Raw genomic sequence first — 114,564 nt, forward strand, 5'->3', positions numbered from 1 at the left:
GCAGTGAGCAGTGAGCAGTGAGCAGTGAGCAGTGAGCAGTGAGCAGTGAGCAGTGAGCAGTGAGCAGTGAGCAGTGAGCAGTGAATTGCAGGCAAAAAAGAAGGCCAATATCGCTATCGGCCCGTCAAAGAGGAATTTGTTTATGATTTTGGTTATCACCAGCATTGCTGGCGCGGGCCAATTTTCGCGCAAAGTTCAGAATTTCGCCAGTATTATTCACCAAAACTGAAATAAGAATTTTCGTAGCAAGGACAGAACATGACACCCGCCGTAAAACTGCTGGAAAAACAAAAGGTCGCCTTTACCCTTCATCCTTATGAGCATGACAGCCACGAAACCAATTTTGGTGATGAGGCGGTGCGGAAGCTCAATCTCGATGCACGTCAGGTGTTCAAAACCCTGTTAGTGGCGCTCAACGGCGATGCCAAAGCACTGGCGGTAGCCGTGACACCGGTCTCCTCGCAGCTCGATTTGAAAAAAGTGGCAAAGGCGCTGGGCGCGAAAAAAGCGGATATGGCCGATCCACAACTGGCACAGCGCGTGACTGGCTATCTGGTGGGTGGCATCAGCCCGTTAGGGCAGAAAAAACGCCTGCCAACGGTGATCGATCAGCAGGCTGCAGAATTTGCCACCATTTTTGTCTCCGGCGGCAAGCGCGGGCTGGATTTAGAACTGGCGGTGCAGGACCTGGCACGACTGCTGGATGCCACACTGGCCGACGTGGCGCGTCGCGATTAACCCGGCTACTGGGTGTCACACTGGCGGACGTGGCACGCCGCGATTAATCCGACTGCTGGATGCCGTACTGGCCGACGTGGCGCGCCGCGATTAACCCGGCTGCTGGATGCCACACTGGCCGACGTGGCACGCCGTGATTAATCCGGCTGCTGGGCGCAGAGTTGATCAATCATCCAGCGCCCGGCAGGACCCGGTGGATTGCGTCGCGACCAGATCACATCCACCGCGATGCGCTGTGGCCAGCCTGGCACAGGCAACTCTTTCAACACCTGATGACCAAATTGTTCCACCAGCCAGCGCGGTAATACGCTCCAGCCAAAGCCCTGCTCCGCCATTTCCAGCAGCAATAAATAAGATGGCGCCGACCACACGCGCCCGGCGGGCAGCGGTTCGCGGTTTTGCACCCAGGTATTGAGCCGTAAATGACGCAATTCACCGAGTTGTGCTTCACTCACCTGTTTTGACTGCGCCAGCACATGATCCTGGTGCAGATAGATCGCCATTTCCGCCCCCACCTGTAAACGCGCCACCGCTAAATCCGGCGGCAGCTGCGGCTGCGCACGCACCACGCCGAGATGCACGCGACCGGCCTGCAGCAGGTCCAGCGCGTCCGCGTCCTCAGCAATCATGCATTCAAATTCAATATCCGGATAACGCGCTTCAAAGCGGTTGAGCAGATTTTCATGGTGATCGGCCTGCCAGAAATCGGAAATCGCCAGACTGAGTCGCGGTTCCACGCCCTGTGACAGCCGCACCGCCAGCTCATCCAACCGCTGGCTGGCCGCCAGAATCTGCTGCACCTGCGCCAGGGCGCGCTGTCCTTGCTCGGTGAGTACCGGCTGGCGACCGCTGCGATCGAACAGGGTGAAACCGAGATCGTCTTCCAGATTAGCCACGGCGCTGCTAATGGTGGACTGGCTTTTGGCCAGCGCACGCGCCGCCGCAGAAAACGAGCCGCTGGCGACAGTCTGCACAAAGGCCTCAAGGGATTCCGGGGAGTATTTCATGGTGAACCATCGCTTTTATCGATAGGTAATCATTTTATCTTAGCATTTCGCGGTGAGAAAATATGTCGCGTTACCCAAAAGGAGGTTTATATGCGTACCCGTTCGCTGAAAGAACGTTTTTATCATGCTGCAGGATTTGAAGTGCTGGCGATTCTCACTGTGGCTCCGCTGGCTGCCTGGATTATGGAAAAGCCGCTGTTTCAGATGGGCGCGCTGGCGATTATGTTGTCAACGGTCGCCATGCTGTGGAACATGATCTATAACACCGGTTTTGATCGCATCTGGCCGCCGCAGAAAACACGTAGCCTCGGTCTGCGTGCCATCCACGCGCTGGGCTTTGAAGGGGGCTTTATCGTTATCGGTTTGCCGATTGCCGCCTGGATGCTGAAGATCACGCTGCTGGAAGCCTTTATGCTGGAAGTGGCGTTCTTCCTGTTCTTCCTGCCCTATACCATGGCCTATAACTGGATGTGGGATAAATTGCGTCAGCGCTGGCTGACGCAGAAATCCTGCCAGGCATAAAACAACGGCGCCCAATCGGGCGCCGTTTTCAATTGTGCAGAGCGCGCGGCCAAATCCACGCCAGAATGGCTTGTGGGTAGCTACGCTTCCTGGGCTTTTCCTGCGCTTTGTCGCGCTCCTGCACCTGTGCTTCCGTTAAATGCACAATACCGGCTGGCGCATAGTCGGCGATTTTCAGCGGTGAGTGTGCAGTGACATAAGCACGCAGCACATCCGCATCTCGCTGACCGGTATTGCTAAAGCCCGCATGTGCCTCGATGTTGGGATAACCATCGCCCCCGCTGGCATTGAAGCTGTTGGTCGCCATGCGATAGGTTTTGTCCTTTTGCAGAGGCTCGCCATTAATCTTCACCTCACTCACCGCTTTGCCATCCGCCACCAGACTGATATTGCTGAACTGCGCGAAACCACCGGAGTTGGTTTTGATATTGGCAACCGTGGCAAGATACTTCAGCAATTCGTCTCCGGTCAGCGTGACTGACACCACCTGATTACCAAACGGCTGCACCTGCAACAAATCGCGCCAACTCAGCTTGCCTGCGGCCAGCGAGGTGCGAATGCCACCACCACTGATCACCGCGAAATCCGCTTTAGTCGCTGCCATTTGCGCGCGCAGAATCAGCTGTCCAAGATTGGTTTGTTCAAAACGCACCTTATCGCGTTCCCCGACGAACACGCCATCACTGCTGCCAACCGTGACGTCGAGTTTCTTGGCCGCGCGCAGTTGATACGGCGTCAGTAGCTTCATCATCGCGCTGTTAGGTGGGATCTCTTCCTGCCAGGTGAGCCAGGAAACGCTGCCATCCAGATTTTTCACTTCATGCTTGAGGTTAACCGGGATCAGCTGATAGCTATCCAGCGTCAATTCGCCATTGCGGAAGGTGAAATCGCCGCGCCCGACATATTTGCCCCACTCTTTCGCCTGCATGATCCACACGCCATTTTGGCGATCGGGCTGGCAAGGCTGGCCGGGCTGATAATCTTTCACACTGACGTTATCTTTTTCCATGCACACCGCATCCTGCGAGTGGCCGCCGATGATCACATTGATAGTGCCCGGCGGCAGGCTGCGCGCCAGTTCCACATCACCCGGCGCATTGCTACCGTGCTGTCCATCGTCGTAATGGCCCATGTGCGTCAGCGCCACAATCACATCGGGTTTCTCGCTGGCGCGCAGTTCCGCCACCGCTTTTTCCGTCTCTTTCACCGGATCGCGGATGTCGATATTAGCGATATTTTCCGGGTTGGAAATTTTCAGGGTATCGGTGGTGGTCAGACCGATCACTGCGATCTTCAGTCCCATGCGATTAAAGATCGCCCACGGCTTAAACAGACGCTGGTCGGTACCCTTTTGATAGATATTGGCAGAGAGGAAGGGAAATTTGGCCCACTTCTGTTGCTGTTGCAGCACGCTGAGCGGCTTATCGAATTCGTGATTGCCGAGCGCCATGGCATCGTAGCCGATGAGGTTCATGCCGCGAATATCGGGTTCGGCATTGAGCAGATCCGATTCCGGCACGCCGGTATTCACGTCTCCGGCGGAAAGGATCAAGGCACCGCCGCCTTTGGCCTGCACATCATAACGCTGTTTATCCATCAGCGTTTTCTGCGCCGCCAAACCGTATTCGCCCTGCGCATTGGTCCAGTAGCGACCGTGATGATCGTTGGTGTGCAGAATACTGAATCGATAACTGCGATCCGTCTGCCATGCCTGCGCCAGCATCGGTAGCAACAGCATGATCAGCGCCAGCCAGCGCCCTCTCCGCGGGAATAACAACAAAGCCGATCTCCTTATTCTGCGTCTTTCCACTTTGCCGTGGACTTAATGTGCTTTATCACCGTTCTGTGTCGCACAGATGGCACTTTAACTCAAGACAAAAGGCTTATAGAGTCAAGCGGGTAGTAACAAACTGATAACGATAACCGCACTCTTCAGGATTTTTTATGGCAAGTGACATCGCAACCCCGGCACGCACACCGGGACGGACTGCTTTTGGCATTTTAGGTGCCATCAGCCTCGCGCATCTGCTCAACGATATGCTGCAATCGCTGCTGCTGGCGATCTACCCGATGCTGCAAAAAGATTTTAACCTTAACTTCGTCCAGATAGGTCTGATAACGCTGACCTTTCAGGTCACCGCTTCGCTGCTGCAACCAATCATCGGTCATTACACCGACAAATACCCAAAACCCTGGTCTTTGCCGGTCGGGATGGGCTTTACGCTGTGTGGTCTGGTGCTGCTGACGTTCTCCAGCACCTATCCGCAGGTGCTGCTCGCTGCCGCGCTGGTGGGCAGCGGTTCCTCGGTGTTTCATCCGGAATCTTCGCGCGTGGCGCGTATGGCCTCCGGTGGACGTCATGGTTTGGCTCAATCACTGTTCCAGGTGGGCGGTAACTTTGGTAGCGCGCTAGGCCCGCTGTTGGCAGCGATGATCGTTGCCCCTTACGGCAAAGGGCATCTTGCCTGGTTTGTGCTGGCGGCACTGCTCGGCATTATCGTGCTGCTGCAGGTCAGCCGCTGGTATAGCCACCAGCAGCGCGCCAGTAAGGCAAAGGCAACGGTTGCGCCGGTTAACCCGCTGCCGCGTAAGAAAGTGGCGTTGGCGATCAGCATTTTGCTGCTGCTGATCTTCTCTAAATACTTCTATCTCACCAGCCTGAGCAGTTACTACACCTTCTATTTAATCCAGAAATTCGGACTTTCTGTTCAGGCCTCGCAATTCCATCTGTTTGCCTTCCTCGGCGCAGTGGCTGCGGGCACCATCATTGGCGGACCGATTGGCGATAAAATCGGCCGTAAATACGTGATTTGGGTATCGATTCTTGGCGTTGCGCCCTTCACCTTGCTGTTGCCCCACGCCAACTTAATGTGGACCAGCGTGTTGAGCGTGATCATCGGGTTGATTCTCGCCTCGGCGTTTTCTGCCATTTTGGTGTATGCGCAGGAACTGATGCCAGGACGTATTGGTATGGTTTCCGGGCTATTTTTCGGTTTTGCCTTTGGTATGGGTGGGCTCGGTGCCGCCGTGTTGGGCGTAGTGGCAGACCACACCAGCATCGAGTGGGTATATCAAATCTGTGCCTGGCTACCTTTGATCGGCCTATTGACCGCTTTCCTGCCTGATAACCGTCACGCCTAAGCCGCTTTAGGGGGGCAACGCTTTTTCCTCGCCCCCCTACATTCAGCGGAAAACCTGCCGATAGAGTGAGATAACTGAGGAAAATGCCGCTTCAGCTGCGTTTTCTTCTTAATTTTTCAATTTTTTCGCTTTTCACCGCTCAAATGTTTAAACGTGGTTAGCGAATGTGCATTACACTAGGTTGTTACAAGCGGATACATTTGCATACAAGGAGACAGGCATGCATCACACCACACCGTTGATCACCACCATTGTCGGGGGCCTGGTCCTCGCCTTTCTCCTGGGTATGATTGCCAACCGCCTGCGAATCTCCCCGTTGGTCGGTTATCTGCTTGCTGGCGTGCTCGCCGGTCCCTTTACCCCTGGCTTTGTCGCCGATACCAATCTCGCACCTGAGTTAGCTGAGCTCGGCGTTATCCTGCTGATGTTTGGCGTGGGATTGCACTTCTCTCTGAAGGATTTGATGTCGGTAAAGTCGATCGCCATTCCCGGCGCCATCGCGCAAATCGCGGTGGCCACGCTGCTGGGAATGGGGCTGTCGTGGGCGATGGGCTGGTCGTGGATGACCGGTCTGGTGTTTGGCCTCTGTCTTTCCACCGCCAGTACCGTGGTGTTACTGCGCGCGCTGGAAGAGCGTCAACTGATTGATAGTCAGCGGGGGCAGATTGCCATCGGCTGGCTGATTGTTGAAGATCTTGTGATGGTCCTGACGCTGGTACTGCTGCCCGCCATTGCCGGAATGCTGGAAGAAGGCAACGCCAGCCCCTCTCTGCTGTTCTGGGACCTGATGCTGACCATCGGCAAAGTCGTCGCCTTTATGGTGCTGATGATGGTGGTGGGCCGTCGTGTCGTGCCGTGGATTCTGGCAAAAAGTGCCGCAACCGGATCGCGTGAACTGTTCACCTTATCCGTACTGGCCCTGGCGCTGGGCATCGCTTTCGGTGCGGTTGAATTCTTCGATGTCTCCTTCGCACTCGGCGCCTTCTTTGCCGGTATGGTGCTTAACGAATCCGAACTCAGCCACCGCGCCGCGCACGATACTCTCCCGCTGCGCGATGCCTTCGCCGTGCTGTTCTTTGTCTCGGTCGGCATGCTGTTTGACCCAATGATTTTGATTGAGCAGCCGCTGGCGGTGTTAGGCGCACTGGCGATCATCGTATTGGGCAAATCCATCGCCGCCTGGCTGCTGGTGACGCTGCTCGGCCACTCACGCCGTACCGCCATGACCATTTCGGTGAGCCTGGCGCAAATTGGTGAGTTCGCTTTTATCCTTGCCGGTTTGGGCATTTCGCTGGGTATGCTGAGCGATGAAGGACGCAATCTGGTGCTGGCGGCGGCGATCCTCTCCATCATGCTCAACCCCATTCTGTTTACTCTGCTTGAGCGCTACCTCGATAAGACCGAAACCATCGAAGAGCAGACGCTGGAAGAAGCGATTGAAGAAGAGAAGCAGATTCCGCTGGATATCTGCAATCACGCGGTGATCGTTGGCTATGGCCGCGTCGGCAGCTTGCTGGGTCAGCAACTGATGGAGGCCGATGTGCCGCTGGTGGTGGTGGAAAACTCCCGTCCGCGCGTCGAAGCACTGCGTGAACAAGGGATCAAGGCGGTGCTGGGCAATGCGGCGCGCGTTGATACCATGGAATTAGCCCGCCTTGACTGCGCTCGCTGGCTGCTGCTGACCATTCCAAACGGTTACGAAGCCGGGGAGATTGTCACTGCCGCGCGTGAGAAGCGTCCGGATATCGAAATTATTGCCCGCGCGCATTACGACGATGAAGTAAATTACATCATGGAGCGCGGTGCTAATCGTGTGGTGATGGGCGAGCGTGAGATCGCCAACAGCATGCTGAATGTGCTGCAGGAAGAGATCGCGCAGAACCCAATTGTGCGGGAATGCCCGATTTAACAACGTGCGGTGATGGGCCAGGTCGCCATTAATGGCGACCCTACGGAATTGAGATGTATCAAACAGTTAGCGCATCGATTTCAAAAACGGATGCGCATCATCGGTTTACGCTTTACCTGTCCCAGTACGACTCTTCTAAACTGTCTTCCCGCTCAGGCAGCCCGCGCATCAGACGCGGTGAATGCTGATTCAGCACCTGATAACTCACCCGGTTGGCATACTTGCACACCTGCGCCAGCGACGAATAGGTGAGATAACCGCGTGCGTGTTTGCTGGAGTTCGGTACTTTCTGACGGTGGAAATTATTGGCGGTGATATCGTGCAGCAGCGCGGCTAAAGCACCATCGCCTGCACCGTTGGTGTTCATGATCTTCTCAGGGCCGCCCATATAAGGCGCGATGTGCGAGAAAATGCGCAGCGGCTGCTGGCAATCCTGATGGCGCATAGCGCGGCTGAACTCGTATTGGTTGAATTCGGCTATCGCGCCCGGCAGCAGCGGATGATTGGTTTTGCGCTTGAACGCCTCTTCCGTGAAGCCAGCCATGTACAAACCGGTGGGACCGGCGGTGCACAGCACCAGATCCACCCAGTCGAGCGCAATATTCGAGGCCAGCAGCGGATCCTGCTCACCCGTCAGCGCAAAGGCCTCTTCTTCGTTCATCGCCACGATCGACACATGATCGCGCAGGAAATCACGCCAGAACTGCGGATCGTCCTGAATCACGAATTTGGTGCCTAACGTCAACACCACCGGCACGTTATGTTTTTTCGCGTAGTCGATGGCACGCAGCGTGGCTTCCGGCATCGGTTCACCGGGTTGGCAGCGCACCAGATAGGAAGTCAGCACCAGCGCAGACGCCCCGGCAATCACCTCTTCCGGAATGCTGTCAGGCTGCAGTTGGTTCATCAAGCCTGGGCTGATGGCAAAGGTGCGTTCACCCTGCTCACCAATCAGGGTGAAACAGCGGCCAATCGCGCCATCAACGCCCTGCAGGAAGTTGAGATCCATACGGCTGGAGGTGTTGCACAAATAACGATAGGCATAACCGCCAATCTGGATGTTGTTGCACATCACGCCGAGCAATACTGAACGGTCATCGGCCAGCACGGAGTAGTTGTGCAGAGTATTACCGATGGTGCCGCCGGCAAATTGATGGCTGATCAGCGCATCATGCATCAGCTCGTTGTACAGGGCCTCTGCGGTGGCATCGTCGATCACCAGTGAGTGACCGGCGCTCAGCCCGTAGCGTTGCAGAAAGTCATCATCAACTTTGGCTTCAATATCCACCAGCGTCTGGTCGATACCCACCACCCAACTGCCCTCTTCCTGCTCCTGCTGGGTTGCCTGTAGCAGCGGATCGCGCGCGTTAACGGGAAAATAGTGTTTGGATTTGCGTTTGCCGGGAAATTTCATCGTGGCTGCCGTAAGGGAAATCTGGCAGAGAATGATATCACACTCTCTGCCAGCACTTTATCGGCGTGCGTTGACCAGCTGAACCATCATCTCGATGTGCTCGTCATCGGCGTTGAGCGCGGGAATGTATTCAAACTTCTCGCCACCGGCGTGCAGGAAGAACTCACAGTTCTGCTCGCTGATCTCTTCCAGGGTTTCCAGACAGTCAGCGGAGAAGCCTGGGCTCATCACCTGCACATGCTTGATGCCTTTGGCCGGTAAACCTTGCATGGTTTCGTCGGTGTACGGCGTCAACCACGGCTCGCGACCAAAGCGTGACTGGAAGGTCATCATGATTTTGTGCGGCGCGATGCCCAACGCGGCAGCCAGCGCCTCGGTGGTGTCTTTGCAGCGCTGCGGATAATCATCACCTTCGTCGGCAAAACGCTGCGGGATGCCATGATAGGAGAGCACCAGCAGATCCGGTTCGCCATGCTGCGCAAATGAACGCTCAACGGAGGCTTTCAGAGCCGCAATATAGGCCGGATGCTCAGCATAATCGCGGATAAAAGCGACTTCCGGCAAGGAGCGCAACGGTTTGAAGCTGGCAGATAATCCATCCCACACGGCGGCGACCGTTGAGCACGAGAACTGCGGGTAAAGCGGCAACACAATCAGTTTGGTGACACCCTGATCCAGTAAACGCTGTACCGCACCGTCGAGGCTCGGCTGGCCGTAGCTCATGCCCAGCTCAACCGGCATATCCACGCGCTGCGCCAGCGCATCGCGCTGCTGCTTGCTGAACACCATCAGCGGAGAGCCTTCTTTCATCCACACCGAAGCGTAAAGCTTCGACACGCGCGGCGAACGGAACGGCAAAATGGCGAAATTGAGAATCGGCCACCATAACCAACGCGGTGTATCCACCACGCGCGGGTCGCCAAGGAACTGTTTCAGATAGCGCTTAACGGCAGGTGTTGTAGGCGCATCGGGTGTGCCTAAGTTGACCAGCAAAACCCCAGGCTTTTCTTGCCTCATTGGTATTTCCTTGATGTCAAAACGAATGGATCAAAATCAGGGGGAAATTGTAGCGGAAATCGTGGGAGGGGAAAGCAATTGCTGCAAAAGGGCCGGACAACCGGCCCTTAATAGCACAACCCTAAATCATTCAAATGGCAGGAAGGCGGCAAACGAGAGACAAATCGACTTGTCGATTTGAACAGCGCTTGCGCTGGCCCGCAGGGTGAACCTCCTTGAGGAGGTTCATCATCCCGATGCGCTGACTCAAGTCAGTGATTCGGGTGAACGAGAGCAGCTAACGCACCTGCACATTGAAGTATGACGGGTTAACCGAGAATGCCGGCCAGTTGCGTGCTCACTTCAGCTACCTTACGGGTGCCGTCGATCTTGTGATACTGGGTGCTACCGGCTTCCGCTTCTTTGCTGTAGTAAGCAATCAGCGGTGCAGTCAGCTGATGGTATTCCACCAGACGCTTACGCACGGTTTCTTCCTGATCGTCTTTACGCGTGGTCAGCTCTTCGCCGGTCACGTCATCTTTACCTTCCACTTTTGGCGGATTGTAGGTGACGTGATACACGCGGCCAGACGGCGCATGCACGCGACGGCCAACAATACGATCCACAATCAGTTCATCCGGTACGGCAAACTCCAGCACGAAGTCCACATTGATGCCCGCGTCTTTCATGGCGTCAGCTTGTGGGATAGTGCGCGGGAAGCCATCGAGCAGGAAACCGTTTTTGCAGTCTTCCTGCGCGATACGCTCTTTAACCAGCGCAATCACCAGTTCGTCTGTTACCAGTTTACCGGCATCCATGATGGCTTTCGCCTGTTGGCCCAGTTCGGTGCCTGCTTTAACTGCCGCACGCAACATGTCACCGGTGGAGATTTGCGGAATACCGTATTTCTCCATGATGAATTGAGCCTGAGTGCCTTTACCTGCGCCCGGTGCCCCGAGCAGAATAATACGCATTGCGTAATTCCCCTTGCGAATCGCATTGATCAATCTGAGAAGGCCAAGAACATACCATTATGACCCGCGCACCACAAGGAAACGGGCGCGCTTCCGGTGAAAGCTTTACTTTGACTGGCTTTAGCGCAGAACACCAGCAGAGTGCCCGTTTTTAAGAATCACGGCTAACGTTTAACACCTCTTTCAGACGTCTTTTCAGTATTGGCGTGACGTTTTGATTTTTGTTCACGCTACCGCGCACGTTGGCATGCAGGCGTAAACGATGGTGAGCGGAAAGCAGATGCATATCCTGCGGCACGTCGCGTAAGGTAAAACTGACTGGCAGCGGGAACAGGGCGAACGGTAAGCCGTGCTGCTGAATCGATTGCAGCTGAACCGGGGCATCAAGCGTAATATTATCCACGCTAGCGATATTAAACGGCCGCCAGTCGCTGTTTTCCATCATTTTTAAGGTTTGCTCCAGCGACGTCCCAAACGCCAGTCCCTGCTCAAATAAGCGCAATTCACTGCGCACCAGCGTGCTGAAATCGCAGGTTTTTAACGCAATTAACACCAGGTCACTGCTTAACGCCGCATGACGATCGAGCCGCGCCACAAACAATCGCGCATCGCTGATTAATCGTTTATGCAATAGGGTGGCAAAGGATTCCGAGGCGTCGGTCACGCCCTGACTTTGACACTCCGTCAGCGGGCGCACCCGCCCCTGCTGCATGTCGACATGCTCAACCAGTGCAATGTTACCGGCCATCATCGGCACCGCGGGTAACACACTCAGTTCACTGACCGGATATTGCGAAGCGTAACGCGTTTGATTGCGCGCCTGTTCCTGACGTAAAAACAGTTGTGAGAGCAGCACCCGCGAAATATGCAAAGAAGGTGCAAAGAAGAGGTCGTAATTTTCCAGCCGATAGTGACGTGATAGCAAGCCGCGAAGTCGATCGCGCGCTGCCGCCGCCCTGGCAGAAGCATGTTGGTGATCCATCGCGTAAGATTTCTCTAATTATAAAGATGCTGTGTGTGTCGCAGATTGAGGGGGGAACATTAGCCGCGTTAAACACAGACAACGCCATCCGTCAACCCGCCATAATCTGGGGGAAAGGTTAGGCCAATGCGGCTGGACATTAAAATGATATAAACTGACAATCCCTGTTAGGTTTTTACACAGGGGATGAGTATGACCGCGCTTCCGTCGTTACGTGCACTGCACTATTTTCATCAGGCAGCACTGCACAGCAGTTTTAGCGTGGCGGCCGAGCGTCTTCATGTGACTCACAGCGCCATTAGCCATCAGATTCGACAGCTGGAAAGCTGGATGGGAAAGCCCTTATTCGTCCGCACCAATGGACGCGTCAAATTAACCTCACACGGCGAGCGCTTGCTGGTGAGTTGTCAGAAGGCGTTCAGCGAACTCTCCACCACTTGCGAAAGCATTCGCACCGGCATGCGTCATCACCTCAGCGTCTCTTGCGCGCCCAGTTTTCTCTCGCAATGGCTGATTCCACGTATTAGCAGTTTTTATCAACGCTATCCCGATATTGAAGTGCAGTTTCAGCCGCTGGTGGAGATCGACCAGTTGCGCAGTGAACACACTGATGTACTGATTCTCAGCTATGAGCAGTCACCGGATGAGGATATTGATGCCACGCTGATCAGCGATGACTACATCGGCCCGCTGTGTGCGCCTCAGTATGCCGCGCGTTTTCACAATGAGCAGGATTTAGCGTCATTGCCGCTGCTGCATGCCGACACGCGGCTGCATGCCTGGGCTGAGTGGGCAAAAACCAGCGGTGCGCGCGGAAATTACTGGGTCGGTAAGCATTTCGATAACCTTACCCTTGGCATTCAGGCGGCGAGAAACGGCCTGGGCGTGATCATGGCTCCGCGTTTACTGGTCAGGCAGGAGTTGAGCGACGGTACGCTGATCGCCCCATTGGGATTTGTGCGTGTGGACCGCGCCACCTGGATGATGACGAAAATGTCACGTCAGCATGATGCGGAGATTACGTTGTTCCGGGATTGGCTGCGCGATCAGGCGCTGCACTAAAAGAAAGGTCGGCATTCAATGCCGACCTTTTTTGTCTCCTGCCAACCCTGCCGCCGGTATTGATACCAACCGGCGTGGGCGCTGAATGGCTTATGCCGTCAGCAACTGGTTCATACGACGGATAAACTGGTTGGGATCGTCCAGCGTGCCGCGCTCAGCCAGCAGCGCCTGATCCAGCAGCAGCTCAACCCATTCAGCAAAGTGCGCTTCGTCGTGGGTATCCGCCACGCGTTTCACCAGCGTATGCTCTGGGTTGATTTCGAAGATGTACTTCACATCCGGAACGTCCTGGCCCGCAGCAGCAAACAGTTTCGCCATCTGCGTGGTCATTTCGTTCGCATCGGTGGTGACAATCGCCGGGGTATCGGTCAGACGATGGGTCAGACGCACCTCTTTCACACGCTCGCCCAGCAGCGTTTTCACGCGCTCAACAAACGGCTCCAGCGCTTTTTCCGCTTCCTTCTGCTCTTCCGTTTCTTCATCCGCCAGCTTACTCAGCGACTCATCCGCTTTGCTCACTGACTGGAAGGTTTTGCCGTCGAACTCGGTCAGGTAGCTCATCATCCACTCGTCGATACGATCGGACAGCAGCAGCACCTCGATACCTTTTTTGCGGAACAGTTCCAGATGCGGGCTGCTCTTCGCGGCGGCATAGCTGTCAGCAGTGATGTAGTAAATCTTATCCTGCCCTTCCACCATACGGCTCAGGTAATCTTCCAGCGAAATGGTCTGCTCAGCGCCTTCACTCTGGGTGGTGGCAAAGCGCAACAGCTTAGCAATCGCCTGCTGATTGGCGTTATCTTCCGCCGGGCCTTCTTTCAGGACCAGACCAAACTCTTTCCAGAACTGCTGATATTTCTCCGCGTCGTCCTTCGCCAGTTTTTCCAGCATCTGCAGGCTACGCTTGGTCAGCGCGGCGCGCAGGCTCTGGGTCACACGGCTGTCCTGCAGGATTTCACGCGAGACGTTCAGTGGCAGATCGTTGGAGTCTATCAGGCCACGTACGAAGCGCAGGTAGTTCGGCATGAACTGCTCGGCGTCGTCCATGATGAACACGCGCTGAACATACAGTTTCAGGCCGTGTTTGCTGTCGCGGTTGAACATGTCGAAGGGCGCACGCTGCGGGATATACAGCAAGCTGGTGTACTCCTGCTTACCTTCCACACGGTTGTGGCTCCAGATCGCCGGATCGCTGTAATCATGGGCGATGTGTTTGTAGAACTCGTTGTACTCGTCGTCGCTGATTTCAGACTTGTTGCGCGTCCACAGTGCCTGGGCTTTGTTGATCTTCTCCCAGCTGGTGGTATCGCTCTCTTCGTCTTTGGTTTCAATCTCAACCGGCAGCGCAATGTGATCGGAGTATTTGCTGATGACGTTGCGTACACGCCACGCGTCGAGGAAATCATCTTCGCCTTCGCGGAAGTGCAGCGTGATCTCGGTACCGCGATCGGCTTTCTCGATTTCGGCCAGGGTGTATTCACCCTCGCCTGCGGATTCCCAGAACACCGCTTCGTCGGCCTTAGCGCCGGCCGCGCGAGTGCGCACGGTGACTTTATCGGCAACGATGAAGGCTGAATAGAAGCCCACACCGAACTGACCGATCAGCTGGCTGTCTTTTGCCTGGTCAGAACCCATGGACTCGAGGAAGGATTTGGTGCCGGATTTCGCGATAGTGCCGAGGTTCTCAATCACTTCGTCGCGACGCATACCGATACCGTTGTCGCTCAAGGTCAGCGTACGATTGTCCTTATCGACCGAGATACGCACGCGCAGGTCGCCATCGCCTTCATACAGATCCGGCGTGGACAGTGCGCGGAAACGCAGTTTGTCAGCGGCATCAGAGGCGTTGGAGATCAGCTCGCGCAGGAAAATCTCTTTGTTTGAATAGAGAGAGTGAATCATCAGGTGCAGAAGTTGTTTTACCTCTGACTGGAAGCCACGCGTCTCTTGTCCTTTCATGGTCATTGCTACCTCAACTAAATCAGGGTTGATCATATGTTGAGAGAGAAATGGGGGTGATGCTGAGGATTTCAAGCCGATGTCGGTGAAGACATCGGCAAGTGATTAGAATTTAATCTTGTGGCGTCCGGCAAGTGAGTGCGACAGCGTGGTGCCATCGACCATTTCCAGCTCACCGCCGACCGGTACACCGTGCGCGATGCGGCTGGCATCGACGCCATATTGCCCGCACAGTTCAGCGATGTAGTTGGCCGTGGCTTCACCTTCCACCGTCGGGTTGGTGGCGAGGATCACTTCGGTCAGCGTTTCACGCTCCAGGCGCTGCTCTAACCGATCCAGACCGATATCCTGCGGGCCGATGCCATCCAGCGGTGACAAATGGCCCATCAGCACAAAGTAGCGGCCGCCAAACTGGCCGGTCTGCTCAATGGCGTGGATATCGGCAGGACTTTCCACCACGCAAATCTGGCCGTTTTGTTGACGGCGCGGATTGGCGCAGATGGTGCAAATTTCCTGCTCGGTGAAGGTGCGGCAATCGGCACAGTGGCCGATTTCCGACATCGCGCGGGTCAAAGCCTGCGCCAGACGCATACCACCGCTACGATCGCGCTGTAACAGCTGAAAAGCCATGCGCTGCGCCGATTTCGGGCCCACGCCCGGCAGGCAGCGCAGCGACTCCATCAAAGATTCAAGCAGTGGACTGGTTTGCATCAGAACGGCATCTTGAAGCCAGGTGGCAGCTGCATACCAGAAGACACAGAAGCCATTTTCTCTTTCTGCGTTTCATCGATACGACGTGCTGCATCGTTGAAGGCTGCCGCAATCAGATCTTCCAGCATGTCTTTGTCGTCTTCCAGCAAGCTTGGATCGACTTCAACACGGCGGCAGTTATGTGCACCGTTGATGGTGACTTTGACCAGGCCAGCGCCTGATTCACCGGTCACTTCCAGCGCGGCAATCTCTTCCTGAACTTTGGCCATTTTGTCTTGCATCTGCTGGGCCTGTTTCATCAGGTTGCCCAATCCGCCTTTACCAAACATAGTCTTCTCTCTCTGCTGGGGCTGCGCGCCACTCACGCGCGACAGCGGGTGTTCAAACGGGTCGAATACTCTCTTCATCCAGATCGGCATCGAAGAATCGACGCAATGTCTGAATGTGAGTATCGCTTTCAATCGACTGGCGCGCCTGCACCAGTTTCTCTTCATAAATGGCCTGACGCCATTCCAGTGGCGTCAACACCGCAGGATTATCGTCTTCAACGATGGTCAGTTCAACCGTTTGTCCGGCTGCCTGACTGAGCGCTTCCGTCAGCGCCTGTTTTGCCGACGCTGAATTCAGGTGACGCTGACTGCTGCGCAAATGCAGCGTAACAGCGTTCTCGCCCACCTCTTTCCACGCGTTTAACGCCACCTGCTGCACCAGTTTTGGCAACGTCAGTGCGGCTATTTCGGCGGCCCACGCATCGCGCTGCTGGGCCTCTTCGGCCAGACGAAGCGCCAGCTCAGGCGTTTTCTCATGCTCAAGAGCGGAACGCAAGGCTTTTGGCGTTGCGATGGGCTCCGCTTTTACCTCGACCGTTTGCTGGGCTTTCCAGCGATAGGCTTCTGGCTTCGCGGGCGCTTTTACCGCGGGTTCCGATGCGCGCTGTTGCACGCGCTCGGTGACACTGGCAAGACGTTCCAGCGCCGGGTTCGCCGGCCGCGCGGGACGCGCTGCCGGCTCACTCTTTTTTGCTTTGCCGGCTCCCTGACGCAGTAACTGCGTTCGCGCCTGTAACAGCTGGCTGGTGGAGTCAGACAAATGTTCGGGCGCCGGTTGCATATCCGCGTAATCATCGGCCATCGGCGGTGCGTCCTGCATCGGCGGCGCCATTTGCGGCTGGGCTGCAGAAGTGGCGCGAGAGGCCGAAGAGGAGGCGGCGTGAGCTGAACCCGCTTGCGTTGCTGCCGCGGCAGCGTTGGCTGAAGTCACTGGCGTTGCTGACGCAGTAACCTGAGCGGAAGAGGCCGGCGCAGCAACGCCTGCAGATGCAGCAGACGCTTGCGGTGCCGCCTGCGGAATCAGACTGGGCCGCGCAACCGGCTCAGCGATGGTCGCCTGTGGATGGAACGCCAGCGCGCGCAGCAGCGTCATCTCGACGCCGAGGCGACGATCCGGTGCCAGCGGCAGATCTTTACGTCCCATCAACAAAGTTTGGTAATAGAGCTGTACATCGGCGGGCGGCAACACGCGCGCCAAATCGCGCAGGCGCTGCGCCTGATTCACATCGTCTTCGCCCAGCGAAGCCGGCAGCAGTTGCACCATCGCCACGCGATGCAGCAAACGCAGCATTTCGACCAACAGCGCTTCCCACTCGACACCGCGTGATGCCGCCTGATTCAGCAGCGCCATCACCTGTTCGCCCTGCCCCTCCACCAGCGCTTCAATCAGCGCCAGCGGCTGTTCGTCATCCAGCGTGCCCAGCATTTGCGCCACGGTTTCACGCGTCACGCTGCCCTGCCCCATGGCAATCGCCTGGTCAGTAAGGCTTAGCGCATCACGCATACTGCCGTCAGCGGCACGCGCCAGCAGATGCAGCGCTCGCGGCTCGGCGGCAATCTGCTCCTGCTGCAGTATATGCACCAGCTGCTGCTGGATTTGTTCGACGTCGAGCGCTTTAAGATGGAACTGCAGGCAACGCGACAGAATGGTCACTGGCAGTTTTTGCGGATCGGTGGTTGCCAGCAGGAATTTGACGTGCGAAGGCGGCTCTTCCAGCGTTTTCAACAGCGCATTGAAGCTGTGACGCGAGAGCATGTGCACTTCATCGATCAGGTAAACCTTGAAGCGACCGCGCGCCGGTGCGTATTGCACGTTATCCAGCAAATCGCGCGTGTCTTCGACTTTAGTTCGTGACGCTGCATCAATCTCGATCAGATCGACAAAGCGCCCCTGCTCAATTTCACGGCAGTTATCACACTGACCACAAGGCGTAGAGGTGATGCCGGTTTCGCAGTTGAGGCCTTTCGCCAGCAAACGGGCGATCGAGGTTTTCCCTACGCCGCGCGTACCGGAAAAGAGATAAGCATGATGGATTCGTCCCAGTGACAACCCGTTGGCCAGCGCGGTCAGCACATGTTCCTGACCGACTACGTCAGCGAAAGCCTGGGGACGCCATTTTCGCGCAAGTACCTGATAGCTCATGTGGATTCAATCACTGGATTTTATTGAGTTGGCACAGCGGTGCGGCTAAGTGAACCGGGTTCCGCCACAAGAAAAAGGGGAAAAATGCAGCTTCGCAAACCCTGTGTATATGGGCAGTAGTCTAACAGCCACAACAGGATATGCCTATACCCGACATACTTCACGTTGCAGGTGCTGAATTTTTATCGCGCACTTGCAATAGCGGAACGATTTATCGAGCACTGATACAAGGGCACGGCGGCAGGGATGCGTAATGAAATGCGCCGCGACGGCTATTGCCTGCGGCGCACAGGCCTTAGTGGCCGGGGAAATTCACGAGGCTGTAGCAGTCAATGCCGATCGCCTTAAGGCGCGCTTCACCGCTCAGATCAAACAGGTTGATCACAAACGCAGCATCTTTCACTTCACCACCGGCACGGCGGATCAGTTTCACTGTGGCTTCCAGCGTTCCGCCGGTGGCCAGCAGATCGTCCACCACCAGCACCACATCGCCTGGCTTGATGGCATCTTTGTGCAGCTCCAGCGCATCAGAACCGTACTCCAGCTCATAGCTCTCACTGTAGGTTTCACGCGGCAGCTTGCCGGGTTTGCGCACCGGGACAAAGCCTACGCCCAGACCCAGCGCCACAGGTGCACCAAACAGGAAGCCACGTGCTTCCGTACCCACCACTTTGGTGATGCCTTTGTCACGATAACGCTCAACCAGAATGGCAATCGACGCGGCATACGCCTGCGGATCTTCCATTAAGCTGGTGACGTCACGGAACAGGATGCCCGGCTTAGGGTAGTCAGGGATGCTTTTGATGCTGTTTTTGATGAGTTCAAGCTGCTGAGCAGTTGCGGTCATAAGTGTTACGCCTGGAAAAATATCTAATACGCGCAGCATCCGACAGCGCCAATACCCGGAAACCGGGTTAAGCGAAGACGTTTAAAAGGGAAGCCACGCACGAAGATGCCCAAATCTATGCAAATACCCGGCTAAATGCAACCCTGCCGCGCTTAATCGCCGCTGTCATCCTTTTCTGCCACCACCGGAATGCGCCACATAAATAGCAGCAGCGCGCACAACATGATGCCCAGCATCATGCGCACCCATAGCATGTTAACCAGATAGAGAGAGACGGCAAAGGTGATGACAATCAGCAACATGGCACGGCCTTTGGCACCGGGCGGCATGGCGCGATGTTGCTGCCAGTGGCGAATGTAGCGGCCAAACGGCGAGCGCCATAGCAGCCAGTGGTGAAAACGCGGTGACGAACGGGCAAAACACCAGGCGGCCAGCAACACAAATGGCGTGGTCGGTAATAAAGGTAATACAATGCCCAGCGTGCCCAGCACAATCGCCAGCCAGCCAAGACACAGAAGAAAAATTCGTTGCATGCCTGATGCCTGATAAAATCGGAACTGCGCTACGTTAACACAGTCGGAATCAGAGTGATGCCCCAACCGCCCGCACATCAACGCCTGCTCGCCATTGTCGATCAATTACGACAGCAAATCTCGCAGCAACGCGATGGTGCCTGCCGACAGCCCCGCTTTGACGCCCAACTGTTCCGTTGCAAAGGCACGCGGCTCGCTGATTATCTCGCTGAGCTGGAACAGAATTTAACCCAGCTCAGCGCCGCTGACACCGACGTCATGCGCCGTCAGTGGCTGGCGGAGAAAGTGCTGGATCAGATTGCCGCCCTGCAACGCGAATGTCAGAGCCAGCAACTGCGCACCCAGCGTGAGCGTCCTCGCGTTGATCCGCGCCAGTCGAAGCGCGAAGAGTATCAGGGCTATGAAACGCGCTTGCTGGCGATGATCGAACAACGTGAGCAACATCTGGCACGCGCCGAAACCCTCAGCGTGCAGCAGCAGTTGATCCGTGATATCGAAGTGCTGCATGAGCGGCTGGCACGCTGTCGCCATGCGATGCACAAACTGGAAATGTCAGGCCCGGCACGGTAATCACCGCCCACTTCCCTCATACTTCACATGGCCGGTGCGTTAGCTGCGCTCATTCCCCCATCTCTTACCTGAGTAAGCGCCTGCGGGTTCATTCCCTTCCCACTTGCCTGCACCTGAAATTATTTAGGGTATATACTCCCCCCTACGAATGATGGAGGAAAATCATGACTCTAATTATGTGGATAGCGATTGGCGTGGTGGCTGGCTGCATCAAGCGCATGGTTTTTCCCGGTCGGCCGGGTGGGTTTGTTCCGACGCTGGTGCTGGCGGTGATTGGTGCGTTAATTGGGGGTTACATCGCCACCTATTTTACGACGGGTGATTTAGCGACGTTGCATCCCGCTGGCTTTGGAGTGGCACTGCTGGGCTCAATTTTGATGCTGCTGGTGGCAGCAAAATTACGTATTTAACAAGGAGAGAGCATGTCACTGGACACTGCATCCGATGAGATCAAACTGGCGGTGGATTTGATTCAACTGCTGGAAGAGAACCAGGTGCCGACCGCAACCGTGTTAGCCGCGCTGGCGATTGTCCAACGCGATTATCAGCAGAAACAGGCAGCAGAAGGCACCGATTAGCGCGCCCCAGACAAGGTCGGACTCAGCCGCAGCATATCCAAAAATGCATCGACCAGTTGCGGCGCCTCCGCTGCCAGATCAAACGCCTGCGGATTAAACAACCAGTTTTCCATCATGCCGTTGATATAACCGCACATCAGACGCGCCGACTGCAACGTGTTCAATCTCGCAGGTAACTGCCCGACTTCGATACACTCACGTAGCACCAATTCAATTCGGTCGTAACACTCAAGCAGTAAACTTTGACGCATATCCTGTAATGTCGACATTTCGCCAACGAATTCACATTTATGGAAGATAATCTCCATTAGTGCGCGTCTTTGAGGATCCTTTGCAGTGGCGTCAAGGATATAGATCAACATTGAACGAATAACAGAAAGTGGATCACCCGGGTATTTTGTCTGATACTCAAGTTCCACATCGTCAAGCCCAGCGTCACACCGAAGCCAGATTTCATGCAGAACATCGGCTTTATTTTTGAAATGCCAGTAGATAGCACCGCGCGTTACGCCGGCCGCTGTTGCGATATCTGCCAGGGATGTGGCAGCCACACCGTGTTCAGAGAAGTGTGCTAAAGCGGCATCCAGAATTTGGTTCCGCGTTTCAAGTGCTTGCGCTTTGGTTTTTCGTGCCATAGAGGACTTTTTTTACAAACTGGCAAGTTTACATACATTTGTGAATGTATGTACCATAGCACGACCCGTGTTTTAACGCAGCAATGGGTTTATCGGTTTGTGATCCATTGATCATTTGATATCGGACACTAGAGGTTTATTTATGAATAAAAACAGAGGATTAGCGCCTCTGGCGGCCGTCCTGATGCTTTCAGGCAGCTTTGTGTTAACAGGATGTGATGATAATAAATCCCAGCAAGCCGCCCAGCAGCAGCCCCCAGAAGTGGGTGTTGTGACGTTAAAAAACGAGCCTTTGAAAATTACCACCGAATTGCCAGGACGTACTTCGGCATTTCGCGTGGCTGAAGTGCGCCCTCAGGTGTCAGGTATTATTCTGAAGCGTAATTTTGAGGAAGGTACGGATATCAAAGCAGGCGTTTCCCTGTATCAGATCGATCCGGCCACTTACCAGGCGGCTTATGATAGCGCCAAAGGCGATTTAGCACAGGCGCAAGCCAATGCACACGTCGCGCAGTTAACCATCAAGCGTTATAAGCCGCTGCTGGGTACCAAGTACATCAGTCAGCAGGACTATGACACCGCTGCGGCTACCGCTGCGCAGACGGCTGCTGCGGTTCAGGCGGCGCAAGCCAACGTGGAAACCGCACGCATCAATCTGGCTTATACCAAAGTCACTTCGCCGATCAGCGGTCGCATTGGTAAATCGTCAGTCACTGAAGGCGCTCTGGTCTCCAGCGGTCAAACCACTGCACTGGCGACCGTACAACAGCTCGACCCGATGTATGTCGATGTCACCCAGTCCAGTGATGATTTCCTGCGTTTGCGCGCAGAACTGGAATCCGGTCAGCTGAAACAGAATGACGGCAAAGCCAACGTCACGCTGTTGATGCAAAACGGTAACGCATACACGCAGACAGGCACATTGGAATTCTCTGATGTGACCGTGGATGAAACCACCGGCTCGATCACGCTGCGCGCCATCTTCCCGAACCCGGACCACCGCCTGCTGCCAGGCATGTTTGTGCGTGCGCGTCTGGATGAGGGGACCAATCCAACCGCATTGCTGGTACCGCAACAGGGCGTAACCCGTACCCCAACCGGTCAGGCAACCGCGATGGTGGTTGGCGCAGATAATAAAGTGGAAGTCCGTAACATCACCGCTAATCAGGCATTTGGCGACAAATGGCTGGTAACGGATGGCCTGAAAGAGGGCGATCGCGTGATCACCGTCGGTCTTCAGCGTGCCAAGCCAGGTGCGCAGGTGACACCACAAGAAGTCAAAGATGATGCCAAAGCAGCACCTGAATCACAGTCTGCTAAAGCATCGTCCTAAACAGGAGCCACTGATACATGGCTAAGTTCTTTATCGATCGCCCCATTTTTGCCTGGGTGCTTGCCATCATCATTATGCTGGCGGGTACCCTTGCGATTATCAGTTTGCCGATTGAGCAATATCCCAATGTTGCGCCGCCGGCCGTTGAAATCCAGGCAACTTACCCGGGTGCTGATGCGAAAACGCTGCAGGATTCGGTAACCCAGGTTATCGAACAAAACATGAACGGCATCGATGGCCTGATGTACATGGCCTCGAGCAGTGACTCGTCCGGTACCCTGACCCTGACGCTGACCTTCCAGTCCGGTACTAACGCTGATATCGCGCAGGTACAGGTACAGAACAAGTTGCAGCTGGCGATGCCACTGCTGCCGCAGGAAGTTCAGCAACAAGGTATTCAGGTTAAAAAATCCTCCAGCAGCTTCCTGATGGTAGCGGGCTTTGTCAGTGATGACGGCAGCATGACGCAGAATGACATCTCTGACTATGTTGCTTCCAACATCAAAGACCCGATCAGCCGTACGCCTGGCGTCGGTGATACTCAGGTGTTTGGTGCGCAGTACGCAATGCGCATCTGGCTGGACCCACACAAACTGAACAACTACCAGCTGACGCCGGTGGATGTGATCAGTGCGTTGGGCACCCAGAACACCCAGGTCGCCGCCGGTCAGTTGGGTGGCACACCGCCCGTACCTGGCCAGCAGTTGAACGCCTCGATCATTGCGCAGACCCGTCTGACCAATACCGAAGAGTTCGGCAATATCATGCTGAAAGTGAACCAGGACGGCTCACAGGTGCGCTTGCGTGACGTGGCGAAGATTGAACTCGGTGGTGAAAACTACGAGATCATCGCCCGCTACAACGGCAAACCGGCTTCGGGTATCGGTGTGAAACTGGCAACCGGTGCGAATGCGCTGGATACCGCCAAAGCGGTGAAAGATGAGCTGGCCAAACTGCAGCCGTTCTTCCCATCAGGCATGAAAACCGTTTACCCGTACGACACCACGCCGTTCGTTAAGATATCGATCTTCGAAGTGGTGAAAACGCTGTTTGAAGCGATCGTGCTGGTGTTCCTGGTGATGTATCTGTTCCTGCAGAACTTCCGCGCGACCTTGATTCCAACCATCGCTGTTCCGGTCGTGCTGTTGGGTACCTTTGCCATCATCAGTGCATTCGGTTACTCGATAAACACGTTAACGATGTTCGGTATGGTGCTCGCCATCGGCCTGCTAGTGGATGACGCCATCGTGGTGGTGGAGAACGTTGAGCGTGTTATGGCGGAAGAAGGTTTACCGCCAAAAGAAGCGACGAAACGTTCGATGGAGCAGATTCAGGGCGCGCTGGTCGGTATTGCTCTGGTGCTGTCTGCGGTATTTATTCCGATGGCCTTCTTCGGCGGCTCTACCGGGGTTATCTATCGTCAGTTCTCGATCACCATCGTTTCCGCGATGGCGCTGTCAGTGTTGGTTGCGTTGATTCTGACCCCAGCACTCTGTGCCACCATGCTGAAACCGATCAAGAAAGGCGAGCACGGTAAAACCACCGGCTTCTTTGGCTGGTTCAACCGTCTGTTCGACAAGAGCACCAACCACTACGTCGATAGCGTTGGTCACATCGTGCGTAGCACCGGTCGTTATCTGGTGATCTACCTGGTGATCGTGGTCGGTATGGCGTATCTGTTCCTGAAACTGCCCACCTCCTTCCTGCCGGAAGAGGATCAGGGTCTGTTACTGGCGCAGGCGCAGTTGCCAGCCGGTGCAACCCAGGAACGTACGCAGAAAGTACTGGATCAGGTGACGGATTACTTCCTGAACAAAGAAAAAGACAGCGTTAACTCCGTATTTACTGTTAACGGCTTTGGCTTTGCGGGACGTGGTCAGAACACCGGTATTGCCTTCGTCAGCCTGAAACCGTGGGATGAGCGTGGCGATGCCAGCCTGAAAGTGCCCGCGATTGCCGGACGCGCCATGCAGGCGTTGGGTCAGATCAAAGATGCAATGGTCTTCCCGTTCAACCTGCCAGCGATTATTGAACTGGGTAACGCCACCGGCTTCGACTTCATGCTGACTGACCAGGGTAACCTGGGGCACGAGAAGTTGACCGCCGCGCGTAACCAGCTGTTTGGCATGATTGCCCAGCATCCGGATACGCTGGTGGGCGTGCGTCCAAACGGTATGGAAGATACACCGCAGTACAAACTGATCATCGATCAGGAGAAAGCGCAGGCACTGGGTGTGTCGCTGTCTGACATCAACACCACGCTGGGCGCTGGCTGGGGTGGCTCTTACGTCAATGACTTCATCGACCGTGGTCGTGTGAAGAAGGTATACGTGATGGGCCAGGCTGACTCACGTATGTTGCCAGATGACATCAGCAAATGGTTCGTGCGTAACAGCTCAGGCACCATGGTTCCGTTCTCGGCCTTCTCTTCGGCGAAATGGCAGTATGGTTCACCGCGTCTGGAACGTTACAACGGCTTACCTTCAATGGAAATTCTGGGTCAGGCTGCTCCAGGTAAGAGCTCCGGTGATGCCATGAACCTGATGGAAGAGCTGGCGGGCAAACTGCCTGCGGGTATCGGCTATGACTGGACGGGTATGTCCTATCAGGAACGTCTGTCCGGTAACCAGGCCCCTGCCCTGTACGCCATCTCGCTGATTGTGGTGTTCCTGTGTCTGGCCGCGTTGTATGAGAGCTGGTCGATTCCGTTCTCCGTTATGCTGGTCGTTCCGTTGGGTGTGGTGGGTGCATTGATCTTTACCACCCTGCGCGGGCTCAGTAATGACGTCTACTTCGTGGTGGGGCTGCTGACAACCATAGGCTTGTCGGCGAAGAACGCCATCCTGATCGTTGAATTCGCCAAGGATTTGATGGAGAAGGAAGGGAAAGGTTTGGTGGAATCAACACTGGAAGCGGCACGTATGCGTCTGCGTCCAATTCTGATGACCTCACTGGCCTTTATCCTCGGTGTTCTGCCGCTGGCCATCAGTACCGGTGCCGGTTCCGGCGCACAGAACGCCGTAGGTACCGGCGTAATGGGCGGCATGGTCACTGCAACCGCGTTGGCGATCTTCTTCGTGCCTGTGTTCTTTGTGGTGGTACGTCGCCGCTTTGGTAAAAACAAAGCGGAGATTGAGCAAGGCCATCCGGTCGAGCACAAACACTAAGTTGTCACCTGTTGAAAAGGCCGCGCAAGCGGCCTTTTTTATTGCCTGAACGCCGCCCTTCACCCGACCGTTCAATACCCTTACTGCGATCGCGGTTGCAATCAATTCGCTGCAGGTTCATACTATTGTTATATTATAACATTACATGAGAGTGCAGTTATGAAAGCCAATATCCATCCTCAATACCGTCCTGTGGTGTTCCATGACACTTCTGTCGATGAGTATTTCAAAATCGGTTCCACCATTAAAACCGAACGCACCATTGAGTTTGAAGGTGAAGTGCTGCCTTACGTGACGCTGGATGTCTCGTCTAAATCCCACGTCCACTACACCGGCAAGCAAAAAGATCTCACCAAAGAAGGCAGCGCCGCACGCTTCAACAAGCGTTTCGGCAGCTTCCTGCCGCGCGGCAATTAATCAGGAGTTCACGCATGCAGGTTTTAAGTTCATTACGGTCTGCCAAGACCCGTCACAAGGATTGCAAAGTCGTGCGTCGTAAAGGTCGCATTTACGTGATCTGCAAAACGAATCCGCGCTTTAAGGCGGTTCAGGGAAGAAAAAAGAAAAGGTAGGAAAGTGTCGTGATAATTGGCCGGGATGCTCCCCGGCCTTTTTTTTACTTCATGCTCTGCAACATAATATCGACGTTGTGCTTGAAGGCAGCAACATAAGTCGCAGCAGGACCGTTCGCCTCGGACAACGCTTCTGGATAGAGTTCACCACCTGGCTGTGCGCCGGTTTCGCTGGCAATCTGTTTCACCAGACGCGGATCGGTCTGGTTCTCCATGAAGTAAGTCTTGATGTGCTCGGCTTTCAACTGCTTGATAATCGATGCCACATCGCTGGCACTGGCTTCGGCTTCAGTGGAGAAACCGACTGGCGCCAGGAAACTCACACCATAACGCTGGCCAAAGTAACCAAAGGCATCATGGCTGGTCAGCACTTTACGCTTGCTCTTCGGCACTGCCGCAAACTCCGTTTTCGCCCAGCTATCCAGTTTTTCCAGCTGCTGAATATAGCTTTCCCCGCTCTTGCGGATATCCGCCGCATCTTCTGGATCGGCTTTAATCAGCGCATTCATCACGTTGGTGGCATAAATCACGCCGTTGTGCATGCTGTTCCACGCGTGTGGGTCCGTCACGGTTTTGCCGTCTTCTTCCATTTTACGCGTGTTGACGCCGTTGGAGGCGACCACAATCGTGCCTTTATAACCGGAGGCGCTGATCAGGCGATCCATCCACCCTTCCATCCCCAAACCACTCACAAATACCACATTGGCTTTAGCCAACGCCTGGCTATCCTGTGGCGTGGGTTCGAAGGTGTGAGGATCGCCGTTAGGCTGCACCAGCGATTTCACGTTAACGTGATCGCCTCCGACTTGCTTAACGATATCGGCCAGCACGGTGAAACTCGCCACGACATCCACCGTTTTTGCCATGGTCAGTGGGCTAATAAACATGGCGCCAATCGCCAGGCTCAGCGGTAACTTCTTCATTCGTATCCCCTAATTGTATAGTTATCGACGGCGCAGCAGGCCGCCACACGGTCCTGTTAAAACAGAAAGTAAAAACAGTACGGCAGCACTCAGCACCACCGCCGGACCAGCGGGCAGTGAGAAGTGCCAGGAAAGAATTAACCCCACCAGCGCGGCGATCATCGCCAGCAGCATGGCGATGCCGAGCATGCAGGCAAGATGGCGACTCCAGAAACGCGCGCTGGTCGCCGGTAACATCATCAATCCCACCGACATCAACGTGCCGAGCACCTGAAAACCCGCCACCAGATTCAGCACGACCAACATCAGGAAGATGCCGTGGACGATCGGCGCGCTCCACTTGCCTTGAGCACGCAGGAAATCCGGATCGAACGCATCGATCACCAGCGGGCGGAAAATCACTGCCAGCATCAGCAAAGTGAAAGCCGCGATGCCGCCCACTAGCAGGATGGCCGCGTTATCGACGGCCAGCAGTGAACCGAACAGAACGTGCAGCAGATCGACGCTCGATCCGCGCAATGACACCAGCGTCACGCCCAGCGCCAGCGAGCCGAGATAAAAGCCTGAGAAACTGGCGTCCTCTTTTAAGGGGGTGTAGCGACTGACGGCACCAGAAAGCAGCGCAACGGCTAATCCCGCAATCAACCCGCCGATGCCCATCGCTACCAGCGATAAGCCGGAAACCAGATAGCCAATCGCCGCGCCAGGCAGCACCGCGTGGGAGAGCGCATCACCCACCAGACTCATACGACGCAGTGAAAGGAAAACACCCAGCGGCGTGGCGCTCAGCGCTAATGCCACACAAGCCACTAACGCGCGGCGCATAAAACCAAATTCGATAAACGGTTGAATCAATGTCACGAGGCCACCCTGCGCAGCAGTGGAGTTTGAGCGGAGTCAGCATCGTCGAGCGACAACACATCTTTGAAGTAACGCGCAACCAGTGGGCGATCGTGCAACACCACTAATAAGGTGGTGCCCGCCTGCTGCTGCTGCTCGAGGATTGACATCAACAGCGTGACGGTTTGCGTATCGATGCCATTAAAGGGTTCATCCAGCAGCCAGACTTTACTTTGCTGCAGCATCAGGCGCGCAAACAGCACACGTTGCAACTGGCCGCCGGAAAGCATAGAAGGCTGCGCATCGGCGAAATCACGCATCTGCACGGCATCCAGTGCGGCATCGATCTCCTGTCGCATCGCACGATTGATGCCACCAAACCAGCCGCAGCGCGGCCAGCATCCCATAGCAACCAGCTCATAAACCGTAAGCGGGAAACGAGTTTCTAACTCACTACGCTGCGGTAACCAGCCAAGCGCCTTAGGCGAAATCTTTAATTCGCAAGTCCCTGCAATAGGTGGCAACAGACCGGCGATGGTTTTCAGTAGCGTGGATTTTCCGGTGCCGTTCGCGCCGATTAATGCCGTCATGCTGCCTGCCGCCAGTTCTCCGGTCACTATCGGCGTCACCGCTTGTCCCTGATAGCCGCCCTGCAAGCGATTGAAATGCATCATTTCTGCATTCCCCAATAGATAGCCAGCGCCAGGAACGCGATAAGCAACAGCGCGACCATTAAGCGACCGCTGAGTGAAAGGAGTAAACCACTGTGATTCATGGTGGGAGGCCAAATACGTTATAACATAACATTATACTACCCGATCTCCCTGACGCGACGCCCGGGAGAAAGTGTTTCAAAAGTTAACCATTCGGCGCTCCCTCTGTGGCTATCACTGGATCTGAATCGATTGAGTGATAAATCCCATCGCAACGATTACGTATTCTGCACAGAGTTAACTTGCAATATTTGGCCAGAAGCCCAATGATAGATTCATCCTCCTTTTTTACCGGAAGCGAAATGCAGTCTATTATTCATTGTGATATTGCTGTGGATGAGGACGATTGCGAGAAGTTGCAGGCTATTATCCAGGGGAATATTCTCAAAATAGCCGAAGCCCTGGCAGGTGATTTACAGTGGTATTCTCAAAACGCGCAATTAGTTCCCGACAGTTTTAAGATTATTTCCATTCAACCGCACGACAACAATCGATTTAAAATGCTTTACGATTTTAAGTGGGATTTATTTAATCCTTGCCTGGATTTAAATGAAACATCTACCCAGCATGAAGAAGTTTTGTTCCAGATAGTACCGGGCGCACTGGTGTTTTCAGTGATAGACAATACCCGCCCCTCGCCAGCCGACGAATTGTAATATTTGGTAATCGAGGTGAGCAAAGCTAATGAATGTGGATTATATTTAAGGAGTCGCTGAATTCTTAATATTCGTGATCGCTTCCTGATAGCTTTTCCAAATCTCGCCGCGCTGCGGTCACTGTGCAAGCTCTGGAGGGGAAAAAGATGGACGAATACTCACCAAAACGGCATGATATTGCCCAGCTTAAATTCCTGTGTGAGAACCTGTTTGACGAAAGTATGGCGACACTGACTGACAGCCATCACGGCTGGGTGAATGACCCTACTGCGGAAAGCAATTTACAGCTCAACGATTTGATTGAGCATATCGCGTCTTTCACGATGAATTACAAAATTAAGCACGTTGAAGATGAAGCGCTGATTACGCAAATCGATGAATATCTTGACGATACCTTTATGCTGTTTAGCAGTTATGGAATCAATACTCAGGATCTTCAACGGTGGCAACGTTCAGCAAGACGCTTATTTAATCTGTTTGCCGAAGAGTGCGCTTTTCTCCAACAACCCAGCCATTCCTTTTAGCATCAGAGTGAGACCGGTTTATTTATGAGCAACCAAGCCTTAACCAAAACAGACTATTTGATGCGACTGCGTCGTTGTCGCTCAATTGACACCCTTGAACGGGTGATTGAAAAGAACAAGTACGAATTATCTGACAACGAGCTCGCGGTATTTTATTCTGCTGCCGATCATCGCCTTGCAGAACTGACGATGAATAAGCTTTACGATAAAGTACCGGTTTCTGTCTGGAAGTTCGTCCGCTAACTATTTTTATCCGCTGTTCGTTACGCCCTCTTTTCACTTCAGGGAATGATTCACAGGCAAAGGAGTGCCAGCGTTTCGCTGTGTACTGATTTCTTGAGGATTTTTTCGGAGAGTAGAAATGGTGGAGGCCCTGCCAGCTACATCCCGGCACACGCGTCGCCTGCTGCGGCTGCTTCCTTCCGGACCTGACCGAGTTCACAAGTTAGCGTTGCGGGAGAACCAACAGGGCCCCCATTGACGAGCTCTCTTTCGAGAGCGCAGGCATTATCAAGTAACCCCCTGGCAATTGCAAGCGCAGGCCGGGTGACCGTTGTTTTCTTGAACAGCTCTCCAGTAAAACCCTGATTCTCGCCCTCCAGGCATGCTAAAGTCGGCATTTACTCGCTGAATCAGGTGCGTGCATGAACGACACAAGCAACTTTTCCGAGCGCGTCTGGCAAATCATTGCCGCGATCCCCAGAGGCAAAGTCACCACCTACGGCGATATCGCCCTGCTTGCCGGTTCACCGCGTGCCGCAAGACAAGTCGGCGGCGTATTACGTCGCTTACCCGAGGGCAGCAAACTGCCATGGTTTCGCGTCATCAATCGCCATGGCCGTATTTCTCTGCAAGGCGATGATCTCTTCCGCCAGCGTGATGCGCTGGAAGCCGAAGGCATTGAAGTGAGTGATGCTGGTGAGATTGAATTAGAGAAGTATCGCTGGAAGTACTAAGCGCACCATGCTGAGGTGCGGGCAGGCAATACTGTGGAGTAAAGCGTCACACGCCAGGGATGGCGTGTGCCGAGCGATCAGGGACGAGACAGCGGCTTTACGCAACAGTATTGCCTGCCCGCACACTCCCCCGCCCCGGTTTTTTACATGCTCCTCAGACTAGCACCGAGTGATTATCACATACTCGTCGGCGCAGGCACCGAAGCGGAAGGCACCACCTGCGTTGGCGACGTTGACGGCACCGTTGTCGCTGCGCCTGGCGTGGTCTGCATCGCCATATTTGTCACTGGCACCAGCAACAGTTCCGCTTTCGTACCGCCCTGATTGATTACCGGCTTCACGGTATCGGTAATAAACGCCAGTTTGCCATCAATGGCGATAGCGGCGCTTAACAGAATCCGCGCATTCGGCTGAATATCGGCCGGGTTAAACGGCAGCACAAACTGGAATGGTGCCTGTTTCCCTTCAGTACGCACCACATGCTGCGCCAGAACTTTCGATGGTGCATCGGCCAGTGAAGCGTCGGACAGCGTCACGGTTAACACTGCATCCGTCGGCAACGCAATGCGCTGACGAATGTACACCGAACCGCTAACATTAGGCTGCGTAATCGCGGCCTGCTGCCCCGCAACGGCGGAGCCCAGCGTTGGGGTGGCTACCGGCTTACTGTGATCGGCACAGCCAGCCAATGCTGCCGCCAGCGTCACACCGCTAATAACATGCCAGAGTTTCATCGATGTCGTCTCCTTATGAACACTATGATTGTCGGCGGACAATTTGTTGGGTAGCTTTTCAACCGCCGAATGCCCTTAATTCTGGCACAAAAAACCGGATTGCGCCCAAAAGCACTGCCAGCTCGCTGAAATCACGGCAAAATCATTGACGGAAACTGGTCGGATCTTTCACACTGACGCGATTGCCCCCCTGAGGAATCTGCTATGAGCCAGGCACTGCAAAACCTGCTTAATTTACTCGATCTCGAAAAACTCGAAGAAGGCCTGTTTCGCGGCCAAAGTGAAGATCTCGGCCTGCGCCAGGTGTTTGGCGGCCAGGTCGTCGGTCAGGCGTTATACGCAGCAAAACAAACCGTGCCGGAAGAGCGCATCATCCACTCTTTTCACAGCTACTTCCTGCGCCCTGGTGATAGCGAAAAAGCCATCATTTACGATGTCGAAACCCTGCGCGATGGCAAAAGTTTTAGCGCGCGTCGTGTCAGCGCGGTGCAAAATGGTCACCCCATTTTCTACATGACTGCCTCATTCCAGGCACCCGAAAGCGGATTTGAGCACCAGAACACCATGCCTCAAGTACCGGGGCCGGACAATCTCCCCTCAGAGCAGGATCTGGCACAAAAACTGGCGGCCCATTTACCGCTCAAACTCAAAGAAAAGTTTCTCGCCGAACGCCCGCTGGATATCCGTCCGGTGCAAATCCATAACCCACTTAAAGGCCGTGTCGATGAGCCGATGCGCCAGGTGTGGATTCGCGCCAACGGTAAACTGCCGGACGATCGCCGTATCCATCAATACCTGCTGGGTTACGCCTCGGATCTCAACTTCCTGCCTGTGGCGCTACAGCCGCACGGTAAAGGCTTTTTGGAGCCTGACATGCAGGTGGCGACGATTGACCACTCCATGTGGTTCCACCGCCCGTTCGATCTCTCAGAGTGGTTGTTGTACAGCGTGGTGAGCACCTCAGCTTCAGGCGCACGCGGGTTTGTGCGTGGGGAGTTCTACACGCAGGATGGAACACTGGTCGCGACCACGGTTCAGGAAGGCGTCATGCGCCAGCGCGACGCATAAAAAAAGGGGCGATATTATCGCCCCCTCGTCTTTATATAGTTTTAGCGCACTGCTCTTCTACCGCTCATTTCTTACTGGTTGTAAGCGTTCTCGCCGTGGCTGTTCACATCCAGACCTTCACGTTCCTGATCTTCTGGAACACGCAGGCCAACGATCATATCCGCCAGTTTGAAGCCGATGAAGGCGACAACACCTGACCAGACGATGGTCACGCCGCAGCTGAACAGCTGAACCCAAACCTGATGGCCCATGGTCACGCCTTCTGCGTAGCCCACGCCGCCCAGTGAAGAGGAGGCGAACACACCGGTCAGAATACAACCCAGGATACCGCACACGCCGTGTACACCGAACACATCACATGGGTCATCCACGCGCAGCCATTTCTTCAGGGTGGTCACACCCCAGATACCCGCCAGGCCACCGGCCAGACCGATAATCAGCGCGCCGCCGACACCGACATAACCACAAGCCGGGGTGATAGCAACCAGACCGGCGATAAAGCCAGAACACGCACCCAGCAGAGAAGGTTTGCCACGCATCGCCCACTCACCGAACACCCATGACAGCACCGCACCTGCAGTCGCCACAACAGTATTCAGGAAGGCCAGGGCTGCGATTTCATTTGCAGAAGAAGCAGAACCGGCGTTGAAGCCAAACCAGCCCACATACAGAATCGCAGTACCAGTGAAGACCATTGGCAGGTTGTGCGGTTTGAACGCTTCTTTACCGAAGCCAGCACGTTTGCCCACCAGATAAGCACCCACCAGACCCGCAACTGCGGCGTTGATGTGAACAACGGTACCACCCGCGAAGTCCAGCGCGCCGTCTTGCGCCAGCAGACCGCCAGCCCACACCATGTGTGCGATTGGCAGATAAGAGAGCGTCAGCCAGACCACCACAAAAATCAGTACTGCTGAGAAACGAATACGTTCAGCAATCGCGCCCACAATCAGGCCCACGGTGATACAGGCGAAGGAAGCCTGGAACGCGACGTGGATATACTGATAGAAGCTGCCCATAACCGCTTTCAGCTCGATATTTTTCAGCATCGCCCACTGGAAGTTACCGAAGAAGGCGTTGCCCTCGCTGAAGGCCAGCGAATAACCGTAAATCACCCACAGCACGCAGACTAATGCGAAGGTCACGGCAACCTGGGTCAGCATCGACAGGACGTTTTTACCGCGAATCAAACCGCCGTAAAACAGGGCGATGCCCGGAATCGTCATAAACAGTACCAGAGCGGTACAGATCATCATAAAGGCGTTATCCGCTTTGTCCGCAACGGCAGGTGCTGCCGCCATGGCCAGAGACGGTAACAGTGCCAGGCTGGTGAGGCCCAACTTAGTCATCATTTTATTCATTTCTTTCCATCCCATCACAATTCAGAGCCCCAGTTACAGTGCTGCTTCGTCGGTCTCGCCGGTACGAATACGAATAACGCGCTGCAGTTCTGCGACGAAGATTTTGCCGTCGCCAATTTTGCCGGTGTAAGCGGCTTTGCTGATGACATCCACCACTTCATCGAGTTGATCGTCCGCAATCGCGATATCAATTTTAACTTTTGGCAGGAAGTTCACGCTGTACTCGGCACCGCGGTAAAGCTCTGCGTGACCTTTCTGGCGACCAAACCCCTTCACTTCGGTAACAGTCAGTCCCTGAATGCCAATGGAGGATAAAGCTTCACGCACGTCCTCCAGCTTAAATGGTTTGATTACCACGGTAACCAGCTTCATACGTTCCCCTCCAGATAATAAATTGAGTGAGTCTCGCGGACACGAGGAGATATAAGCAAACGCTGTGCCATAAATGAAAAAAGGGGAGCAGTCAGTGGCCTGGACGCGCTATATCGCGCTTCGTTATGTGATGGGTGGCTCAGTTTGGGAACGGGGCAAAAGAAAGGTGTTGCAATATTGCACTCCTTTGGTGCTTCTAGCCTCAAAGGAGTGCATCAATACAGAACAATCCGATAAATCTGCGCAAAAAAGGTGCAATTCACCCTTCTGCTTGAGCGGGTATGCTCGCCGCGAGTTCATCACCCGCCTGCTGTAGCTGATACATCTGCCAGTAACGCCCCTGTTGAGCCAGCAACTGTACATGCGTGCCCCGCTCGGCAACCTGACCACGGTGCAATACCAAAATCTGATCCGCTTCAGTGATAGTAGAAAGACGGTGCGCAATCACCACCAGCGTGCTGTGCTGGCGTAGTGCACGCAGCGCATGCTGAATCGCCTGTTCGGTACCGGAATCGATATTGGCAGTCGCTTCATCAAGGATCAAAATTTGTGGCAGCGAAACCAGCACTCGCGCCAGCGCCAGCAACTGTTTTTGCCCGACCGACAAATTGTTGCCTTGTTCACCCAGCCGCGTGTGAATGCCCTCTGACATCGATCGTGCCAGCGAGGCAAGCTGCACTTTTTCCAGTGCCTGCCACACCTGCTCTTCCGGGATATCGCGTCCCAGCCGCACGTTGGCTAACAAGGTATCAGCCAGCACCACCGGATCCTGCTGCACCATAGCGACGCTTTGGCGTAACGCTTCATGCGTCAGCTGCGGTAAGGGGCGACCATCCAGCTCGATGCTGCCGCGTGTCACCGGGTAATATCCCATCAGTAAATTCGCCAGCGTACTTTTGCCACTGCCTGTATGCCCCACCAGCGCCACAAAACCGCGCGCCGGCACCTCGAGGCTGATATGGCTCAGTACATCCCGATTATCGCGGTAGGCAAAACTGACATCGTGCAAGGTAATACGCCCTGAGGCCAACGGCAGGTTATCTGTGCCGTATCCCTGTTGAGTGGCATCCATCAGTTCGAAGATACGCTCGCCGGAAACCACCGCCTGCTGCAACATCGATTGTTGCGTGGTGAGCTCAATCAAGGGTTCGTTCAGTCGTCCCAGATAGGTAATAAAGGCGTAGAGCACGCCGACCTCAAACACTCCGGGCGTGGCAAAGCTGAACAGCATCAGCAGCCCACAGAGTATCATCGCCGAAAACAGACTCAGCAGCGGACGCAACAAAAAACCGTCCAGTCGCAGGGTTTCCATGCGCGCCAGATAGTGTGAGCGGCTGGCTTCGCCCATGCGTTCACCAAAGCGCGCCTGCTGGCGAAACTGCTGGATCACGCTCATGCCGTTGATCACTTCATTGAAACCATTATTGATATCCGCCAGATAGCTACGCACACGACGCGCAATCGGCGTGCTGTAACGCTGATAAATCAGCATCACCGTGAGTACCAGCGGGAAGATGACAATCGCCACCAGCGCCATGCGCCAGTCGAGCGAGAACATCGCCACCAGCATTGCGCCAATCAGTGCGGCACTGCGCAGCACGGTAGCCACCACCGTGACGTAGAGATCTTTGATCACTTCTGTATCGTTGGTAACGCGCGAGATAATCTGCCCCACCGGCTGGGTATCAAAGGCGCTAAGCGGCTGACGCAGTGCCGCGTTCATCACGTCCATGCGTAACTGCTGCACCACACCAATCGCCGCGCGATTAAACAGCAGCGCCTGGAAATAGTGCAAACCAGCAGCCAGCAGTTGCAGCAAAATAAAGCACACCAGCAGCCCAATGGCGATGCCCCAGGGCATTTGGTGTTTTGCCACCAGATTATCAATGAAGTAGCTCACCAGCACCGGGCCGGTGACTTCTGCCGCCGCCGCAATCCACAGCATGCCGACCGCCAGCCACAGCGATTTTCGCCAGGGTTTGCCGTATGACAGCAGGCGTTTCAGGGTTGGCCACAAACGTTGCGATTTAGCCATGATTCGCCTCCTCTGCGGTTTCATCTTCATCCAGCGCCGCTTCGAGTTGCTGATAGCGGTACATATCGCGATACCATCCCTCTTTCGCTAGCAGGCTGTCGTGATCGCCGCGCTGACTCACCGCACCTTGTTGCAGCACCAGAATTTCACTGGCTTCAGTCAACGCCGATAAACGATGCGCGCTGATGATCAACGTGCGGCCTTTGCCCCACTGCCGCAGGTTGTGCAGGATTTCATGCTCTGTGCGACCGTCCACCGCGGATAGTGCATCGTCGAGGATCAGGATTTCCGCATTCAGCAACAGCGCGCGGGCAATGGCAATACGCTGTTTTTGACCGCCGGAAAGCATCACACCGCGCTCCCCCACTTCGGTGTCATAGCCCTGCGGCAGACGCAGAATGTCATCGTGTACACAGGCCATGCGCGCCACGCGCTCAATTTCTTCCTGAGACGCATTCGGACGCCCCAGTGCCAGGTTATTAGCCACGGTATCGGAGAATAAAAACGGCGTCTGGCTCACCACCGCCAGCCGACTGCGCCAGCTATCGAGTCGCAGCTGCGTCAGCGGCAGGTTATGGTAGCGAATGTCACCCTGGTCGATGTCGAAATGGCGTTGAATCAGACTCAGCAGCGTGCTTTTACCACAGCCGGTTGGACCGCACAGCCCCAACATCTGCCCCGGTTTCAGTTGAAAATTAACATGGCTCAGCGCCGCGCCTGCGTTAGCGGGATAATGGAATTCACGAATGGCGACCTGTAAATCGCCAGCGTCGTCGGGCAGGACTTTCTGCCCATCCTCCACCGCCGGAGCTTCCGCCAACAGCGCGCGAATGCGGCTCCATGCCGCGCTCCCACGTTCAACGATGTTGATCATCCACGCCAGCGCCAGCATCGGCCAAATCATCAGCCCCAGATACATCACAAAGCTGGTGAGCTGACCCAACGTCAAACTACCGTGCCACACCATCCAGCCACCGCCCGCAATCGCCAGCAGGTTAGAGAAACCCACGGCGATGTAAATGATGGGATCAAAACGTGCATCAACACGCGCCACATGCAGGTTTTTCTTGCCGGTGTCGCGCGCAATGTCAGCAAACTGTTGCGATTGGTGATCTTCCAGACCAAAAGCTTTGATCATCCGAATGCTGGTAAGGCTCTCCTGTGTTTGATCGTTCAGGCTGGAGAAGGCCGCCTGGGCCACTTTAAAGCGCTGATGCAGACGCGAACCATCTTTCTGAATGGCAATCGCCATCAGCGGCATCGGGATCAGCGCCAGCAGCGTCAGCTCCCAGCTGATTTGCACGCTCATCACCACCAGCACCACTAAGCCCATGACCAGCGAATCCACCAGCGTCAGGACGCCCTCACCGGCGGCAAATACCACGCGATCCACGTCATTGGTGGCGCGCGCAATCAAATCGCCCGTGCGATGGCGTAAATAGAACGCAGGATGCTGGCGACTCAACTGGCGATAGAAATCTTCCCGTAATTCAACTGCGAGCTGGTAAGACGCGCCAAACAACAGCACACGCCAGACATAACGCAGCAGATAGACGATCACCGCTGTCACCAGCATCACGCCAATCCACATAAAAAGTTTGCCGCTGCTTAAGGTGTGTTGCGTTACGCCATCAACAATCACGCCAACCACATGCGGCGGCAGCAGTTGCAATAACGCAATCACAATCAGCAAGCTGACGGCACCCAGATATCGCCGCCACTCGCGCAGGAAATACCAACTTAATTGGCTAAATAATCGCACAAGACACTCTCTTTCTGTGCCCGTTCAGGGCGCTACCGGCAACGCGGTGGTGTATTTAATCTCTTCCATGGCGAAACTGGAGGTCACATCAATCAGGCCTGGCACGCCATTCACCAGACGTTTATAAAATGCGTCGTAACTTTTCATATCGGCCACCTGGATGCGCAGCAGATAATCGTACTCTCCGGCCATGCGATAGAATGCCATCACTTCAGGCATCTGCTGCACCACGGCAACAAATTGCTGAAACCAGTCGCTGCTGTGCTGTTGTGTTTTGACAAACATGAAAGCGGTGAGAGAAAGACCCATCTTCTCCCCATCCAGCAGCGCCACGCGCGCACGAATAATGCCATCATCTTCCAGCTTTTTCAGGCGTTTCCAGCACGGCGTGGTGGTGAGATTCACCGCATCCGCCAGGGCTTGCAGCGATAACGTGCAATCCTGTTGCAGTATCGCCAACAAAGTGCGGTCAGTTTTATCTAGCATTCGGCGCTCCGGGAGAAAAATTTTCTCTTATTCGGGCATTATACCCGGATTAAAGCAACCTTATTTTCCTGCCAGTGCCTTACACTGTGCCCAATAATGATTACGGATTCGTCACATGCAAACGCCCTGGGTTCGCCACGCCATCAATGAAATTAACGCCGATTTTCAACGCTCTGCGGATACGCATCTTATTCGCTTTGCGCTGGAGGATTTTCCTGGCATTCGCTTCTATCTCAAAGATGAAAGCACCCATCCGAGTGGCAGCCTGAAGCATCGCCTGGCGCGGTCGCTGTTCCTGTATGGTTTAGCCAATGGCTGGATCCGCGAGAATACGCCGATTATTGAAGCGTCATCCGGTAGCACGGCAGTGTCAGAAGCCTATTTCGCACGTTTGCTGGGTCTGCCTTTCATTGCGGTGATGCCCGCCAGCACCGCGAAACGCAAGATCGAAATGATCCGTTTTTATGGCGGCGACTGCCATTTTGTCGCTGACCCTTGTCAGCTTTACAGCGAATCAGAGCGTCTGGCGCGTGAGCTCAACGGTCATTTTATGGATCAGTTCACCTATGCCGAGCGCGCCACCGACTGGCGCGGCAACAACAATATCGCTGAAAGTATTTTCCGTCAGATGGCGCATGAGCCTTTCCCCGTGCCGCACACCTTAATTATGAGTGCCGGCACCGGCGGAACCTCCGCCACACTGGGTCGCTATATCCGTTATCAGGGACACGATACGCGTCTGTTGGTGGTGGATCCGGAACACTCCGTGTTCTTTGATTTTTGGCATAGCCGCGACAGTGCGCTGCGCAACGATCGTGGCAGCATGATTGAGGGTATTGGACGCCCGCGCGTAGAGCCGTCATTTTTACCCGATGTGATCGACGAAATGATCAAAGTGCCGGATGGCGCAACGGTGGCTGCGATGCTGTATCTGGAGAAAATACTGGGCCGTCGCCCCGGCGCTTCAACCGGCACCAATTTCTGGGGTATGTTGCAGGTGGCGAAACGCATGCGGGAAAATGGCGAACAAGGTTCGCTGGTGACGCTGTTGTGCGACAGCGGTGAGCGTTATCCGGATACCTATTACAACCCTGAGTGGGTCGCGCAGAATATCGGAGATATCCAGCCGTGGCAGCGTGAGCTGCAATAAAAAACCGGACATCCTGTCCGGTTCACTGTAAGCCTCAGCATTCGGGGGAATAATCGAGGTGTGGTGTGGTCATCCAGTGATTTAAGTAATGAGACACCGCCTGTGTCTCGCAATGTCCAATAATCGGTAAATGCGGCAGCGACGATTTCAATTGATGCATGGCGTTGCCCATGATGAACCCGCTGCCAACGCGCTCCAGCATTTCGCGGTCATTCATCGCATCACCAAACGCCATACAATCCGCCATTGATAGCGACAGATGCTGGCACAGATGCGCCAGCGCCGCGCCTTTGTGGCAGTCCAGCGGCAGAACTTCCAGACAATCCCACGCTGAAAAACAGATATTGGCGCGCTCGCCCAGGGCTTGCTGCAACTCTACTTTTAACGCCTGCAGCATCTCATGCGGCGCAATAAAACAAATTTTGGTCACCTCATGCGCTGACATCTGACGCAAATCGCGCAGCTGATAATGGAAGCCACTCATCACGTGCGCTTCTAATGCACCCAACAACGGTTTGTCGGTGAACCAGCCCTCATCGTTGAAGATATGGATCGATGCCGGCGTTTGCCAATGCGTGTGGATCACCTCTTCGGCTACAGAAGAGGACAGATCACAGCCAAATAGCTGCTGACCTTCCAGATCGTGAATGCGTGTGCCATTGCCGGTGATCAACCAGGCCGGCAGAGTGAGCTGTTCACGTACCACCTGCACATCCATCAGATGGCGACCCGTGGCAAAGGCAATGGTGATATCGCGCTGATGCAAGGCATGCAGGGTGTCGATGGTTTCATTCCCTAACCGGTGCGTCGGCAGTAACAACGTGCCATCCATATCAAATGCCGCGAGGCGAGCCATGCAATGTCTCCTGTCTGAGTGAGGAATCTACTATCGCCTGGTAATTACGGAACTAATAGTGAATACTTTCAGGAAACTGTTCCGGGTTTAGCCATGCGCCAACTTCATCGGGTTAATCAATTTCAGCGACTGTGGCAACTCAGCCAGGGCGAGCCTCTGCGTTTGAGCGTTGCCGCCATGGCACAGCACTGTTTTTGCAGTGAGCGCCATGTACGTACCTTATTACGCCAGTGGCAGGATGCAGGCTGGCTGCACTGGCGCGGCGAGTCCGGCCGGGGAAAGCAAGGCGAACTGACGTTTCTGATTTCCCCTGAACAACTCCGCCAACAGCTATTAACCCAGCAACTGGAAGCGGGCGAAGCGATACAGGCGTTGCAGGTACTGGATCTTCATCCTGAGCGGCTGGTGAAAATGCTGCGGCCGCTGATGGGCGGCCAATGGCAGAACCAGGCGCCGGTGCTGCGTATTCCCTATTATCGCGCGATGGAGCCGCTGCGGCCGCTGCGTCTTACCGGAAGGGCTGAGCAGCACCTGGTGCGGCAGATTTTCTCTGGCCTGACGCGCTTTAATGGCGACGATGTAGAAGGCGATCTTGCGCATCACTGGCAACATGATGGCAGCGGCTGTGACTGGTATTTCTGGTTACGACCGCAGCTCAGCTGGCACAACGATGAGCCAATTCATGCGGCGCAGCTGGTTGCTCAGTTACAGCAGATTATGCAAACCGTGCGCGGCAGCCGCCTGCTGGCCTCTATCGAACGTATCGAGGCGCCACATCCGCTGGCACTGCGTATTCAATTGCGTCAGAGCGACTACTGGCTGCCGCAGCGTCTGGCACACCAATACTGCCTGCTGCCACATCCTGATGCGATGGATATAGGCAGCGGTCCCTGGAAGCTGACCCATTTCACTGATGAGTTGGTTCGCCTGGAAAGTCATGCCCGCTGGCATCTGCAACGACCGCTGATTCAGGTAGTGGAATACTGGATTACACCGCAGCTGTTTGCACATGGTCTCGGTACCAGCTGTCGTCATCCGGTACAAATCGCCATTGGCGATCCTGACGAGCTGGACGCATTGCGCCCGGTCGATCACAGTATCAGCCTCGGCTTCTGTTATCTGGCACCGCGCATCTCCGCCGACTTTACTGCCGCACAGGTCACAACACTGATTGCATTAATACAACACAGTGGAGTGATTCAGCAGTTACCGTTGGATGAAGGCTTGATTACCGCGAGCAAGGAGTTGCTGCCCGGTTGGCCCGTTCCCTCTGCCGGGATGACCACCGCCAGGCTGCCTGAGAGACTTACACTGCACTACCATCTCCCTATCGAACTGCATGTGATGGCGCAGGCGCTGGTGCCTTTGCTGGCCCAACAGGGCTGCGAATTAACCTGTGTTTTTCATGATGTGAAAAACTGGCGTGACGATATCGACCTGAGCGATGCCGATGTGGTGATGGGTGACCGTCTCATTGGCGATGCGCCGCTGTTTACCCTGGTGAACTGGCTGGAGAACGATCCGGTATGGGCTCCCTTACGCGCCCCGGAGTTAACCGCGCCCCTTAGCGCTATCGCCCATCAGCCCAGCCCAGAGCAACGCGCGGCATTGACGCACCAGCTGTTCCAGCAGTTGATGCGTGATGGACATTTGTTGCCGCTGTTTAACTATCGCTATCAGGTATTTGCCCCGCCCGGCGTTGAAGGCATCCAGCTCAATACACTGGGCTGGTTCGATTTCACCCGCGCCTGGATTCCACCGCCCGCGACCGCAGGGACTGTTCAGCCCGCGCCTGAGCCAGTACCATAGATGCACTGATTTTTGGGGAAATTGAGATGAAACGAGCCGTTGTCGTATTCAGTGGCGGACAAGATTCCACCACCTGTCTGATTCAGGCACTGCAACAATATGATGAAGTGCACTGTGTCACCTTCGATTATGGTCAACGCCATCGCGAAGAGATTGAAGTCGCGGCTGAACTCGCGCACAAACTGGGTGCCCGTGCGCACAAAGTGCTGGATGTGACGCTGCTCAATGAATTGGCGGTCAGCAGCCTGACGCGCGATAACATTCCAGTGCCCACTTACGATCCTGACGCCAGCGGTTTGCCAAGTACTTTTGTACCAGGCCGCAATATTCTGTTCCTGACCTTAGCCTCCATTTACGCTTATCAGGTAGAAGCCGAGGCGGTGATTACCGGTGTCTGCGAAACAGACTTCTCTGGCTATCCTGATTGCCGCGATGAGTTTGTTAAAGCGCTCAACAATGCCGTTAGCCTCGGCATGGCGCGCAATGTTCGCTTTGAAACGCCACTGATGTGGTTGAATAAAGCCGAAACCTGGGCGCTGGCAGATTACTGGCAGCAACTGCCGCTGGTGCGGGCGGAAACCCTGACTTGCTATAACGGTGTCAAAGGCGACGGTTGCGGTGAGTGCGCCGCCTGCCATCTGCGTGCGCGGGGGTTGGCGGATTACCAGGCCAATGCTGCAGCCGTCATGGCAGCAATGAAGCAAAAAAGCGGTCTTAACTGATTGAGTTGAATCGCGGTTGGGACGCATTGAGCGGCTTCGCTGGCAGGAACCTATTAAGCTGCTTTGCTGGATTGCGCTTATTGGGCAGCTTCGATGGATTGAAATCATTGAACGGATTCGCTAGTCGGAACTTATCAAGCTGCTTCGCTGGATTGAGGTCATCGAACGGCTTCGCTAGTTGGAACTTATCAAGCGGCTTCGCTGGATTGAGGTCATCGAACGGCTTCGCTCACAAGAGCTCATTGAGCAGCTTAGGCTGGCGTTTCTGACGCCAGCTCGCTCTGCTCTTAATCGCTTTCCACCATCAACGCTGACAGACGATCACGCAACTCCCCTTCCATCGGCACCGCTTTTTGCGTGCGCAAATCGATGCAGACGAAGGTTAACGCTGCGTCCGCAACCACCGTGTTATCGCTCGCCAGCAGCACGCGCTGCGAAATAATGCCGCTTTTGCCATTCAACTGTGACACTTCGCTCTCAATATGTAACACGTCGCCCAGCACCGCCGGACGACGATAGTTAATGTTGATATTGACCACCACAAACGCCAGCTTCTGATCCATCAGCCAGTGAAAAGCATCGACATCCTCCAGCCACTGCCAGCGCGCCTCTTCCAGAAACTCGAGATAACGTGCGTTGTTCACATGCTGATAAACGTCCAGATGATAGCCGCGTACTTTGATGGTGGTTTGCATTGTTGCTCCTGTTCAGACTGTGAATGACAACTGGTATGACCTGTTGAGCATAGCACAGCCTGATTGGCTGCTTTATCAATCCTTCAAAGTCGCGACCCGCCTCACAGTTTCAGCCGACCACTGTTACGTTCCACCAGAGCATTTCCGATGCCTGGAATCTCCTTAAGCTGATCAATGGCGGTAAACGGACCATACTGCTCGCGATAACTGACAATCGCCTGAGCTTTCTTCAGGCCGATGCCGTTCATTGCGGCTGCGAGCTGTTCAGCGCTGGCTTGATTGATGCTGACCTGTCCCTCTTGCGGCGAGGATACTTGCGTCGCCTGCGTTTCGCTGGGGCTTTCGGCCGCGGACAGTCCGGTGGTATAGAGTGCGCCACCCAGCGCCAGCGTGATACATAGAGCGCGAAAAGTTGATTTCACCATGCTGTGTTTCTCCTTGTGTTTGACAGCCACAGCAGAGTGTCACAGCGTGTTTTCAGGCTCAAAAGGGCAATTGCAGAAATGGAAAAGGCCGCAGAAGCGGCCTTTAAGTTGTTGCAGCGGATTCACACTTTTTGTGAGGCTTACTGGTTTTGTGCAGCCGCGCCGTATTTGATTTTCGCGTCTTTGCGCAGGTTTTCCAGCAGCGCTTCAAACGCAATCTGTGCGTTATTCTGCGTCACGCCTTTCACCATCTCATCAATCTGCGCCTGCGGCATATTACCCGGGCTGACTTTATCCAGCGCGACCAGTACCACGTTACCCTGCATATCTTCGCTCACACCCCAGGACGGTTTGTTGTCCGCGGGTTGTGGCAAGTTAAAGGCAGACTGCGCAACCGGATCCTGTGCATTACGATCAAAGGATTTGCTGGCGCTCAGGGTCAAGCCTGCCGCTTTCAGCGCATCTTCTTTACCGGCTTTCAGATCAACCAGCAGCTTATCGGCCTGAGCTTTAGCCTGCTGTGTGGCTTTGTCATGCTTCAGCGTGTCGGCAATCTGCGCCTTCACCTGATCCAGCGGTTTTACGGCTTCAGGCTTGTGCTCGCTGATGCGCAGCACGAATGCACGATCGCCATCGACGCTGATGATGTCAGAGTTATTACCCGGCGCACCGTTTTGGCCCACCAGTCCACCGTTGAAGATCGCCTGCTTGACCTGATCGAAATCGAGTTCAGCCGGAACATTATCACGCGTGATCCAGCCGGTTTCCGTGACTTTCAGACCGGAAGCCTGTGCTGCACCCGCCAACGACTCGTTGTCATTGCTGGCCGCTTCACTGACTTTCTGCTGCAGCTTGTAGAAGGCGTCGACTGCTTTTTCCTGCTTCACCTTGTCAGCAACAGCGTCATGGATCTCAGCCAGCGGCTTAATCTGCTCGGCCTGGATATCATCCAGACGTACCACCAGGAAACCGACTGAAGATTTGATCACGCCAGACAGCTGGCCTTTCTGCGTCAGGTTGGCATTTTTCAGCTCATCCGGCGTGGTGCCAGGCTCCAGCCACCCCATATCGCCGCCTTTGCGTGCTGAGATCGGGTCAATGGATTTGCTTTTTGCCAGCGTGGCAAAGTCTTCACCCTTCTTCAGCGCATCCAGAACGGCATTGGCATCCGCTTCAGTTTTGGTCTGAATCACGCTGTAGCGATTGCGCTGCGGCTGTGAATAGTCAGCTTTGTGTTGATCGAACCAACTCTGAATGTCCGCTTCGCTCACGGTTTCCTGCATGCTGGCTGCATCCATTTTGATGTAGCTGACGCGGAACTGCTCAGGTGCCATGAAGCTGTTCTGATGCTGCTGGTAATACTGATTGATCTCATCATCACTGGCCGTTTGTTTCGCTGCCAGCGCATTAACATCAATCACCGCCTGACGAATTTCACGCTGCTGCGAGACCAGGTCCACCAGCTTGCTGGTTTCACCTTTAAGCATGAAATCGGTATTAGCGACCGCATTGATCAACTGCTGTGTGGCTAGCTGCTTACGCAGCGCCGCCGCGTACTGATCCGGCGTAAAGCCCATCTGGATGATTAAGCCGTTGTACTTCGCGTTATCAAACTTGCCGTTAGTCTGGAAAGCTTTTTGATTGAAGATCGCCTGCTTGATCTGATCATCGCTAATGCCAATCTTCAGATCTTTGATGTATTGATCAAGCAACGCCTGATCAATCAGCTGAGACAGCGCCTGCTGACGCATCTGCTGCATGTAACCTTCGTTGCTGGCCAGCTGCGAGAATTGATCGCCCAGCATCTGCTGCTGACGATTACGCTCGTTGTTAAAGCCCTGCTCAAGCTCTGCACGGCTAATTTCATGGCCATTAACTTTGGCGGCATAATCGCTGCCACCGCCGATCAGGTAGTTGCCCACCCCGGTCAGTACGAAAGACAGGATGATCAATCCCAGAATGATCTTGAGCACGACATGATTCGACGCCGCGCGTAAATTGTCCATCATGGTATGACAACACTCCGCTGTAGTGTGAATGTAAAGCTCTGACACGATGTCATCATCGTGCAACTGCTGTTCAGGCTGGCAGTTGGCAACCATGCGGAGACAATAGCCTGTGGCCATCGCCGCGCATCAAGAATAAAAAAGGCACATCAAAATGATGTGCCCGTATGTTACATGAGAACGGCTTTTTCGTCCTCAATCCATAGAAGAAAATGCTTCAATGGATGTGTCAGCGGTCATTAATTGACTGAGTCTTTCAGTGCTTTACCTGCACGGAAGCCCGGAACTTTACCAGCCGGGATGGTGATCTCTTTACCGGTTTGCGGGTTACGGCCTGTACGAGCAGCACGCTCACGTACAGAGAAAGTACCGAAACCAACCAGTGCCACTTCATCACCGCCTTTCAGCGCGTCAGAAACGGAGCCCATGAATGCATCTAACACACGTCCCGCTGCTGCTTTAGAAATGTCAGCGTCTGCAGCAATTTTGTCGATCAACTGTGACTTATTCACTCTATTCATCCCCTCTTTTATTATTCACATCGCACCCGCGCTTCCCGCCCGGTGCGAACGCGCAGCCAGTTATATCAAGCCTGTGGAGCTGAAACAACGGTATTCATCTTAATCGTTGATTCAACAGCCCCCTAAATTAGCGGCACAAAAAAAAGCTGGCAAGCACCATTTGGCCTGCCAGCTTCGCTTTTTAACGGTTTTTGCCGTTAATCACTATTTTGCCGTCGCAACCTGCATGCCGTAAGGCGCATTTTCCAGTGCCAGGTTCAGCACTTCTTCAATACGCTTCACAGGATGGATGGTCAGATCGGCAATCACGTTCTGTGGAATCTCTTCAAGATCGCGCTTGTTTTCATCCGGGATTAACACGGTTTTGATGCCGCCGCGATGCGCTGCCAGCAGCTTCTCTTTCAGACCACCAATCGGCAGCACCTGACCGCGCAGAGTGATCTCACCTGTCATCGCCACATCAGAGCGCACCGGGTTACCGGTCAGACAAGAAACCAGCGCCGTACACATGGCAATACCGGCACTTGGACCATCTTTCGGCGTTGCCCCTTCCGGAACGTGCACGTGGATATCACGTTTCTCGTGGAAATCCCCGTTGATGCCGAGTTTCTCCGCACGTGCGCGAACCACTGTCAGCGCCGCCTGGATAGACTCCTGCATCACTTCACCCAGTGAGCCGGTGTAAGTCAGTTTGCCTTTACCCGGTACGCAGGCGGTTTCAATGGTCAGCAGATCGCCTCCCACTTCCGTCCATGCCAGACCGGTGACCTGGCCTACGCGGTTTTCAGTGTCCGCACGACCATAATCAAAGCGCTGCACGCCCAGGAAATCGTGAAGGTTTTCACCATTAATCTTGATGCTCTTCTTACTTTTGTCCATCAGCAGCGTTTTCACTGCTTTACGGCACAGCTTGGAGAGTTCACGTTCCAGACTACGCACGCCCGCTTCACGGGTGTAGTAACGGATAATGCCAATGATGGCGCTATCGTCAACACTGATCTCTTTTTCTTTCAGTGCATTACGCTCAATCTGTTTCGGCAGTAAGTGCTGTTTGGCGATATTCAGTTTTTCATCTTCGGTATAACCCGAGAGACGAATCACTTCCATACGATCCAGCAGCGGTGCCGGGATGTTCATGGAGTTAGAGGTCGCCACGAACATCACGTCAGAGAGATCGTAATCCACTTCCAGATAGTGATCGTTGAACGCAATGTTCTGCTCTGGATCCAGCACTTCCAGCAATGCCGAAGCGGGATCGCCGCGCATATCGGACGACATCTTATCGATCTCATCCAACAGGAACAGCGGGTTCTTCACGCCGACTTTCGCCATTTTCTGGATCAGTTTGCCCGGCATAGAACCGATGTAAGTGCGACGATGTCCGCGGATTTCCGCTTCATCGCGCACGCCGCCCAGTGCCATACGAACATATTTACGGCCGGTGGCTTTGGCAATTGACTGGCCCAGCGAGGTTTTACCCACGCCTGGCGGTCCGACGAGGCACAGAATGGGGCCTTTAATTTTGCTGACGCGACTTTGCACCGCAAGATACTCAAGAATGCGGTCTTTCACGCGTTCCAGACCGTAATGATCGGTATCCAGCGTTTCCTGCGCCTTCAGCAGGTCTTTTTTCACCTTGCTGCGCGCAACCCATGGCACCTGAACCATCCAGTCGATGTAACCGCGCACCACGGTGGCTTCTGCAGACATCGGCGACATCATTTTCAGCTTCTGCAGTTCTGCTTCGGCTTTTTCGCGCGCTTCAGTCGGCATTTTTGCCGCTTCAATTTTACGTTTCAGCGCTTCGTATTCGTCCGGCGCATCATCCATCTCGCCCAGCTCTTTCTGAATGGCTTTCATTTGCTCATTCAGATAGTACTCACGCTGGCTTTTCTCCATCTGCTTTTTCACGCGATTGCGAATGCGCTTCTCAACCTGCAGCAGATCGATTTCGGATTCCATCATCGCCATCAGATATTCAAGACGTTCGTTGATGTCGGACATTTCCAGCACTGACTGCTTATCAGCCAGCTTCAGCGGCATATGCGCTGCTACGGTGTCGGCGAGACGCGCCGCATCGTCGATGCTGTTCAGTGAGGTCAAAACCTCAGGAGGAATTTTTTTATTCAGTTTGATGTAGCCTTCAAACTGATTAATCGCCGTACGCACCAGCACTTCCTGCTCGCGCTCTTCAATTTCAGGCGAAATCAGGTACTCGGCTTGGGCAACAAAATGGTCGCCATTATCGGCCAGCGTGGTGATATGCGCGCGCTGTAAGCCTTCGACCAGCACTTTAACGGTGCCATCGGGCAGCTTAAGCATCTGCAATACGGAAGCGACGGTCCCTACCGAGAAGAGATCGTTAATACCAGGTTCATCCGTTGAAGCCTCTTTCTGGGCAACCAGCATGATCTTCTTGTCATGATCCATCGCCGCTTCGAGGCAACGGATCGATTTTTCCCGACCAACAAACAACGGAATTACCATGTGCGGATAAACCACCACGTCGCGCAATGGCAACACGGGGATTTCAATGCGTTCAGAACGCTCAGGATTCATAGAGCTCTCTCTTAGTTTAATGTCCGCCAGGTGTATGGGTACCGCGCAATAGAGGTTTTGCAGTTAAACCCACAGGATATTGAGTATATGGGGATGCTTGGTCGACATTCAATGTCACGGGTGAGAGAAAAACAAAAGGGGAAAACATTTTCCCCTTTTTAAGATAACCACATGGTGCGATTGCTTATTTATTCGCCAGAAGCTTGGGCTTCATGCTTGCCATAAATCAGCATCGGCTCTGATTGACCATCAATCACTGACTCATCAATCACCACTTTTTCCACGTCATCCATCGATGGCAGATCGTACATGGTTTCCAGCAGCGCACCTTCTACGATAGAACGCAGACCACGCGCACCGGTTTTGCGTGACATCGCTTTCTTAGCAATCGCCGTCAGCGCTTCATCACGGAACTCCAGCTCCACACCTTCAAGGTTAAACAGAGCCTGGTACTGTTTGGTCAACGCATTCTTCGGTTCGCGCAGGATCTGAATCAGGGCTTCTTCACTCAATTCACTCAGCGTCGCCACCACCGGCAGACGACCAATGAATTCTGGAATCAGACCAAATTTGATCAGATCTTCTGGCTCAACCTGGGACAGCAACTCGCCTTCACTGGCTTTCTGCGATTTGCCTTTTACCGTAGCGCCGAAGCCAATACCGGATCCGGTTTCCACGCGCTGGGAAATCACTTTGTCGAGGCCAGCAAAAGCACCACCACAAATGAACAGGATCTTAGACGTATCAACCTGCAGGAACTCCTGCTGCGGATGCTTACGCCCACCCTGCGGCGGAACCGCGGCAACGGTACCTTCGATCAGCTTCAGCAACGCCTGCTGTACGCCTTCACCAGAAACGTCACGCGTGATTGACGGGTTGTCTGACTTACGAGAAATCTTGTCAATTTCATCGATATAGACGATACCGCGCTGTGCTTTCTGCACATCGTAATCACACTTCTGCAGCAGTTTCTGGATGATGTTTTCCACATCCTCACCCACATAACCGGCTTCGGTCAGGGTGGTGGCATCCGCCATGGTGAACGGAACATCCAGCAAACGCGCCAGAGTTTCAGCCAGCAAGGTTTTACCGCTACCGGTTGGACCGATCAGCAGAATGTTACTTTTGCCCAGTTCGATGCCATTACTGGTATCGCCGTTGCGCAGACGTTTGTAGTGGTTATAGACCGCTACCGCCAGCACTTTTTTCGCCCTTTCCTGACCGATGACGTAATCATCTAAATGATGACGGATTTCATGCGGTGTCGGCAGTGCACTGCGCTCACGGTGCGGAGCCACTTCTTTAATCTCTTCGCGAATGATGTCGTTGCATAAATCAACACATTCGTCGCAAATATACACTGACGGCCCGGCAATCAGCTTACGGACTTCATGCTGGCTTTTGCCGCAGAAAGAGCAGTACAGCAACTTACCTGAACCGTCTTTGCGCTTATCTGTCATCAGCTAACCTCTTTTCGTTCTCAGACCCAATTTGGTGTACGGCACTGGCCGCACATCAACGGCCGATATTCATGCAACTCATCATGCTGCCCCGTTAACTATAGCGTAAGGGGCAGCCAGATGTGTCTTATTGGCGATGCGTCAGAATAGAATCGACCAAGCCATACTCTACCGCTTCGCTGGCAGAGAGGAAACGATCGCGCTCGGTGTCGCGTTCGATCTCTTCCAGTGATTTGCCAGTGTGTTCAGCCATCAACTCATTCATACGCTGCTTCACTTTCAGAATTTCACGCGCATGGATTTCAATATCCGTCGCCTGACCCTGGTAACCGCCCAGCGGCTGGTGAATCATGACGCGGGAATTCGGCAGGCAGAAGCGCTTACCTTTGGTACCTGCAGTCAGCAGGAACGCACCCATTGAACAAGCCTGACCCATACAAATGGTGCTGACGTCAGGCTTGATGAATTTCATGGTGTCATAAATCGACATCCCGGCAGTAATCACGCCGCCTGGCGAGTTAATGTAGAGATAAATGTCTTTTTCAGGATTCTCAGCTTCCAGAAACAGCATCTGCGCCACGATCAGGTTGGCCATATGATCTTCAACCTGGCCGGTCAGGAAGATCACACGCTCTTTGAGCAGGCGGGAGTAAATGTCGTATGAACGCTCGCCGCGCGAGGTTTGTTCGACCACCATTGGCACCAGCGCCATGTGCGGTGCAGTAAATTCACGATCGCCACTGTATGACATTACCGTCTCCTGATAAATTTCATTGGCAACATTCTGTACCGATATTACGTGAGGCGCGTCGGGAAAACTATGCGCTGCCCTCTCACTCCGACATAACAGGACGGTTAATCAGCCAGTCTCACTGTTTTCATGCATTCTCCCTGTATCTGGGGATGCTGCCCAGTTGTTTCAAGCATAACAACCTTTTGCCCATTCGCTAACACGGAAAAAGAGCTTAGCGAACAATTTGCCGATTAATTAAGCAAATAGAGGACAATTCTATGCGGTTAATGCCCTAAAACGAAAAAGCCCGCGACTTTTCAGTCGCGGGCTTCGCACTTTCGGTTAACTAACGGATCAGGCCGCTGAGGTCTGGTTCATCAGTTCCTGGAAGTTGGTTGCTTTATCGGTCACTTTGGCTTTCGCCAGTACCGCTTCAACAGCCTGCTCTTCCAGAGCAACGTTGCGCATGTTGTTCATCAGCTCGTTGTTCTTGCTGTAGAACTCGATCACTTCCTGCGGATCTTCGTACGCAGAAGCCATCTCTTCGATCAGCGCTTTAACGCGGTCTTCGTCAGCTTTCAGCTCGTTGATGCGAATCACTTCGCCCAGCAGCAGACCAACAACAACGCGACGTTTAGCCTGCTCTTCGAACAGCTCACGTGGCAGCTCGAAAGCTTGCTTCTCGTTGCCACCAAAACGCTGTGCAGCCTGGCGACGCAGCACGTCGATTTCGCTGTCGATCAGTGCCACTGGCACGTCGATGTCGTTGGCTTCAACCAGACCATCAATCGCCTGAGATTTCACGCGGTTACGGATAGCGCCTTTCAGCTCACGATCCATGTTCTTGCGCACTTCTGCACGCAGACCGGCAACTGAACCATCTTCAACGCCAAAGCGTTTGATGAACTCTTCAGTCAGCTCTGGCAGCTCGCGCGTTTCGACTTTCTTCAGCACGATTTCGAACTTCGCATCTTTCCCTTTCAGGGTTTCAGCGTGGTAATCGTCTGGGAATTTCACGTCGATAGTGAAGGTTTCGCCCGCTTTGTGGCCAACAACACCTTCTTCGAAGCCTGGGATCATACGACCCTGGCCCATCGCCAGTACGAAGTCAGAGGCTTTGCCGCCTTCGAACTCTTCGCCGTCTACTGAACCGGAGAAGTCGATGGTTGCGCGATCTTCAGCAGTCGCTGCAGCATCGCTCTCTTTCCAGGTCGCCTGCTGCTTCTGCAGGGTTTCCAGCATGGTATCAACGTCAGCATCGGTGACTTCAACCACTGGCTTCTCGACTTCGATAGCATCCAGGCCTTTCAGCTCAACTTCTGGATAAACTTCGAACTCAACCGCGTAGGTGAAATCTTCACCTTCTTTGTACTCACCTGGCACGTAGTTTGGTGCGCCAGCTGGGTTGATTTTCTCTTTGATGATGGCGTCAACGAAGTTGCGCGTCATCAGCTCGCCCAGCACGTCCTGGCGAACAGAAGCACCGTAGCGCTGAGAAATGATGTTTGCCGGCACTTTGCCTTTACGGAAACCGTCGATACGGACTTTCTTAGCCACTTCCACCAGTTCTTTCTTCACTGCGCTTTCGATGCTGTCAGCTGCAACAGTAATCGAAATGCGACGGCCCAGACCCTGAGTGGTTTCTACTGAAACTGTCATCTTGTTACCTCAAAAAATCACGTGCTCGGTCAACTTCAGACACCACACATTAAATGCGCCGTATCCAACAATCGGGACGGCCTCTGCAGGCAGAACCTAATCCCTGTCACCAGAAGCGTCCCGAAGACATTCCGGAAAAATAGACGCCGCATTATAGCGGCATCGCTGGAATGAGTCGAGGCTGCAAACTCACCACTTTTTAGCGGTTTTGCTGCTTTTTTGCGCCATGGATCGCGTTTAAGGGTAATAGATGAAAAGAAAACGGCCCGCAGGCCGTTTTGAGAGAGGATGAAGTGTGAACTCAGGCGAGGGTACCCGCTCCCCGACAGTTAGGTGACGCCAGCACGGTATCTTGCAAGCCATCCCACTCTTTTTGCGTGTAAGTGTGCAGTGCCAGTGCGTGCACGCTCCCTGCTAACTCTTCGGTCAGTTCACCATAAATGGCGCGATGACGCTGCAGGAATCGCTGGCCGGTAAACACATCGCTGACAATCACCACTTTAAAGTGACTTTCAGAACCAGCGGGCACGTTATGACGATAGCTTTCATCATGCACTTCGAGATGTGCAGGTTCGAACGCCTTACGCAGCTTTTCTTCTATTTGTTCGCGAATCATTGTTAACACTCCTCAACGGCGAGCGCTGTGCCCATCTGTTTAAATATTAGTAGGTTTTTTGCCCAACCCGCAGGCGCGCCGGAAATAATTCCTGATCTGCTGCGCATCTTAGCGGGCTCATTCGTCAGGTCAATGCTGTTGCATGACCGCCTGTCCGAAAAAAGCCTTTACAATCAATTTCCACTGGCACGGGGCTTTTTTCGCCGTCGCGCAATGCTATGATGGCCGCAGTTTTGCAAACCAACCCATATGCTAACGAGAATGAGTATGTTGAAAAAACTGTTATTCCCTCTGCTGGCTGCATTTATTTTGGCCGGCTGTGCCAGCAATAACACCACCCTGAACATTCAGCCTAAGATCCAGCTGCCACAGCAAGATCCTGGTCTGATGGGTGCCACCATCAGCGTTAACGGTGCCGATCAGCGTTCCGATCAGGCTCTGGCAAAAGTGAATCGTGACGGTCAGTTAGTCACCTTAACGCCATCGCGCGATCTGCGTTTCCTGTTACAGGAAGTGCTGGAGAAGCAGATGACAGCACGTGGTTACATGATCGGACCAAACGGTGCGGTTGACCTGCAGATTGTCGTCAATGGTCTTTACGCTGATGTGACACAAGGTAACGTGCGTTACAGCATTACCACCAAGGCTGACATTTCCATCATTGCGACCGCGAAAAACGGTAACAAACAGGTTAAAAATTATCGTCAGACTTACAGCGTAGAAGGCGCATTCACCGCCACTAACGCGAAGATCACCAACGCGGTCAACTCTACCCTGAGCGACGTGATTGCTGATATGGCGCAGGACACCAGCGTTCACGAATTTATTAAACAGAACGCCCGCTAATTCCTCAGCTATTCTGCCCGGTCATCTTTGGCCGGGCATCATTTCAGGTTGGTTATGACTTCTCACTATCTGCGCATTTTCACCCAACGTAATGCAGCCGTATTGCTGCTGCTCGGTTTTGCTTCTGGACTGCCTTTAGCACTGACAGCCGGGACCTTACAGGCGTGGATGACCGTAGAGAATGTCGATCTGAAAACCATCGGGTTCTTCTCCCTTGTCGGCCAGGCTTACGTGTTTAAGTTCCTGTGGTCGCCGATGATGGATCGCTATACCCCACCGTTTCTTGGCCGTCGCCGTGGCTGGTTGCTGGTCACTCAACTCGCACTGATCGCCGGCATTATCGCCATGGGCTTTATGCAGCCTTCGCGCGATCTGACGCTGCTGGCTGCCCTGGCCGTGCTGGTTGCCTTCTGTTCTGCATCGCAGGATATCGTGTTTGATGCCTGGAAAACCGATGTGCTACCGCCAGAAGAACGGGGCAGCGGTGCCGCGATTACGGTGTTGGGTTATCGCCTGGCGATGCTGATTTCAGGCGGACTGGCGCTGTGGCTTGCCGACCGATATCTGGGATGGCAGGCAACCTACTGGTTAATGGCGCTGCTGATGTTGCCAGGTTTGATTGCGACATTGCTGGCCAAAGAGCCCGCAGCACCAGCGCGTGAGCCGCACACCCTGCGTCAGGCCGTTTCGTTCCCTTTAAAAGACTTCTTCCTGCGTAACAATGCCTGGCTGCTGATCACCTTAATCATCCTTTATAAGCTGGGTGATGCTTTTGCTGCGTCGCTCACCACCACCTTCCTGATTCGCGGCGTAGGTTTCAGCGCCGGCGATGTCGGACTGGTGAATAAAACGCTGGGATTGCTGGCAACCATCATTGGTGCGCTGTACGGCGGTGTGCTGATGCAACGCCTGAGCCTATTCCGTGCCCTGATGATTTTCGGCATTCTTCAGGCGGTTTCCAACTTCGCTTACTGGCTATTGTCCGTGACGCCGCCTCATTTATGGAGCATGGCCAGCGCGGTGTTCATTGAAAATCTTTGCGGAGGGATGGGCACCGCCGCGTTTGTGGCGCTGCTGATGACGCTATGCAATAAGTCGTTTTCCGCAACGCAGTTCGCGCTGCTCTCTGCCCTTTCCGCCGTCGGGCGTGTTTACGTCGGACCCGCAGCGGGATGGCTGGTCGAACTGTGGGGCTGGCCGACCTTCTATGCTTTCACTGTGTTTGCAGGCGTGCCTGGCTTAATGCTGCTGTGGATTAGCCGCAGCACCCTGCAAGCCATTCAGCAGAGCGGGGAGTTTGTGATGCGAACCCGCTGGCCGCAGGGCTATCGCTGGACAGTGCGTCTGTTCAGCTTCGGTAGTGGCCTGCTGGCACTCTGGCTGGTGATGCTAGCCCTGAATGCCGCTGGCATCTGGCATGTCAACGCGCTGCTGACACCGCTTTTTGAGATGGGTATGGCACTGGCGCTGGTGGCCGTGGCGCTGGGTGTGATTCTGGATTGTCTGGCGTTAAGAAAAAGGCCGGAGAAAAATCTGAGTTAAGTAATGATAATTTGCCAGTCGCTAAATATTTGGCTAAAAAAATAACAATGAACTCATTTTAACGAATAGCATTTTTTTCATCGCGAAAAAGAAACATTAAATTAACAACCCTGGATTATATTTAAATCCGGTGCGCAATTACTTTGTAGAAAACTCATCACCCAAATGCTACACAATTGTTAAATAAATGGGCATTAATAGTACGGTTTATGCTTTCCCTGATTTTTCTGCGGTTTCTATCATTGTTTTTTGTTATATTGACGCCAACTGCTTGTCGCAATTAATAATTTGTCACCCTGCGCAACATCTGTGACACCCTTAGCAAAAGGTGTCAACAGCCTTCTGACACATCCTTAAGCTGGTTTACACTGCATAAACCTTCCCGTAAAATGCGCGCACACTTAAACGACAATAGAGCCCTTTGTCATTGAGGTCGTTAAATGAGACTCAGGAAATACAATAAAAGTTTGGGGATTTTGTCATTAATTGCAGGCGCTGTATTACTCAGTGGCTGCGATAGTGCGTTGTTAAATCCCAAAGGACAGATTGCACTGGAGCAACGTTCGCTGATTCTGACAGCTTTTGGCTTGATGATGATCGTGGTTATCCCGGCAGTCTTCATGGCAGTATTCTTTGCCTGGAAATATCGGGCAACCAATACTAATGCGACTTATAGCCCTAACTGGTCACACTCTAACAAAGTGGAAGCCGTGGTCTGGACGATTCCAATCCTGATCATTATCTTCCTCGGCGTGCTGACCTGGAAATCGACCCACGCACTGGAACCGAGCAAACCGCTGGTTTCTGACGTGAAGCCGGTTGAGATCGATGTGGTTGCGCTGGACTGGAAATGGCTGTTTATCTACCCTGAACAGGGTATTGCAACCGTGAACCAGATTGCCTTCCCGGCAAATACTCCGGTGAACTTCAAGATCACCTCCAACTCCGTAATGAACTCCTTCTTTATTCCTACGCTCGGTAGCCAGATCTACGCCATGGCGGGCATGCAGACTAAACTGCACCTGATCGCCAATGAGCCAGGAACATTCGACGGTATCTCTGCGAACTTCAGTGGTCGCGGTTTCTCTGGCATGAAGTTCAAAGCCATTGCAACCAAAGACGATGCGGAATTCCAGCAGTGGGTGGCTAAAGTTAAAGCAGCACCTAACGCGCTGACCACCATGGATGATTTCGAGAAACTGGCTGCGCCAAGCGAAAATCACCCGGTGGAATATTTCTCAACTGCGAATCCAGAACTGTTCAAGCAGGTTATTGATAAGTTCATGATGAGCCACGGGAAGATGGACATGCCAGAGCACAAAGGCATGGACATGAATCACGCCGCTGCTGCGGGAGCCGAGGAATAATACGATGTTCGGAAAATTAACACTGGATGCAGTGCCATACCACGAACCCATTATCGTGGTTACGGTAGCCGCAATCATCTTAGGTGGTCTGGCACTGGTTGCCGCGATTACTTATTTTGGTAAGTGGCAATACCTGTGGTCAGAATGGTTCACCTCCATTGACCACAAAAAACTGGGTATCATGTACATCATCATGGCTTTCGTCATGCTGCTGCGCGGCTTTGCCGATGCGGTAATGATGCGTACCCAACAAGTGATGGCTTCCGCAGGCGAAGCCGGCATATTACCACCGCACCACTACGACCAGATCTTCACCGCGCACGGCGTGATCATGATCTTCTTCGTGGCGATGCCTTTCGTGGTAGGTCTGATGAACATCGCGGTACCGCTGCAAATCGGTGCACGTGACGTTGCCTTCCCGTTCCTGAACAACCTGAGCTTCTGGTTTACTGCGATCGGTGTGATCCTGGTGAACATCTCTCTGGGTGTGGGCGAGTTCGCACAGACTGGCTGGTTGGCTTATCCACCGCTTTCGGGCGCGGAATACAGTCCTGGCGTCGGGGTCGATTATTGGATCTGGAGTCTCCAGTTATCCGGTATCGGTACGACTCTGACCGGTATCAACTTCTTCGTGACCATTCTGAAGATGCGTGCACCGGGCATGGACCTGTTCAAAATGCCTGTCTTCACCTGGGCATCACTGTGTACTAACGTCCTGATCATCGCTGCGTTCCCGGTTCTGACCGTGACGCTGGCACTGTTGACGCTTGACCGTTACCTCGGCTTCCATTTCTTCACCAATGAAATGGGCGGTAACATGATGATGTACGTCAACCTGATTTGGGTCTGGGGTCACCCGGAAGTATACATCCTCGTTCTGCCGGTATTCGGTGTGTTCGCGGAAGTCACTGCGACCTTCTCCAAAAAGCGTCTGTTCGGTTACACCTCTCTGGTGTGGGCGACCATCGCGATTACCGTTCTGTCGTTCATCGTTTGGCTGCACCACTTCTTCACCATGGGTGCCGGTGCCAACGTTAACGCCTTCTTCGGTATTATGACGATGATCATCGCGATTCCGACCGGCGTGAAAATCTTCAACTGGCTGTTCACCATGTATCAGGGTCGCGTTGAGTTCCACTCAGCGATGCTGTGGACGATTGGCTTCCTGGTCACCTTCTCTATTGGTGGTATGACAGGTGTTCTGCTGGCGGTTCCAGGTGCGGACTTCATTCTGCACAACAGCTTGTTCCTGATTGCTCACTTCCATAACGTAATTATCGGTGGTGTGGTGTTCGGTTGTATGGCTGGCGTGACCTACTGGTTCCCGAAAGCATTCGGCTTCACCCTGAACGAAAAATGGGGTATCCGTGCATTCTGGTTCTGGATCATTGGTTTCTTCGTCGCCTTTATGCCGCTGTACGCACTGGGCTTCATGGGTATGACCCGTCGTATCAGCCAGGACATCGATCCTCAGTTCCACTCACTGCTGGTTGTTGCAGCAGGCGGGGCGGCACTGATTGCATGCGGTATCCTGTGCCAGGTTATCCAGTTCTGGGTCTCTGTACGTGACCGCGATCAGAACCGTGACCTGACCGGTGACCCGTGGGGCGGTCGTACGCTGGAGTGGGCAACCTCTTCACCTCCTCCGTTCTACAACTTTGCTGTGATCCCACATATCCACGAGCGTGATGCGTTCTGGGAAATGAAAGAAAAAGGCGAAGCGTACAAGCAACCAGAAAAATATGAAGAAATTCATATGCCGAAAAACAGCGGCGCAGCTCTTATTATCGCAGCGTTCATGACCGTATTTGGTTTCGCGATGATCTGGCACATCTGGTGGCTGGCTGGCCTTACTTTCCTGGCCACTATTGTGACCTGGATTGTGAAGAGCTTCGACGAAGACGTGGATTACTACGTACCCGTTGCTCAGATTGAGGAGCTGGAGAAGAAGCACTTTGATGAAATCAGCAAAGCAGGTCTGAAATAATGGCAACTGAAACTGTGACTAATCACCACCACGACGCCCATGCGGAGCATGGGCATCACGATGCAGGAGCCAATAAAGTCTTTGGCTTCTGGATCTACCTGATGAGTGACTGCATTATCTTCGCAACCCTGTTTGCGACCTATGCAGTTATGGTCAATAACACTGCCGGTGGTCCGGCAGGTAAAGACATCTTTGAACTGCCGTTTGTGCTGGTTGAAACCGCGCTGCTGCTGCTCAGCTCCATTACTTATGGAATGGCAGTGATTGCGATGAACAACCAGAACAAGGGTTCAGTCATCAGCTGGTTGGCTCTGACCTTCCTGTTTGGTGCTGGATTCATCGGCATGGAAATCTATGAATTCCATCACCTGATCCTGGAAGGCTTCGGTCCTGACCGCAGTGGTTTCCTGTCCGCGTTCTTTACGCTGGTCGGTACCCACGGTCTGCACGTGACCTCAGGCCTGATCTGGATGGCAGTGATGATGTTCCAGATTTCTAAACGTGGTCTGACTGCAACTAACCGCACCCGTATCATGTGCCTGAGCTTGTTCTGGCACTTCCTGGATGTGGTTTGGATCTGCGTATTCACCGTTGTCTATCTGATGGGAGCCATGTAATGAGTCATTCAGTTAACGAACATGGCGCTTCTCACGGTAGCGTGAAGTCTTACATGATCGGCTTCATCCTTTCTATCATCCTGACCGGTATTCCGTTCTGGATGGTAATGGATGGCGGCGCATCACACGGCACGATTCTGGGTGTGGTTCTGGTGTGTGCGGTGGTTCAGGTGTTAGTACACCTGGTCTACTTCCTGCACCTGGACAGCAAGTCAGAGGGCGGCTGGAACATGGTGGCGATTGTCTTCTCAGCACTCATTATTTTGATTGTTGTCGTCGGATCACTGTGGATCATGTGGAACCTCAACTACAACATGATGGCCGACTAAAGAGTCACACGTAATGATTAAGCAATACCTGCAAGTAACAAAACCAGGAATTATTTTCGGCAACTTAATTTCTGTGATCGGTGGATTCTTGCTGGCTTCGAAAGGCAGCATTGATTACCCCCTGTTTCTCTATTCACTGGTGGGCGTTTCGCTGGTTGTCGCATCAGGTTGTGTATTCAACAACGTGATTGACCGCGATATCGACATCAAAATGGAGAGAACGCGGAACCGTGTTCTGGTCAAAGGCCTGATCTCGGCGAAAGTAAGCCTGGTTTATGCAACCGCATTGGGTATTGCTGGCTTTGCGTTGCTGTATTTCGGTGCTAACCCGCTGGCCATGTGGCTGGCGGTGATGGGCTTCGTTGTCTATGTGGGCATTTACAGCCTGTATATGAAACGCAACTCCGTGTATGGCACGCTGATCGGTAGCCTCTCTGGTGCAGCACCGCCAGTGATTGGCTACTGCGCAGTGACCAACCAGTTTGATGCTGGCGCTTTGATCTTGTTGGCTATTTTTAGCCTGTGGCAGATGCCGCACTCGTACGCGATTGCGATTTTCCGCTTCAAAGATTATCAGGCGGCTAACATCCCGGTTCTGCCTGTCGTGAAAGGTATCTCGGTAGCCAAAAATCATATTACGCTGTACATCCTGGCGTTCATGATTGCTACGCTGATGCTGACACTTGGCGGTTACGCGGGCTACAAGTATCTGGTGGTCGCCGCGGCGGTGAGTGTGTGGTGGTTGGGCATGGCGCTTTCAGGTTACAAAACCTCAAACGATAAAGTTTGGGCGCGTAAACTGTTTGTGTTCTCGATTGTCGCTATCACAGCATTGAGCGTGATGATGTCGGTTGATTTTATGACGCCGGCCTCTAAAGACCTGCTGACTTACGTCTGGTAATACAGCTCCGCAACACCAGAAAGGGCGCGAATTTCGCGCCCTTTCTTTTTGTTACCACTGCTTAACAACAATTGTTTTACCCGCCCTGCCCTGCTCCTTAAAATGAGTGCAGCAAAATTACAGAGGTTGGAATGAACGATAATAAAATGACGCCAGTAGAGCTTCGGGCTACATGGGGTTTAGGCACAGTTTTTTCCCTGCGCATGCTGGGAATGTTTATGGTCCTGCCGGTACTCACCACGTACGGTATGGCGTTGCAGGGAGCCAGTGAAACCTTAATTGGTCTGGCAATTGGCATCTATGGTCTGGCGCAAGCCGTATTCCAGATTCCGTTTGGTCTGTTGTCCGATCGCGTCGGTCGCAAACCGCTCATTGTTGGCGGGCTGTTAGTGTTCGTGCTGGGCAGTATTATCGCGGCGATGACCACCTCAATCTGGGGCGTGATTCTGGGTCGTGCTTTGCAAGGCTCTGGCGCAATTGCCGCTGCAGTCATGGCACTACTCTCAGATCTCACTCGCGAACAAAATCGTACTAAAGCGATGGCTTTTATTGGCATCAGTTTCGGTGTGACCTTTGCAATTGCGATGGTGGTAGGCCCAATTGTCACCCATGCTCTGGGGTTGCATGCACTTTTCTGGATGATCGCTATTCTGGCCTCGCTGGGCATTGTTATCACGCTATTGGTGGTGCCGAGCGCACCCAATCACGTGCTTAACCGTGAGTCCGGCATGGTAAAAGCCAGCATTCGTGAAGTGTTAGCCAATCCTAAACTCCTAAAATTAAACATCGGTATTCTTTGCCTGCATATCCTGCTGATGTCGAGTTTTGTGGCTTTGCCGGGCCAGTTTGAACAAGCAGGCTTCCCGGCATCTGAACACTGGAAAGTCTATTTGGTCACCATGCTGGTCGCTTTCGTTCTGGTGGTGCCTTTCATCATCTATGCCGAAGTGAAACGCCGCATGAAGCGCGTTTTTGTTACCTGCGTGGCACTGATCATTATCGCGGAAATCGTACTGTGGGGTGCGGCTGGTCATTTCTGGACGCTGGTGATTGGCGTGCAGCTGTTCTTCCTCGCCTTCAACCTGATGGAAGCCATTCTGCCTTCGCTGATCAGTAAAGAATCACCACCGGGCTACAAAGGCACAGCGATGGGCATTTACTCCACCAGCCAGTTCATTGGCGTGGCGATTGGCGGCAGCATGGGCGGTTGGATCTTCGGTCACTTTGATGCGCAGACGGTGTTTCTGGTGGGTGCGATTGTGGCGGCAGCCTGGTTGTTTGTGGCGATGTCGATGCAGGAGCCGCCGTACGTCAGCAGCCTGCGCATGGTGCTCAGTGATGCCGTATTAGCGGTGCCTAACCTTGAAAAGCGTTTAAAAGCGCAGCCGGGTGTCTCTTCAGTCTTTATCGTGCCGGAAGAGAAAAGTGCTTACATCAAGATCGACAGTAAAGTGACGAGCCGCGTGGAAATTGAAGCGCTGATCGCCAGCTGTTAGTTAGTCGTCACACACTCTGTGGCGGCGCGATTAACCGCACCGCCACATACCATCACGCTAATTAAAGCGACATATCAACCACGATACGCCCTTCAATTTTTCCCGCATGCATACGCGCAAAGATGTCGTTAATGTTGGTCAGCGGTTCAACCGCCACGTTGGCTTTCACTTTATGACGCCCAGCGAAATCCAACGCTTCCTGCAGATCTTTACGCGTACCGACAATTGAACCACGCACGGTAATACCGTCCAGCACCATATCAAAGATAGACAGGTCGAATTTGCCCGGTGGCAGACCGTTCAGCACCATAGTACCGCCACGACGCATAGTGCCAATCGCCTGCTCAAACGCCTTCGGTGAAACAGCCGTCACCAGCACGCCGTGCGCACCGCCGAAGCTTTCCTGGAACACTTTAGCCGGATCGACGTTCTTCGCATTGGCCACTACGCTGGCACCGAGACGTTTGGCAAAGGCCAGCTTCTCATCATCGATATCCACTGCAGCGACGTTCAGTCCCATCGCCACCGCATATTGCACTGCCATATGGCCCAGACCACCAATACCGGACACCACCACCCAATCACCCGGCTTGGTGTCGGTCATCTTCAGGCCTTTGTACACCGTCACACCCGCACACAGAATCGGCGCGATTTCGTTGTAATCGATGTTTTCCGGAATGATGCCGACATAATTAGCGTCCGCGAGGCAATATTCTGCAAAACTGCCGTTCACCGAATAACCGGCATTCTGCTGTGACAGACACAGGGTTTCCCAGCTATCCAGACAGTGCTCACAGTGGCCGCATGCGGAATAGAGCCACGGCACGCCTACTCGATCGCCCAGTTTTAAATGCTTCACACCTTCACCCAGCGCCACTACCTGTCCTACGCCTTCGTGACCGGGAATAAACGGGGGATTGGGTTTAATCGGCCAGTCGCCTTCGGCGGCATGTAAGTCGGTATGGCACACGCCAGTCGCCGCGATTTTCACCAGAATCTGGCCCGGTCCCACTTGCGGTACTGGCACCTGCTCAATCACTAACGGTTCGCCAAAGGCTTTGACAACAGCGGCTTTCATGGTGGTTTTGATTTGCATATTCATCTTTCACTCTCCATTTGATCGGATGCGGACTCAGAACAGGCCCAAAGGCGCGGTGCCATAGCTGACCAGCAGATTTTTGGTTTGTTGGTAGGCGCTGAGCGCCATTTTGTGCGTCTCGCGTCCCACTCCCGACTGCTTATAGCCACCGAAAGCTGCGTGCGCAGGATAGATGTGATAGCAGTTGGTCCAGACGCGACCGGCTTTGATACCACGCCCCATGCGGTACGCCAGATTGGTATCACGCGTCCATACACCCGCGCCGAGGCCAAATTGCGTTTCATTGGCAATCGACAAAGCTTCCGCTTCATCTTTAAAAGTGGTGATGCCAATAACAGGCCCAAAAATCTCTTCCTGGAAACACCGCATCTGGTTGGTGCCTTTGATCAGGGTTGGCTGGATATAGAATCCGTTATCCAGTTCAGCAGCGACGCTGGCGCGATCGCCTCCGGTTAGAATTTGCCCCCCTTCGTCGCGCGCGATGTTGATGTAAGACAGGATTTTGTCGAATTGCTGACGGGAAGCCTGAGCACCGATCATGGTGTCAGTATCCAGCGGATCGCCTCGGCGGATATTCGCCACTTTATCCATCACCCGCGCCATAAACGGCTCATAGATGGATTCATGGATCAACGCACGCGACGGACAAGTACAGACTTCGCCCTGATTGAAGAAACCGAGTACCAGCCCCTCCACCGCTTTTTCGATAAAGTCTGATTCACCGTCCATCACATCGGCAAAGTAGATGTTAGGCGACTTGCCGCCCAGCTCGACGGTACAGGGAATGATGTTTTCAGCCGCACACGCCATGATATGACGCCCGACCGGTGTTGAGCCGGTGAACGCGATTTTGGCGATACGTTTGCTGGTGGCCAGCGCTTCACCGGCTTCCCGGCCAAAGCCCTGTACCACGTTAAGCACGCCCGCCGGGAAAAGATCGCCGATCAACTCCATCAGCAAGGTGATCGCCAGTGGCGTTTGCTCAGCCGGTTTCAGTACCACGCAGTTACCCGCAGCCAGCGCCGGAGCCAGTTTCCATGCCGCCATTAACAGCGGGAAGTTCCACGGGATGATCTGCCCGACCACGCCCAGCGGTTCGTGGAAGTGATAAGCGACGGTGGTTTCATCGATTTCAGCGGTACTGCCTTCCTGTGCACGCAGACAACCGGCGAAGTAGCGGAAATGATCCACCGCCAGCGGCAGGTCGGCATTGAGCGTTTCGCGGATCGGTTTGCCGTTGTCCCAGCTCTCCGCTACAGACAACATTTCAATATTTTGTTCAATGCAGTCGGCCACCTGCAGCAGCAGATTGGCACGGTGTTGCACGCTGGTTTTTCCCCAGGCGTCAGCGGCCTGATGAGCAGCGTCCAGTGCTAAATCGATATCCCGCGCGTCAGAACGCGGAAACTGCGCAATATCGCTGCCATCAACAGGCGAGGTGTTCGTAAAATACTGGCCGCTGAGCGGCTCTGTGAATTTGCCCGCAATAAAATTGCCGTAGGTCGCTTTAAAAGTGACCAAAGCGCCGGGCGTGCCGGGATGTGCATAACGCATCGCAAACTCCTTCGTATAGGGTCGTTTATTGTTAGCTGGCAGCGGCAATCTGTGGGTCAACAGATTGAACAGCCCGCTGCCTAATAAGCTATTGCAGCGGGCGTGCCAGTTTTTTTCAGCTTGCGAATTTTCGAAAAATCGTTATATCTATCATTGATTTATAAAACTAATAGCCCTTTTAAACGCGCGGGTTCTGCCACCAAAATCCTCATCTGTGTTGCGTATCGCAACACTGCAGAAACCAAGCCGCTACAATGCTGCAACACTTTCGCTTAGGCATGAGGTTACCAATGCAGGGAAATTCAGCCGCGTCTGCCGTTAATACCAACCCGCTGTTAAGCGACTCCTGGTTTCGTAGCCAGCTGTATGGTCTCGACCGCACCGCCGATGATTTTCCTCGCGTCCGCCAGGGTGAGCTGGCTGATGTGCTGGCCAGTAATGCCGGGCTACAACAATTCGCCCAGCCGGTGATCAAACAGCTGGCGCAGAAACTGGCGGAAAAACAATCTGTGGTGATCCTTTCGGATGCCACCGGTTTGGTGCTGAACACCTTTGGCGACATGCAATCGATGGAGAAAGCGCAGCGATTTGCACTCGCTCCCGGCAATTTGTGGAGCGAATGCGGGCGCGGCACCAATGCAATTGGCACTGCACTGGCGATTGACGATGGCTGTGAAATTGAAGGCCAGCAACATTTTCTCACCTTAAATCAGGGGCTGTACTGCGCAGCCATGCCGTTGCAGATGCCCAACGGTCAGATTGCGGGCGTACTGGATATCTCTGGCCCAGCGCACTTCCCGCATCCGCAAACGTTTCAGTGGGTCAAAGCCGCCGCTAAACAGATCGAGTATTTGTGGGTTAAGCAAAGCCTGCATCCCCAACAATGGTTGATGAGCCTGCACGTTGAGCCGCACGGCATTGATACCAGTGATGAGCTGCTGCTGGTGTTCTCCGATAATGTGCTCACCGCCGCAAACCGCCTGGCGATGCGTGAACTCAATCTCACCACCGAGCAGTTGGGCACTCTGACATTCCAGCAGCTGTTTGATCAACTGGAACAGCTGGCCAACACCATTCCTCTCCCGATTCATTTTGCCCAGCAGCGTTACTACTTCCGCCTGCGGGCACCGCACCGCACGCATTTCGCCACACCGAGCGAACCCGCCGCCGATCTCCCCTTCTCGCTGGGTCGTGATGGCGAGAAAATGGTGCGTCTGATGAATGCCGGTGTGTCGTTGTGCATTCACGGTGAAACCGGCAGCGGTAAAGAGTATGTCAGCCGTGCGCTGCATCAGCAGAGCCGCTGGCGCGAGGGCAAATTCGTCGCCATCAATTGCGCAGCCATTCCGGAAGCGTTGATTGAATCAGAGCTATTTGGTTATCAGCCTGGCGCCTTTACCGGAGCCAGCAAAAATGGCTACATCGGTAAAATCCGCGAGGCGGATGGTGGCGTGCTGTTTCTTGATGAAATTGGAGATATGCCGCTGGCGCTACAAACCCGTTTGCTGCGTGTGCTGCAAGAAAAAGAGGTCGCGCCGCTTGGTTCCAGTCGCAGCTGGCCGGTGAATTTTGCTGTGATCTGCGCAACGCACCGTGATTTGGCGCAGCGTGTGGCCGAGGGCGAGTTCCGCGAGGATCTTCTCTATCGCTTGCAGGAATTTTCCATGACCATCCCGCCGTTGCGTGCCTGGCCAGATATCGAAGATTTTATTGGTCGGTTATGGATTGAGTTGGGCGGCGCAGATCGCGATATCCAGCTTTCTCCCGCCTTGCTGGCATCGCTGGCGCAATTGCCATGGCCCGGCAACGTGCGGCAGTTACGCAGTTTATTGCGTGTACTGTTAGCGCTCGCCGATGAAGGCGAAGAAGTCACTGATGTGCATTTGCCAGCCGAATATCGCCGGGTAGCGGCGGTGCCAGTGGAAGATAAGCAGAGCCATGATGAGCGGCTGATTAGTGAAACGCTCCAACGCTTCAATGGCAATATCAGTAAAGCGGCGGAGGCATTAGGTGTCGCGCGCAGCACGCTCTATCGTCGTGCCGCACGCGACAAACGCGATTAGTCGCGGAAGTTCTTGAACTGGAAGGGCTGACCCAGGTTGCCACCGCGCACCAGCGCCATCGCACCCTGCAAATCGTCACGTGATTTACCGGTCACGCGCAGCTCTTCACCCTGAATCTGCGTTTGCACTTTCAGCTTGCTGTCTTTAATCAGCTTCACCAGCTTTTTAGCGATATCGCTTTCGATACCCTTTTTCAGCTTGGCTTCTACGCTCCAGCTTTTACCGCTGTGAATGATCTCTTCTGGCACTTCAATCGCTGCGCCTTCAATGCCGCGTTTCAGCAGTTTTTCACGCAAAATATCCACCAGCTGTTTAACCTGGAAATCAGATTCGCTGGTGATTTTGATGGTCTCATTCTTTTCGTTGAGCTCAATGCTGGCGCTCACGTTGCGGAAATCGAAACGGGTTGAGATCTCACGGCTGGCATTCTCCACCGCATTACGCACTTCCGGCAGTTCGACTTCGGAAACGATATCGAAAGATGGCATCTTTTCTTCTCCTGATACTAAAGTGACATGCATAATACGCGTCTTATGGCGCTAATTAAACACGATACGCGGAAAGCTATACTTAACGATGTCGTGAAATTGAGAACCCGTCAGCGGGAGGCAAAATGAAAATTACCGTGTTGGGTTGTGGCGCCCTGGGTCAAATTTGGCTCGCCGCGCTCGCACGTCAGGGACATGAGGTTCAGGGCTGGTTGCGCGTGCCGCAGCCCTATTGCTCGGTGAACGTGATTGATCCGCAAGGACAGGTCAGCAATCACACGTTTATCGCCAACGATCCGCTGTTTCTTGCCGAAAGCCAGCTGTTGCTGGTGACACTGAAAGCGCCACAGGTTTCCCCGGCAGTCAAAAACCTGCAAAGCATCCTGCCTGCTCATGCTGCCATTTTGTTATTGCACAATGGCATGGGCACGCTGGAAGAGCTGAAGGAGTTGCAGCAACCGCTGCTGCGCGGCATTACCACCCACGCGGCGATGCGCGATGGCACGGTAATCAAACACGTTGCGCAGGGCATCACACATATCGGTCCCACCGGACGTGATAGTGCCGCGATGAGCGATATCGCCGATATCCTGCACCAGGCTTTGCCGGACGTGGCCTGGCATGACAACATTGCTTCTGCCAGCTGGCGCAAACTGGCGGTGAACTGCGTGATCAATCCGCTTACCGTTGAACACGATTGCCAGAACGGTGCCCTGCGCGCCTGGCCGCAGCAGATTGCCACGCTGTGTGAAGAGATTGCCTGGGTCATGGAGCGTGAAGGTCAGCACATTGCGGTCGATAACCTGCGCGACATCATCTATGACGTCATCGACAGCACCGCAGCGAATACCTCCTCAATGTTGCAGGATGTGCGCGCACAGCGCCTGACAGAAATTGATTACATCACCGGCTACCTGCTGCGCCGCGCTCGCGCGCAGGGCATTGCGCTGCCGGAGAACACCCGTTTGTACGATCTGATTAAACGCAAGGAGTCCCAATATGAGCGCGACCGCATCGGTTCTGGTTTGCCTGGCACATGGCAGTGAAGAGATTGAAGCTGTCACCACTATCGACCTGCTGGTCCGCGCGGGCTTAAGCGTCACCACCGCCAGTGTTGAAAGCGATGGCACGCGCGAAATTATCTGCTCGCGCGGCGTGCGCCTGCTGGCCGATGCGCCACTGGTTGAAGTGGCGGATAACGACTATGACGCCGTGGTGCTGCCCGGTGGCCTGAAAGGTGCGGAGACGTTCCGTGACAGCCCATTGCTGGTGGAAACCGTGCGCCAGTTTCACCTCGCAGGAAAAATCGTTGCCGCGATTTGTGCTGCCCCCGGCACGGTGCTGATCCCGCACGATCTGTTCCCTGTGGGCAATATGACGGGCTTTCCTGGCTTGCGTGACACCATTCCCGATAAGCACTGGATGGATCGCCGCGTAGTGTGGGATCCGCGCGTCAATCTGTTATCCAGCCAGGGGCCTGGCACTTCGATTGATTTTGCGCTGAAGCTGATTGATCTGCTGGTGGATAAGGAGAAAGCGCGTGAAGTTGCGTCACAGCTGGTATTAGCGGCGGGGATTTATAACTATCAGGAATTTGAAGAGCGCGAATAACCGCGTTGTGATGGGGTAAAACGCCTATTTAGCAGCGTATTTCAACAGGCATTGCGGTTTAACGGCCCCCCGCGATTCAACACAGTCCCGATGATTTAGCGGACCTCTTAGCGACGCGATTCATCGCCTACATAGACGATGAATCGCGTCGTTGACAGGTTTATCATCGTTACGGACGATAGACCTTCACGTTTTTAAAGCCTTGCTCATGCAGATACAGCGCCTGTAAACGGCTCATCACACCGCGATCGCAATACAGCAACCAGGTTTTGTTCTGATCCAGATCGCCAAACTGAGTGCTCAATTTGTAGAACGGCAGGGATTTGACTTCAACGCCTTCCAGCGCCAGCGGTGATGCTTCTTGCTCATCCACAGAGCGGATATCCAGCACCACATCATCTGCGGTGAACGAGGCCACCGTCTCTACTTCCACCACTTCTTCCTGAGCCTTCTCCGCAATCTCGCGGATATCGACGTTGCTGGCTTCCTGCACCATGCGATTGAGGATCTCGAAATCGAAGTTTTGCTCTTCCGCTTCGATCTTCGCTTTCATCGCTTTTACCGTTGGGCTTTTCGAAATCACACCGCAGTATTCCGGCATGGTTTTGGCAAAGTCTTCGGTGCCGATGTGGCGCGCCAAATCGATGATGTGCTCTTTATCATGCGAGATAAGCGGACGCAGGATAAGGGTATCCGAAGCGTTATCAATCAAACGCAGGTTGGTCAGCGTCTGGCTCGATACTTGCCCCAGCGCTTCACCCGTCACCAGGGCCTGCACGCCGTAGCGCTCAGCGACCATGGACGCCGCACGCACCATCATGCGTTTCAGCACCACGCCCATCTGGCCATCATCGACTTTCTCAAGAATCTCACCGACAACCGGCTCGAAGTTGATCGCCACAAAGCGTACGCGATGCGAACGACCAAAACGTTGCCACAGGTAATGCGCGACCTGACGGACGCCGATTTCATGCGCGGCACCGCCGAGGTTGAAGAAGCAGTAGTGCACGCGGCAACCACGACGCATCAGCATATAGCTGGAGACGCCGGAGTCGAAGCCACCAGAAATCAGCGACAGCACATCTTCTTGTGTCCCGATGGGGAAACCACCCAGCCCTTCATATCGGCCGTTGATCAGCAGCAGACGATCGTCTTCAATCTCGAGATTGACCGTCACATCAGGATTTTTCAATTGCACACGTGCGGACTCAATGTGCTGATTGAGCCCGCCACCCACGTAACGCTCGACCTCAATCGAGCTGAAGCTGTGTTTGCCACGACGCTTTACACGCACGCAGAAACTTTTCCCTTCCAGGCGCTCACGATTCAGTGCCAGCGTCTGCTCGAAGATATCGTGCATATCGGTATAAGGCTGATCCTCAACCTCCAGTACATGGTGAATACCGGGAATACGCGTGAGCTCATCAATAACGACGGTACGCAGCGCTTCTTTTTTAGCGCGTACTTCAATATGGTCCCAGTGACGCACCACGGCGATTTCGTCGTCGACAGTACGCAGGGTATTGCGGATGTTACCGGTCAGGATCTTGATAAAGCGCAGACGCACCGACTGACTTTTGATGGTGATTTCTGGGAAGAGCTTAATGATAAACTTCATGGCGACACAGCTTCGTTGGGCAAATAAGTGCTAAAACCATCGGCACTTAACTGGTAAAATCATATAATTACGGGTAACGCAGAGGCGCCCGCATCCGAGGCGCAAAAGTATACCACCTTTGTCAGATGACCGCTTCTGCAACCGCAATCACATTCATTATTTTGCTAATTAATCCTCGTCGGCTACCATGACCGATTGCAAGATGATTCCTAACCTGTGAGTCGACACTGATTATGCCGAAAAAAGCCGAAGCGCCAGCCAGTTTTGAAAGCGCATTGCAGCAGCTGGAACAAATCGTTAGCCGTCTGGAAAGTGGCGAACTGCCACTGGAAGAAGCATTGAACGAATTTGAACGCGGCGTACAGCTGGCACGCACCGGTCAGCAAACCCTGCAGCAGGCTGAACAGCGCGTGCAGATCCTGCTCAGCGACGATAAAGATGCCGCGCTCGCCCCGTTCACGCCGGAAAATGACTGATGGATTTCGCCAAATTACTCAACGCGTATCACGAACGCGTCAATCTGGCGTTGACACGCTTAATAGATCCACTTCCTTTTCAGAGTTCTCCTCTGGTGCAATCCATGCAATATGGGGCACTATTAGGCGGTAAGCGTCTGCGTCCGTTTTTGGTTTACGCCACGGGCGAGATGTTAAAGGCCGAGACGGCCAGCCTGGATGCGCCGGCCGCTGCCGTAGAGTGCATTCATGCTTACTCTCTGATTCATGATGATCTGCCCGCGATGGATGACGATGCATTACGCCGCGGACAGCCAACCTGCCATATAAAATATGGTGAAGACACAGCGATTCTCGCTGGTGATGCGTTGCAAACCCTGGCGTTTTCGATTCTGGCCGATGAGCCTATGCCCGGCGTCAGCCCGCAAGCGCGCATTGCGATGATTTCAGAACTGGCCCAGGCCAGCGGTGTGGCAGGCATGTGCGGTGGTCAGGCACTGGATTTGGCCGCCGAAGGCAAGCAAATCGACCTCGCTCAGCTGGAGCAGATTCATCGTCATAAAACCGGCGCATTGATTCGTGCTGCGGTGCGTCTTGGCGCACTGACCGCAGGTGAACGTGGCCGTGCGGCACTTCCGGTTCTGGATACCTACGCCAACGCCATCGGACTGGCGTTCCAGGTGCAGGATGACATTCTTGATGTGGTGGGCGATACCGCGGTGCTGGGCAAAACCCAGGGCGCGGATCAGGCATTGGGTAAGAGCACTTACCCGGCCTTGATGGGGCTGGAAAATGCCCGTCGTAAAGCATGGGATCTTTATCAGGAAGCACTGGGTGCGTTAGAGATTCTGGCGGCGCATTCTTATAACACCACCGCATTACAAGCACTGGCAAGCTTCATAATTGAACGCGATAAATAACTTTCATAATGAGTCTCTGATGAGTTTTGATATTGCAAAATACCCGACACTGGCGTTAGCAAGCACGGTTCAGGAATTACGTTTATTACCGAAAGAAAAACTTCCGGTACTGTGTGACGAACTGCGTCAGTATCTGCTGGATAGCGTGAGCCGGTCTTCCGGCCACTTTGCTTCGGGTCTGGGCGTCGTCGAACTAACAGTCGCGCTGCATTATGTTTATAACACCCCGTTTGACCATCTGGTGTGGGACGTTGGCCATCAGGCCTATCCGCATAAGATTCTGACCGGGCGCCGCGATCGAATCGGCACCATCCGCCAGAAAAATGGCCTGCATCCGTTCCCGTGGCGCGGCGAAAGTGAATACGACGTATTGAGCGTCGGCCACTCATCGACCTCGATCAGCGCCGGATTGGGCATGGCTGTGGCCGCTGAGCGTGAAGGTAAAGGCCGTCGTACTGCCTGCATCATCGGCGACGGCGCCATCACCGCCGGTATGGCGTTTGAAGCCATGAACCACGCAGGTGACATCAAGCCTGACATGTTGGTGATCCTCAACGACAACGAGATGTCGATCTCGGAGAACGTCGGCGCACTCAACAATCGTCTGGCACAGATTCTTTCCGGTAAAACCTACTCACGTCTGCGCGAAGGCGGCAAGCGTGTGTTGGGCGGCCTGCCGCCGATCAAAGAGCTGGTGAAGCGCACCGAAGAGCACCTGAAAGGCATGGTGGTGCCCGGCACGCTGTTTGAGGAGCTGGGCTTCAACTACATTGGTCCGGTTGATGGACACGATGTACTGACGCTGGTGAGCACGCTGAAGAACATGCGCGACCTTAAAGGCCCGCAGTTCCTGCACATCATGACCAAAAAGGGCAAAGGCTACGCGCCTGCCGAGCAGGATCCCATCGCTTGGCATGCGGTACCGAAGTTCGATCCGGCCAGCGGTTCTCTGCCGAAAAGCGCGCCAGGCCTGCCTAGCTACTCGAAAATATTCGGTAGCTGGCTGAGCGAAATGGCTGCTGACGATCCGCGTTTAATGGCGGTGACGCCGGCGATGCGCGAAGGTTCTGGCATGGTCAGCTACTCTCGTGACTATCCGCAACAGTACTTTGACGTGGCGATTGCTGAACAGCATGCGGTGACCTTTGCTGCAGGTATGGCGATTGGCGGTTACAAGCCGGTGGTGGCGATTTACTCCACCTTCCTGCAGCGCGCTTACGATCAGCTGATCCACGATGTGGCGATCCAGAAACTGCCGGTGCTGTTCGCTATCGATCGCGGCGGCATTGTGGGCGCCGATGGGCAAACCCATCAGGGCGCATTTGATATCGCCTTCCTGCGCTGTGTGCCCGAAATGGTGATCATGACGCCAAGCGACGAAAACGAATGCCGCCAGATGCTCTACACCGGCTATCACTATCAGGCTGGTCCGAGTGCGGTGCGCTATCCGCGCGGCACGGGCACCGGCGCCACGCTGGAGCCGCTCGCCAGCCTGCCGCTGGGCAAAGGTATTGTGAAGCGCCGTGGTGAAAAGCTGGCGATCCTAAACTTCGGTACGCTGTTGCCTGAAGCACAGGCCGCCGCTGAAGCGCTTAACGCCACGCTGGTGGATATGCGTTTCGTGAAGCCACTGGATGAAGCCTTGATTGCCGAACTGGCCACCAGCCATGATTCACTGGTGACGCTGGAAGAAGGTGCCATCAAAGGCGGAGCCGGTAGCGGCGTCAATGAATACGTAATGGCGAAACGCCTGCGTGTTCATGTGCTGAACCTGGGTCTGCCAGACGAGTTTATTCCGCAGGGCACGCAGGAAGAGGTTCGTCAGGATTATCAGCTGGATGCCGCCGGTATTCAGCAACAAATCACTGACTGGCTGGCGCAGTAATCCCCTCCCCGCTCCTGCTGCTATGCTTAGGGCATTCCTAACGTATAAGAGCAGGAGCTCCCATGAAAACCATTCGTTTAGGCCAGACCGACTTACAGGTTTCGCGTCTCTGTTTAGGCTGCATGACTTACGGCGATCCGATGCGCGGCAATCACGCATGGACCCTGCCCGAAGAGAGCAGTCGACCGCTGATCAAGCAAGCGCTGGACGCGGGCATCAACTTTTTCGACACCGCCAACAGCTACTCCGATGGCAGCAGTGAAGAGATCGTCGGGCGTGCGCTGAAAGATTTCGCCCAGCGCGATCAGGTCGTGGTGGCCACCAAAGTCTATTTCCCGCTCAGCAACCTTTCTCAGGGGCTGTCACGCAAGAACATCCTGCAGTCTATCGACGACAGCCTGACGCGTCTCGGCATGGAGTATGTCGACCTGCTGCAGATTCACCGCTGGGATTACGATACGCCGATCGAAGAGACGCTTGAGGCGCTGAATGAGGTGGTGAAATCGGGTAAAGCGCGCTACATCGGCGCTTCTTCGATGCATGCTGCACAGTTTACTCAGGCGCTGGATCTGCAAAAACAGAATGGCTGGGCACGTTTTGTCAGTATGCAGGATCAGTACAACCTGATTCAGCGTGAAGAAGAGAACGAGATGCACCCGCTGTGTGAACGTGAAGGTATCGCGGTGCTGCCGTGGAGCCCGCTGGCGCGCGGTAAACTGACGCGTCCATGGGGTGAAACCACCGCACGCTCGGTATCGGATAACGTCATGGAAAAACTCTATACCGGTACCGAAGAGAATGATGCGGCGATTGCAGAGCGTCTGGCGACCATTGCCGCCGATAAAGGCGTGACGCGTGCACAGGTGGCGCTAGCGTGGCTGCTGCATAAACCCGTGGTCACAGCACCGATTATCGGTGCATCACGCGAGCAGCAGTTTGCAGAGTTGGTGAAAGCGGTGGATGTGGAGTTGAGTTCAACGGATATCGCTGAACTGGAAACGGTGTATCAACCGCATCCAGTGGTGGGATTCGAGTAATTATTGAACCGGGTCGCCATAAACGGCGACCCTACCATGTTGAGTGCGCACATTGGGTAATCCGTAGAGAGCACATTCTCAGCCACATTGGGCAAACCGAAAGATGCACATTCACAGCGACATTGGGTAATCCGTTGGGAGCGCATTGATGCGCACCTGCCGAATTAAAGTACCAGCCCCAATCCATACAAAATCACGGCGGAAATCACGCCCGCGATAATGTCATCGACCATAATGCCCATGCCGCCATGCACGTTCTGATCGAACCAACGAATCGGCCAGGGTTTCCACATATCAAAGATGCGGAAGATGACAAACCCGGCCAGCACCCATTGCCAGCTCATCGCCGGAATCGCCATCAGCGTAATCCACATGCCGATAAACTCATCCCAAACAATGCTGCCATGATCGTGCACGCCCATGTCTTTGGCGGTGCGATGGCAGAGATAAACGCCCACGCTAATGCCAATCAGCACCAGCAGAGAGTAAATCTGCAACGGCAGAAAGGTCATCAACCACCAAAAGGGAATCGCGGCAATCGAACCGGCGGTGCCTGGCATGATCGGGCTCAGGCCACTGCCAAAACCGGTTGCCAACAGATGCCAGGGATTGCTCAGGCGCAGGCGGCTTTTCGCTACATCTTTACTTCGCATTAAAGTGATCAAATCCCTTGTGATTAAAACGACGTGGCTTGCCATTTTCCAGCAGCGTCAGCCCGTCGGCTTCAGGCGCAATCTGCCCGACGCAGGTATAAGGCACACCAAGATGACCCAGCGCCACGTCCAGCGCACCACGATTGACTTCCGGCACGGTAAAGCACAGCTCATAATCTTCGCCGCCACTTAACGCCCAAGTCAGTACCTGCTCCGGTTCAAAATGATCGCGCAAGGCCGCGGAAAGTGGCAACGCTTCCAGATTGAGGCGCGCACCGACGCGGCTCGCCGTGAGAATATGGCCAAGATCGGCAATCAAACCATCGGAGATATCGATCGCCGATGTCGCCAGATTGCGCAGTGCCTGGCCCTGCAACACACGTGGCATCGGGCGCAGATGGCGCTTGATCAACACTTCATGGACAGCCGGATCGTTCAGGCGATGACGATGTTGTAGCAGCGACAGACCAGCCGCGCTGTCACCCAGCGTACCGGTGACAAAGATCCAGTCACCAGGTTTGGCCCCCGAACGCTTCAATGCGCGCCCAGTCGGCACCAGACCGTGAATACCCAACGTCAGGCTCAGTGGTCCGCGCGTGGTATCACCACCAATCAGCTGCATATCGTAATAATCCAGCAGCTCAAATAAGCTATCGCTGAATGCGGCCAGCCAGCTTTCATTCACTTCAGGCAAGGTAATCGCCAGCGTCAACCACGCCGGATCGGCACCCATTGCCGCCAAATCACTGAGATTCACGGCCAGCGCTTTGTAACCCAGATCGGCAGGATGGATATCACGCAGGAAGTGCACGCCCGCCACCAACGTATCGGTGCTAATGGCCAGCGTCTGTTTTTCGGGCACGTTCAGTAACGCACAGTCGTCACCAATTCCCTTCTCCACATCGCGGCGGGAGCTGGTAACGCGGTTAAAATAACGTGCGATCAGTTCGAATTCACCACAGGACATAAGTCAGGTCTCAATGAGAAAAAGGCCGGTAAACCGGCCTTTCGCATTTATTTTTTGTTGGGTCGAATTTGTGGGGCTGCTTTATCCAGCACGCCGTTGACAAACTTGTGGCTGTCTTCGGCGCCAAACACTTTGGCCAGTTCGATGCCTTCGTTGATGGCCACTTTATAAGGCACATCAGAACGTTTGCTCAGCTCATACAGCGAAAGACGCAGAATGGCTTTTTCTACCTGACCCAGCTCTTCCAGCTGACGTGACAGGTAAGGCTTCATCAGACCGTCCAGGTACGCGCTGTTAGTCGCCACACCGGCCAGCAATTCGCGGAAATAGCTAATATCGACGTCTTTGACGTCTTGTTCCGCCAGAAACTGGTATTCCACATCGGCAATGTCGTTGTTCGACAGCTGCCAGGAGTAAAGCGCCTGGACAGCGCACTCACGGGCGCGACGACGAGCAGCAGGTTTCACAAAATTCCCCTTCCAAAAATCAGGCTTTGATGGCTTTCAATACGTTAATCATTTCGAGTGCAGTCAGGGCCGCTTCGGCGCCTTTATTACCTGCTTTGGTGCCGGCGCGTTCAATCGCCTGCTCGATGTTTTCGGTGGTTAACACGCCGAAAGTCACCGGAATTTCGCTGGTCATCGCCACGTTGGCAATGCCAGAGCTGGCTTCACCTGCCACATATTCGAAGTGGGCGGTGCCGCCACGGATCACGGTTCCCAGTGCCACGATTGCGTCGTGCTTACCGGCTTTTGCCAGTGCGCGCGCTGCCAGAGGCAGTTCGTAAGCGCCTGGAACCCAGACCACAGTGATGTTTTCTGCTTTAACCTGGCCAATACGCTTCAGCGCATCGACCGCGCCATCCAGCAGGCTGTCATTAATGAAGTTGTTAAAACGCGCAATGACGATGGCAATGTTAGCATCAGGCGCGGCAACAGGAGCTTCGATAACTTTCATACATATCCTTTGGGTGTTTGATTTATGGCCCCGCAGAAGGGGGCGGATTCTATCATACTCTTCGACAACGCGCTCAGGCTTTTCAGTCGGTGCTTAAGCGGGCGTCAGGGTCAGTCGCAGGTCTGCGCCAACCTTGCGTACGTCACTAAACTTCAGCGCTGGCGCATCGGACAATTGTTCCAGCCCAGGCAGTTCACACAGGCCACGCGCCGCATTGCCCAGCAGCTTTGGCGCCACGTAGACAATCAGCTCATCGACCAGTCCAGCCTGTAACAGCGCCCCCGCCAGACTGGCGCCGGCTTCAACCCACACCGTGTTAATCTGACGCTGGCCGAGTAACATCATCATCGCCACCAGATCCAGTTGCTCTCCGCGCAGCGGCACCGCAATTTGGCTGACACTTTCCGGCCAGGCGTGCTGATCGGCTTCAGTACGCATCAGCCAGGTTTCGCCAGGTTGTGCGATCAGACGGTGTTGTGGCGTGACGCGCTGCTGGCTGTCGATCACTACCCGCACCGGTTGGCGCAGCGTGGCTTCATCGAGTTGCTGACGCACATCCGCGTTAAGCTCATTCCAGCGTACGGTCAGTGAGGGATCATCCGCCAGCACAGTGGCACTGGAGGTAAGAATAGCCGAACTCTGGGCACGTAATTGTTGCACATCGCGCCTTGCCGCCGCCGAGGTTATCCACTGACTTTCGCCACTGGCCATCGCGGTGCGCCCATCAAGGGATGCGCCGAGTTTGAGCTGAATCCACGGGAAGCCGGTACGCATGCGTTTCAGAAAACCACGATTCAATGCTTCCGCTTCGCTCATCATTAAACCGTGGCTGACTTCAATGCCGGCCTGCTGCAAGCGATACAACCCTCGCCCCGCCACTTGCGGGTTTGGGTCCTGCATTGCCGCCACCACGCGGCTGACACCCGCGGCAATCAACGCATCGCAGCATGGCGGTGTCCGGCCATGATGGCTGCAGGGTTCCAGCGTGACGAAGGCCGTCGCGCCTTTGGCTTTTGCTCCGGCCATGCGCAGCGCGTGCACTTCAGCATGCGGCTCACCGGCGCGGTGATGCCAGCCTTCGCCGACAATCTCGCCGTCGCGCACAATCACGCAGCCAACGTTAGGATTAGGGGTAGTGGTAAAACGTCCGCGACGCGCCAGTTCCAGCGCGCGCGCCATATAGCGTTCGTCAGTCATGGCTTAGTCCTGTAAGCGGGCGATCTCTTCGCCAAAATCACGGATATCTTCGAAGCTGCGATACACCGAAGCAAAGCGGATGTAGGCAACTTTATCGAGCTTCTTCAGCTCTTCCATCACCAGATTGCCCACCAGTTTGCTGGGAATTTCGCGCTCGCCGGTCGCACGAAGTTGCGTTTTAATGTGATTCACTGCGTTATCGACGGCGTCCGCGCTCACCGGGCGTTTCTCCAGTGCCTTCATCATGCCGCTGGCAAGCTTATCTTCGTTAAAGGGTTCACGCACATCGTTGCTTTTCACCACGCGCGGCATGACTAATTCAGCCACTTCAAAGGTGGTAAAACGCTCATGACACACCAGACACTGGCGGCGGCGACGCACCGAAGAACCTTCACTGACCAGACGTGAGTCGATGACTTTGGTGTCCACAGCGGAGCAGAAGGGGCAATGCATGACGTTTCCTGTCGCGAGATAAATAGGCCACACAGTGTAGCGCGATCTCGGGAGCAACTGAATACACGAGACCGAATCACCGCCCGGCTCACAGACGCAGTACGCGCTCCGCTGTAAACCCTAAAAGCCACTAAGCTTAAACAGCCAATCCGGCATATTTGCAGGAGGTCACATGGGTCTGTTCAATTTCGTGAAAGAAGCAGGTGAAAAGTTATGGGATGCCGTCACCGGCGCTGACGATCCCAGCAAAAAATTACAGGATCACATTAACCAGCTCGGCTTACCTGATAGCGACAAAGTTAAAGTCGATGTGCAAGGCGATACCGTTACTGTGAGCGGTGATGGCATCTCGCAGGAATTGAAAGAGAAAATCCTGGTTGCCGCCGGTAACGTGGCAGGGATTACCAAGGTCGATGACAAGGTCACCGTCACCGACAGTGCGCCAGAAGCGGATTTCTATACGGTGAAAAAAGGCGACACCCTAAGCGCGATTTCCAAACAGGTTTACGGGAATCCTAATGAATACAACAAGATTTTCGCAGCAAACAAGCCAATGCTGACGCATCCTGATAAGATCTACCCAGGCCAGGTATTACGTATTCCGAAATAACAGAAAGGACAATGCATGACGATCAGGACGTTTTGGGCGCCCGCCGCACTTTCGCTGCTGGTGCTCAGTGGTTGTAGTTCAACGCCGACTTCACCGCAGGTCAAAGAGTTACATCAGGAAGTCAGCCAGCTTAACCAGCAGATGCGCAAACTCACCAATCAGGCAACGGCGCTGGAGATTCAGGGGCAACTTAATGGGCAGTCAACCCAGGGGGCATGGTTGCTACCGCAAGCCAACACGCCCGTCGAGTTACAGACGCAGGTGGGCAAATTGCGCCTGTCACTGTCTCGCGTCGAGGGGGAAGCCAGTGGTAGTCGCGCCAACCTGAATATCCGTTCCACCGATGACCAGCCGGTCCCCGCGCTGAGCGCCACCGTGGTGTGGGGTGAGCTGGATCCCGCCAGTGGCAAACCGCTGAATGCGGAGAGTTTGAGCCAGACCATTCAGGTTGAGGCGAGTCTGATGCCACGCAGTTCAGTGACGGTGCCGCTGCGCCTGAGCGGACTGACGCCGGAGCAACTCGGCTATGTGCGCGTGCATGATGTGCAGAGTGCAACTGCCACCAAAACGGCGCCCTGATCAGCAGGCATAAAAAAACGGGCTGCCCTCGGGCAGCCCGTTTCATTTCATCGGCAGAATTAAGGCAGGATCGAAGGCTGATCTGCGCCCTCTTTCTCCACTTTCTGCACCAGCATGTGTTCACGCTTCATACCCAGTTTCAACGCCAGAGCAGAAGAAACATAGATAGATGAAACGGTACCGATGGTGACACCGATCAGCATGGTCAGCGAGAAGCCTTTCAGCAGCGCACCACCAAAGATGAACAGAATCAAAATCATCGCCAACGTGGTCAGCGAGGTGATCAAGGTACGGCTCAACGTCTGGGTCAGCGACACGTTAGTAATATCGTAGGAAGAACCGCGACGGATTTTGCGGAAGTTCTCACGAATACGGTCAGAGACCACGATCTTATCGTTAAGCGAGTAACCGATCACCGACATCAGTGAGGCCACAATCGTCAGATCGATCTCAACGTGTGCCAGTGACAGAATGCCGCAGGTAATGATCACGTCATGCGCCAGCGCCAGCACGGTACCCAGCGCCAGGCGCCACTCAAAGCGGAAGCCGATATAGATCAGAATCGCAATCAGTGCCGACAGCAGCGCCATCGCACCGGCTTGCGCCAGATCGCTACCCACACTGGGGCCGACGAACTCAATGCGCTTCACGGTCGCGTTCTGCTGCGTCGTCTCATTGATTGAGGTCACGACTTTGTTGCCCAGTTCCTGACCTGCTGCGCCCGTGGCAGGTGGCATACGCACCATCACGTCACGGCTGCTGCCGAAGTTCTGCACCAGCGGCTCCTGGAAACCGGCTTTGACCAATCCTTCACGTAAGGCATCCAGATCGGCTGGTTTTTCCAGGTTAATCTCAATCACCGTTCCGCCGGTAAAGTCGAGGCCCCAGTTGAAGCCTCGCACACCAATCATGGCGATAGAAGCCACGATCAGCAAACCAGAGATGATGAAGGCCAGCGTATCCCAGCGCATAAAGTCAACGACCTTACGCCCATGGTTTAGCTGTTCAATACTATATTCCTGTGCCACAACGCACTCCTCAGATAGACAGCTTGTTGATGCGTTTGCCGCCGTACACCAGGTTAACGATGGCACGGGTGCCGACGATAGCGGTAAACATTGACGTCGCGATACCGATAGCGGTGGTGATCGCAAAGCCTTTGATAGAACCGGTACCGACCGCATAAAGAATAATAACTTTGATCAGCGTGGTGACGTTGGCGTCGACGATACTGGAGAAGGCGCCTTTGTAGCCTTCATGAATCGCCTGCTGTACCGAGCGTCCGTTACGCAGTTCTTCTTTAATACGTTCGTTAATCAACACGTTAGCATCAACAGCAACCGCCAGCGTCAACACGATACCGGCAATACCCGGCATGGTGAGGGTCGCACCCGGCAGCAGTGACATGATGCCGACAATCAGCACCAGGTTACACAGCAGCGCACTGGTCGCAATCAAACCAAACTTCTTGTAGAACACCACCATAAAGATGATGGAGGCGATCAGACCCCACAAGCAGGCTTCGAGACCCTGAGTGATATTCTGCTGACCCATGGTTGGACCAATGGTACGCTCTTCCACAATCTGAATTGGCGCGATCAACGCACCGGCACGCAGCAGCAGCGACAGCTGACGGGCTTCGTTCGGGTTGTTGATACCGGTGATGCGGAAGCTGTTACCGAGGCGCGACTGAATGTTCGCCACGTTAATCACTTGCTCCTGTTTCACCAGGATAGCACGACCGTTCGCGTCTTTCTTACCGCTGTCCTTGTACTCCACAAACAGGGTCGCCATCGCTTTACCGATGTTGTCCTTAGTGAAGTTCGACATCATGTTACCGCCCGCGCCATCCAGTGAAATATTCACCTGCGGCTGGTTGTACTCGTCCATGCTGGACGTCGAATCGGTAATATGGTCACCGGTCAGAATCACACGCTTGTACAGCACCACGGGCTGGCCTTCACGCGTCTCTTTCACTTCCGAATCACCCGGTACTCGACCGCTGGCCGCGGCAGTTGGGTCAACGGTGGTGTTCACCAGACGGAATTCCAGGGTCGCAGTGGCACCCAGAATCTCTTTGGCACGCGCCGTGTCCTGAATACCCGGCAGCTCAACCACGATGCGGTCAGAACCCTGACGCTGCACCAGTGGCTCGGCAACGCCAAGCTGGTTCACACGGTTACGCAAGATATTGATGTTCTGCTGAACCGCATACTCACGGGCTTCGCTCAGACGCGCATCGGTCATCACCGCACGCAGCGTATCGCTGCCGACGCTGGAGATCACCAGATCGCGATGACGCGGTGACAGGTAGCTGATCGCCGCATCACGGCTGGCGCCGTCGCGGAAACGCACTTCTACACCGTAGTTAGCGATTTTATTGACGTTGGTATACGGGATGCTTTTGTCGCGCAGGTCACTGCGCAGGCCATCGGCATTCTGCTCTTGCAGCTTGCCCAGAGCGGTATCCATATCCACTTCCATCAGGAAGTGTACGCCGCCACGCAGATCAAGACCGAGTTTCATCGGCTGTGCAGCCAGCATGGTCAGCCAGCGCGGAGTTGCCGGCGCGAGGTTGAGCGCCACAACATAGTTGTCGCCCAACGCGGTAGTGATGGCATCACGCGCGCGCAGCTGTGCATCCTGATTGTCAAAACGGGCCAGAATGGCGCCATTTTCCAGAGCGAGGGATTTGCTCTGGATATTATCTTGTTTTAATAAAGTCTGGACCTGATCCAACGTCTGTTCACTGGCGGCGCCACCGCGCGCACCAGTGATCTGAACGGCCGGATCCTCTCCATAAAGGTTAGGAAGCGCATAGAGCAGGCCGACGAGAATCACGACGACCAGCATGATGTACTTCCACAAAGGATAACGGTTTAACACGGCAGTTCCCTTCGGGAAGAAAAAATTACAGCGCCTTCATAGTACCTTTCGGCAGAACGGCGGCCACGAAATCACGTTTTACAACTACTTCAGTGGTGTCGTTCAGGGCGATAGAAACGTAGCCGTTGTCAGCCACTTTGGTCACACGACCTACCAGGCCACCGCTGGTCAACACTTCATCACCTTTAGAGATGGAATCCATCAGCTTCTTGTGATCTTTAGAACGCTTCTGCTGCGGGCGCAGAATCATGAAATAGAAGATCAGACCAAACACCACCAGCATGATCACCAGAGAATAAGGACTTCCCTGAGACGGAGCGCCTGCTGCGGCAACGGCGTCAGAAATGAAAAAGCTCATTAAATTTCCCTCATTGATAGAATTATCAGACGTTTAACGGTGGAACCGCTTTACCCGTCCGTTGGTAGAACTCGCTAACAAAGTGCTCTAATTTACCCTCTTCAATGGCCTTACGTAAACCCGCCATCAGACGCTGGTAATAGCGCAGATTGTGAATCGTATTCAGACGTGCGCCCAGTATTTCGTTACAACGATCAAGATGATACAAATAGGCGCGGCTATAATTGCGACAGGTGTAACAATCACACTCCGCATCCAGCGTTGCCGTGTCATCTTTATACCTGGCGTTACGGATTTTCACCACGCCATCGGTCACAAACAGGTGACCATTACGCGCATTACGCGTTGGCATGACGCAGTCAAACATATCGATACCGCGGCGAACGCCTTCCACCAGATCTTCTGGCTTGCCGACGCCCATCAAATAACGCGGTTTATCTTGCGGAATTTGCGGACAGACGTGTTCCAGGATTCGGTGCATGTCCTCTTTAGGCTCACCCACCGCCAGGCCGCCCACAGCGTACCCATCAAAGCCGATATCTACCAGACCTTTAACCGAGACATCTCGTAAATCTTCGTAAACACCGCCCTGAATAATGCCGAACAGCGCGTTTTTATTCCCGAGTGAATCAAAGCGATCGCGGCTACGCTGCGCCCAACGCAGTGACATCTCCATGGAACGCTTGGCGTAATCCCAGTCGGCTGGATACGGCGTACACTCGTCGAAAATCATCACCACGTCTGAACCGAGATCGTACTGAATTTCCATCGATTTTTCCGGATCGAGGAAAATCGGGTCGCCGTTGATCGGGTTACGGAAATGCACGCCCGCTTCGGTGATCTTACGGATGTCACCGAGGCTGAACACCTGGAAGCCACCGGAGTCAGTGAGGATCGGTCCCTGCCAGTTCATGAAATCGTGCAGGTCACCGTGCAGTTTCATGATCTCCTGGCCCGGACGCAGCCACAGGTGGAAGGTGTTACCGAGCAGGATCTGCGCACCGGTGTCTTTTACTTCTTCCGGCGTCATGCCCTTCACGGTGCCGTAGGTGCCCACAGGCATAAATGCTGGAGTTTCCACGACACCGCGATCGAACACCAAACGGCCACGGCGTGCGCGTCCGTCGGTGGTATCTAATTCAAATTTCACATTAACCTCATTAGATAATCAGAGAAACAGTCTGATTATTAAGCTCCAACCACTTCGTCAGGAGCCTGTGGATTACGGGTGATGTACATGGCATCCCCGTAGCTAAAGAAACGGTACTGCTCTGCCACCGCGCTTTGATAAGCCGCCATGGTATTTTTGTAACCGGCAAATGCCGACACCAGCATAATCAGCGTCGATTCCGGCAGATGGAAGTTGGTGATCAGCGCATCAATCACCTGATAGTGATAGCCAGGATAAATGAAGATCTGGGTGTCGTCGAAGAAGGGCGCAATCAGCGCATCCTGAGCCGCATGCGCCGCGCTCTCCAGAGAACGCACGGAGGTGGTGCCAACCGCGACCACTTTGTTGCCGCGCGCTTTACACGCCAGCACGGCATCCACCACATCCTGCGGCACTTCGGCATACTCAGAGTGCATGATGTGGTCGTTGATGTTCTCGACGCGCACCGGCTGGAAGGTACCTGCGCCAACGTGCAGCGTGACAAACGCCATTTCGATGCCTTTGGCGCGCAGCGCGTCCAGCAGCGGTTCATCAAAATGTAAACCGGCGGTCGGTGCGGCTACCGCACCCGGACGCGCGCTGTAAACGGTTTGATAAAGTTCACGGTCTGCTTCTTCATCCGGACGATCAATATACGGCGGCAGCGGCATATGGCCGACGCTGTTCAGGATATCCAGCACTGCGCGATCGTCGGCAAATTCGATCTCAAACAGCGTATCGTGGCGCGCGACCATGGTGGCTTTGACGCTTTCGTCATCGCCCAGCAGCAGCTCTGCACCCGGCTTCGGCGCTTTCGAGGCACGCACGTGCGCCAGTACGCGTTTGTCATCCAGCATGCGCTCCACCAGCATCTCGATTTTGCCGCCACTGGCTTTGCGGCCGTAGACACGCGCCGGGATCACGCGGGTATTGTTAAACACCAGCAGGTCGCCCGGATTGAGTTTATCCAGTACGTCGGTAAACACTTCATGGCTTAATGCCCCACTTGGGCCATCCAGCGCCAGCAAGCGGCAACCGCTGCGCTGCGCCTGCGGATAGTGGGCGATCAAAGATTCTGGCAACTCAAAAGCAAAATCGGCTACACGCATGCATCACTTCTTTCAGGACTCAAAAAACAGGCGGCATAGTTTAGCGGAAAAGCGGGAAATTCTGAACAACTGGCTGCATCTCTGTGCTGCTGCCTTTACACAACATCCTTCGAGGTACAGAAAGGTGGCAAATGGGAGCAGCACGGTGTGCTCACTTTAGTCAGTGATGCAGGTGAGCGAGAGCAGCCAACGCACCTGTAACTTGAAGTATGACGTGTATATAATGCGCCATGAACTTTCTCGCTCACCTCCACCTCGCACAGCTGGCAAACAGCTCCCTGCTGGGCAATCTAATGGCCGACTTCGTGCGCGGCAATGTGCAGTCACAATGGCCGGAACCGGTTGTGGCGGGTATCGCCATGCATCGCCGCGTCGATGTTTTGACTGACAGCCTGCCGGAAGTGCGTGAAGCACGGCAATTTTTCCGGGCCGAAACGCGCCGCGTTGCACCGATTACCCTGGACGTCATCTGGGATCACTTCCTGGCCCTGCACTGGGATAGATTGCATCCCGCGCAATCGCTGGTGGACTTCACCGCATCAGCTGAGCGTGAAATTATGCCTCAGTTGCCGGGCACGCCAGAGGGATTTATCGAGCTGAATGCGGTGATGTGGCGCGAGCGTTGGTTTGAGCACTATGCTGAACCCGCGCGTTTGGCTCGCGTGCTTAATGGCATGGCACATCGCCGCCCGCGCCTGGCAGCACTGCGCGACTCCTATCAGGATTTTGTCGATCATTATCAGCAACTCGAACCGCTGTTCTTCCAGTTCTATCCGCGCCTGATGGACGCTGCGCGCCACCAGCAGCTCTAAACCCGCTTTTTTTCACAATCCCTGCATTTCCGCCTCTTGCCAGCCGCAGTCATCTGCGGCTTAATGAAACCTTTCTTAACTTTTGTTAAGTAGGTCACACCGCCAGGTCGCCTTTTTCGGCGTTTTTTGTCACTTCGTTTGCCAGAAAATGATAAGAGGGAAAGATGTCATCAGCTACGCTAACCGAACTTGACGCGCGTTATCACTTTGCCTGTGATGTCGCTAAAACTGCAGCCAGCCGCGCTTTATCCTGGTATCAGCAGCGTCATCAACTGGTGATTGAGCATAAAAAGGATTTACAGGATGTGGTCAGCGAAGCGGACCGCAACGTGGAAGAACTGGTCAAGCATCTGATTCGCGAGCGCTTTCCCGATGATGCCGTATTGGGTGAAGAGAGCGGCGGCGATACCGCAGGCGCGCGCTTTATCTGGGTGATCGATCCCATTGACGGTACCAGTAACTTCCTGAATGGATTACATAACTGGTGCGTGTCACTGGCGATAGTTTGTGAAAATGAGCCGGTAATTGGCGTGGTCTGCGATCCCAACCATCATGAAACCTTTCACGCCTGCCGGGGTAAAGGCGCATGGGTTAACGAAAAACGTATCCAGGCGCACAGCGCACAGCAGCTTAATCAGGGCGTGCTCGGCATTAGCAGTTCCAACAGCCAACCCGTGGAGCCATTGACGGCGTTTATTGGTGGATTGCTGTCACAGGGTGGCATGTTCATCCGTAATGGTTCCGGCGCATTAATGAGTGCCTGGGCCGCCGCCGGTCGTTTAATTGGTTATTACGAAGCTCACATGAATCCGTGGGACGGGTTACCCGGTATTGTGTTGATGCGTGAGGCCGGCGGCATAACCAATGATTACCTTGGTCACAACGGTCTGCAGCAGGGCAATCCTGTGCTGCTCGCCAATTCCGTTCTCTACCCCCAGCTCAAAGCGCTGTTACCCGCGCATATCAGCTTGTAGCTGATTTACCACATCATAAAAGATAAGCCTGAAGGATAATCCAGGCTTATCTTTTCGCTGTTTATGCTTCAGCCCGGCAAATATAAATCACACCCTATAGTGCGATTATTCTAATTTTCTTGCGCCCTGATATTTAGCGGCTAAAAGCGCGTATTCTGTCAGCGTCAATCATCCCTTGTAATACACATTTTTCTCCTTTGTAACTTTTTTCGGCGACAGGATGCGCCGATTTATTTTTTCTGGAACGCATAACCATCCTTATCCTAACTTCTGGGTTAAATTATGACTGCGAATGCCTCTCACCGCTATCGGGCGGATATTGACGGCCTGCGCGCCGTCGCCATAATTCTGGTGGTGCTTTTTCATTCCGGCGTTACCTCGCTGCAGGGCGGTTTTATTGGTGTCGACCTTTTCTTTGTTATTTCCGGTTTTCTGATCGGCGGTATTATCAGCAAAGAAATATCCGAGGGTCGCTTCTCATTTTATCAATTCTATTTACGCCGCATTCGACGTATCGCCCCCGCGTTATTTTTCATGATGACGATATTGCTACTACTGGGCTTTATCCTGCTCTCACCACTGGAGTTCAGCCAGCTAGCCAAATACAGCCTGTCGGTATTTATCGCCGTACCCAATATGCTGTTACTCAAGAGCGGCGACTATTTCAGTACCGATTCCGATTTAAATCCCCTGCTCATGACCTGGTCATTGGGAATAGAAGAACAGTTCTATATTGTGCTGCCCTTCATTCTGCTTTTGGCCGTACGACTCAAACGTTCGATGCGCTCTGTGGTACTGATACTGAGCGTGATCTCTTTGGTGGCCTGTATCGGGATCACACCGTATGCCACCACCCACGCCTTTTATCTGTTGCCAACCCGCGCCTGGGAACTCGGTGCCGGTGTGCTGCTGGCGCTGTGGAAACCACAACCGCTCACTGGCCGAACGGCCAGCCTGCTCAATTTACTGGGCTGGTTGATGATAATCTCCGCCAGCCTGTTGCTCAGTAGCCATAGCCAATTTCCGGGCTGGTTGGCGATCATTCCCGTGCTGGCGGGTTGCCTGATGATCGGTGCGCGCAGCGAGCTTAACCAGTTACTGTTAGAAAATCCGCTGATGCGCTTTATCGGCAAGGTCTCTTATTCCTGGTACCTGTGGCACTGGCCGCTGCTGAGTCTGGCGCGCATCTGTAGCGATCATCCCCTTACCGTCTGGCAAGGTCTGATGATCAGCGGCGCAGCGCTGGGTCTGGCCTGGTTTTCGTGGCGCTTTATCGAGCAGCCCTTCCGCCAGACACGCACGGGCACGCGTTGGGTGATCCCCGGCTACTGTGCCTCATCCCTGATTGCAGCGGGCGCGATGCTGCTGTTGTGGCAAACCGGGGGCATGAAATCGCGGGTTAGTGAACTCGTCGTCAATGCGGACAGCTGGAAAATTTCGGCGCAGCGTAATCCGTGCTTGCTTGATTACGGGGCAAACCTGCCCTCCGGGCATGAGGAGTGTCATCCAAACACCGATCGCCCTGGTATCGCCTTAATTGGCGACAGTCACGCTGCCGCACTGCGTGCTTCGGTGTCGGGCTATGCACAACGTCAGCATAAACCGCTATATCAACTTACCAAAGCTTCCTGTCCGTTTCTGATTGGTGCCACGCGCGTGGTGAGCCAAATGCCACATCATGCGCAGCAATGCATCACCTTTAATCAGGAAGTGCTGAAGATGGTGCTGAGCGACAAGGTGGACGAAGTGGTGATCAGCGCCTATTGGGCATCGGGTATGAGCCTGTTACCCGGTGCTGGCTTCCGCGAAACCGGCCATCCCGAGAAGAGTAACCTGGAGGCGCTGCAAGCGGGTATGGATCGCGTGGTGGCCCAGCTGACTCAGGCGGGAAAAAAGGTCACGGTCATTGAGGATGCCCCCTCAGTGGATGTCGACCCACTCCGCTACAGCAATAACCGTAACATCCCGATTCGTCGCGAACTGAGCGCCTGGCTGAGCAAATGGGAAGCCCCGCCGCTGCTCTCCGAGCGCACCAGATTTTTCCAGTTCCCGGAAGAGGCCGTGGAGAAATTATTGCAGCGCTATAAGCAACAAGGTGTACGCGTGTTATCGCTGCGAGAGAATCTGTGTAATGAACAGGGCTGTTTGATCACCAGCGGAGGATTGCCGCTCTATTATGACGACAATCACCTGAGTCCAGCGGGCGGCGAGATTGCGTTGGGGAGCAATTGGTAGTTGCGCTACGATCTGAAACGTTGAGCACGTTTATCCTGCTCAAAGGTTCAGGGCGGGAATCTCTCCCGCCCTGAAGGATAGCCCTCCCACCACGCGTAACGGGCAAGCACTCCGCCCGTTATGCGCATCGGGATAATCAGGCTTTACGTTTATTCGCCAGCGGCCAGGCCAGCAACAGCAGCACAATCCACGCGAAGCCGACATACAGCGACACACGCGTGTCAGGGAAATAACCGATCAAGGCAATGATGAACACCAGGAAAGCCACGCCAACCCAGGCCGTTTTGCTGCCGCCTGGCAAGGCGAATTGCAGTTTACCTGCCTGCTCTTTGCCAATTTTGCGGCGAAACGCAATTTGCGACAGCAGAATCATGATCCAGACCCACACCGTGGCGAAGGTCGCCAGTGACGCGATCACCAGGAACACTTTTTCCGGCATCAGGTAGTTGAGATACACCGCGATCAGCATCGCCACCATCATCACCAGCACGGTGACCCACGGAATCCCGCGATCCGAGACCTTCTGGAACATCTTCGGCGCGTGGCCCTGCTGCGCCATGCCGTGCAGCATACGCCCGACGCCAAACACGTCGCTGTTGATCGCCGAGAGTGACGCCGTCAATACCACAAAGTTAAGAATCGATGCCGCAGCCGCAATACCCAAATGCTGGAAGGTCAGCACAAAAGGACTGCCGGAGGTGCCGACCTGGTTCCACGGATAGATCGACATGATGACAAACAGCGTGCCGACATAGAACACCAGAATGCGCAGCGGAACCGAGTTGATGGCGCGTGGGATCGACTTCTCTGGCTCTTCCGCTTCACCGGCGGTAATCCCGATAATCTCAATGCCGCCATAGGCAAACATCACCATCTGCAATGACAGCAGCATGCCCACAATGCCGTGAGCGAAGAAGCCACCATTGGTCCACAGGTTATGGATACCCGTAGGCTGACCGCCGTTGCCGATGCCCCAGAAAATCATGCCAAACCCGGCGATAATCATGATGATGATGGTGGCAACTTTGAAGAAGGAGAACCAGAACTCCACTTCGCCAAACACCTTCACGCTCATCAGGTTAATGGCACCAATAATCAGCACCACCGACAACACCCAAATCCAGTGCGGCACCTCCGGGAACCACACGCCCATGTAGATACCAAAAGCCGTCACGTCGGCAATCGCCACAATCAGGATTTCAAAACAGTAGGTCCAGCCGGTGATGTAACCCGCTAACGGCCCCAGATAGTCCTGCGCGTAGCGCGAAAACGAGCTGGCCTGCGGGTTATTCACTGACATCTCACCCAATGCACGCATGATGATGTACGCCACCGCACCGCCGATGATGTACGCCAGCAGCACGCTGGGTCCTGCCATTTTGATCGCATCCGCCGAGCCGTAAAACAGCCCGGTACCGATTGCCGATCCCAGCGCCATAAAACGGATGTGGCGCGTGCTCAGTCCGCGTTTGAGCTTGTTGGTTTCTTGCATAACACCAATACCTTGTAAATGAAAAAACCACGGGCAAGCCCGTGGTTGAAATTAACAGCAATGTCGCTTACTGGTGGACAGCGACTTGTTCGCGTCCTTTTGCCCGATCCACCACCGCGGCAATCACCAGCATCACCAGCGATGGCGGCAACCAGGAAAGTCCCTGATCGGCCAGCGGCAGATGCTGGCTGAACAGTGGCAGCACATCTTTGAAATTGGTGGTTTTGATGGCATCAACGATGCCAAACAGCAGGCTCACCAGCATGGTCGGTGCGATAATACGCGAGCTCTTATTCCACCATTTCAGGGTGAAGCTCAGCACCACCAGCACGATGCACGGTGGGTAAATCGCCGTCAGCACCGGAATGGAGATCTGAATCAAGTGGCTCAGGCCGAGATTCGACACCACCATCGAGAACAGACCCAGAATAAAGACCAGCGTCTTATACGACAACGGCAGGTATTGCGCAAAGAATTCTGCACAGGCGCAGGTCAGGCCAACCGCCGTGACCATGCAAGCCACGAAGATCAGTGCCGCCAGGAAGAAGCTGCCCATACCGCCAAAGGTCTGCTGTACATACGCATGCAGAATCGCCGCACCATTGGCATTCTGATCAACCAGGCCGGCGCTGCCAGAACCGAGTTTGAACAGGCTCAGATAGACCAGCGTCAATCCTACACCGGCAATCACGCCCGCCAGCATGGTGTAACGGGTCAGCAGTTTCGCATCTTCAACGCCGCGAGAACGTGCAGCATTGACAATCACAATACCGAACACCAGCGCACCCAGCGTATCCATCGTCAGGTAGCCGTTGACGAAGCCACTGGAGAACGCCGCACGCTGGTAATCAGCCGTGGCAGGTGCAATCCCCCCTGCTGGCCACAGCAGCGCAGCGATACCCAAAATGGTCAACGCCACGATTTTCAGTGGTGCGAGGAAGTGGCCAACAGTGTCCAGCAATTTCCCCGGATACAGAGAGATGCCGATCACCAGCGCAAAGTAAATCAGGCTGTAGATAAACAGCGGCAGTGCACCGTCACCCGTCAGCGGAGCAATCCCCACTTCAAACGAGACGGTAGCCGTGCGCGGCGTCGCAAACAGCGGACCGACCGCCAGATAGCAAACCGTTGCCAGCAACAGACCTGCGGCTTTACCAATCGGTGAGCTGAGGGCATCAATGCCGCCACCGACGCGCGCCAGGGCGATAACGGTCATCACCGGCAAGCCAACAGCCGTAATCAGAAAGCCGAAAGCGGCAATCCAGACGTGTTCGCCAGACTGAATCCCCACCATCGGTGGAAAGATAATGTTTCCTGCGCCAACGAACAGGGCAAACGTCATGAAGCCCAGCGCCAGGATATCCTTGGAGGTTAAACGATGTGTCATAAACTTCTGTACTGCCTGTAGCTGATGTTGCGGTGGAAGTTGAGTGCGTGTTGTCCTCTGCATGCGCGAAAACAAAGGCTTACCTGATGAAGTCAGAGCGTTATGCGGGCCTAATCGTTAAAGCGCAGGTGATTTAATCTACTTTTCTTCTGTTCGCAGAGGGATAAATCGACAACGGCGCAAATTAAAACGTTTATAGCGAAGAAAGGCAATACGGGATCGAAAAACCAGAAGGATATAACAAGAAAGTGATACAAAGCAGTGTATCAGCGGGGAATAGCGCGAAAACACCTCAGATGATTTGCTTAAAGTTTCCGCATTGCGGGAGATCTCCTCGCAAAATTTGGCTTTCAGATGCACAAAAGGCGCGATTTACGCGCCTGTTTGCACAAGTTTACAGCATCACCACACTTGATTAGCGATATCGACTACCAGACGAATCTTCTGCCACTGCTGCTCTTCCGTCAGGCTGTTGCCCTCTTCTGTCGAGGCAAAGCCACACTGTGGGCTGAGGCAAATCTGGTTCAGGCTAACAAACTGCGAAGCTTCCTGCAGGCGCGCTTTCACCTGATCCGGATCTTCCAGTTCACCGTTTTTGGTGGTGATCAGACCCAATACCACTTGCTGATGGCCGGGTTTGATAAAGCGCAGCGGTTCAAAACCACCGGAACGCTCGTTGTCATATTCGAGGAAGTAGGCATCAATATTCACCTGCCCAAACAGAATCTCGGCCACCGGCTCATAGCCGCCTTCGGAAATCCAGGTTGAGCGGAAGTTGCCGCGGCACACGTGCAGACCAATGGTCAGATCAGCCGGTTTATCTTCCAGCGCTTTGTTCAGCACCTCAGCGTAAATACGCGCCAGTTCCTGCGGATCTTCACCGCGATCACGGATCTGCTGCTGCTGATCCGAAGAGCACAGGTAAGCCCAAACGGTGTCATCCAGTTGCAGAAAACGGCAGCCCGCCGCGTAGAAAGCCGCGATCGCATCTTTGTAAGTCTGCGCCAGGTCAGCAAAGTACTCTTTCAGATCGGGATAGACGGTGGCATCGATCACCTTACGCCCACCGCGGAAGTGCAGCACGCTTGGGCTTGGGATGGTCATCTTCGCCACGGCGTCACCCGCAATGCTCTTCAGAAAGCGGAAGTGATCCAACATGGGGTGATGCGGATTAAAGGCTACTTTGCCCGTGACTTTCACGCCGTGCGCTTTGGTTTGTACACCGTTGAACTGGATGCCCTGCTCCGCTTCAAATAGCTCAACGCCTTGCAGATCGCCAAAGAAGTCAAAGTGCCACCAGGCGCGACGGAACTCGCCATCAGTGACCACCTGCAAGCCGTTGGCACGCTGCTGTTCGACCACGTGGCGGATTGCTTCATCTTCTACCTGACGCAGCTGCTCAGCCGTGATCTCGCCATTAGCAAACTGCACGCGCGCTTGCTTGATCGCCGCAGGACGCAGAAAACTGCCGACGGTATCGGCACGGAACGGTTGTTGTTGTGGCATGTTCACTCCTGGCTAAACGCATAATTGCGTCAGGGTATAATTTCATCTGGTTATTTATAGCCATCTGGATGGCTAAATGTCCAGAAAGAGTGACATGCTGAAACAAATTGGGCAATGGAAGAAAATTCAGGTGACGTGAATAAAATTCATGATCGGATGCTCGTTCTTCAATTTTACTCAATGGCGGCGCGCGCCTGGGCCATCTGGCTTTCGGAAAGTGGCAAATACCCGGCTTCCGTTACCCGGCGCTGCCCTTCTGGTGATAACACCTGTTGTAAGAACGCATTCACCAGCGGCGGCAGCGGTTTGCCCGGCGCTTTATTGACGTAAATATAGAGCGGGCGTGACCACGGATAACGGCCACTGCGAATGGTTTCGGCGTCCGGCATCACGCTATCGCCGCTGGCAGTGACGATCGGTACCATCTTCACGCCACTCAGGTGAAAGCCAAAACTGGCATAACCAATGCTGTTGGGCGTCGCCGCGACCGCTTGCACCACCGCCGCCGAGCCGGGAAACTCCGCGACGTCCGAGCGGAAATCCCCTTTACACAGCGCCTGCTGTTTGAAGAAGCCCCAGGTACCTGATGCCGAATTACGGCCAAAACGCTGAATACTGCGTCGCGCCCAATCTCCCTGGTTGAGGCCAAGATCGCCCCAGTGCTGCGGCACCGAGTGCGCTCCACACAGGCGAGTGACAGAGAAAAGGGCATCGAGTTGCGGTTGTTCAATACGCGTTAGCGGGTTGTCCTGATTGACCACCACCACCAGCGCATCCATCGCCACGGGCACCGCCAGCGGGGGATAGCCATAGCGCGTGGTAAACAGTTGGCGTTCATCAATTTGCATTGGGCGGCTCATCGCCCCAAGTTGGGCAGCACCTGCCGCCAGCGCGGTGGGGGCGGTTGAAGATCCAGCCGCCTGTACCTGAACGTTAACGCCCGGTGACTGGCGGCTGAAATCTTCGCCCCATAAGGTCATCAGATAGCCGAGGGTGTCGGAGCCGACGCTGCTCAAATTGCCGGTGAGCATGGTTTGTTGGCTTTGTGCCAGCGTAGAGCACAGCAGCAACGTGAACAGCAACAGCGATCTCATCAGGTTTTCCGCAAATCAGGTCATGAACATTGAACTGCACATTCTGTCGCGCCGCGAATCATCACGCAATCAATTGCGCCACTTCATCGTGCTTAACTGACCTTACTGTGCACGCTCTTCGCCACAATCAAACGTGGCGGCAGCACGAAACTAAAACAGGTTTCCTGATGCGGAATACTGGTGATTTCCAGCCGCGCATTATGGTGGCTCAAGGCATGCTTAACGATCGCCAATCCTAAGCCGCTGCCGCCGGTGGCGCGCGAGCGGGCTTTATCCACCCGATAGAAACGCTCGGTCAGGCGCGGCAAATGCTCCTCGCTGATCCCCGGGCCGTTATCACACACTTTGAACTCCGCCCCTTCTTTGCTGCGCAACCAGCTGATATCCAGTCGCGTTCCGTCCGGCGTGTGATTCACCGCGTTGTACACCAGATTGGAAATGGCGCTACGAAGCTGTTCGTCATTGCCGAAGACTTTGAGGTGCGGATCGGTGCGGAAATGAATGCTGTGCCGGCCCTGGCTGAGCGTTTCCGCCTCGCGCTGCAACAGTTGCAGCATGCCCGGAACATCCACAGTCTCTTTGAGATCGATAGCGGGCGCGGCCTCGATACGCGACAAGGTCAGCAGCTGTTTCACCAGGCTATCCATGCGACGTGTCTGCTCCTGCATGGTGTGCAACGCCTTACTGCGTGTGCGCTCGTTCATCGTCGCATCGTCCATCATTTCCAGATAGCCCTGCAACACCGTTAACGGCGTACGCAGTTCATGACTGACGTTGGCAAAGAAGTTACGTCGTGCCCCTTCCAACTGGTGCATCTGCGTGACATCGCGCGCCACCATCAACCATTGCCCTTCGCTGTAGGGCATCACACGGAACTCCATATGATGTTGATTGTTCAGTACCAGCGTCAGCGGCTTGTCAAAATCACGCTGGCGGATATAGCGGGAAAACTCAGGATAGCGCAGCAAGTTGAGGATGTTCTGGCCATTATCTTCCGGCCAGCGTAGCCCAAGATGCTGTTGTGCCAGCCCGTTGCACCAGAAAATGGTGCCCTCTTCGGTGGTCAGAATCACTGCATCGGGCAGGGATTCTGCGCCGCTGCGGAAGCGCTTAATCAGGTTACCCAGCTCACGACGACGGCGACGGTTACGCAGTTGCATCTGGTACAAGCCGTAGAACAACGGTTCCCAGCTACCGCGCCCGGCAGGTGGCGTCATAGAACGATCGACCCACAGCCAGTGCGACAGACGCATCAGGTTTCTAAAGTGCCAAAACATCACACCCGCTACTGCAATCAACAGCAGCCAGGGCAGATAACCGAACAACAGACCAAGCACCAGCGCGGGCAAACAGACCAGCGCCAGCTCAGTCAATAATCTCTTCCAGGAGAGTCGTTCCAGCACGGTAAAAGACTCCGTTTAGTAGCGGGCAGAGAAACGATACCCTGTTCCGCGTACGGTTTGAACCATGCGATCGTGGCCAGATACTTCCAGTGCTTTACGTAAACGACGGATATGCACATCAACAGTACGATCTTCAACGTAAACGTTGGTGCCCCATACGTGGTTCAGCAGCTGCTCGCGGCTGTAAACACGCTCCGGGTGCGTCATAAAGAAGTGCAGCAATTTATATTCGGTCGGTCCCATTTCCAGCGGGGTGCTTTCCGACATCACGCGATGCGAGGAAGGATCCAGGCTCAGGCCCTGCATCTCAATCACCTCTTCCACCGCCATTGGTGAAATACGGCGCATCACCGCTTTGATACGTGCCATCAGCTCTTTCGGTGAGAAAGGCTTGGTGATGTAGTCATCGGCGCCGACTTCCAGACCGCGTACGCGATCCTCTTCTTCGCCGCGTGCCGTCAGCATCATCACCGGGATGTCGCGCGTCATGGCTTCACGTTTCAAATGTTTAATAAACTGAATACCGCTGCCTCCCGGCAACATCCAGTCCAGCAGAATGAGATCCGGCCAGGGTTCGATCAGCTTACCAATCGCGCTGTCGTAGTCTTCTGCCTCAATAGGCTGGTAATCATTCTGTTCCAGCACGAAACATAACATTTCACGGATGGGAGCTTCGTCTTCCACAACCAAAATGCGCTTAGCCATTATAACTCCTGCTGTTGTGACGGCTTGTCACTGGGATTTGCGGCGCCATTATGCGTCACTTTTATGACACTTTTATGAAAAACCCGACCTATGATAAATAGTTAAAAAACAGAAATGTGACAACGATTATCGCTTTTTTTTCTTTGCGATCTGAAGAGGTTATAATTCGCGCTCGCTTAACGAAGCAGGGAGTATTCATGCGCATCATTCACACCGCAGATTGGCATCTTGGCCAATTCTTTTACAGCAAAAGCCGGGCAGCTGAGCATCAGGCCTTTCTCGACTGGTTGCTGGCCCAGATTGCCCTGCATCAGGTGGATGCCTTAATCATCGCCGGCGACCTGTTTGATACCGGTTCGCCGCCAAGCTATGCGCGCGAGATGTTTAACCGCTTTGTGGTAGCGCTGCAACCGACGCAGTGCCAGCTGATTGTGCTGGCAGGCAACCATGATTCCGTTGCCACACTCAATGAATCGCGCGAGTTGCTTGCCTGTCTAAATACCCGAGTGATCACCAGCGCCACGCCGCAGGGTGAGCAACAGGTGCTGACGCTGCATCAGCGCGATGGAACGCCGGGCGCGCTGCTGTGCGCCATTCCCTATTTACGCCCGCGCGACATTCTGCGCAGCCAGGCAGGGCAATCCGGGCGCGAGAAGCAGATCTCACTGCTGGAAGCGATTGAGCAGCATTATCAGCAATGTTATGCCGTGGCGCTGACCGAACGGGCCGATCGCACACTTCCCATCATTGCCACCGGGCATCTCACCACCGTTGGGGTAACGAAAAGCGACTCGGTACGTGATATCTACATCGGCACGCTCGACGCCTTCCCGGCGCAGGCGTTTCCTCCCGCCGATTACATCGCGCTCGGCCATATTCACCGGGCGCAACGTATTGCCGATAGCGAGCATATTCGCTACAGCGGCTCACCCATTCCGCTCAGTTTTGACGAACTGGGACGAGAGAAAAGCGTATTCCTGGTGGAGTTCAGCGCTCAGCTCAATCGCGTCACCCCCCTCCCGATCCCGCTGTTCCAGCCCATGCAGATGTTGAAGGGCTCAATGGCTGAGATTGAGCAGCTGCTGGCGCAGTTCAGCGATAGCGATGCCGGACAGCCGGTGTGGCTGGATATTGAAATTACCACTCAGGAATATTTGAGTGATTTGCAGCGCCGCGTGGAACAGTTGACCGAAGCCCTGCCGGTGGAAGTCCTGCTAGTGCGCCGCAGCCGCGAACAGCGCCAGCGCAGCCTGGCGCGTATGGATAACGAAACCCTGAGCGAATTGAAAGTTGAAGAGGTATTTGCTCGCCGTCTGGCGCAGGAAGAACAACTGGATGCCGAACAAGCCGAGCAGCTCACGCAACTGTTCCGCACCACTCTCGCCGCGCTGGAGAATCCGTCTGCATGAAAATCCTGACGTTACGCTTCAAGAACCTCAACGCGCTGCGCGGTGAATGGTTTATCGATTTTCGTCGTGAACCCTTCGCCAGCAACGGCCTATTTGCCATTACCGGCGCGACCGGTGCCGGTAAAACCACCTTGCTGGATGCCATTTGCCTGGCGCTCTACCACCAGACGCCGCGCCTTGGCGTGCTGTCGCAGACACAAAACGAACTGATTACGCGTGACACTGCCGAATGCCTGGCGGAAGTGGAATTTGAGATTAAAGGCGAAGCCTGGCGCGCCTTCTGGAGCCAGAACCGCGCGCGTGGCCAGGCCGACGGCAAATTGCAGGCACCGCGCGTCGAGCTGGCGCGCGTGGCGGATAACCAGATTGTGGCCGATAAGGTCGGTGACAAACTCAAACTCATCGAAACACTTTCCGGCCTAGATTTTGACCGTTTTACCCGTTCAATGATGCTGTCGCAGGGTCAGTTCGCTGCCTTCCTTAACGCCAAACCGGGCGAGCGTGCCGAACTACTGGAAGAGCTGACCGGCACAGAGATTTACGGCCAAATTTCGATGCAGATTTACGAACGCTGGCGCACCGCACGCAGCGATCTGGAGACATTGCGCGCGCGTGCTGGCGGCATGATGTTGCTGGATGAGGGGCGTCGCACTGAACTGATGCAGCAAGTTGAAGCGTTAACGGCTCAGGAAAAAATGCTGAGCGATCAGCTTGGGAAGGCGCAACAACAGCAACAGTGGCTGACACAATCTCACCAGCTGACGCAGGAGCAACAGCAAGCCGAACAGGCTAACCAGGATGCCGAGCAGGCATGGCAGCAGGCGGAGAGCGATCGCCAGCGCCTGGCACGTGCGGAACCGGCTGAGAAGCTGCGAGAAAAACTTCAGCAGCGTGAGCAATTGCAACAGGATCAACAGCTCGCCACTCAGCAGGCACAGCAGTTGCACACGCAGCAGCAAGATGCGCAAACCACACTGCAGCAGGGTGAAAAAAGCTATCACACAGCACAGCAGGCACGTGAGCAGGCACTCGCCGACCAGCAACAGCTGGAAAATTTACTGACCGAGCAGGTGATTCCGCTCGATCAACAGATCGCCAGCCGTGCACAGCAGTTGACGGAGCAGCAGCGCCTGCATGCGCAGCAGTCACAGACTGTGCAGCAAAGCCAAAACGCGCTCAATCAGCATCAGCTAACCCGTGAACGCTTACAGCAGCAACTGGCAGAACAGCAGACATTTCGCAACCGTGAAGCGGCGGTGGCGCTCTGGGGGCCAGAGCTGACGCGCTGGCAGGCCGATATCGCTCGTTTTGATGAACGCGAACAGGCGCTAACGCAACTTCGTGCACAGCAGCAACAGCAAAACGCACTGCTGACACAGCAGCAGCAGGCGATTGCCGAAGGTGATCGCGCGTTGCAACCTTTGCAGCAGGCTGAGGCGCAGGCCAGCCAGCAACGTCAGCAAGCGGAGCAGGCACTCACTTCACTTGAAGCCGCCGTCAACAGCACTGCGCTGCGTGCCGCGCTGGCCCAGCATCAACATCAGCGCGCGCCACGCCACCAGCTCAGCTTATTGGCGGCACGCTGGCAGTCGTTGCAGCCGCAGTTGCAACTGCGGCAACAAAAACGGGCACAGTTACAACAACAGCATCAGCGCGATGAACAGGCCTTGCAGGCGCTGCGCGAGGACTACAAGCGTGAGCATCAGGCACTGCTGGATATTCGCAAAATCTGCGAGCTGGAACGCACCATCGCACAGCTGGCTGATGAACGCGCCCGGCTGCAGCCCGAGCAGCCCTGCCCACTGTGCGGCTCATGCCAGCATCCGGCTATTGAGCAGTATCAGCAATTACAACCGGGCGAAAACCAGCAGCGACTGGCGGCGCAGGAAGCGCTGGTCAGTAAGCTTAAAGAGTCGGGCACCGCGAAAAGTGAGCAGCAAAAGCTCGCATTGCAACAGCAGCAGGTGCTGCAACAAGAGATCACCGAATTCGAGCAGCAACTCGCGGTCGCATGCGAGCAGTGGCAAGGCCTCAGCGGTGAGCTGGCACTTACCTGCACGCTGGATCAGCAAGATGTCTTTACGACATGGCAACAGCAGCAGGATGAGCAGGAAGCTGCGCAGCAGCAGCAACTGCAGCAGCGCGAAAATGCGGCGCGAGCGCTGCAACAGGCCAAAGATGCGCACCTGTTACAGCAACAGCAGTGGCAACAGCGGCAAAGCGCACAACTGCTGGCACAGCAGCAGCTGAACAACCTACAGCAAACGCTTGATGAGCTGAACCAGCGTGAAACGCAGGCGCACAGCGCCTGGCAGCAGTTAGCGCAGCAGCTGGAACAGCAGCTGGCGGCACATCAGTTTGCGCTGCCCGATCGCGATGGCCGCGCCAGCTGGCTGGCCACATTGCAGCAGCGCTGGCAAGCCTGGCAGCAGAGTGAGCGCTTGCTGGCCGAGCTACAGCCACAGCTGGCTACAGCCGACAGCGAGCAGAGCAACCTGCAAAATAATCTGACGCGTGAGCAGCAGCAGCTGGAGGCCTTGCAGCACGCGCTTAGCAGCCTACAACAGCAACATGCAGAACAGCAGCAGCAGCGCCAGCAGCTGTTTGGCGATCGCCAGGTGAGCGCCGCACGCCAGCAGCAGCAGGCCACACTGCAACAGTGCGAACAAGCGCTGGCACAGCAGTTGCAGCAGTGGCAGCAGGCACAAAGCCAGCTGCATAGCCTGAATGGTCAATGTGAGCAGATTGATAGCCAACTGCAAGCCATGCAGCTGCGCATACAGGCTGCGGAAACGGCGTTTAACAGCGCACTCCAGCAGAGCGATTTCATCGACGAGCAGGCATTGCGCAGCGCATTGCTGGACGAACAGGATATGCAGCATCTGCGCCAGCACCTGCAAACGCTGGAGCAACAGCGTCAGCAGCAGATCGCGCTGCGCCAACAGCTGGCACAGCGCGTCACAGCCCATCAGCAACAGCGCCCTGCTGCCTTAAGTGACGAGGTGGCGGCGGGTCTCGCTGAACAGCTGGAATCACTGCGTGTGGCACTGCGTGACAATGCCCGCCAGCAGGGTGAAGCGCAGCAGCAGCTGCACAGCGATGCCCAACAGCGCCAGCAGCAGCAAGCCTTACTGACGCAGATTGCCGATGACGAGGTAGCGCTGACACAACTGGGTCGCCTGAATGATTTAATCGGTTCAGCCAAAGGCGATAAATTCCGTCGCTTCGCCCAGGGCTTGACGCTCGATCATCTGGTATGGCTGGCGAACCGGCAGCTCGACCGTTTGCACGGGCGCTACCTCCTGCAACGCCGCGTCACCGATGAGCTAGAGTTAGAAGTGGTCGATACCTGGCAGGCCGATGCCACGCGCGACACCCGCACGCTGTCAGGCGGCGAAAGTTTCCTTGTCAGCCTCGCGCTGGCACTGGCGCTGTCAGATCTGGTCAGCCACAAAACGCGCATTGAATCGCTGTTCCTTGATGAAGGCTTCGGCACGCTGGACGCTGAAACGCTCGACACCGCGCTGGACGCCCTCGACGCACTGAACGCCAGCGGTAAAACCATCGGCGTGATCAGCCACGTTGAAGCCATGAAAGAGCGCATCCCGGTGCAGATCCGAGTGCGTAAGATGAATGGACTGGGTTACAGCAAGCTGGAACTGCCGGGGGAATAAACCTTCGTCATGCCGTCATACTGAGCCTGCTTTGGCAGGGTGCAACCAACAGGCCGCCCCTGCCATTCGGCGGTGTGACGTGCGAGCCGTTCCGCTAATCATTCTGGATCTCATCAGAGTCAGAGAAATGCCATAGCAATCCCCTTACTGCTCGGTACACTGGCCACCATGTTTTACAAATCCGGGTAAAGAGATGAACGTATTTCGCCGCATAGCTGGCACATTGTTGCTGAGCACCCTGCTCAGCGCCTGCCAGCAGGCTCCATCACATCCCACGGAAAGTATGACCAACCTGTGCCAGCCACAGAGCGAACCGGGCAGCGCTTCCTGCAAATGGGCTGATGAGATGCAGCACCAGCTCAACCGGCAATTTTCCGACGCGGCACATTACGCCGGGCAGCAATGTATGGTGCGGCTGGAGTGGCAAAGCAGCGGACGCTATGCGGTTACGCAGACGCAAGGTGATGAACCCCTGTGCCTGCGCGCCTGGCAGTTGCTGGGGCAGTCGAAAGGATTACCGCCGCCGCCGGATCGCACCCAACCCGCGTGGTTCGGCTTCGCGCCGCATCAGGCTAACTTGCCAGCCCATCCTGTCGCCACTGGCGCGGGCTGATGGCAAACCTTCCAACCCGCGTAGTTCGGCTTCGCGCCGCATCAGCCTAACTTGCCAGCCCATCCAGTCGTCACTGGCGCGGGCTGATGCCAAACCTCCCAATCCGCGTGGTTCGGCTTCGCGCCGCATCGGGCTAACTTGCCAGTCCATCCTGTCGCCACTGGCGCGGGCTGATGCCAAACCAGCGCCGGAACGCGCGTGAGAAGGCGCTAACTTCGGAGTAGCCAAGCAGCAGCGCCATCTCAGAGATGGGCAACTGCTTCTGTTGCAGGTAGTGCGTGGCCATTTCGCAACGCACTTTATCCACCAGCACGGTAAAGCTGATGCCCTCTTCGCGCAGCCGCCGTTGCAACGACCAGCTCGACAGCCCCATTTTATCTGCGATCTCTTCCAGCACCGGTTCGCCCTGCATCAACGACAGATTGATTTGCGATCGCGCTTGCTCCACCACGCTTTGCAGTGAAGCGCTGCTGTTCAGTCGGCGGATGGCATCCTGCATCACCATCAGCAGCATCGGATCCTGCTCTGGCATGGTGCGCAGCAAATCGCGTTTGGCGATCAGCAGCGAGTTGAAAGGTTGATCGAACCACACTGGTGCATCAAACACTTTGCAGTGCTCGTGCCATTGCTCCGGCCGGGGATGCTCAAAATGCACCTCGCGCGGCGCCCAATTTTTGCCCGCCACGTGGCGTATCAGATTGAGAAACATGCCGAGGGTCAATTCTGCATCCTGCCGACGCGACAGGATCGCCCCGTGTCGCACCTGATAATCCAGCCGCCAGCAGTCGCCTTTATCGACCAGGCGCGTCAGCGTATCGTGCTGATGCCAGGGAAAGGCATTCACCACGTTGTGCAGCGCCTGTTCCAGCGTGGGTGAACATAAGCCGATATAGCCAATCAACCCTAATGACTGCGGTTTGAACTGCTTGCCGTAATGCAAACCGAAGTTATCAAAACCAGAGTGGCGCGCCGCTTCTTCCATCACACGGCAATAGTTGACCAGACCGAGGCTAAGCGTCGGGCTGGCCAGCAGTTCGGAATCAATGCCGCTGATACCAAAAATGCGATCAACATCGCCGCCTTTGTCGGTGATAAAGGTGCTTAAGCCGGTGGCCGCTGCCGCCAGCACGCCACGGTTGTTGGCCTGAGCCGAGAGCGAACTGTACGCTTCAGAAGGAGTCATCAGTGATTGCATCGGAACCTCACAGGGATCGCGCGAGTGAAACTAATGGTGGGATCCAGCAAGATTCGTACCATGACGCTTGATGAGGTCGTCGTCAATGACGATCCGCCAGGATTCGGAACCATTTCTTAGCCTGCGCGTTGATGCGCCCCCTGCGGAAGGTCCGGTGGCATGCCGAAGCGTTTGCATTGATGTGCATCTGGCTGATGGTCCGTTGGCATGCTGAAATATGTGAATTGATGCGCATCTGGCTGATGGTCCGGTGGCATGCTGAAATATGTGAATTGATGCGCATCTGGCTGATGGTCCGGTGGCATGCTGAAATGTGTGAATTGATGCGCATCTGGCTGATGGTCCGGTGGCATGCCGAAGTCTGCGCAGTGATGCGTATCAGGCTAAAGGTCCGATGTCACATCTAAACCTGTGCAGTGATGCGCATCTGGCTAAGCGCAGCTCAAGGATACGGAGGCATTCCGTTGCGCCACCAGCACACAGCATCGAGGCGCGATTTAGGGCGCAACGGCGTGAAAGTCATCTCACAACACGCAATAGCCTGCGCCGCTACGACGCACGGCTGCTCACTACTGGTGCAACCTAAACGCCAACCGGCAACTGATTGGTTTCAAGATAGCGACGGCATAGACGCACCGAGTGATCGGCCCAACGCGGCCCCAGGCTCAGCGCCATCTCGGTGTCTGCGTGTGTGCCCATCCATGCGGTCATCTGGATACGGCGTTGAATCAACAGCGTCGGCACCAGCGCCATCTCCTCATCACTGATGTGCGCCACACGCTCGTAGCCCTGGATCCAGTTATCCACCCATTCTGCGGCACGCGGATGATGCTCAACAAAACTGATCGCCGCCGCCAGATCGTGCAGATACCAGCCCATGCCACAGTCATCAAAATCGATCACCCGGGTTTCACCTTTGTGCAGCAGCAAGTTGGTGAGGCGCAGATCGGCGTGGATCAATCCATAACGATCCGTGCCTTTGCCGAAGTCTTGCAGCTCCAGTCCCACACGCGTTACGGCCTCCGCCACGATGCCATGATCGGACGGATTGAGATTTGGCGCATCCTGCCAGCGCCCCCAGTGGCTGTGATCGCTGACCATGGTGTGATGATCCCAGATGATGCGCTGGAAGCCTGCCGGTTTTTGCCAGCTACGGCTGTGCTGGTGCAGGCGCGCGGTGATGTGCCCGAGCTGCTGGAAGGCTTTGGGATCGACATCAGTGGTGGGCATATCCCCTTCGATCCAGTGAAACAGTACCACATGTCGCACACCGCCATCTGGCATGCCTAAGGTCAACACGGTTTCGCCATCAAGGGCTGGGATCGCCTGCGGCACCATAATGCCGATCTCACGCAACGCATCCAGCCACAGCAACTCACTCTGGATATCGGCTTTGCTGTGATAGTCAGGACGATGCAGACGCAGCGCATAACGCTTTCCGCCTGCGAGCAGCAGGAAGGTGGCATTTTCAGAGCGGCACAGGAGCTTCAGCTCACCCTGCAAGGGCGCGGGGTAACAGGCCAGCGCCTGCTGTGCAAGTATCGTCATGGCAGCATCGGTCAGGGAATCGGATTGTTTGGCGCTCATTCATCTGTCTCCAGCATCAATCTTATGGGTAGCAAGTGTTATCAGCATGGGATGACGGCGTCCTGACTGCTTGACCGCAGATAACCCAAAGTTGACCGCAGCGTGCAACTGGCACTTTTCTTGCCTCTGAGTTGACCGTGGAGGACAAAACTCACTGCGCCTGCGTCAAGTTTTCCCGCTGCAGGCGGCGGCATTATCACTTCACTGTAGTGCATAGAACAAAACAGCGCGGTGCAGCCGCCGCACAACAATCACGACGGGGAGACGATTATGACGAGTAAGCTCAAACCCACGCTGGGCACTCTGCATTTGTGGGGTATCGCGGTTGGACTGGTAATTTCCGGGGAGTATTTTGGCTGGAGTTATGGCTGGGGCGTGGCGGGCACGTTGGGGTTCCTGATCACCACCGCACTGATCGCCACCATGTACACCTGCTTTATTTTTAGCTTTACCGAATTGACCACCGCCATTCCACACGCCGGGGGGCCGTTTGCCTACAGCCGCCGCGCCTTTGGTGAAACCGGTGGTTTGATTGCCGGGCTGGCCACGCTGATTGAGTTTGTGTTTGCCCCACCAGCGATTGCCATGGCGATCGGTGCCTATCTCAACGTGCAGTACCCGGATCTCAACCCGAAAACCGCTGCGGTCGGCGCTTATCTGGTGTTCATGACGCTCAACATCCTCGGCGTGAAGCTGGCCGCGATGTTTGAATTGGTGGTGACGGTGCTGGCGGTACTGGAACTGCTGGTGTTTATGGGCGTGGTTTCACCGGGCTTCAGTATCGCTAACTTTGCGGCTAACGGTTGGGCGGGAAGCGATCACTTCGGTATGCCCGCCCTTTCCGGCATCTTCGCCGCCATTCCGTTTGCCATCTGGTTCTTCCTCGCCATAGAGGGCGCCGCCATGGCTGCCGAAGAGGCCAAAGACCCAAAACGTACCATTCCCAAGGCTTACATTACCGGCATTTTGACGCTGGTGGTGCTGGCGATTGGCGTGATGCTGCTGGCGGGTGGCGCAGGTGACTGGCGCAAGCTGTCGGATATTAACGATCCGTTGCCGCAGGCGATGAAGATGATTGTCGGCGAGCACTCCAACTGGATGCATATGCTGGTGTGGATTGGCTTGTTTGGTCTGGTCGCCAGTTTCCACGGCATTATCCTTGGCTATTCACGTCAGTTCTTTGCGCTGGCGCGTGCCGGTTATCTGCCGCAGAGCCTGGCGAAGTTGTCACGTTTCCAGACGCCGCACCGCGCGATTATTGCCGGTGGCGTGATTGGTATCGCGGCGATTTACAGCGATGGTCTGATTAACCTGCAAGGCATGACGCTGACGGCGGCGATGATCACCATGGCAGTATTTGGCGCCATCGTGATGTACCTGATGAGCATGTTGAGCCTGTTTAAATTGCGCCGTACCGCACCCGACATGGAACGCAGCTTCCGCGCGCCGGGTTATCCAATCATTCCGGGTATCGCGCTGGTGCTGTCACTGGTGTGTTTGATTGCCATGCTGTGGTTTAACCCGGTGATTGGCGGGCTGTTCGTGGGGATTATGGTGGTGGGATATATTTACTTCCTCGCGACCAAAACCCAGCGTCAGAACGCACCGCAGGATGCGATGCTGATGGGAGAATAATCACGGAATTGCCTCGCGCGCAAAAATACAAATGCGCTGTCAGGGTCCTTTTATTCAACAACACGCACAATAGGTAAATAGCAGGCTGGCGCCTCTAAGCGGCGCCAGCCTGCATTATCGTCTGGTGCTTCATTGACGAACTTACGCTATCAAAGCGACCTTTTTATTACCCTTTCAGCGGCCACAGCCATGCCGCACCGCGCACGCCACTTGAATCGCCGTGCACCGCTTTCAGCACTGGCGTTTCACATTCGCGGCCAAACACCCACTGCTTCATCAGCGTGGGCACAGTCTGATACAAGCGGTCGTTGTTACTCATGCCGCCACCCAGCACGATCACATCCGGATCGAGCAAGTTCACCACTTGCGCCAGCGATTTGGCTAAACGCATTTCGTAACGGCTCATCGCCAGTTCCGCTACCGGATCCTGCTGCTCAATCAACTTGATGATTTCCGCGCCCTTCAATGTTTTACCGCTTAAGCGTTGATAGTCGATGGCAAAACCCGTGCCCGAAACAAAAGTCTCAATGCAGCCCTGCAAACCACAATAGCACGGCACTTCTTCGCGATGGCGCAGTTCATCTTCATCCATCCACGGCAGCGGATTGTGGCCCCACTCGCCAGCGTTACCATTGCCGCCAATACGCGACTCACCGCCAATCGCCACGCCCGCACCCGAACCGGTGCCGATAATCACCGCGAACACCAGTGGTTTGCCCGCGCCTGCACCATCCACCGCTTCAGACACCGCCAAACAATTCGCATCGTTGGCAATGCGCACGTCACGATTCAGCGCCTCGGCCAGATCTTTGTCTAACGGCTGTCCATTCAGCCAGGTCGAGTTGGCGTTTTTGACCCGCTGGGTGTACGGCGAAATCGTACCGGGAATGCCGATCCCCACGGTGCCCTTTTCCCCGGTTTTCTCCTCTGCCAGTAGCACTAAATCCACAATCGCCTGGACTGTGGCGGCATAGTCATCGCGCGGGGTATTGACGCGGTGACGGAACAGCTCTTGCCCCTGATCGGAGAGCGCAATCACTTCAATCTTGGTACCGCCTAAATCAATCCCAATACGCACGATTTATTCCTCATTATTCGTTCAGGTGACAGATACAGTAGAAGGCTGAATCGGGAAAGGCAATGAAACCAATCCGATGTTTCGCTATCATGCGCGCTGACTTTGAGACTTGTGCGCCCGATCGCACCCACGGTAAGGAATCCCGATGTTGTGGTTTAAAAATATGATGGTTTATCGTCTGAATCGTGACATCCCACTGTCCGCAGACGATCTGGAAAAACAGCTCGACGCCTTCACGTTTTCCCCTTGTGGCAGCCAGGATATGGCGAAAACCGGCTGGGTGTCGCCGATGGGCAACCGCGGCGAAGCGCTGACGCATGAAATCAATGGTCAGATCGTGATTTGCGCCCGCACCGAGCAGAAGATCCTGCCTTCACCCGTGGTGAAGCAGGCGCTGGAAGCGAAGATCGACAAGCTGGAAGCGGAACAGAGCCGCAAGCTGAAAAAGACCGAGAAAGACTCGCTGAAAGATGAAGTGCTGCATAGCCTGCTGCCACGCGCGTTTAGCCGTTTCAGCCAGACGTTTATGTGGATCGATACCGTGAACAACCTGATCATCGTCGATTGTGCCAGCGCCAAGAAAGCGGAAGACACCCTGGCGCTGCTGCGTAAGAGCATCGGTTCACTGCCGGTGGTGCCACTCACGCTGGAAACTCCGATTGAGCTGACACTGACAGAATGGGTACGTTCTGGCGAATTGCCTGCCGGTTTCGCGTTGATGGATGAAGCAGAGCTGAAAGCGATTCTGGAAGATGGCGGCGTGATCCGTTGCAAGAAACAGGATCTGATCTCCGATGAGATCGCCACCCATATCGAAGCCGGTAAAGTAGTGACCAAACTGGCTCTGGACTGGCAGGAACGCATTCAACTGGTGATTGCCGACGATGCATCGATCAAGCGTCTGAAGTTCAGCGACACGCTGCGTGAGCAGAATGACGACATTGACCGCGATGATTTCGCCATGCGCTTTGATGCGGATTTCACCCTGATGACCGGCGAACTGGCCGCGTTGATCAGCAATCTGGTGGAAGCGTTAGGCGGCGAAGCTAAGCGCTGAAGCCAATATAATTAAACCCCGCTGCAAGCGGGGTTCATTTCAAAATTTGATAGCGATATAGGGTGGTGACAAAATCCTGTTTCATGCTGAGAAACATCAGAATTTGTACCCTTTCTCCGTCAAAATCGTAAAGCACACAATATTCGCTCTCAGGGTCTAACCTCTCTCGCAGGTTCAAACCTCTTTGCGATAACAGATGACTAAAGCGATACCGTAAGGGGTCCTGCATAATAGCTGCCACTGCATCTATCAGCAGCTTGTCGACAAACTCTGCCGCTAGCTTCGCGCCAATCGTACCAATTTTATAAGACTCAATATCTTTCAGGGTCCATTCCGCCATCGGCGCAATAGCGATTCGAAACTGACGCATCACTGACTCATTCCCTTAATTACGTTCTGGCGCTACGTAATCTCTCTAAAACCTCTTCAGGTGTCATGCCCTGACTGTCATTAATTTCCTGTTTTGCGATCATTGCCAGCTTAAACATCGCATTAATCTGTCGTTCTTCTTCTATTTTCTTTAACTCGGCTTCACGCTCTGCTGCGGTTTGGACAAACAGTTCAGCAACGCCATTTTTAGTAATAAATACGCCGCCCTCAAACAGTTCAGGACTTCCCAAACCTTCGCGAGCAGCCTTCTGAGACATCGTCTGTGCCATACGCATGTAACCTCAACTAAGCAGCGATAAAGCGCTGGGGGGACAAAATAGACATGTTAAGCCTAGCACCCATTCATCTGCGAGGGCAAATTTATACTTAATTTGTACACAGCTTATGGGAGATAAGTGTTGCTGCTTCTTAAAAAAAACCGGCAACTCTTTACAGAATTCCCGGTTTAGTTGCAGCTAATGTTGAAGTTTAGGGCTTACAAGTAGCGGCACAGATAAGACGTTGGCTCAGCCACCTGCAAATGGAATTCGCTGTTGCCGGGCACGTTGAAGACGGAACCCGCTTCGTACCATTTCCACTCGGCTTCGCCTGGCAGCAGCACTTTCAGTGCGCCGCTCACGACCGTCATCTCTTCCGGCTGTCCTGTACCGAAGGTGTATTCACCTTCTGCCATCACGCCAACGCTGGCACGGCCAATGGTTACGCTGTCGAAACCAATGGATTTCACTTTCCCGTCGAAATACTCACTTACGTTGAGCATGTTACTTCCTCACAGCACATTATGGTGTCTGGCAGATTACAAGGGAACTCGCTGATCTGTCACGCGAAAAAGCAGCTTAGAACACGAGTTGTGATCGGCCTCAGTCAGACGATCAATTCTGCCGCTAACTTCGCCACCAGCACGTTAGATAACAGTACCGGAATACCCAGCATTTTCTGCAGGAAATCCCGGTGCTTCTGGTGATAGCCAATGCAGTCAAGCACCACCACATCCGCGCCCTGCTCTTGCAGCGACAGGCCCGCCTCGATCAAATCATTCTGCTGTGCCAGATAAGGGCTGGCGACGGCAAAACAAGGCGCGCTGTGCAGATTACGCCATTTGCTGGCCTGCTCAGCGATCTGCTCCGTTACCGGCACCACGATGCCCACCTTATGTTCCTGCACAATGGCACTCACCAGCGGGGGGATAATGCGATCCGGCTCCAGTAACAGCGCCTTTTCGGTTTTCAGCGTGCCAAATTCACCGGTGCACAGCAGCAAAATCGTATCGTAGCCCTGCTCTTCCAGCGCACTGATCTTGCGCTGCAGTCCCTGCTCCACTTTCGGTCCCGACAAACGCACTTGCTCGCCGCTGGTCATGCGTGAAACCAGCACCTTCTCACCCGCTTCAGGCGAATAGAACTGCTCGACCTCGGCTAAGGTCAGGCCGTCGAGTAATCCGGCATGAGCTACCTGCTCTTCCGGTAAGTGATCCTGCAGCAGCGGGAGAATGTCGCTACGCGGGGATTGACCAATCGTTAAGGTAACCAGGGACTGTTTCATCATTAGGCTTTCCGCGTGCGCAGGTGGCTGAGACTACCATACAAAGAGAGCAGCAACGCATACTCTTGCTGGTCATAGAACTGACAGGTTTCACGGCCAAACTCTTTCGCCACTTCCACCGCAAACTTCACGGTAGCTGCGATATCGACTTCATGGCTGGCGCCGGTGCCGCAACCTGGCACCACAGACTCCGCGCAAATTGCCACACCGACCACGGGTACATCGGTGGCGGTTGACGGCTGCAGGATGCTGTTAAGGTGATAGACACCGTTGCCGTAGGGCGTGATGTCCTGCGTGGTGATCGGGAACGTCACCGCTGGCTGACCACTGGTCATCTCCATGATGCGCAGCAGATCTTCTGACACGCGCAGGATGTAACCCTCTTTCACCGTCGGCGAGATCGCGTAGCCTTTATGGTTCAGGATACGGTTACCTTTGGTGGTATCGATTGAAAGGATGGCATCAACGCCATCGATCACTTCGTTGTCATTCATGGTGATGTCGTCGCAAGGCGAATCCATGAAATCCACTGGCTCATGCGGACGTGTTGGCGCATCCGGGCAGATGTGAGTCGTGATAATCACGTCACCCGCCAGCACATCGCCTTTGGTCTGCATCTGTGCCAGCTTCAGCGCACTGCTCACCGCCGCCACTGCGCCATCTGCATCCGACACCATACCGATACGCGTTGGACGCGCACCGATACCGCCCAAACGGCCGACAATACCCAGCGTAGGCGCAGTGCCGCCTTTGCTCTTGCCCTGCGCACCAGGAATATCAATGCGCACGAAATCGGTACGCCCTTTAGGACCGGTCACACGCTTGAAGCTGGCGGTCACGCCTGGGTAGTGGGCGAAAAGATCCACTACCTGCTGCCCATCGACATAGGCGCTGTCGAGTAACTCAAAAACCTGCAGTGTCTGCTGTAAACTCATATTGAATTCCCTGGGTTATTTCTTGGTGCTACTGGCAAAAAGAGAATGGAAGAAGCTGTACAGCGCGTCGCCCGCAATAAACCCTGCGGCCATCACCTCCATCGGTGAACGTCCACGCTCGCCCCACACACGAATGATCAGGATACGCAGCGCGATCCCCACCATCACCGCCCAACCTGCCGCGGCGTTGTTAATTAACAAACCGGTCGCCAGCAATACGCCTAACTGACGCTTCGGCCCACCGATAAACTGAATAATCGCACCCGGAATCGCCCACATCAGCAAGCTTCCAGCAATGCCTGGCTCGGCACCGGCCTGAATGGTTTTGGCGTAAACGCGTGCCACTGGCGGCAGCAGATTCTCTGCGAAGAACAAGTTGTGTGCGTACCATACCACCGGAATACAGATCACGAAGGCGATCATCGCGGCGATCAGCTGGATACGGCGGCCCCACAGCTCTTGCTGCAGATCGGCCCCATTACCGCGCAGAATAAAGCCTGCTTTCAGGTCATAACCCATATCGGCAAAGGCCGGTCCTGTTGCGGCTGTAAAGCCACATAACAGGCAGAGCGCCAGCGGCGGGAAGCCGAGCAGAATACCGAGGATCAGGGTAATCAACGCCACGGCAAAGGCTGGGAACCAGCCTGAGTGCATCGCAGCGATGCCGACAATCAATTCATGCACGAAGGCAGCGAACGCGGCATAGACGATGAACAACACCAGCATCGGCAAGCCCATCTGGCTCCATAAACCGCCCGCCAGTGCCAGCAGAGTGGAGATAATGATGTATCCCACTGTGCCAAAGCCCAGTGAGCGCTTCACTTCGCTGTCGCTGCGGCTGACATTCAGCTGCTCATTGCGACGGCTGACGATCACTTGTACCACCTGAATCAGCGCGACTAATCCTGCGCCGACCATCATGCCGTGAGGAATATAAAGTGCGTTGATATCAATGCCAGCAACCGGTTGCGCATAGGCACGCAACAGGAAACCAATACCCAACATGCTCAACGCCCAGATATTGCCGATAAAAGCCGTACCGAAGGCTGACATAGGGATTTTCAGCATTGAGCCAGCGATACCGCCGACAATACCGACCACCAGCAGCCATGCCTGACGGCCGCCTTTATCGCCGGCTTTGATCGCTTCCGCTGCTGCCACGCCCGGCGGCCAGGCATTGCTGGCGGGGAACACGCGGGTATCAAACAAGCGGTAAAGCAAATAGGCATCCAGCAGCATTGCCGCACTGACACCGACAAACAGCGGCAATACCAGCTGCGGTTCACCCAGCGCCCACGGCACGGCAATCGGCATCAGCAGACTGTTCGCCGCACCAAAGGTGGC

General features: G+C 54.6%; 108 protein-coding genes, 1 other RNA gene and 1 other annotated feature (1 of these 110 only partly in view). Of the genes, 46 read left to right on the forward strand and 63 right to left on the reverse strand.

The genetic code is table 11. The features are described 5' to 3' along the window. Positions 1 to 73: 73 nt before the first annotated feature. Both ACCW76_RS12580 and ybaK read left to right on the forward strand, forming a co-directional pair. Positions 74 to 229 (forward strand): hypothetical protein, encoded by a 156-nt coding sequence (locus ACCW76_RS12580; protein ID WP_156149389.1) that lies wholly within the window; start codon positions 74 to 76, stop codon positions 227 to 229. A 29-nt stretch (positions 230 to 258) separates the two neighbouring features. Further along, a complete protein-coding gene (ybaK, locus tag ACCW76_RS12585) occupies positions 259 to 738 on the forward strand; it encodes a Cys-tRNA(Pro)/Cys-tRNA(Cys) deacylase YbaK (protein WP_436338690.1) in 480 nt (159 codons plus the stop codon). A 137-nt stretch (positions 739 to 875) separates the two neighbouring features. Here ybaK and ACCW76_RS12590 read toward each other — a convergent pair whose 3' ends face one another. Next, complete coding sequence (locus ACCW76_RS12590; RefSeq protein WP_038648485.1) at positions 876 to 1,745, reverse strand: LysR family transcriptional regulator; 870 nt, start codon at positions 1,743 to 1,745, stop codon at positions 876 to 878. A gap of 90 nt (positions 1,746 to 1,835) precedes the next feature. Between ACCW76_RS12590 and ACCW76_RS12595 the strand changes: the two genes are divergently transcribed. Then, on the forward strand, positions 1,836 to 2,267 hold the full coding sequence (locus ACCW76_RS12595) for a multidrug/biocide efflux PACE transporter (RefSeq protein WP_436338691.1): 432 nt from the start codon (positions 1,836 to 1,838) through the stop codon (positions 2,265 to 2,267). A gap of 28 nt (positions 2,268 to 2,295) precedes the next feature. Here the strand turns inward: ACCW76_RS12595 and ushA are convergent, their stop codons facing one another. Beyond that, positions 2,296 to 4,047, reverse strand: a complete 1,752-nt coding sequence (gene ushA, locus ACCW76_RS12600; protein WP_436338692.1) for a bifunctional UDP-sugar hydrolase/5'-nucleotidase UshA — start codon at positions 4,045 to 4,047, stop codon at positions 2,296 to 2,298. A 164-nt stretch (positions 4,048 to 4,211) separates the two neighbouring features. Between ushA and ACCW76_RS12605 the strand changes: the two genes are divergently transcribed. Continuing rightward, positions 4,212 to 5,408: an MFS transporter gene (locus ACCW76_RS12605; RefSeq protein ID WP_436338693.1), complete on the forward strand. Its 1,197-nt coding sequence runs from the start codon at positions 4,212 to 4,214 to the stop codon at positions 5,406 to 5,408. A gap of 220 nt (positions 5,409 to 5,628) precedes the next feature. Continuing rightward, positions 5,629 to 7,317, forward strand: coding sequence for a YbaL family putative K(+) efflux transporter (ybaL, locus tag ACCW76_RS12610; protein ID WP_038648489.1), 1,689 nt, complete (start codon positions 5,629 to 5,631; stop codon positions 7,315 to 7,317). Between the two features lie 112 nt (positions 7,318 to 7,429). Here ybaL and ACCW76_RS12615 read toward each other — a convergent pair whose 3' ends face one another. The 4 genes from ACCW76_RS12615 to ACCW76_RS12630 form a co-directional block, all read right to left on the reverse strand. Next, a complete protein-coding gene (locus ACCW76_RS12615) occupies positions 7,430 to 8,731 on the reverse strand; it encodes an inosine/guanosine kinase (protein WP_436338694.1) in 1,302 nt (433 codons plus the stop codon). 57 nt (positions 8,732 to 8,788) lie between these two features. Then, entirely contained in the window at positions 8,789 to 9,748 is a 960-nt protein-coding gene (gene hemH / locus ACCW76_RS12620; protein WP_034828187.1) for a ferrochelatase, read from the reverse strand. A gap of 308 nt (positions 9,749 to 10,056) precedes the next feature. Next, a complete protein-coding gene (adk, locus tag ACCW76_RS12625) occupies positions 10,057 to 10,701 on the reverse strand; it encodes an adenylate kinase (protein ID WP_436338695.1) in 645 nt (214 codons plus the stop codon). A gap of 151 nt (positions 10,702 to 10,852) precedes the next feature. Further along, the gene (locus ACCW76_RS12630) at positions 10,853 to 11,683 is read right to left on the reverse strand and encodes a DUF6024 family protein (protein WP_436338696.1); all 831 of its coding nucleotides are present in this window, start codon (positions 11,681 to 11,683) and stop codon (positions 10,853 to 10,855) included. Positions 11,684 to 11,875: 192 nt separating this feature from the next. Between ACCW76_RS12630 and ACCW76_RS12635 the strand changes: the two genes are divergently transcribed. Then, entirely contained in the window at positions 11,876 to 12,745 is an 870-nt protein-coding gene (locus ACCW76_RS12635) for a LysR substrate-binding domain-containing protein (protein WP_038648497.1), read from the forward strand. Between the two features lie 90 nt (positions 12,746 to 12,835). Here the strand turns inward: ACCW76_RS12635 and htpG are convergent, their stop codons facing one another. The 6 genes from htpG to ACCW76_RS12665 all read right to left on the reverse strand — a co-directional run bounded on the left by htpG (position 12,836) and on the right by ACCW76_RS12665 (position 19,267). Further along, positions 12,836 to 14,710: a molecular chaperone HtpG gene (gene htpG / locus ACCW76_RS12640; RefSeq protein WP_200538735.1), complete on the reverse strand. Its 1,875-nt coding sequence runs from the start codon at positions 14,708 to 14,710 to the stop codon at positions 12,836 to 12,838. Between the two features lie 99 nt (positions 14,711 to 14,809). Continuing rightward, the gene (gene recR, locus ACCW76_RS12645; protein WP_007886897.1) at positions 14,810 to 15,415 is read right to left on the reverse strand and encodes a recombination mediator RecR; all 606 of its coding nucleotides are present in this window, start codon (positions 15,413 to 15,415) and stop codon (positions 14,810 to 14,812) included. Then, complete coding sequence (locus ACCW76_RS12650; RefSeq protein ID WP_031377860.1) at positions 15,415 to 15,744, reverse strand: YbaB/EbfC family nucleoid-associated protein; 330 nt, start codon at positions 15,742 to 15,744, stop codon at positions 15,415 to 15,417. Before ACCW76_RS12650 ends, recR begins: the two co-directional genes overlap by 1 nt. A gap of 52 nt (positions 15,745 to 15,796) precedes the next feature. Beyond that, complete coding sequence (gene dnaX / locus ACCW76_RS12655; RefSeq protein WP_436338697.1) at positions 15,797 to 17,887, reverse strand: DNA polymerase III subunit gamma/tau; 2,091 nt, start codon at positions 17,885 to 17,887, stop codon at positions 15,797 to 15,799. Next, positions 16,394 to 16,455, reverse strand: a sequence feature (DnaX frameshifting element). (Overlaps the previous gene by 62 nt.) 295 nt (positions 17,888 to 18,182) lie before the next feature. After that, entirely contained in the window at positions 18,183 to 18,734 is a 552-nt protein-coding gene (gene apt, locus ACCW76_RS12660; protein WP_038648506.1) for an adenine phosphoribosyltransferase, read from the reverse strand. A gap of 152 nt (positions 18,735 to 18,886) precedes the next feature. Beyond that, a complete protein-coding gene (locus ACCW76_RS12665; RefSeq protein WP_436338698.1) occupies positions 18,887 to 19,267 on the reverse strand; it encodes a DUF454 family protein in 381 nt (126 codons plus the stop codon). Between the two features lie 57 nt (positions 19,268 to 19,324). Between ACCW76_RS12665 and priC the strand changes: the two genes are divergently transcribed. The 3 genes from priC (at position 19,325) to rsmS (ending at position 20,415) form a co-directional block, all read left to right on the forward strand. Next, positions 19,325 to 19,837, forward strand: a complete 513-nt coding sequence (priC, locus tag ACCW76_RS12670; protein ID WP_436338699.1) for a primosomal replication protein PriC — start codon at positions 19,325 to 19,327, stop codon at positions 19,835 to 19,837. 164 nt (positions 19,838 to 20,001) lie between these two features. After that, positions 20,002 to 20,247: a GlsB/YeaQ/YmgE family stress response membrane protein gene (locus ACCW76_RS12675; protein WP_034828157.1), complete on the forward strand. Its 246-nt coding sequence runs from the start codon at positions 20,002 to 20,004 to the stop codon at positions 20,245 to 20,247. A gap of 12 nt (positions 20,248 to 20,259) precedes the next feature. Beyond that, entirely contained in the window at positions 20,260 to 20,415 is a 156-nt protein-coding gene (gene rsmS, locus ACCW76_RS12680; RefSeq protein WP_436338700.1) for a pleiotropic regulatory protein RsmS, read from the forward strand. Here the strand turns inward: rsmS and acrR are convergent. Continuing rightward, positions 20,412 to 21,050: a multidrug efflux transporter transcriptional repressor AcrR gene (gene acrR, locus ACCW76_RS12685; protein ID WP_045816338.1), complete on the reverse strand. Its 639-nt coding sequence runs from the start codon at positions 21,048 to 21,050 to the stop codon at positions 20,412 to 20,414. The genes rsmS and acrR overlap by 4 nt on opposite strands. Positions 21,051 to 21,192: 142 nt before the next feature. Here acrR and ACCW76_RS12690 point away from each other — a divergent pair, with 142 nt between their 5' ends. The 4 genes from ACCW76_RS12690 to ykgO all read left to right on the forward strand — a co-directional run bounded on the left by ACCW76_RS12690 (position 21,193) and on the right by ykgO (position 26,122). Beyond that, positions 21,193 to 22,383 carry an efflux RND transporter periplasmic adaptor subunit gene (locus tag ACCW76_RS12690; protein ID WP_436338701.1) on the forward strand — a complete coding sequence of 397 codons (1,191 nt, stop codon included), beginning with the start codon at positions 21,193 to 21,195 and terminating at the stop codon, positions 22,381 to 22,383. A gap of 17 nt (positions 22,384 to 22,400) precedes the next feature. After that, entirely contained in the window at positions 22,401 to 25,550 is a 3,150-nt protein-coding gene (locus ACCW76_RS12695) for a multidrug efflux RND transporter permease subunit AcrB (protein WP_038648518.1), read from the forward strand. Positions 25,551 to 25,709: 159 nt separating this feature from the next. Further along, on the forward strand, positions 25,710 to 25,967 hold the full coding sequence (locus ACCW76_RS12700) for a type B 50S ribosomal protein L31 (RefSeq protein ID WP_436338702.1): 258 nt from the start codon (positions 25,710 to 25,712) through the stop codon (positions 25,965 to 25,967). A 14-nt stretch (positions 25,968 to 25,981) separates the two neighbouring features. Then, positions 25,982 to 26,122 (forward strand): type B 50S ribosomal protein L36, encoded by a 141-nt coding sequence (gene ykgO, locus ACCW76_RS12705; protein ID WP_008103894.1) that lies wholly within the window; start codon positions 25,982 to 25,984, stop codon positions 26,120 to 26,122. Between the two features lie 44 nt (positions 26,123 to 26,166). Here the strand turns inward: ykgO and ACCW76_RS12710 are convergent, their stop codons facing one another. From ACCW76_RS12710 to ACCW76_RS12720, 3 genes are read right to left on the reverse strand one after another with little or no spacing between them, the layout of a single operon-like run. Continuing rightward, complete coding sequence (locus ACCW76_RS12710) at positions 26,167 to 27,045, reverse strand: metal ABC transporter substrate-binding protein (protein ID WP_045816336.1); 879 nt, start codon at positions 27,043 to 27,045, stop codon at positions 26,167 to 26,169. A 21-nt stretch (positions 27,046 to 27,066) separates the two neighbouring features. Beyond that, the gene (locus ACCW76_RS12715; protein ID WP_045816335.1) at positions 27,067 to 27,906 is read right to left on the reverse strand and encodes a metal ABC transporter permease; all 840 of its coding nucleotides are present in this window, start codon (positions 27,904 to 27,906) and stop codon (positions 27,067 to 27,069) included. Beyond that, the gene (locus ACCW76_RS12720) at positions 27,903 to 28,559 is read right to left on the reverse strand and encodes a metal ABC transporter ATP-binding protein (RefSeq protein WP_034828143.1); all 657 of its coding nucleotides are present in this window, start codon (positions 28,557 to 28,559) and stop codon (positions 27,903 to 27,905) included. The genes ACCW76_RS12715 and ACCW76_RS12720 overlap by 4 nt, the downstream gene beginning before the upstream one ends. Before the next feature lie 341 nt (positions 28,560 to 28,900). Here ACCW76_RS12720 and ACCW76_RS12725 point away from each other — a divergent pair, with 341 nt between their 5' ends. The 3 genes from ACCW76_RS12725 (at position 28,901) to ACCW76_RS12735 (ending at position 30,021) form a co-directional block, all read left to right on the forward strand. Next, a complete protein-coding gene (locus ACCW76_RS12725; RefSeq protein WP_034828141.1) occupies positions 28,901 to 29,254 on the forward strand; it encodes a hypothetical protein in 354 nt (117 codons plus the stop codon). A gap of 146 nt (positions 29,255 to 29,400) precedes the next feature. Then, positions 29,401 to 29,778: an Hha toxicity modulator TomB gene (gene tomB / locus ACCW76_RS12730; protein WP_034828139.1), complete on the forward strand. Its 378-nt coding sequence runs from the start codon at positions 29,401 to 29,403 to the stop codon at positions 29,776 to 29,778. Between the two features lie 24 nt (positions 29,779 to 29,802). Then, positions 29,803 to 30,021 carry an HHA domain-containing protein gene (locus tag ACCW76_RS12735; RefSeq protein WP_034828137.1) on the forward strand — a complete coding sequence of 73 codons (219 nt, stop codon included), beginning with the start codon at positions 29,803 to 29,805 and terminating at the stop codon, positions 30,019 to 30,021. A gap of 128 nt (positions 30,022 to 30,149) precedes the next feature. Here ACCW76_RS12735 and ffs read toward each other — a convergent pair. Beyond that, positions 30,150 to 30,246: signal recognition particle sRNA small type (gene ffs, locus ACCW76_RS12740), an RNA gene on the reverse strand. A 176-nt stretch (positions 30,247 to 30,422) separates the two neighbouring features. On the opposite strand from ffs, the gene ACCW76_RS12745 reads away from it, so the two are divergent. Then, positions 30,423 to 30,734, forward strand: a complete 312-nt coding sequence (locus ACCW76_RS12745; protein WP_038648530.1) for an MGMT family protein — start codon at positions 30,423 to 30,425, stop codon at positions 30,732 to 30,734. Positions 30,735 to 30,910: 176 nt separating this feature from the next. Here ACCW76_RS12745 and ACCW76_RS12750 read toward each other — a convergent pair whose 3' ends face one another. After that, positions 30,911 to 31,468 carry a YbaY family lipoprotein gene (locus ACCW76_RS12750; RefSeq protein WP_436338703.1) on the reverse strand — a complete coding sequence of 186 codons (558 nt, stop codon included), beginning with the start codon at positions 31,466 to 31,468 and terminating at the stop codon, positions 30,911 to 30,913. A gap of 204 nt (positions 31,469 to 31,672) precedes the next feature. Here ACCW76_RS12750 and tesB point away from each other — a divergent pair, with 204 nt between their 5' ends. Continuing rightward, on the forward strand, positions 31,673 to 32,536 hold the full coding sequence (gene tesB / locus ACCW76_RS12755) for an acyl-CoA thioesterase II (protein ID WP_034828133.1): 864 nt from the start codon (positions 31,673 to 31,675) through the stop codon (positions 32,534 to 32,536). Between the two features lie 71 nt (positions 32,537 to 32,607). On the opposite strand, the gene amtB is transcribed toward tesB, so the two are convergent. The 5 genes from amtB to ACCW76_RS12780 all read right to left on the reverse strand — a co-directional run bounded on the left by amtB (position 32,608) and on the right by ACCW76_RS12780 (position 38,552). Continuing rightward, positions 32,608 to 33,897: an ammonium transporter AmtB gene (amtB, locus tag ACCW76_RS12760; protein WP_038648536.1), complete on the reverse strand. Its 1,290-nt coding sequence runs from the start codon at positions 33,895 to 33,897 to the stop codon at positions 32,608 to 32,610. Positions 33,898 to 33,930: 33 nt separating this feature from the next. Then, positions 33,931 to 34,269, reverse strand: coding sequence for a P-II family nitrogen regulator (glnK, locus tag ACCW76_RS12765; protein ID WP_007886947.1), 339 nt, complete (start codon positions 34,267 to 34,269; stop codon positions 33,931 to 33,933). 259 nt (positions 34,270 to 34,528) lie between these two features. Further along, positions 34,529 to 36,304 carry a SmdB family multidrug efflux ABC transporter permease/ATP-binding protein gene (locus ACCW76_RS12770; protein ID WP_436338704.1) on the reverse strand — a complete coding sequence of 592 codons (1,776 nt, stop codon included), beginning with the start codon at positions 36,302 to 36,304 and terminating at the stop codon, positions 34,529 to 34,531. Next, the gene (locus tag ACCW76_RS12775) at positions 36,297 to 38,066 is read right to left on the reverse strand and encodes a SmdA family multidrug ABC transporter permease/ATP-binding protein (protein ID WP_200679623.1); all 1,770 of its coding nucleotides are present in this window, start codon (positions 38,064 to 38,066) and stop codon (positions 36,297 to 36,299) included. Before ACCW76_RS12775 ends, ACCW76_RS12770 begins: the two co-directional genes overlap by 8 nt. Positions 38,067 to 38,090: 24 nt before the next feature. Next, positions 38,091 to 38,552, reverse strand: coding sequence for an Lrp/AsnC family transcriptional regulator (locus tag ACCW76_RS12780; protein ID WP_034828126.1), 462 nt, complete (start codon positions 38,550 to 38,552; stop codon positions 38,091 to 38,093). 115 nt (positions 38,553 to 38,667) lie between these two features. Here ACCW76_RS12780 and ACCW76_RS12785 point away from each other — a divergent pair, with 115 nt between their 5' ends. Next, positions 38,668 to 39,702: a PLP-dependent cysteine synthase family protein gene (locus ACCW76_RS12785; RefSeq protein WP_436338705.1), complete on the forward strand. Its 1,035-nt coding sequence runs from the start codon at positions 38,668 to 38,670 to the stop codon at positions 39,700 to 39,702. Between the two features lie 34 nt (positions 39,703 to 39,736). Here the strand turns inward: ACCW76_RS12785 and cof are convergent, their stop codons facing one another. Then, positions 39,737 to 40,558 (reverse strand): HMP-PP phosphatase, encoded by an 822-nt coding sequence (cof, locus tag ACCW76_RS12790; protein ID WP_058962236.1) that lies wholly within the window; start codon positions 40,556 to 40,558, stop codon positions 39,737 to 39,739. A 93-nt stretch (positions 40,559 to 40,651) separates the two neighbouring features. Between cof and ACCW76_RS12795 the strand changes: the two genes are divergently transcribed. Continuing rightward, complete coding sequence (locus ACCW76_RS12795) at positions 40,652 to 42,367, forward strand: SgrR family transcriptional regulator (protein WP_436338706.1); 1,716 nt, start codon at positions 40,652 to 40,654, stop codon at positions 42,365 to 42,367. 26 nt (positions 42,368 to 42,393) lie between these two features. Next, positions 42,394 to 43,089, forward strand: coding sequence for a 7-cyano-7-deazaguanine synthase QueC (gene queC / locus ACCW76_RS12800; protein ID WP_436338707.1), 696 nt, complete (start codon positions 42,394 to 42,396; stop codon positions 43,087 to 43,089). Positions 43,090 to 43,376: 287 nt separating this feature from the next. On the opposite strand, the gene ACCW76_RS12805 is transcribed toward queC, so the two are convergent. From ACCW76_RS12805 to bolA, 9 genes are all read right to left on the reverse strand, one after another. Next, the gene (locus ACCW76_RS12805) at positions 43,377 to 43,784 is read right to left on the reverse strand and encodes an acyl-CoA thioesterase (protein WP_038648551.1); all 408 of its coding nucleotides are present in this window, start codon (positions 43,782 to 43,784) and stop codon (positions 43,377 to 43,379) included. A 101-nt stretch (positions 43,785 to 43,885) separates the two neighbouring features. After that, positions 43,886 to 44,209: a ComEA family DNA-binding protein gene (locus tag ACCW76_RS12810; protein ID WP_038648552.1), complete on the reverse strand. Its 324-nt coding sequence runs from the start codon at positions 44,207 to 44,209 to the stop codon at positions 43,886 to 43,888. Between the two features lie 140 nt (positions 44,210 to 44,349). After that, positions 44,350 to 46,218, reverse strand: coding sequence for a peptidylprolyl isomerase (ppiD, locus tag ACCW76_RS12815; RefSeq protein WP_436338708.1), 1,869 nt, complete (start codon positions 46,216 to 46,218; stop codon positions 44,350 to 44,352). Between the two features lie 236 nt (positions 46,219 to 46,454). After that, positions 46,455 to 46,727 (reverse strand): nucleoid-associated protein HU-beta, encoded by a 273-nt coding sequence (hupB, locus tag ACCW76_RS12820; RefSeq protein WP_034828113.1) that lies wholly within the window; start codon positions 46,725 to 46,727, stop codon positions 46,455 to 46,457. Between the two features lie 213 nt (positions 46,728 to 46,940). After that, positions 46,941 to 49,295 carry an endopeptidase La gene (lon, locus tag ACCW76_RS12825; RefSeq protein WP_034828111.1) on the reverse strand — a complete coding sequence of 785 codons (2,355 nt, stop codon included), beginning with the start codon at positions 49,293 to 49,295 and terminating at the stop codon, positions 46,941 to 46,943. Positions 49,296 to 49,483: 188 nt separating this feature from the next. Further along, positions 49,484 to 50,755 carry an ATP-dependent protease ATP-binding subunit ClpX gene (gene clpX, locus ACCW76_RS12830; protein ID WP_034828109.1) on the reverse strand — a complete coding sequence of 424 codons (1,272 nt, stop codon included), beginning with the start codon at positions 50,753 to 50,755 and terminating at the stop codon, positions 49,484 to 49,486. A gap of 127 nt (positions 50,756 to 50,882) precedes the next feature. Further along, on the reverse strand, positions 50,883 to 51,506 hold the full coding sequence (gene clpP / locus ACCW76_RS12835; RefSeq protein WP_008103933.1) for an ATP-dependent Clp endopeptidase proteolytic subunit ClpP: 624 nt from the start codon (positions 51,504 to 51,506) through the stop codon (positions 50,883 to 50,885). A 336-nt stretch (positions 51,507 to 51,842) separates the two neighbouring features. Next, a complete protein-coding gene (gene tig / locus ACCW76_RS12840) occupies positions 51,843 to 53,147 on the reverse strand; it encodes a trigger factor (protein ID WP_045833927.1) in 1,305 nt (434 codons plus the stop codon). A gap of 301 nt (positions 53,148 to 53,448) precedes the next feature. Continuing rightward, positions 53,449 to 53,763, reverse strand: coding sequence for a transcriptional regulator BolA (gene bolA / locus ACCW76_RS12845; protein WP_034828103.1), 315 nt, complete (start codon positions 53,761 to 53,763; stop codon positions 53,449 to 53,451). 267 nt (positions 53,764 to 54,030) lie between these two features. On the opposite strand from bolA, the gene ACCW76_RS12850 reads away from it, so the two are divergent. From ACCW76_RS12850 to ACCW76_RS12885, 8 genes are all read left to right on the forward strand, one after another. After that, positions 54,031 to 54,609 carry a lipoprotein gene (locus ACCW76_RS12850; protein ID WP_034828101.1) on the forward strand — a complete coding sequence of 193 codons (579 nt, stop codon included), beginning with the start codon at positions 54,031 to 54,033 and terminating at the stop codon, positions 54,607 to 54,609. A 54-nt stretch (positions 54,610 to 54,663) separates the two neighbouring features. Beyond that, complete coding sequence (gene ampG, locus ACCW76_RS12855; protein WP_436338709.1) at positions 54,664 to 56,151, forward strand: muropeptide MFS transporter AmpG; 1,488 nt, start codon at positions 54,664 to 54,666, stop codon at positions 56,149 to 56,151. A gap of 440 nt (positions 56,152 to 56,591) precedes the next feature. Beyond that, on the forward strand, positions 56,592 to 57,518 hold the full coding sequence (gene cyoA, locus ACCW76_RS12860; protein WP_034828097.1) for a cytochrome o ubiquinol oxidase subunit II: 927 nt from the start codon (positions 56,592 to 56,594) through the stop codon (positions 57,516 to 57,518). A gap of 4 nt (positions 57,519 to 57,522) precedes the next feature. After that, complete coding sequence (gene cyoB / locus ACCW76_RS12865) at positions 57,523 to 59,505, forward strand: cytochrome o ubiquinol oxidase subunit I (RefSeq protein ID WP_436338710.1); 1,983 nt, start codon at positions 57,523 to 57,525, stop codon at positions 59,503 to 59,505. Continuing rightward, entirely contained in the window at positions 59,505 to 60,122 is a 618-nt protein-coding gene (locus ACCW76_RS12870; RefSeq protein WP_166933720.1) for a cytochrome o ubiquinol oxidase subunit III, read from the forward strand. The genes cyoB and ACCW76_RS12870 overlap by 1 nt, the downstream gene beginning before the upstream one ends. Beyond that, complete coding sequence (locus tag ACCW76_RS12875) at positions 60,122 to 60,451, forward strand: cytochrome o ubiquinol oxidase subunit IV (protein WP_034828092.1); 330 nt, start codon at positions 60,122 to 60,124, stop codon at positions 60,449 to 60,451. The genes ACCW76_RS12870 and ACCW76_RS12875 overlap by 1 nt, the downstream gene beginning before the upstream one ends. Before the next feature lie 13 nt (positions 60,452 to 60,464). After that, positions 60,465 to 61,352, forward strand: coding sequence for a heme o synthase (gene cyoE / locus ACCW76_RS12880; protein WP_034828090.1), 888 nt, complete (start codon positions 60,465 to 60,467; stop codon positions 61,350 to 61,352). 131 nt (positions 61,353 to 61,483) lie between these two features. Further along, positions 61,484 to 62,848 carry an MFS transporter gene (locus tag ACCW76_RS12885; protein ID WP_436338711.1) on the forward strand — a complete coding sequence of 455 codons (1,365 nt, stop codon included), beginning with the start codon at positions 61,484 to 61,486 and terminating at the stop codon, positions 62,846 to 62,848. 61 nt (positions 62,849 to 62,909) lie between these two features. On the opposite strand, the gene adhP is transcribed toward ACCW76_RS12885, so the two are convergent. Next, complete coding sequence (gene adhP / locus ACCW76_RS12890; RefSeq protein WP_034831060.1) at positions 62,910 to 63,950, reverse strand: alcohol dehydrogenase AdhP; 1,041 nt, start codon at positions 63,948 to 63,950, stop codon at positions 62,910 to 62,912. Between the two features lie 30 nt (positions 63,951 to 63,980). Continuing rightward, complete coding sequence (gene exaC / locus ACCW76_RS12895) at positions 63,981 to 65,501, reverse strand: acetaldehyde dehydrogenase ExaC (RefSeq protein ID WP_038648573.1); 1,521 nt, start codon at positions 65,499 to 65,501, stop codon at positions 63,981 to 63,983. Positions 65,502 to 65,791: 290 nt separating this feature from the next. On the opposite strand from exaC, the gene ACCW76_RS12900 reads away from it, so the two are divergent. After that, entirely contained in the window at positions 65,792 to 67,564 is a 1,773-nt protein-coding gene (locus tag ACCW76_RS12900) for a sigma-54-dependent Fis family transcriptional regulator (protein ID WP_436338712.1), read from the forward strand. On the opposite strand, the gene ACCW76_RS12905 is transcribed toward ACCW76_RS12900, so the two are convergent. Continuing rightward, positions 67,561 to 68,052 (reverse strand): YajQ family cyclic di-GMP-binding protein, encoded by a 492-nt coding sequence (locus tag ACCW76_RS12905; RefSeq protein WP_034831052.1) that lies wholly within the window; start codon positions 68,050 to 68,052, stop codon positions 67,561 to 67,563. The two genes, ACCW76_RS12900 and ACCW76_RS12905, sit on opposite strands and share 4 nt — an antisense overlap. A gap of 125 nt (positions 68,053 to 68,177) precedes the next feature. On the opposite strand from ACCW76_RS12905, the gene panE reads away from it, so the two are divergent. Together panE and yajL are read left to right on the forward strand one after the other, a co-directional pair. Continuing rightward, on the forward strand, positions 68,178 to 69,098 hold the full coding sequence (gene panE, locus ACCW76_RS12910; RefSeq protein WP_045813782.1) for a 2-dehydropantoate 2-reductase: 921 nt from the start codon (positions 68,178 to 68,180) through the stop codon (positions 69,096 to 69,098). Continuing rightward, positions 69,052 to 69,663, forward strand: a complete 612-nt coding sequence (yajL, locus tag ACCW76_RS12915) for a protein deglycase YajL (RefSeq protein ID WP_034831049.1) — start codon at positions 69,052 to 69,054, stop codon at positions 69,661 to 69,663. The genes panE and yajL overlap by 47 nt, the downstream gene beginning before the upstream one ends. Before the next feature lie 169 nt (positions 69,664 to 69,832). Here the strand turns inward: yajL and thiI are convergent, their stop codons facing one another. After that, complete coding sequence (thiI, locus tag ACCW76_RS12920) at positions 69,833 to 71,281, reverse strand: tRNA uracil 4-sulfurtransferase ThiI (protein WP_436338713.1); 1,449 nt, start codon at positions 71,279 to 71,281, stop codon at positions 69,833 to 69,835. 233 nt (positions 71,282 to 71,514) lie between these two features. On the opposite strand from thiI, the gene xseB reads away from it, so the two are divergent. The 4 genes from xseB (at position 71,515) to ACCW76_RS12940 (ending at position 75,578) form a co-directional block, all read left to right on the forward strand. Next, a complete protein-coding gene (xseB, locus tag ACCW76_RS12925; protein ID WP_034831045.1) occupies positions 71,515 to 71,757 on the forward strand; it encodes an exodeoxyribonuclease VII small subunit in 243 nt (80 codons plus the stop codon). Beyond that, positions 71,757 to 72,656 carry a (2E,6E)-farnesyl diphosphate synthase gene (gene ispA / locus ACCW76_RS12930; protein ID WP_436338714.1) on the forward strand — a complete coding sequence of 300 codons (900 nt, stop codon included), beginning with the start codon at positions 71,757 to 71,759 and terminating at the stop codon, positions 72,654 to 72,656. The genes xseB and ispA overlap by 1 nt, the downstream gene beginning before the upstream one ends. A 19-nt stretch (positions 72,657 to 72,675) precedes the next feature. Beyond that, positions 72,676 to 74,541 carry a 1-deoxy-D-xylulose-5-phosphate synthase gene (gene dxs / locus ACCW76_RS12935; RefSeq protein ID WP_038648591.1) on the forward strand — a complete coding sequence of 622 codons (1,866 nt, stop codon included), beginning with the start codon at positions 72,676 to 72,678 and terminating at the stop codon, positions 74,539 to 74,541. 62 nt (positions 74,542 to 74,603) lie between these two features. Then, positions 74,604 to 75,578, forward strand: a complete 975-nt coding sequence (locus ACCW76_RS12940; RefSeq protein ID WP_436338715.1) for an aldo/keto reductase — start codon at positions 74,604 to 74,606, stop codon at positions 75,576 to 75,578. 164 nt (positions 75,579 to 75,742) lie between these two features. Here the strand turns inward: ACCW76_RS12940 and pgpA are convergent, their stop codons facing one another. The 6 genes from pgpA to nrdR all read right to left on the reverse strand — a co-directional run bounded on the left by pgpA (position 75,743) and on the right by nrdR (position 79,805). Beyond that, positions 75,743 to 76,231, reverse strand: a complete 489-nt coding sequence (pgpA, locus tag ACCW76_RS12945) for a phosphatidylglycerophosphatase A (RefSeq protein WP_038648594.1) — start codon at positions 76,229 to 76,231, stop codon at positions 75,743 to 75,745. Beyond that, positions 76,221 to 77,198 (reverse strand): thiamine-phosphate kinase, encoded by a 978-nt coding sequence (thiL, locus tag ACCW76_RS12950; protein WP_436338716.1) that lies wholly within the window; start codon positions 77,196 to 77,198, stop codon positions 76,221 to 76,223. The genes pgpA and thiL overlap by 11 nt, the downstream gene beginning before the upstream one ends. Before the next feature lie 47 nt (positions 77,199 to 77,245). Further along, positions 77,246 to 77,665 carry a transcription antitermination factor NusB gene (gene nusB, locus ACCW76_RS12955; protein WP_038648596.1) on the reverse strand — a complete coding sequence of 140 codons (420 nt, stop codon included), beginning with the start codon at positions 77,663 to 77,665 and terminating at the stop codon, positions 77,246 to 77,248. Positions 77,666 to 77,684: 19 nt separating this feature from the next. After that, complete coding sequence (gene ribH, locus ACCW76_RS12960) at positions 77,685 to 78,155, reverse strand: 6,7-dimethyl-8-ribityllumazine synthase (RefSeq protein WP_038648599.1); 471 nt, start codon at positions 78,153 to 78,155, stop codon at positions 77,685 to 77,687. Positions 78,156 to 78,248: 93 nt separating this feature from the next. Further along, entirely contained in the window at positions 78,249 to 79,352 is a 1,104-nt protein-coding gene (ribD, locus tag ACCW76_RS12965; RefSeq protein WP_045813774.1) for a bifunctional diaminohydroxyphosphoribosylaminopyrimidine deaminase/5-amino-6-(5-phosphoribosylamino)uracil reductase RibD, read from the reverse strand. Positions 79,353 to 79,355: 3 nt separating this feature from the next. Next, positions 79,356 to 79,805, reverse strand: a complete 450-nt coding sequence (nrdR, locus tag ACCW76_RS12970) for a transcriptional regulator NrdR (protein ID WP_034831027.1) — start codon at positions 79,803 to 79,805, stop codon at positions 79,356 to 79,358. Positions 79,806 to 79,977: 172 nt separating this feature from the next. Between nrdR and lysM the strand changes: the two genes are divergently transcribed. Further along, positions 79,978 to 80,415 (forward strand): peptidoglycan-binding protein LysM, encoded by a 438-nt coding sequence (lysM, locus tag ACCW76_RS12975; RefSeq protein WP_045833917.1) that lies wholly within the window; start codon positions 79,978 to 79,980, stop codon positions 80,413 to 80,415. Positions 80,416 to 80,430: 15 nt separating this feature from the next. After that, positions 80,431 to 80,994 (forward strand): DUF3251 domain-containing protein, encoded by a 564-nt coding sequence (locus ACCW76_RS12980; protein WP_045833916.1) that lies wholly within the window; start codon positions 80,431 to 80,433, stop codon positions 80,992 to 80,994. 59 nt (positions 80,995 to 81,053) lie between these two features. On the opposite strand, the gene secF is transcribed toward ACCW76_RS12980, so the two are convergent. The 5 genes from secF to queA are packed head-to-tail and all read right to left on the reverse strand — an operon-like array spanning position 81,054 to position 86,497. Continuing rightward, complete coding sequence (gene secF / locus ACCW76_RS12985) at positions 81,054 to 82,022, reverse strand: protein translocase subunit SecF (RefSeq protein ID WP_436338717.1); 969 nt, start codon at positions 82,020 to 82,022, stop codon at positions 81,054 to 81,056. Between the two features lie 10 nt (positions 82,023 to 82,032). Continuing rightward, positions 82,033 to 83,880 carry a protein translocase subunit SecD gene (gene secD, locus ACCW76_RS12990; RefSeq protein ID WP_071845629.1) on the reverse strand — a complete coding sequence of 616 codons (1,848 nt, stop codon included), beginning with the start codon at positions 83,878 to 83,880 and terminating at the stop codon, positions 82,033 to 82,035. 25 nt (positions 83,881 to 83,905) lie between these two features. Next, a complete protein-coding gene (gene yajC / locus ACCW76_RS12995; RefSeq protein ID WP_034831018.1) occupies positions 83,906 to 84,238 on the reverse strand; it encodes a preprotein translocase subunit YajC in 333 nt (110 codons plus the stop codon). Positions 84,239 to 84,263: 25 nt separating this feature from the next. Then, positions 84,264 to 85,388 (reverse strand): tRNA guanosine(34) transglycosylase Tgt, encoded by a 1,125-nt coding sequence (gene tgt / locus ACCW76_RS13000; RefSeq protein ID WP_038648613.1) that lies wholly within the window; start codon positions 85,386 to 85,388, stop codon positions 84,264 to 84,266. Between the two features lie 38 nt (positions 85,389 to 85,426). After that, positions 85,427 to 86,497, reverse strand: coding sequence for a tRNA preQ1(34) S-adenosylmethionine ribosyltransferase-isomerase QueA (gene queA / locus ACCW76_RS13005; RefSeq protein WP_436338718.1), 1,071 nt, complete (start codon positions 86,495 to 86,497; stop codon positions 85,427 to 85,429). A gap of 230 nt (positions 86,498 to 86,727) precedes the next feature. Here queA and ACCW76_RS13010 point away from each other — a divergent pair, with 230 nt between their 5' ends. The 3 genes from ACCW76_RS13010 to ACCW76_RS13020 all read left to right on the forward strand — a co-directional run bounded on the left by ACCW76_RS13010 (position 86,728) and on the right by ACCW76_RS13020 (position 90,518). Next, positions 86,728 to 87,309, forward strand: a complete 582-nt coding sequence (locus ACCW76_RS13010; RefSeq protein ID WP_436338719.1) for an ACP phosphodiesterase — start codon at positions 86,728 to 86,730, stop codon at positions 87,307 to 87,309. Between the two features lie 164 nt (positions 87,310 to 87,473). Next, complete coding sequence (locus ACCW76_RS13015) at positions 87,474 to 88,283, forward strand: inositol monophosphatase family protein (RefSeq protein WP_045813769.1); 810 nt, start codon at positions 87,474 to 87,476, stop codon at positions 88,281 to 88,283. A gap of 282 nt (positions 88,284 to 88,565) precedes the next feature. Beyond that, positions 88,566 to 90,518, forward strand: a complete 1,953-nt coding sequence (locus tag ACCW76_RS13020; protein WP_436338720.1) for an acyltransferase family protein — start codon at positions 88,566 to 88,568, stop codon at positions 90,516 to 90,518. A 136-nt stretch (positions 90,519 to 90,654) separates the two neighbouring features. Here ACCW76_RS13020 and proY read toward each other — a convergent pair whose 3' ends face one another. From proY to phoB, 6 genes are all read right to left on the reverse strand, one after another. Further along, the gene (proY, locus tag ACCW76_RS13025) at positions 90,655 to 92,010 is read right to left on the reverse strand and encodes a proline-specific permease ProY (RefSeq protein ID WP_436338721.1); all 1,356 of its coding nucleotides are present in this window, start codon (positions 92,008 to 92,010) and stop codon (positions 90,655 to 90,657) included. 67 nt (positions 92,011 to 92,077) lie between these two features. Beyond that, positions 92,078 to 93,397, reverse strand: coding sequence for a branched-chain amino acid transporter carrier protein BrnQ (brnQ, locus tag ACCW76_RS13030; protein ID WP_045833910.1), 1,320 nt, complete (start codon positions 93,395 to 93,397; stop codon positions 92,078 to 92,080). A gap of 402 nt (positions 93,398 to 93,799) precedes the next feature. Beyond that, positions 93,800 to 94,903 (reverse strand): cobalamin-independent methionine synthase II family protein, encoded by a 1,104-nt coding sequence (locus tag ACCW76_RS13035; RefSeq protein WP_436338722.1) that lies wholly within the window; start codon positions 94,901 to 94,903, stop codon positions 93,800 to 93,802. A gap of 173 nt (positions 94,904 to 95,076) precedes the next feature. Continuing rightward, positions 95,077 to 95,997, reverse strand: coding sequence for a PstS family phosphate ABC transporter substrate-binding protein (locus ACCW76_RS13040; RefSeq protein ID WP_436338723.1), 921 nt, complete (start codon positions 95,995 to 95,997; stop codon positions 95,077 to 95,079). A 92-nt stretch (positions 95,998 to 96,089) separates the two neighbouring features. Beyond that, on the reverse strand, positions 96,090 to 97,400 hold the full coding sequence (phoR, locus tag ACCW76_RS13045) for a phosphate regulon sensor histidine kinase PhoR (RefSeq protein WP_038648633.1): 1,311 nt from the start codon (positions 97,398 to 97,400) through the stop codon (positions 96,090 to 96,092). 15 nt (positions 97,401 to 97,415) lie between these two features. Next, on the reverse strand, positions 97,416 to 98,105 hold the full coding sequence (gene phoB, locus ACCW76_RS13050) for a phosphate response regulator transcription factor PhoB (protein ID WP_034830536.1): 690 nt from the start codon (positions 98,103 to 98,105) through the stop codon (positions 97,416 to 97,418). Between the two features lie 197 nt (positions 98,106 to 98,302). On the opposite strand from phoB, the gene sbcD reads away from it, so the two are divergent. From sbcD to ACCW76_RS13065, 3 genes are all read left to right on the forward strand, one after another. Further along, entirely contained in the window at positions 98,303 to 99,514 is a 1,212-nt protein-coding gene (gene sbcD / locus ACCW76_RS13055) for an exonuclease subunit SbcD (RefSeq protein ID WP_436338724.1), read from the forward strand. Beyond that, positions 99,511 to 103,188, forward strand: coding sequence for an AAA family ATPase (locus tag ACCW76_RS13060; protein WP_436338725.1), 3,678 nt, complete (start codon positions 99,511 to 99,513; stop codon positions 103,186 to 103,188). The genes sbcD and ACCW76_RS13060 overlap by 4 nt, the downstream gene beginning before the upstream one ends. A gap of 193 nt (positions 103,189 to 103,381) precedes the next feature. Next, positions 103,382 to 103,801 (forward strand): cell envelope integrity protein TolA, encoded by a 420-nt coding sequence (locus tag ACCW76_RS13065; RefSeq protein WP_436338726.1) that lies wholly within the window; start codon positions 103,382 to 103,384, stop codon positions 103,799 to 103,801. A gap of 133 nt (positions 103,802 to 103,934) precedes the next feature. Here the strand turns inward: ACCW76_RS13065 and qhpR are convergent, their stop codons facing one another. After that, positions 103,935 to 104,996, reverse strand: coding sequence for an AraC-like transcriptional regulator QhpR (qhpR, locus tag ACCW76_RS13070; protein WP_038648644.1), 1,062 nt, complete (start codon positions 104,994 to 104,996; stop codon positions 103,935 to 103,937). 582 nt (positions 104,997 to 105,578) lie between these two features. Continuing rightward, positions 105,579 to 106,583, reverse strand: a complete 1,005-nt coding sequence (locus tag ACCW76_RS13075; protein WP_436338727.1) for a phosphotransferase enzyme family protein — start codon at positions 106,581 to 106,583, stop codon at positions 105,579 to 105,581. A gap of 270 nt (positions 106,584 to 106,853) precedes the next feature. Here ACCW76_RS13075 and eat point away from each other — a divergent pair, with 270 nt between their 5' ends. Continuing rightward, entirely contained in the window at positions 106,854 to 108,218 is a 1,365-nt protein-coding gene (gene eat / locus ACCW76_RS13080) for an ethanolamine permease (RefSeq protein ID WP_045813755.1), read from the forward strand. A 166-nt stretch (positions 108,219 to 108,384) separates the two neighbouring features. On the opposite strand, the gene mak is transcribed toward eat, so the two are convergent. Then, positions 108,385 to 109,296 carry a fructokinase gene (gene mak / locus ACCW76_RS13085; RefSeq protein WP_038648652.1) on the reverse strand — a complete coding sequence of 304 codons (912 nt, stop codon included), beginning with the start codon at positions 109,294 to 109,296 and terminating at the stop codon, positions 108,385 to 108,387. A gap of 145 nt (positions 109,297 to 109,441) precedes the next feature. Here mak and rdgC point away from each other — a divergent pair, with 145 nt between their 5' ends. Continuing rightward, positions 109,442 to 110,353 carry a recombination-associated protein RdgC gene (gene rdgC / locus ACCW76_RS13090; protein ID WP_045813754.1) on the forward strand — a complete coding sequence of 304 codons (912 nt, stop codon included), beginning with the start codon at positions 109,442 to 109,444 and terminating at the stop codon, positions 110,351 to 110,353. Positions 110,354 to 110,387: 34 nt separating this feature from the next. On the opposite strand, the gene ACCW76_RS13095 is transcribed toward rdgC, so the two are convergent. The 6 genes from ACCW76_RS13095 to ACCW76_RS13120 form a co-directional block, all read right to left on the reverse strand. Continuing rightward, the gene (locus ACCW76_RS13095) at positions 110,388 to 110,723 is read right to left on the reverse strand and encodes a type II toxin-antitoxin system RelE/ParE family toxin (RefSeq protein ID WP_436338728.1); all 336 of its coding nucleotides are present in this window, start codon (positions 110,721 to 110,723) and stop codon (positions 110,388 to 110,390) included. Between the two features lie 19 nt (positions 110,724 to 110,742). After that, the gene (locus tag ACCW76_RS13100; RefSeq protein ID WP_436338729.1) at positions 110,743 to 111,012 is read right to left on the reverse strand and encodes a hypothetical protein; all 270 of its coding nucleotides are present in this window, start codon (positions 111,010 to 111,012) and stop codon (positions 110,743 to 110,745) included. 206 nt (positions 111,013 to 111,218) lie between these two features. After that, positions 111,219 to 111,503: a pyrimidine/purine nucleoside phosphorylase gene (gene ppnP, locus ACCW76_RS13105; RefSeq protein ID WP_167136708.1), complete on the reverse strand. Its 285-nt coding sequence runs from the start codon at positions 111,501 to 111,503 to the stop codon at positions 111,219 to 111,221. A gap of 104 nt (positions 111,504 to 111,607) precedes the next feature. Continuing rightward, the gene (locus tag ACCW76_RS13110) at positions 111,608 to 112,285 is read right to left on the reverse strand and encodes an AroM family protein (protein WP_038650255.1); all 678 of its coding nucleotides are present in this window, start codon (positions 112,283 to 112,285) and stop codon (positions 111,608 to 111,610) included. 2 nt (positions 112,286 to 112,287) lie between these two features. Beyond that, entirely contained in the window at positions 112,288 to 113,220 is a 933-nt protein-coding gene (locus tag ACCW76_RS13115; RefSeq protein ID WP_436338730.1) for a DUF1177 domain-containing protein, read from the reverse strand. Positions 113,221 to 113,235: 15 nt separating this feature from the next. Next, positions 113,236 to 114,564, reverse strand: the 3' portion of a protein-coding gene (locus ACCW76_RS13120; RefSeq protein ID WP_038648662.1) for an OPT/YSL family transporter. It continues 231 nt past the right edge of the window; 1,329 of the gene's 1,560 nt are visible here — the last part of the coding sequence; the start codon falls outside the window, past its right edge — the gene reads right to left on this strand; its stop codon occupies positions 113,236 to 113,238.

It is taken from the genome of Pantoea sp. C8B4 (assembly GCF_051336905.1).
Taxonomy (GTDB): Bacteria; Pseudomonadota; Gammaproteobacteria; order Enterobacterales; family Enterobacteriaceae; genus Pantoea; species Pantoea rwandensis_B.

Excerpts from the sequence above, each read along its gene's own strand:
- ybaK (WP_436338690.1), top strand. The coding sequence starts at position 259 with ATGACACCCGCCGTAAAACTGCTGGAAAAACAAAAGGTCGCCTTTACC.
- ACCW76_RS12590 (WP_038648485.1), bottom strand. The coding sequence starts at position 1,745 with ATGAAATACTCCCCGGAATCCCTTGAGGCCTTTGTGCAGACTGTCGCC.
- ACCW76_RS12595 (WP_436338691.1), top strand. The coding sequence starts at position 1,836 with ATGCGTACCCGTTCGCTGAAAGAACGTTTTTATCATGCTGCAGGATTT.
- ACCW76_RS12605 (WP_436338693.1), top strand. The coding sequence starts at position 4,212 with ATGGCAAGTGACATCGCAACCCCGGCACGCACACCGGGACGGACTGCT.
- ybaL (WP_038648489.1), top strand. The coding sequence starts at position 5,629 with ATGCATCACACCACACCGTTGATCACCACCATTGTCGGGGGCCTGGTC.
- ACCW76_RS12615 (WP_436338694.1), bottom strand. The coding sequence starts at position 8,731 with ATGAAATTTCCCGGCAAACGCAAATCCAAACACTATTTTCCCGTTAAC.
- hemH (WP_034828187.1), bottom strand. The coding sequence starts at position 9,748 with ATGAGGCAAGAAAAGCCTGGGGTTTTGCTGGTCAACTTAGGCACACCC.
- adk (WP_436338695.1), bottom strand. The coding sequence starts at position 10,701 with ATGCGTATTATTCTGCTCGGGGCACCGGGCGCAGGTAAAGGCACTCAG.
- ACCW76_RS12630 (WP_436338696.1), bottom strand. The coding sequence starts at position 11,683 with ATGGATCACCAACATGCTTCTGCCAGGGCGGCGGCAGCGCGCGATCGA.
- ACCW76_RS12635 (WP_038648497.1), top strand. The coding sequence starts at position 11,876 with ATGACCGCGCTTCCGTCGTTACGTGCACTGCACTATTTTCATCAGGCA.
- htpG (WP_200538735.1), bottom strand. The coding sequence starts at position 14,710 with ATGACCATGAAAGGACAAGAGACGCGTGGCTTCCAGTCAGAGGTAAAA.
- recR (WP_007886897.1), bottom strand. The coding sequence starts at position 15,415 with ATGCAAACCAGTCCACTGCTTGAATCTTTGATGGAGTCGCTGCGCTGC.
- ACCW76_RS12650 (WP_031377860.1), bottom strand. The coding sequence starts at position 15,744 with ATGTTTGGTAAAGGCGGATTGGGCAACCTGATGAAACAGGCCCAGCAG.
- dnaX (WP_436338697.1), bottom strand. The coding sequence starts at position 17,887 with ATGAGCTATCAGGTACTTGCGCGAAAATGGCGTCCCCAGGCTTTCGCT.
- apt (WP_038648506.1), bottom strand. The coding sequence starts at position 18,734 with ATGACCGCAACTGCTCAGCAGCTTGAACTCATCAAAAACAGCATCAAA.
- ACCW76_RS12665 (WP_436338698.1), bottom strand. The coding sequence starts at position 19,267 with ATGCAACGAATTTTTCTTCTGTGTCTTGGCTGGCTGGCGATTGTGCTG.
- priC (WP_436338699.1), top strand. The coding sequence starts at position 19,325 with ATGCCCCAACCGCCCGCACATCAACGCCTGCTCGCCATTGTCGATCAA.
- ACCW76_RS12675 (WP_034828157.1), top strand. The coding sequence starts at position 20,002 with ATGACTCTAATTATGTGGATAGCGATTGGCGTGGTGGCTGGCTGCATC.
- rsmS (WP_436338700.1), top strand. The coding sequence starts at position 20,260 with ATGTCACTGGACACTGCATCCGATGAGATCAAACTGGCGGTGGATTTG.
- acrR (WP_045816338.1), bottom strand. The coding sequence starts at position 21,050 with ATGGCACGAAAAACCAAAGCGCAAGCACTTGAAACGCGGAACCAAATT.
- ACCW76_RS12690 (WP_436338701.1), top strand. The coding sequence starts at position 21,193 with ATGAATAAAAACAGAGGATTAGCGCCTCTGGCGGCCGTCCTGATGCTT.
- ACCW76_RS12695 (WP_038648518.1), top strand. The coding sequence starts at position 22,401 with ATGGCTAAGTTCTTTATCGATCGCCCCATTTTTGCCTGGGTGCTTGCC.
- ACCW76_RS12700 (WP_436338702.1), top strand. The coding sequence starts at position 25,710 with ATGAAAGCCAATATCCATCCTCAATACCGTCCTGTGGTGTTCCATGAC.
- ykgO (WP_008103894.1), top strand. The coding sequence starts at position 25,982 with ATGCAGGTTTTAAGTTCATTACGGTCTGCCAAGACCCGTCACAAGGAT.
- ACCW76_RS12710 (WP_045816336.1), bottom strand. The coding sequence starts at position 27,045 with ATGAAGAAGTTACCGCTGAGCCTGGCGATTGGCGCCATGTTTATTAGC.
- ACCW76_RS12720 (WP_034828143.1), bottom strand. The coding sequence starts at position 28,559 with ATGATGCATTTCAATCGCTTGCAGGGCGGCTATCAGGGACAAGCGGTG.
- ACCW76_RS12725 (WP_034828141.1), top strand. The coding sequence starts at position 28,901 with ATGCAGTCTATTATTCATTGTGATATTGCTGTGGATGAGGACGATTGC.
- tomB (WP_034828139.1), top strand. The coding sequence starts at position 29,401 with ATGGACGAATACTCACCAAAACGGCATGATATTGCCCAGCTTAAATTC.
- ACCW76_RS12735 (WP_034828137.1), top strand. The coding sequence starts at position 29,803 with ATGAGCAACCAAGCCTTAACCAAAACAGACTATTTGATGCGACTGCGT.
- ACCW76_RS12745 (WP_038648530.1), top strand. The coding sequence starts at position 30,423 with ATGAACGACACAAGCAACTTTTCCGAGCGCGTCTGGCAAATCATTGCC.
- ACCW76_RS12750 (WP_436338703.1), bottom strand. The coding sequence starts at position 31,468 with ATGAAACTCTGGCATGTTATTAGCGGTGTGACGCTGGCGGCAGCATTG.
- tesB (WP_034828133.1), top strand. The coding sequence starts at position 31,673 with ATGAGCCAGGCACTGCAAAACCTGCTTAATTTACTCGATCTCGAAAAA.
- amtB (WP_038648536.1), bottom strand. The coding sequence starts at position 33,897 with ATGAATAAAATGATGACTAAGTTGGGCCTCACCAGCCTGGCACTGTTA.
- glnK (WP_007886947.1), bottom strand. The coding sequence starts at position 34,269 with ATGAAGCTGGTTACCGTGGTAATCAAACCATTTAAGCTGGAGGACGTG.
- ACCW76_RS12770 (WP_436338704.1), bottom strand. The coding sequence starts at position 36,304 with ATGGCTAAATCGCAACGTTTGTGGCCAACCCTGAAACGCCTGCTGTCA.
- ACCW76_RS12780 (WP_034828126.1), bottom strand. The coding sequence starts at position 38,552 with ATGCTAGATAAAACTGACCGCACTTTGTTGGCGATACTGCAACAGGAT.
- ACCW76_RS12785 (WP_436338705.1), top strand. The coding sequence starts at position 38,668 with ATGCAAACGCCCTGGGTTCGCCACGCCATCAATGAAATTAACGCCGAT.
- cof (WP_058962236.1), bottom strand. The coding sequence starts at position 40,558 with ATGGCTCGCCTCGCGGCATTTGATATGGATGGCACGTTGTTACTGCCG.
- ACCW76_RS12795 (WP_436338706.1), top strand. The coding sequence starts at position 40,652 with ATGCGCCAACTTCATCGGGTTAATCAATTTCAGCGACTGTGGCAACTC.
- queC (WP_436338707.1), top strand. The coding sequence starts at position 42,394 with ATGAAACGAGCCGTTGTCGTATTCAGTGGCGGACAAGATTCCACCACC.
- ACCW76_RS12805 (WP_038648551.1), bottom strand. The coding sequence starts at position 43,784 with ATGCAAACCACCATCAAAGTACGCGGCTATCATCTGGACGTTTATCAG.
- ACCW76_RS12810 (WP_038648552.1), bottom strand. The coding sequence starts at position 44,209 with ATGGTGAAATCAACTTTTCGCGCTCTATGTATCACGCTGGCGCTGGGT.
- ppiD (WP_436338708.1), bottom strand. The coding sequence starts at position 46,218 with ATGATGGACAATTTACGCGCGGCGTCGAATCATGTCGTGCTCAAGATC.
- lon (WP_034828111.1), bottom strand. The coding sequence starts at position 49,295 with ATGAATCCTGAGCGTTCTGAACGCATTGAAATCCCCGTGTTGCCATTG.
- clpX (WP_034828109.1), bottom strand. The coding sequence starts at position 50,755 with ATGACAGATAAGCGCAAAGACGGTTCAGGTAAGTTGCTGTACTGCTCT.
- clpP (WP_008103933.1), bottom strand. The coding sequence starts at position 51,506 with ATGTCATACAGTGGCGATCGTGAATTTACTGCACCGCACATGGCGCTG.
- tig (WP_045833927.1), bottom strand. The coding sequence starts at position 53,147 with ATGACAGTTTCAGTAGAAACCACTCAGGGTCTGGGCCGTCGCATTTCG.
- bolA (WP_034828103.1), bottom strand. The coding sequence starts at position 53,763 with ATGATTCGCGAACAAATAGAAGAAAAGCTGCGTAAGGCGTTCGAACCT.
- ACCW76_RS12850 (WP_034828101.1), top strand. The coding sequence starts at position 54,031 with ATGTTGAAAAAACTGTTATTCCCTCTGCTGGCTGCATTTATTTTGGCC.
- ampG (WP_436338709.1), top strand. The coding sequence starts at position 54,664 with ATGACTTCTCACTATCTGCGCATTTTCACCCAACGTAATGCAGCCGTA.
- cyoA (WP_034828097.1), top strand. The coding sequence starts at position 56,592 with ATGAGACTCAGGAAATACAATAAAAGTTTGGGGATTTTGTCATTAATT.
- cyoB (WP_436338710.1), top strand. The coding sequence starts at position 57,523 with ATGTTCGGAAAATTAACACTGGATGCAGTGCCATACCACGAACCCATT.
- ACCW76_RS12870 (WP_166933720.1), top strand. The coding sequence starts at position 59,505 with ATGGCAACTGAAACTGTGACTAATCACCACCACGACGCCCATGCGGAG.
- ACCW76_RS12875 (WP_034828092.1), top strand. The coding sequence starts at position 60,122 with ATGAGTCATTCAGTTAACGAACATGGCGCTTCTCACGGTAGCGTGAAG.
- cyoE (WP_034828090.1), top strand. The coding sequence starts at position 60,465 with ATGATTAAGCAATACCTGCAAGTAACAAAACCAGGAATTATTTTCGGC.
- ACCW76_RS12885 (WP_436338711.1), top strand. The coding sequence starts at position 61,484 with ATGAACGATAATAAAATGACGCCAGTAGAGCTTCGGGCTACATGGGGT.
- adhP (WP_034831060.1), bottom strand. The coding sequence starts at position 63,950 with ATGAATATGCAAATCAAAACCACCATGAAAGCCGCTGTTGTCAAAGCC.
- exaC (WP_038648573.1), bottom strand. The coding sequence starts at position 65,501 with ATGCGTTATGCACATCCCGGCACGCCCGGCGCTTTGGTCACTTTTAAA.
- ACCW76_RS12900 (WP_436338712.1), top strand. The coding sequence starts at position 65,792 with ATGCAGGGAAATTCAGCCGCGTCTGCCGTTAATACCAACCCGCTGTTA.
- ACCW76_RS12905 (WP_034831052.1), bottom strand. The coding sequence starts at position 68,052 with ATGCCATCTTTCGATATCGTTTCCGAAGTCGAACTGCCGGAAGTGCGT.
- panE (WP_045813782.1), top strand. The coding sequence starts at position 68,178 with ATGAAAATTACCGTGTTGGGTTGTGGCGCCCTGGGTCAAATTTGGCTC.
- yajL (WP_034831049.1), top strand. The coding sequence starts at position 69,052 with ATGAGCGCGACCGCATCGGTTCTGGTTTGCCTGGCACATGGCAGTGAA.
- thiI (WP_436338713.1), bottom strand. The coding sequence starts at position 71,281 with ATGAAGTTTATCATTAAGCTCTTCCCAGAAATCACCATCAAAAGTCAG.
- xseB (WP_034831045.1), top strand. The coding sequence starts at position 71,515 with ATGCCGAAAAAAGCCGAAGCGCCAGCCAGTTTTGAAAGCGCATTGCAG.
- ispA (WP_436338714.1), top strand. The coding sequence starts at position 71,757 with ATGGATTTCGCCAAATTACTCAACGCGTATCACGAACGCGTCAATCTG.
- dxs (WP_038648591.1), top strand. The coding sequence starts at position 72,676 with ATGAGTTTTGATATTGCAAAATACCCGACACTGGCGTTAGCAAGCACG.
- ACCW76_RS12940 (WP_436338715.1), top strand. The coding sequence starts at position 74,604 with ATGAAAACCATTCGTTTAGGCCAGACCGACTTACAGGTTTCGCGTCTC.
- pgpA (WP_038648594.1), bottom strand. The coding sequence starts at position 76,231 with ATGCGAAGTAAAGATGTAGCGAAAAGCCGCCTGCGCCTGAGCAATCCC.
- thiL (WP_436338716.1), bottom strand. The coding sequence starts at position 77,198 with ATGTCCTGTGGTGAATTCGAACTGATCGCACGTTATTTTAACCGCGTT.
- ribH (WP_038648599.1), bottom strand. The coding sequence starts at position 78,155 with ATGAAAGTTATCGAAGCTCCTGTTGCCGCGCCTGATGCTAACATTGCC.
- ribD (WP_045813774.1), bottom strand. The coding sequence starts at position 79,352 with ATGACTGACGAACGCTATATGGCGCGCGCGCTGGAACTGGCGCGTCGC.
- nrdR (WP_034831027.1), bottom strand. The coding sequence starts at position 79,805 with ATGCATTGCCCCTTCTGCTCCGCTGTGGACACCAAAGTCATCGACTCA.
- lysM (WP_045833917.1), top strand. The coding sequence starts at position 79,978 with ATGGGTCTGTTCAATTTCGTGAAAGAAGCAGGTGAAAAGTTATGGGAT.
- ACCW76_RS12980 (WP_045833916.1), top strand. The coding sequence starts at position 80,431 with ATGACGATCAGGACGTTTTGGGCGCCCGCCGCACTTTCGCTGCTGGTG.
- yajC (WP_034831018.1), bottom strand. The coding sequence starts at position 84,238 with ATGAGCTTTTTCATTTCTGACGCCGTTGCCGCAGCAGGCGCTCCGTCT.
- queA (WP_436338718.1), bottom strand. The coding sequence starts at position 86,497 with ATGCGTGTAGCCGATTTTGCTTTTGAGTTGCCAGAATCTTTGATCGCC.
- ACCW76_RS13010 (WP_436338719.1), top strand. The coding sequence starts at position 86,728 with ATGAACTTTCTCGCTCACCTCCACCTCGCACAGCTGGCAAACAGCTCC.
- ACCW76_RS13015 (WP_045813769.1), top strand. The coding sequence starts at position 87,474 with ATGTCATCAGCTACGCTAACCGAACTTGACGCGCGTTATCACTTTGCC.
- ACCW76_RS13020 (WP_436338720.1), top strand. The coding sequence starts at position 88,566 with ATGACTGCGAATGCCTCTCACCGCTATCGGGCGGATATTGACGGCCTG.
- proY (WP_436338721.1), bottom strand. The coding sequence starts at position 92,010 with ATGCAAGAAACCAACAAGCTCAAACGCGGACTGAGCACGCGCCACATC.
- brnQ (WP_045833910.1), bottom strand. The coding sequence starts at position 93,397 with ATGACACATCGTTTAACCTCCAAGGATATCCTGGCGCTGGGCTTCATG.
- ACCW76_RS13035 (WP_436338722.1), bottom strand. The coding sequence starts at position 94,903 with ATGCCACAACAACAACCGTTCCGTGCCGATACCGTCGGCAGTTTTCTG.
- ACCW76_RS13040 (WP_436338723.1), bottom strand. The coding sequence starts at position 95,997 with ATGAGATCGCTGTTGCTGTTCACGTTGCTGCTGTGCTCTACGCTGGCA.
- phoB (WP_034830536.1), bottom strand. The coding sequence starts at position 98,105 with ATGGCTAAGCGCATTTTGGTTGTGGAAGACGAAGCTCCCATCCGTGAA.
- sbcD (WP_436338724.1), top strand. The coding sequence starts at position 98,303 with ATGCGCATCATTCACACCGCAGATTGGCATCTTGGCCAATTCTTTTAC.
- ACCW76_RS13060 (WP_436338725.1), top strand. The coding sequence starts at position 99,511 with ATGAAAATCCTGACGTTACGCTTCAAGAACCTCAACGCGCTGCGCGGT.
- ACCW76_RS13065 (WP_436338726.1), top strand. The coding sequence starts at position 103,382 with ATGAACGTATTTCGCCGCATAGCTGGCACATTGTTGCTGAGCACCCTG.
- qhpR (WP_038648644.1), bottom strand. The coding sequence starts at position 104,996 with ATGCAATCACTGATGACTCCTTCTGAAGCGTACAGTTCGCTCTCGGCT.
- ACCW76_RS13075 (WP_436338727.1), bottom strand. The coding sequence starts at position 106,583 with ATGAGCGCCAAACAATCCGATTCCCTGACCGATGCTGCCATGACGATA.
- eat (WP_045813755.1), top strand. The coding sequence starts at position 106,854 with ATGACGAGTAAGCTCAAACCCACGCTGGGCACTCTGCATTTGTGGGGT.
- rdgC (WP_045813754.1), top strand. The coding sequence starts at position 109,442 with ATGTTGTGGTTTAAAAATATGATGGTTTATCGTCTGAATCGTGACATC.
- ACCW76_RS13095 (WP_436338728.1), bottom strand. The coding sequence starts at position 110,723 with ATGCGTCAGTTTCGAATCGCTATTGCGCCGATGGCGGAATGGACCCTG.
- ACCW76_RS13100 (WP_436338729.1), bottom strand. The coding sequence starts at position 111,012 with ATGGCACAGACGATGTCTCAGAAGGCTGCTCGCGAAGGTTTGGGAAGT.
- ppnP (WP_167136708.1), bottom strand. The coding sequence starts at position 111,503 with ATGCTCAACGTAAGTGAGTATTTCGACGGGAAAGTGAAATCCATTGGT.
- ACCW76_RS13110 (WP_038650255.1), bottom strand. The coding sequence starts at position 112,285 with ATGAAACAGTCCCTGGTTACCTTAACGATTGGTCAATCCCCGCGTAGC.
- ACCW76_RS13115 (WP_436338730.1), bottom strand. The coding sequence starts at position 113,220 with ATGAGTTTACAGCAGACACTGCAGGTTTTTGAGTTACTCGACAGCGCC.